114 protein-coding genes and 1 pseudogene are annotated in these 115,343 nt (G+C 52.9%); 77 read left to right on the top strand and 38 right to left on the bottom strand.

The window, feature by feature from the left end:
- Positions 1-48 precede the first annotated feature (48 nt).
- The 4 genes from AC6I8C_RS10195 to AC6I8C_RS10180 all read left to right on the top strand — a co-directional run bounded on the left by AC6I8C_RS10195 (position 49) and on the right by AC6I8C_RS10180 (position 5,328).
- Positions 49-1,635 (top strand): PTS transporter subunit EIIC, encoded by a 1,587-nt coding sequence (locus tag AC6I8C_RS10195; RefSeq protein WP_497822402.1) that lies wholly within the window; start codon positions 49-51, stop codon positions 1,633-1,635.
- A gap of 186 nt (positions 1,636-1,821) precedes the next feature.
- Positions 1,822-3,366 carry a methyl-accepting chemotaxis protein gene (locus tag AC6I8C_RS10190; RefSeq protein ID WP_497822401.1) on the top strand — a complete coding sequence of 515 codons (1,545 nt, stop codon included), beginning with the start codon at positions 1,822-1,824 and terminating at the stop codon, positions 3,364-3,366.
- Between the two features lie 143 nt (positions 3,367-3,509).
- Positions 3,510-4,232 carry a YoaK family protein gene (locus tag AC6I8C_RS10185; protein ID WP_497822400.1) on the top strand — a complete coding sequence of 241 codons (723 nt, stop codon included), beginning with the start codon at positions 3,510-3,512 and terminating at the stop codon, positions 4,230-4,232.
- Positions 4,233-4,431: 199 nt separating this feature from the next.
- Complete coding sequence (locus AC6I8C_RS10180) at positions 4,432-5,328, top strand: LysR family transcriptional regulator (protein WP_497823333.1); 897 nt, start codon at positions 4,432-4,434, stop codon at positions 5,326-5,328.
- A gap of 6 nt (positions 5,329-5,334) precedes the next feature.
- On the opposite strand, the gene AC6I8C_RS10175 is transcribed toward AC6I8C_RS10180, so the two are convergent.
- The 5 genes from AC6I8C_RS10175 to sapC all read right to left on the bottom strand — a co-directional run bounded on the left by AC6I8C_RS10175 (position 5,335) and on the right by sapC (position 10,286).
- Positions 5,335-6,447: a CMD domain-containing protein gene (locus AC6I8C_RS10175; protein WP_497822399.1), complete on the bottom strand. Its 1,113-nt coding sequence runs from the start codon at positions 6,445-6,447 to the stop codon at positions 5,335-5,337.
- Between the two features lie 217 nt (positions 6,448-6,664).
- The gene (fabI, locus tag AC6I8C_RS10170; RefSeq protein ID WP_010244547.1) at positions 6,665-7,453 is read right to left on the bottom strand and encodes an enoyl-ACP reductase FabI; all 789 of its coding nucleotides are present in this window, start codon (positions 7,451-7,453) and stop codon (positions 6,665-6,667) included.
- A gap of 141 nt (positions 7,454-7,594) precedes the next feature.
- Positions 7,595-8,398, bottom strand: coding sequence for a putrescine export ABC transporter ATP-binding protein SapF (gene sapF / locus AC6I8C_RS10165; protein WP_013357993.1), 804 nt, complete (start codon positions 8,396-8,398; stop codon positions 7,595-7,597).
- A gap of 1 nt (position 8,399) precedes the next feature.
- Positions 8,400-9,395, bottom strand: a complete 996-nt coding sequence (sapD, locus tag AC6I8C_RS10160) for a putrescine export ABC transporter ATP-binding protein SapD (protein WP_013357992.1) — start codon at positions 9,393-9,395, stop codon at positions 8,400-8,402.
- On the bottom strand, positions 9,396-10,286 hold the full coding sequence (gene sapC, locus AC6I8C_RS10155; RefSeq protein WP_098050422.1) for a putrescine export ABC transporter permease SapC: 891 nt from the start codon (positions 10,284-10,286) through the stop codon (positions 9,396-9,398).
- 1,113 nt (positions 10,287-11,399) lie between these two features.
- Here sapC and AC6I8C_RS10150 point away from each other — a divergent pair.
- The 5 genes from AC6I8C_RS10150 to AC6I8C_RS10130 all read left to right on the top strand — a co-directional run bounded on the left by AC6I8C_RS10150 (position 11,400) and on the right by AC6I8C_RS10130 (position 18,147).
- Positions 11,400-11,579, top strand: a complete 180-nt coding sequence (locus tag AC6I8C_RS10150; protein ID WP_497822398.1) for a con-10 family general stress protein — start codon at positions 11,400-11,402, stop codon at positions 11,577-11,579.
- A 592-nt stretch (positions 11,580-12,171) separates the two neighbouring features.
- Positions 12,172-13,758 carry a sensor domain-containing diguanylate cyclase gene (locus AC6I8C_RS10145; RefSeq protein WP_497822397.1) on the top strand — a complete coding sequence of 529 codons (1,587 nt, stop codon included), beginning with the start codon at positions 12,172-12,174 and terminating at the stop codon, positions 13,756-13,758.
- Positions 13,759-15,192: 1,434 nt separating this feature from the next.
- Positions 15,193-16,335: an AAA family ATPase gene (locus AC6I8C_RS10140; RefSeq protein WP_497822396.1), complete on the top strand. Its 1,143-nt coding sequence runs from the start codon at positions 15,193-15,195 to the stop codon at positions 16,333-16,335.
- Positions 16,332-16,832, top strand: coding sequence for a hypothetical protein (locus tag AC6I8C_RS10135; RefSeq protein WP_497822395.1), 501 nt, complete (start codon positions 16,332-16,334; stop codon positions 16,830-16,832). The genes AC6I8C_RS10140 and AC6I8C_RS10135 overlap by 4 nt, the downstream gene beginning before the upstream one ends.
- A gap of 127 nt (positions 16,833-16,959) precedes the next feature.
- On the top strand, positions 16,960-18,147 hold the full coding sequence (locus AC6I8C_RS10130; protein ID WP_497822394.1) for a tyrosine-type recombinase/integrase: 1,188 nt from the start codon (positions 16,960-16,962) through the stop codon (positions 18,145-18,147).
- 964 nt (positions 18,148-19,111) lie between these two features.
- Here the strand turns inward: AC6I8C_RS10130 and AC6I8C_RS10125 are convergent.
- Positions 19,112-19,747: a LexA family protein gene (locus AC6I8C_RS10125; protein WP_497822393.1), complete on the bottom strand. Its 636-nt coding sequence runs from the start codon at positions 19,745-19,747 to the stop codon at positions 19,112-19,114.
- Between the two features lie 98 nt (positions 19,748-19,845).
- Between AC6I8C_RS10125 and AC6I8C_RS10120 the strand changes: the two genes are divergently transcribed.
- From AC6I8C_RS10120 to AC6I8C_RS09935, 38 genes are all read left to right on the top strand, one after another.
- Positions 19,846-20,073, top strand: a complete 228-nt coding sequence (locus AC6I8C_RS10120; RefSeq protein WP_497822392.1) for a Cro/CI family transcriptional regulator — start codon at positions 19,846-19,848, stop codon at positions 20,071-20,073.
- Complete coding sequence (locus AC6I8C_RS10115) at positions 20,063-20,551, top strand: YmfL family putative regulatory protein (protein ID WP_497822391.1); 489 nt, start codon at positions 20,063-20,065, stop codon at positions 20,549-20,551. Before AC6I8C_RS10120 ends, AC6I8C_RS10115 begins: the two co-directional genes overlap by 11 nt.
- Positions 20,552-20,800: 249 nt before the next feature.
- Positions 20,801-20,998, top strand: coding sequence for a DUF4222 domain-containing protein (locus AC6I8C_RS10110; protein WP_497822390.1), 198 nt, complete (start codon positions 20,801-20,803; stop codon positions 20,996-20,998).
- On the top strand, positions 20,988-21,941 hold the full coding sequence (locus AC6I8C_RS10105) for a helix-turn-helix domain-containing protein (protein WP_497822389.1): 954 nt from the start codon (positions 20,988-20,990) through the stop codon (positions 21,939-21,941). The genes AC6I8C_RS10110 and AC6I8C_RS10105 overlap by 11 nt, the downstream gene beginning before the upstream one ends.
- Before the next feature lie 12 nt (positions 21,942-21,953).
- Positions 21,954-22,781: a ParB/RepB/Spo0J family partition protein gene (locus AC6I8C_RS10100; RefSeq protein WP_497822388.1), complete on the top strand. Its 828-nt coding sequence runs from the start codon at positions 21,954-21,956 to the stop codon at positions 22,779-22,781.
- Between the two features lie 216 nt (positions 22,782-22,997).
- The gene (locus AC6I8C_RS10095) at positions 22,998-23,708 is read left to right on the top strand and encodes a hypothetical protein (RefSeq protein ID WP_497822387.1); all 711 of its coding nucleotides are present in this window, start codon (positions 22,998-23,000) and stop codon (positions 23,706-23,708) included.
- A 4-nt stretch (positions 23,709-23,712) separates the two neighbouring features.
- Entirely contained in the window at positions 23,713-25,473 is a 1,761-nt protein-coding gene (locus AC6I8C_RS10090; protein ID WP_497822386.1) for a zinc ribbon domain-containing protein, read from the top strand.
- Positions 25,474-25,774: 301 nt separating this feature from the next.
- Complete coding sequence (locus AC6I8C_RS10085) at positions 25,775-26,335, top strand: DUF1133 family protein (protein WP_497822385.1); 561 nt, start codon at positions 25,775-25,777, stop codon at positions 26,333-26,335.
- Between the two features lie 115 nt (positions 26,336-26,450).
- Positions 26,451-27,491 (top strand): DNA-methyltransferase, encoded by a 1,041-nt coding sequence (locus AC6I8C_RS10080; RefSeq protein WP_497823332.1) that lies wholly within the window; start codon positions 26,451-26,453, stop codon positions 27,489-27,491.
- 34 nt (positions 27,492-27,525) lie between these two features.
- Complete coding sequence (locus AC6I8C_RS10075) at positions 27,526-27,915, top strand: putative holin (protein ID WP_497822384.1); 390 nt, start codon at positions 27,526-27,528, stop codon at positions 27,913-27,915.
- Entirely contained in the window at positions 27,908-28,204 is a 297-nt protein-coding gene (locus AC6I8C_RS10070; RefSeq protein WP_497822383.1) for a phage holin family protein, read from the top strand. The genes AC6I8C_RS10075 and AC6I8C_RS10070 overlap by 8 nt, the downstream gene beginning before the upstream one ends.
- Entirely contained in the window at positions 28,197-28,664 is a 468-nt protein-coding gene (locus AC6I8C_RS10065; protein ID WP_497822382.1) for a lysozyme, read from the top strand. Before AC6I8C_RS10070 ends, AC6I8C_RS10065 begins: the two co-directional genes overlap by 8 nt.
- On the top strand, positions 28,664-28,918 hold the full coding sequence (locus tag AC6I8C_RS10060; RefSeq protein ID WP_497822381.1) for a hypothetical protein: 255 nt from the start codon (positions 28,664-28,666) through the stop codon (positions 28,916-28,918). Before AC6I8C_RS10065 ends, AC6I8C_RS10060 begins: the two co-directional genes overlap by 1 nt.
- A 377-nt stretch (positions 28,919-29,295) precedes the next feature.
- Positions 29,296-29,799, top strand: coding sequence for a hypothetical protein (locus tag AC6I8C_RS10055; protein ID WP_497822380.1), 504 nt, complete (start codon positions 29,296-29,298; stop codon positions 29,797-29,799).
- Between the two features lie 74 nt (positions 29,800-29,873).
- Complete coding sequence (locus AC6I8C_RS10050) at positions 29,874-30,791, top strand: hypothetical protein (RefSeq protein ID WP_497822379.1); 918 nt, start codon at positions 29,874-29,876, stop codon at positions 30,789-30,791.
- 14 nt (positions 30,792-30,805) lie between these two features.
- On the top strand, positions 30,806-31,063 hold the full coding sequence (locus tag AC6I8C_RS10045) for a hypothetical protein (protein WP_497822378.1): 258 nt from the start codon (positions 30,806-30,808) through the stop codon (positions 31,061-31,063).
- 244 nt (positions 31,064-31,307) lie between these two features.
- Positions 31,308-31,805 (top strand): DUF1441 family protein, encoded by a 498-nt coding sequence (locus tag AC6I8C_RS10040; protein WP_497822377.1) that lies wholly within the window; start codon positions 31,308-31,310, stop codon positions 31,803-31,805.
- Positions 31,806-33,920 (top strand): phage terminase large subunit family protein, encoded by a 2,115-nt coding sequence (locus AC6I8C_RS10035; RefSeq protein WP_497822376.1) that lies wholly within the window; start codon positions 31,806-31,808, stop codon positions 33,918-33,920.
- 272 nt (positions 33,921-34,192) lie between these two features.
- Positions 34,193-34,408, top strand: coding sequence for a hypothetical protein (locus AC6I8C_RS10030; protein WP_497822375.1), 216 nt, complete (start codon positions 34,193-34,195; stop codon positions 34,406-34,408).
- Positions 34,409-34,416: 8 nt separating this feature from the next.
- Positions 34,417-35,925 carry a phage portal protein gene (locus AC6I8C_RS10025; protein WP_497822374.1) on the top strand — a complete coding sequence of 503 codons (1,509 nt, stop codon included), beginning with the start codon at positions 34,417-34,419 and terminating at the stop codon, positions 35,923-35,925.
- Positions 35,885-37,972, top strand: a complete 2,088-nt coding sequence (locus AC6I8C_RS10020) for a ClpP-like prohead protease/major capsid protein fusion protein (protein WP_497822373.1) — start codon at positions 35,885-35,887, stop codon at positions 37,970-37,972. The genes AC6I8C_RS10025 and AC6I8C_RS10020 overlap by 41 nt, the downstream gene beginning before the upstream one ends.
- A 65-nt stretch (positions 37,973-38,037) precedes the next feature.
- Positions 38,038-38,373: a capsid cement protein gene (locus AC6I8C_RS10015; RefSeq protein WP_497822372.1), complete on the top strand. Its 336-nt coding sequence runs from the start codon at positions 38,038-38,040 to the stop codon at positions 38,371-38,373.
- Positions 38,373-38,732 (top strand): head-tail joining protein, encoded by a 360-nt coding sequence (locus AC6I8C_RS10010; protein ID WP_497822371.1) that lies wholly within the window; start codon positions 38,373-38,375, stop codon positions 38,730-38,732. The genes AC6I8C_RS10015 and AC6I8C_RS10010 overlap by 1 nt, the downstream gene beginning before the upstream one ends.
- A 1-nt stretch (position 38,733) precedes the next feature.
- Positions 38,734-39,396, top strand: a complete 663-nt coding sequence (locus AC6I8C_RS10005) for a hypothetical protein (protein ID WP_497822370.1) — start codon at positions 38,734-38,736, stop codon at positions 39,394-39,396.
- 8 nt (positions 39,397-39,404) lie between these two features.
- The gene (locus AC6I8C_RS10000; RefSeq protein ID WP_497822369.1) at positions 39,405-39,959 is read left to right on the top strand and encodes a hypothetical protein; all 555 of its coding nucleotides are present in this window, start codon (positions 39,405-39,407) and stop codon (positions 39,957-39,959) included.
- A complete protein-coding gene (locus AC6I8C_RS09995) occupies positions 39,952-40,551 on the top strand; it encodes a phage baseplate assembly protein V (RefSeq protein ID WP_497822368.1) in 600 nt (199 codons plus the stop codon). The genes AC6I8C_RS10000 and AC6I8C_RS09995 overlap by 8 nt, the downstream gene beginning before the upstream one ends.
- A 38-nt stretch (positions 40,552-40,589) precedes the next feature.
- Positions 40,590-42,059, top strand: a complete 1,470-nt coding sequence (locus tag AC6I8C_RS09990; RefSeq protein ID WP_497822367.1) for a phage tail sheath C-terminal domain-containing protein — start codon at positions 40,590-40,592, stop codon at positions 42,057-42,059.
- Positions 42,056-42,562, top strand: a complete 507-nt coding sequence (locus AC6I8C_RS09985; RefSeq protein ID WP_497822366.1) for a phage major tail tube protein — start codon at positions 42,056-42,058, stop codon at positions 42,560-42,562. Before AC6I8C_RS09990 ends, AC6I8C_RS09985 begins: the two co-directional genes overlap by 4 nt.
- Positions 42,563-42,625: 63 nt before the next feature.
- Complete coding sequence (locus tag AC6I8C_RS09980) at positions 42,626-42,913, top strand: phage tail assembly protein (RefSeq protein ID WP_497822365.1); 288 nt, start codon at positions 42,626-42,628, stop codon at positions 42,911-42,913.
- 114 nt (positions 42,914-43,027) lie between these two features.
- Entirely contained in the window at positions 43,028-44,704 is a 1,677-nt protein-coding gene (locus AC6I8C_RS09975) for a hypothetical protein (protein WP_497822364.1), read from the top strand.
- A gap of 5 nt (positions 44,705-44,709) precedes the next feature.
- Positions 44,710-45,171, top strand: coding sequence for a phage tail protein (locus AC6I8C_RS09970; RefSeq protein WP_497823331.1), 462 nt, complete (start codon positions 44,710-44,712; stop codon positions 45,169-45,171).
- Positions 45,146-45,361: a tail protein X gene (locus AC6I8C_RS09965; RefSeq protein ID WP_497822363.1), complete on the top strand. Its 216-nt coding sequence runs from the start codon at positions 45,146-45,148 to the stop codon at positions 45,359-45,361. Before AC6I8C_RS09970 ends, AC6I8C_RS09965 begins: the two co-directional genes overlap by 26 nt.
- A gap of 1 nt (position 45,362) precedes the next feature.
- Complete coding sequence (locus tag AC6I8C_RS09960; RefSeq protein WP_497822362.1) at positions 45,363-46,478, top strand: contractile injection system protein, VgrG/Pvc8 family; 1,116 nt, start codon at positions 45,363-45,365, stop codon at positions 46,476-46,478.
- Between the two features lie 34 nt (positions 46,479-46,512).
- Positions 46,513-46,860, top strand: a complete 348-nt coding sequence (locus AC6I8C_RS09955; protein WP_497822361.1) for a GPW/gp25 family protein — start codon at positions 46,513-46,515, stop codon at positions 46,858-46,860.
- On the top strand, positions 46,850-47,764 hold the full coding sequence (locus AC6I8C_RS09950; protein WP_497822360.1) for a baseplate assembly protein: 915 nt from the start codon (positions 46,850-46,852) through the stop codon (positions 47,762-47,764). The genes AC6I8C_RS09955 and AC6I8C_RS09950 overlap by 11 nt, the downstream gene beginning before the upstream one ends.
- A complete protein-coding gene (locus tag AC6I8C_RS09945) occupies positions 47,757-48,311 on the top strand; it encodes a phage tail protein I (protein WP_497822359.1) in 555 nt (184 codons plus the stop codon). The genes AC6I8C_RS09950 and AC6I8C_RS09945 overlap by 8 nt, the downstream gene beginning before the upstream one ends.
- Positions 48,312-48,313: 2 nt before the next feature.
- Positions 48,314-49,633: a phage tail protein gene (locus tag AC6I8C_RS09940; RefSeq protein WP_497822358.1), complete on the top strand. Its 1,320-nt coding sequence runs from the start codon at positions 48,314-48,316 to the stop codon at positions 49,631-49,633.
- Complete coding sequence (locus tag AC6I8C_RS09935; protein ID WP_497822357.1) at positions 49,633-49,950, top strand: hypothetical protein; 318 nt, start codon at positions 49,633-49,635, stop codon at positions 49,948-49,950. Before AC6I8C_RS09940 ends, AC6I8C_RS09935 begins: the two co-directional genes overlap by 1 nt.
- Here the strand turns inward: AC6I8C_RS09935 and AC6I8C_RS09930 are convergent, their stop codons facing one another.
- Positions 49,951-50,106 (bottom strand): hypothetical protein, encoded by a 156-nt coding sequence (locus AC6I8C_RS09930; RefSeq protein ID WP_497822356.1) that lies wholly within the window; start codon positions 50,104-50,106, stop codon positions 49,951-49,953.
- A gap of 487 nt (positions 50,107-50,593) precedes the next feature.
- Between AC6I8C_RS09930 and AC6I8C_RS09925 the strand changes: the two genes are divergently transcribed.
- Positions 50,594-50,782, top strand: coding sequence for a hypothetical protein (locus AC6I8C_RS09925; protein WP_497822355.1), 189 nt, complete (start codon positions 50,594-50,596; stop codon positions 50,780-50,782).
- 132 nt (positions 50,783-50,914) lie between these two features.
- Here AC6I8C_RS09925 and AC6I8C_RS09920 read toward each other — a convergent pair whose 3' ends face one another.
- Entirely contained in the window at positions 50,915-51,280 is a 366-nt protein-coding gene (locus AC6I8C_RS09920; protein ID WP_497822354.1) for a hypothetical protein, read from the bottom strand.
- Positions 51,273-51,662: a DUF6864 domain-containing function gene (locus tag AC6I8C_RS09915; protein WP_497822353.1), complete on the bottom strand. Its 390-nt coding sequence runs from the start codon at positions 51,660-51,662 to the stop codon at positions 51,273-51,275. Before AC6I8C_RS09915 ends, AC6I8C_RS09920 begins: the two co-directional genes overlap by 8 nt.
- Positions 51,663-52,327: 665 nt before the next feature.
- On the opposite strand from AC6I8C_RS09915, the gene AC6I8C_RS09910 reads away from it, so the two are divergent.
- Entirely contained in the window at positions 52,328-52,675 is a 348-nt protein-coding gene (locus AC6I8C_RS09910; RefSeq protein ID WP_497822352.1) for a S24/S26 family peptidase, read from the top strand.
- Positions 52,676-52,798: 123 nt separating this feature from the next.
- Here the strand turns inward: AC6I8C_RS09910 and sapB are convergent, their stop codons facing one another.
- Positions 52,799-53,764: a putrescine export ABC transporter permease SapB gene (sapB, locus tag AC6I8C_RS09905; RefSeq protein WP_095707136.1), complete on the bottom strand. Its 966-nt coding sequence runs from the start codon at positions 53,762-53,764 to the stop codon at positions 52,799-52,801.
- Positions 53,765-55,387 (bottom strand): ABC transporter substrate-binding protein SapA, encoded by a 1,623-nt coding sequence (gene sapA, locus AC6I8C_RS09900; RefSeq protein ID WP_107319781.1) that lies wholly within the window; start codon positions 55,385-55,387, stop codon positions 53,765-53,767.
- A gap of 170 nt (positions 55,388-55,557) precedes the next feature.
- Between sapA and AC6I8C_RS09895 the strand changes: the two genes are divergently transcribed.
- Both AC6I8C_RS09895 and AC6I8C_RS09890 read left to right on the top strand, forming a co-directional pair.
- A complete protein-coding gene (locus tag AC6I8C_RS09895) occupies positions 55,558-55,737 on the top strand; it encodes a hypothetical protein (RefSeq protein WP_497822351.1) in 180 nt (59 codons plus the stop codon).
- Between the two features lie 357 nt (positions 55,738-56,094).
- Positions 56,095-57,330, top strand: coding sequence for an MFS transporter (locus tag AC6I8C_RS09890; protein WP_497822350.1), 1,236 nt, complete (start codon positions 56,095-56,097; stop codon positions 57,328-57,330).
- A 55-nt stretch (positions 57,331-57,385) separates the two neighbouring features.
- On the opposite strand, the pseudogene AC6I8C_RS09885 reads toward AC6I8C_RS09890, so the two are convergent.
- The 3 genes and pseudogenes from AC6I8C_RS09885 to pspF form a co-directional block, all read right to left on the bottom strand.
- Positions 57,386-57,859 (bottom strand): annotated as a pseudogene (locus AC6I8C_RS09885) (Hcp family type VI secretion system effector).
- Between the two features lie 326 nt (positions 57,860-58,185).
- A complete protein-coding gene (locus AC6I8C_RS09880; RefSeq protein ID WP_497822349.1) occupies positions 58,186-58,644 on the bottom strand; it encodes a DUF2778 domain-containing protein in 459 nt (152 codons plus the stop codon).
- Between the two features lie 375 nt (positions 58,645-59,019).
- Positions 59,020-60,021, bottom strand: a complete 1,002-nt coding sequence (gene pspF, locus AC6I8C_RS09875; RefSeq protein ID WP_497822348.1) for a phage shock protein operon transcriptional activator — start codon at positions 60,019-60,021, stop codon at positions 59,020-59,022.
- A gap of 164 nt (positions 60,022-60,185) precedes the next feature.
- On the opposite strand from pspF, the gene pspA reads away from it, so the two are divergent.
- The 6 genes from pspA to AC6I8C_RS09845 are packed head-to-tail and all read left to right on the top strand — an operon-like array spanning position 60,186 to position 64,201.
- The gene (gene pspA / locus AC6I8C_RS09870; RefSeq protein WP_497822347.1) at positions 60,186-60,851 is read left to right on the top strand and encodes a phage shock protein PspA; all 666 of its coding nucleotides are present in this window, start codon (positions 60,186-60,188) and stop codon (positions 60,849-60,851) included.
- A gap of 35 nt (positions 60,852-60,886) precedes the next feature.
- Positions 60,887-61,114 carry an envelope stress response membrane protein PspB gene (gene pspB / locus AC6I8C_RS09865; protein WP_013357982.1) on the top strand — a complete coding sequence of 76 codons (228 nt, stop codon included), beginning with the start codon at positions 60,887-60,889 and terminating at the stop codon, positions 61,112-61,114.
- A complete protein-coding gene (gene pspC / locus AC6I8C_RS09860) occupies positions 61,111-61,461 on the top strand; it encodes an envelope stress response membrane protein PspC (RefSeq protein WP_150010259.1) in 351 nt (116 codons plus the stop codon). Before pspB ends, pspC begins: the two co-directional genes overlap by 4 nt.
- A gap of 55 nt (positions 61,462-61,516) precedes the next feature.
- A complete protein-coding gene (gene pspD / locus AC6I8C_RS09855) occupies positions 61,517-61,765 on the top strand; it encodes a phage shock protein PspD (protein WP_003853796.1) in 249 nt (82 codons plus the stop codon).
- Positions 61,746-63,143 carry a YcjX family GTP-binding protein gene (locus tag AC6I8C_RS09850; RefSeq protein ID WP_497822346.1) on the top strand — a complete coding sequence of 466 codons (1,398 nt, stop codon included), beginning with the start codon at positions 61,746-61,748 and terminating at the stop codon, positions 63,141-63,143. Before pspD ends, AC6I8C_RS09850 begins: the two co-directional genes overlap by 20 nt.
- Positions 63,140-64,201: a YcjF family protein gene (locus AC6I8C_RS09845; RefSeq protein WP_497822345.1), complete on the top strand. Its 1,062-nt coding sequence runs from the start codon at positions 63,140-63,142 to the stop codon at positions 64,199-64,201. The genes AC6I8C_RS09850 and AC6I8C_RS09845 overlap by 4 nt, the downstream gene beginning before the upstream one ends.
- A 43-nt stretch (positions 64,202-64,244) precedes the next feature.
- On the opposite strand, the gene AC6I8C_RS09840 is transcribed toward AC6I8C_RS09845, so the two are convergent.
- From AC6I8C_RS09840 to AC6I8C_RS09830, 3 genes are read right to left on the bottom strand one after another with little or no spacing between them, the layout of a single operon-like run.
- Positions 64,245-65,666: a hypothetical protein gene (locus tag AC6I8C_RS09840; protein ID WP_497822344.1), complete on the bottom strand. Its 1,422-nt coding sequence runs from the start codon at positions 65,664-65,666 to the stop codon at positions 64,245-64,247.
- A 47-nt stretch (positions 65,667-65,713) separates the two neighbouring features.
- Positions 65,714-66,664, bottom strand: a complete 951-nt coding sequence (locus AC6I8C_RS09835; protein WP_497822343.1) for a glycosyltransferase family 2 protein — start codon at positions 66,662-66,664, stop codon at positions 65,714-65,716.
- Entirely contained in the window at positions 66,664-67,020 is a 357-nt protein-coding gene (locus AC6I8C_RS09830; protein ID WP_275219387.1) for a GtrA family protein, read from the bottom strand. The genes AC6I8C_RS09835 and AC6I8C_RS09830 overlap by 1 nt, the downstream gene beginning before the upstream one ends.
- Positions 67,021-67,249: 229 nt before the next feature.
- Here AC6I8C_RS09830 and tyrR point away from each other — a divergent pair, with 229 nt between their 5' ends.
- Positions 67,250-68,815, top strand: a complete 1,566-nt coding sequence (gene tyrR, locus AC6I8C_RS09825; RefSeq protein ID WP_377794536.1) for a transcriptional regulator TyrR — start codon at positions 67,250-67,252, stop codon at positions 68,813-68,815.
- Between the two features lie 324 nt (positions 68,816-69,139).
- Here tyrR and tpx read toward each other — a convergent pair whose 3' ends face one another.
- Positions 69,140-69,643 carry a thiol peroxidase gene (tpx, locus tag AC6I8C_RS09820; RefSeq protein ID WP_013357974.1) on the bottom strand — a complete coding sequence of 168 codons (504 nt, stop codon included), beginning with the start codon at positions 69,641-69,643 and terminating at the stop codon, positions 69,140-69,142.
- A 146-nt stretch (positions 69,644-69,789) separates the two neighbouring features.
- Here tpx and ycjG point away from each other — a divergent pair, with 146 nt between their 5' ends.
- Complete coding sequence (ycjG, locus tag AC6I8C_RS09815) at positions 69,790-70,773, top strand: L-Ala-D/L-Glu epimerase (protein WP_497822342.1); 984 nt, start codon at positions 69,790-69,792, stop codon at positions 70,771-70,773.
- Here ycjG and mpaA read toward each other — a convergent pair.
- Positions 70,748-71,455, bottom strand: coding sequence for a murein tripeptide amidase MpaA (gene mpaA, locus AC6I8C_RS09810; RefSeq protein ID WP_497822341.1), 708 nt, complete (start codon positions 71,453-71,455; stop codon positions 70,748-70,750). The two genes, ycjG and mpaA, sit on opposite strands and share 26 nt — an antisense overlap.
- A 152-nt stretch (positions 71,456-71,607) precedes the next feature.
- Between mpaA and AC6I8C_RS09805 the strand changes: the two genes are divergently transcribed.
- The 3 genes from AC6I8C_RS09805 to ynaL all read left to right on the top strand — a co-directional run bounded on the left by AC6I8C_RS09805 (position 71,608) and on the right by ynaL (position 74,776).
- Positions 71,608-73,227, top strand: a complete 1,620-nt coding sequence (locus AC6I8C_RS09805; RefSeq protein WP_497822340.1) for a peptide ABC transporter substrate-binding protein — start codon at positions 71,608-71,610, stop codon at positions 73,225-73,227.
- A 118-nt stretch (positions 73,228-73,345) separates the two neighbouring features.
- Positions 73,346-74,329 (top strand): zinc transporter ZntB, encoded by a 984-nt coding sequence (gene zntB / locus AC6I8C_RS09800; RefSeq protein WP_497822339.1) that lies wholly within the window; start codon positions 73,346-73,348, stop codon positions 74,327-74,329.
- Between the two features lie 300 nt (positions 74,330-74,629).
- Positions 74,630-74,776: a proline-rich small protein YnaL gene (gene ynaL, locus AC6I8C_RS09795; protein WP_010244632.1), complete on the top strand. Its 147-nt coding sequence runs from the start codon at positions 74,630-74,632 to the stop codon at positions 74,774-74,776.
- 45 nt (positions 74,777-74,821) lie between these two features.
- Here the strand turns inward: ynaL and ttcA are convergent, their stop codons facing one another.
- From ttcA to AC6I8C_RS09775, 4 genes are all read right to left on the bottom strand, one after another.
- On the bottom strand, positions 74,822-75,757 hold the full coding sequence (ttcA, locus tag AC6I8C_RS09790; protein ID WP_497822338.1) for a tRNA 2-thiocytidine(32) synthetase TtcA: 936 nt from the start codon (positions 75,755-75,757) through the stop codon (positions 74,822-74,824).
- A gap of 142 nt (positions 75,758-75,899) precedes the next feature.
- On the bottom strand, positions 75,900-76,157 hold the full coding sequence (locus AC6I8C_RS09785; protein ID WP_497822337.1) for a hypothetical protein: 258 nt from the start codon (positions 76,155-76,157) through the stop codon (positions 75,900-75,902).
- A gap of 728 nt (positions 76,158-76,885) precedes the next feature.
- Positions 76,886-77,146: a hypothetical protein gene (locus tag AC6I8C_RS09780; RefSeq protein ID WP_497822336.1), complete on the bottom strand. Its 261-nt coding sequence runs from the start codon at positions 77,144-77,146 to the stop codon at positions 76,886-76,888.
- Between the two features lie 220 nt (positions 77,147-77,366).
- On the bottom strand, positions 77,367-78,023 hold the full coding sequence (locus tag AC6I8C_RS09775; protein ID WP_497822335.1) for an MgtC/SapB family protein: 657 nt from the start codon (positions 78,021-78,023) through the stop codon (positions 77,367-77,369).
- Between the two features lie 184 nt (positions 78,024-78,207).
- On the opposite strand from AC6I8C_RS09775, the gene AC6I8C_RS09770 reads away from it, so the two are divergent.
- The gene (locus AC6I8C_RS09770; RefSeq protein ID WP_003853763.1) at positions 78,208-78,483 is read left to right on the top strand and encodes a putative hemolysin; all 276 of its coding nucleotides are present in this window, start codon (positions 78,208-78,210) and stop codon (positions 78,481-78,483) included.
- A gap of 46 nt (positions 78,484-78,529) precedes the next feature.
- Here the strand turns inward: AC6I8C_RS09770 and AC6I8C_RS09765 are convergent, their stop codons facing one another.
- The gene (locus AC6I8C_RS09765) at positions 78,530-79,522 is read right to left on the bottom strand and encodes a 2-hydroxyacid dehydrogenase (RefSeq protein ID WP_497822334.1); all 993 of its coding nucleotides are present in this window, start codon (positions 79,520-79,522) and stop codon (positions 78,530-78,532) included.
- 145 nt (positions 79,523-79,667) lie between these two features.
- Here AC6I8C_RS09765 and AC6I8C_RS09760 point away from each other — a divergent pair, with 145 nt between their 5' ends.
- The 3 genes from AC6I8C_RS09760 to AC6I8C_RS09750 are packed head-to-tail and all read left to right on the top strand — an operon-like array spanning position 79,668 to position 82,830.
- On the top strand, positions 79,668-82,295 hold the full coding sequence (locus AC6I8C_RS09760; RefSeq protein ID WP_497822333.1) for a YdbH family protein: 2,628 nt from the start codon (positions 79,668-79,670) through the stop codon (positions 82,293-82,295).
- Entirely contained in the window at positions 82,292-82,480 is a 189-nt protein-coding gene (locus AC6I8C_RS09755; RefSeq protein ID WP_098050443.1) for a YnbE family lipoprotein, read from the top strand. The genes AC6I8C_RS09760 and AC6I8C_RS09755 overlap by 4 nt, the downstream gene beginning before the upstream one ends.
- Before the next feature lie 11 nt (positions 82,481-82,491).
- Positions 82,492-82,830, top strand: coding sequence for a YdbL family probable chaperone protein (locus AC6I8C_RS09750; protein WP_497822332.1), 339 nt, complete (start codon positions 82,492-82,494; stop codon positions 82,828-82,830).
- Between the two features lie 629 nt (positions 82,831-83,459).
- Here AC6I8C_RS09750 and AC6I8C_RS09745 read toward each other — a convergent pair.
- A complete protein-coding gene (locus tag AC6I8C_RS09745) occupies positions 83,460-84,059 on the bottom strand; it encodes an FMN-dependent NADH-azoreductase (protein WP_497822331.1) in 600 nt (199 codons plus the stop codon).
- Between the two features lie 257 nt (positions 84,060-84,316).
- On the opposite strand from AC6I8C_RS09745, the gene hrpA reads away from it, so the two are divergent.
- Positions 84,317-88,219, top strand: coding sequence for an ATP-dependent RNA helicase HrpA (gene hrpA / locus AC6I8C_RS09740; RefSeq protein WP_497822330.1), 3,903 nt, complete (start codon positions 84,317-84,319; stop codon positions 88,217-88,219).
- Between the two features lie 55 nt (positions 88,220-88,274).
- On the opposite strand, the gene AC6I8C_RS09735 is transcribed toward hrpA, so the two are convergent.
- The 6 genes from AC6I8C_RS09735 to rstA form a co-directional block, all read right to left on the bottom strand.
- Positions 88,275-89,084 (bottom strand): trypsin-like serine peptidase, encoded by an 810-nt coding sequence (locus AC6I8C_RS09735; protein ID WP_033732768.1) that lies wholly within the window; start codon positions 89,082-89,084, stop codon positions 88,275-88,277.
- A 114-nt stretch (positions 89,085-89,198) separates the two neighbouring features.
- Positions 89,199-89,297 carry a small membrane protein YdgU gene (gene ydgU, locus AC6I8C_RS09730; protein WP_008925242.1) on the bottom strand — a complete coding sequence of 33 codons (99 nt, stop codon included), beginning with the start codon at positions 89,295-89,297 and terminating at the stop codon, positions 89,199-89,201.
- 81 nt (positions 89,298-89,378) lie between these two features.
- Positions 89,379-89,903: an acid resistance repetitive basic protein Asr gene (asr, locus tag AC6I8C_RS09725; RefSeq protein WP_497822329.1), complete on the bottom strand. Its 525-nt coding sequence runs from the start codon at positions 89,901-89,903 to the stop codon at positions 89,379-89,381.
- 159 nt (positions 89,904-90,062) lie between these two features.
- Positions 90,063-91,550, bottom strand: coding sequence for a carboxypeptidase M32 (locus AC6I8C_RS09720; RefSeq protein ID WP_497822328.1), 1,488 nt, complete (start codon positions 91,548-91,550; stop codon positions 90,063-90,065).
- A gap of 19 nt (positions 91,551-91,569) precedes the next feature.
- The gene (gene rstB, locus AC6I8C_RS09715; RefSeq protein ID WP_013357954.1) at positions 91,570-92,871 is read right to left on the bottom strand and encodes a two-component system sensor histidine kinase RstB; all 1,302 of its coding nucleotides are present in this window, start codon (positions 92,869-92,871) and stop codon (positions 91,570-91,572) included.
- Positions 92,868-93,593 carry a two-component system response regulator RstA gene (rstA, locus tag AC6I8C_RS09710; protein ID WP_497822327.1) on the bottom strand — a complete coding sequence of 242 codons (726 nt, stop codon included), beginning with the start codon at positions 93,591-93,593 and terminating at the stop codon, positions 92,868-92,870. Before rstA ends, rstB begins: the two co-directional genes overlap by 4 nt.
- Positions 93,594-93,771: 178 nt before the next feature.
- On the opposite strand from rstA, the gene AC6I8C_RS09705 reads away from it, so the two are divergent.
- On the top strand, positions 93,772-94,185 hold the full coding sequence (locus AC6I8C_RS09705) for a hypothetical protein (protein ID WP_110330332.1): 414 nt from the start codon (positions 93,772-93,774) through the stop codon (positions 94,183-94,185).
- Positions 94,186-94,204: 19 nt separating this feature from the next.
- On the opposite strand, the gene AC6I8C_RS09700 is transcribed toward AC6I8C_RS09705, so the two are convergent.
- Together AC6I8C_RS09700 and ydgH are read right to left on the bottom strand one after the other, a co-directional pair.
- On the bottom strand, positions 94,205-95,596 hold the full coding sequence (locus AC6I8C_RS09700; RefSeq protein WP_013357951.1) for a basic amino acid/polyamine antiporter: 1,392 nt from the start codon (positions 95,594-95,596) through the stop codon (positions 94,205-94,207).
- A gap of 205 nt (positions 95,597-95,801) precedes the next feature.
- Positions 95,802-96,755 (bottom strand): DUF1471 family protein YdgH, encoded by a 954-nt coding sequence (ydgH, locus tag AC6I8C_RS09695; protein ID WP_497822326.1) that lies wholly within the window; start codon positions 96,753-96,755, stop codon positions 95,802-95,804.
- 539 nt (positions 96,756-97,294) lie between these two features.
- Here ydgH and pntA point away from each other — a divergent pair.
- Entirely contained in the window at positions 97,295-98,827 is a 1,533-nt protein-coding gene (gene pntA, locus AC6I8C_RS09690; protein WP_497822325.1) for a Re/Si-specific NAD(P)(+) transhydrogenase subunit alpha, read from the top strand.
- Between the two features lie 3 nt (positions 98,828-98,830).
- Complete coding sequence (pntB, locus tag AC6I8C_RS09685) at positions 98,831-100,219, top strand: Re/Si-specific NAD(P)(+) transhydrogenase subunit beta (protein WP_266305963.1); 1,389 nt, start codon at positions 98,831-98,833, stop codon at positions 100,217-100,219.
- 283 nt (positions 100,220-100,502) lie between these two features.
- Here pntB and uspE read toward each other — a convergent pair whose 3' ends face one another.
- Both uspE and fnr read right to left on the bottom strand, forming a co-directional pair.
- Complete coding sequence (uspE, locus tag AC6I8C_RS09680) at positions 100,503-101,459, bottom strand: universal stress protein UspE (protein ID WP_013357947.1); 957 nt, start codon at positions 101,457-101,459, stop codon at positions 100,503-100,505.
- 117 nt (positions 101,460-101,576) lie between these two features.
- The gene (gene fnr / locus AC6I8C_RS09675; RefSeq protein WP_010244686.1) at positions 101,577-102,329 is read right to left on the bottom strand and encodes a fumarate/nitrate reduction transcriptional regulator Fnr; all 753 of its coding nucleotides are present in this window, start codon (positions 102,327-102,329) and stop codon (positions 101,577-101,579) included.
- 317 nt (positions 102,330-102,646) lie between these two features.
- On the opposite strand from fnr, the gene smrA reads away from it, so the two are divergent.
- Positions 102,647-103,213, top strand: a complete 567-nt coding sequence (smrA, locus tag AC6I8C_RS09670; protein ID WP_033732758.1) for a DNA endonuclease SmrA — start codon at positions 102,647-102,649, stop codon at positions 103,211-103,213.
- Here smrA and AC6I8C_RS09665 read toward each other — a convergent pair.
- Complete coding sequence (locus tag AC6I8C_RS09665; RefSeq protein WP_003853723.1) at positions 103,210-104,130, bottom strand: LysR substrate-binding domain-containing protein; 921 nt, start codon at positions 104,128-104,130, stop codon at positions 103,210-103,212. The two genes, smrA and AC6I8C_RS09665, sit on opposite strands and share 4 nt — an antisense overlap.
- A gap of 322 nt (positions 104,131-104,452) precedes the next feature.
- On the opposite strand from AC6I8C_RS09665, the gene AC6I8C_RS09660 reads away from it, so the two are divergent.
- The 4 genes from AC6I8C_RS09660 (at position 104,453) to AC6I8C_RS09645 (ending at position 111,030) form a co-directional block, all read left to right on the top strand.
- On the top strand, positions 104,453-105,787 hold the full coding sequence (locus tag AC6I8C_RS09660; protein WP_497822324.1) for an MFS transporter: 1,335 nt from the start codon (positions 104,453-104,455) through the stop codon (positions 105,785-105,787).
- Positions 105,788-105,854: 67 nt separating this feature from the next.
- A complete protein-coding gene (gene hglS, locus AC6I8C_RS09655) occupies positions 105,855-107,198 on the top strand; it encodes a 2-oxoadipate dioxygenase/decarboxylase HglS (protein ID WP_497822323.1) in 1,344 nt (447 codons plus the stop codon).
- A gap of 429 nt (positions 107,199-107,627) precedes the next feature.
- Positions 107,628-109,148, top strand: coding sequence for a carboxylesterase/lipase family protein (locus AC6I8C_RS09650; protein ID WP_497822322.1), 1,521 nt, complete (start codon positions 107,628-107,630; stop codon positions 109,146-109,148).
- A 217-nt stretch (positions 109,149-109,365) separates the two neighbouring features.
- A complete protein-coding gene (locus AC6I8C_RS09645) occupies positions 109,366-111,030 on the top strand; it encodes a methyl-accepting chemotaxis protein (RefSeq protein ID WP_497822321.1) in 1,665 nt (554 codons plus the stop codon).
- On the opposite strand, the gene AC6I8C_RS09640 is transcribed toward AC6I8C_RS09645, so the two are convergent.
- Positions 110,988-111,869, bottom strand: a complete 882-nt coding sequence (locus tag AC6I8C_RS09640; RefSeq protein ID WP_497822320.1) for a LysR family transcriptional regulator — start codon at positions 111,867-111,869, stop codon at positions 110,988-110,990. The two genes, AC6I8C_RS09645 and AC6I8C_RS09640, sit on opposite strands and share 43 nt — an antisense overlap.
- Before the next feature lie 125 nt (positions 111,870-111,994).
- Here AC6I8C_RS09640 and AC6I8C_RS09635 point away from each other — a divergent pair, with 125 nt between their 5' ends.
- Together AC6I8C_RS09635 and AC6I8C_RS09630 are read left to right on the top strand one after the other, a co-directional pair.
- Entirely contained in the window at positions 111,995-113,161 is a 1,167-nt protein-coding gene (locus AC6I8C_RS09635; RefSeq protein ID WP_497822319.1) for a methionine aminotransferase, read from the top strand.
- A 62-nt stretch (positions 113,162-113,223) separates the two neighbouring features.
- Positions 113,224-114,000 carry a transporter substrate-binding domain-containing protein gene (locus tag AC6I8C_RS09630; RefSeq protein WP_497822318.1) on the top strand — a complete coding sequence of 259 codons (777 nt, stop codon included), beginning with the start codon at positions 113,224-113,226 and terminating at the stop codon, positions 113,998-114,000.
- Positions 114,001-114,036: 36 nt separating this feature from the next.
- On the opposite strand, the gene pepT is transcribed toward AC6I8C_RS09630, so the two are convergent.
- Positions 114,037-115,263, bottom strand: a complete 1,227-nt coding sequence (pepT, locus tag AC6I8C_RS09625) for a peptidase T (protein ID WP_497822317.1) — start codon at positions 115,261-115,263, stop codon at positions 114,037-114,039.
- Positions 115,264-115,343 lie beyond the last annotated feature (80 nt).

Here is a 115,343-nt window from a genome sequence, read left to right as displayed (position 1 = left end):
CACAACAGGCTAATACTTGCTGTTCACTATCTGAGAGGGCGCGACTCCATGAAACAGCTGACCAGCCAGATCCATGCGTTTGGCAAAGCGTTGATGATGCCAATCTCGGTCATCGCTGCCGCGGGTATTTTTCTCGGGCTGGCGGCGGCGATGCAGAACCCGGCGGTGACCGGCGAGGCGTTTGCGCAGATGCAGGTGCCGCAGTTAATCATTGGATTTATCCGCAAGGTCGCCGGGGCGCTGTTTGCCAACCTGCCGGTCTTCTTTGCAGTGGCGAGCGCCATCGGACTGGCGAAAGCGGAAAAACCTACCGCCGCCTTTGCCGCGGTGATTGGCTATATCGTGATGAACGTTGGTATCAGCGCCACGCTGGCGGCGAAAGGGATTACGGCAGCCTCCACTACACCCGCCGCGCTGCAGCAGGCGGGAATGGATCAGACCACCGCCATGATGACCTCGGCGGAATATATCAACATGCTGGGCGTTTTCACCTACAACATGAGTGTGCTGGGCGGGGTGATGGCCGGTCTGATCACGGTGGCGCTGCACAATCGTTTCTATACCCAGCAGCTGCCAACCGCGATCAGTTTTTTTGGCGGACGGCGTTTTGTGCCCATTGTCACCGTGGTCTGCCTGCCTTTAGTTGGGGTGCTGCTGGCGCTGATCTGGCCGACCATTGGCGACGGCATAGCCTGGATAGGTCAGATGATTGGCAAAAGCGGCCAGTATGGCGCGTTTCTGCTGGGGGCCTTTGAACGCATCCTGATCCCCACCGGCCTGCATCATATCCTCAACGAAACCGTGCGCTTCACGCCAATTGGCGGCATGGCGGTGGTCGATGGTCAGACGGTGGTCGGTGCGTTGAACATTTTCAATGCCTCGCTGACCCATCCGGGATCAATACCCGATGAGACGCTGCGCACCGCCACGCAGTTTCTGGCACAGGGCAAGATTCCGGTGATGATGTTTGGTCTGCCCGCTGCGGCGCTGGCGATCTATCACACCGCGCGGCCCGAACATAAGCAGCGGGTCAAAGCGCTGGTAATGGCGGGCGCGCTGACTTCATTTACCACCGGGATTACCGAGCCGCTGGAGTTCTGCTTTATCTTTGTCTCGCCGGTGCTCTATCTTCTGCATGCTTTCCTGACCGGTCTGTCGTTTATGCTGATGTCGATGCTGCACCTGATGATCGGCAACGTGCAGGGCGGCGTTATCGATCTGGTGGTGTTCGGCATGCTGGGCGGCGCGAAAACCCACTGGTGGTGGACGCTGGCGCTGGGCGTGGTCTATGCACCGATCTACTACTACGCTTTCCGGCTGGTGATCACCCGGATGCATGTCGAAACGCCGGGCCGGGAGTCGGAGGATGAGAAACCGCAACAGGTCGCTGCGGATGAGCGGACGCAGGTGATTATCAGCGGACTGGGCGGGCAGGCCAATATCGAGGATGTCGATTGCTGCTTTACCCGTTTGCGGGTGCGGGTCAAAGAGATGAATCAGGTGGTCGATCAGACGCTGATGAGTACCGGTGCTAACGGGGTTAATCGCGTCAGCGAGCATGACATTCAGGTGATCTACGGTCCTCAGGTCGAGAAGATCGCTAACGAAGTGAAAATGGCGCTAGGTGTCGCGTAACGACAGTTCTCTTCAGACTTGATTACTTCGCTAACCGTCCGGCGCCCGCAGGCGGTTAGCACCTCTTCCTGCTCATATACTGAACACTGCCGTTCCGCTTATTGTAACTAAAAAAAGTACAGCCCTAATGGGGCGCACCTTTTTGCCGATATAGCGACTAACCCTGTTTATTATCGGAATGTTGCAATGTCGTTAAAAAAGTCCTCCCTGATTATCTTTTCCTTCCTGCTGGCGTTGTTTCTTACCAGCGTGGCAATCAGTACGTGGCTGCTGATTCAGAGCAATCACTCCCTGAACGCGGTCAACAAAGAGATTCGCGTGGTGCTCTCGGTCATTGACCCGATCAACCACAGCCGTACGCTGCGTGTCCGCCTGATGGAGTATATGAAGGAGATTGAGGGCAGTGATGCCAGCAATCCCGCCACGCTGGACAGCGTGCGGACGGTGGCGGGTAAAGCCGATGCCGCCTTCCAGGCCTATATGAATGCGCCGCGTCTGCCGGGCGAAGAGGCGGAGGCAGATGCCTACAGCCAGGCTTATCAGGCCTATCGTCAGCAGGGGTTGCAGCCGCTGATTGATGCAGCAGAGGCGCACGATCAGGTGCGTTTTAAAAATCAGATCCCGACCGTGGTTCGTCTGGATCGTCAGTATGAAATTATTCTGGACCGTGTTCTGGCCCAGCACGAAACCTACGCCAAAAAGCTCAACAGCGACGCACAGAGTCACTTCACCTCTGGTATTACGTTGCTGGGTCTGTTTGGCGTGCTGTTTTTCGGCATCATCATCGCCATTTACATCTTCATGAAGCGCTATGTCCTTTCGCCAATCAATGAAGCGCAGGAGCACTGCAAGCTGATTGCGGCGGGCGTGCTGGATGCCACCGTGCCGGTGAAACCGGGTTCACGCAGTGAAATTCACATGCTGATGGGTTCGCTGGAGCAGATGCGCAGCGCGCTGACCGCCATTATTCTTCAGGTGCGTGATTCAACCCGCTCAGTCTCTACCGCCTCGCAGGAAATTGCTGCGGGCAACATCGATCTCGCCTCGCGCACTGAACAGCAGGCCGCTGCGCTGACGGAAACCGCAGCCAGCATGGAGCAACTGGGCGCAACGGTGAAACAGAACACTGAAAACGTGTTTGAAGCCTGCCGTCTGACCAGTGAAGCGGTGAAAAACGCGGAAAGCGGCGAAAAAGTCTCGCAGGAAGTGGTGACATCGATGGCGCTGATTAATGCCAGCTCGAAGAAGATTGAAGAGATCACTACCGTTATCGATAGCATCGCTTTTCAGACTAACATTCTGGCGCTGAACGCGGCGGTCGAAGCCGCCCGTGCGGGTGAGCAGGGACGTGGTTTTGCGGTCGTTGCAGGAGAAGTGCGTAACCTGGCCCAGCGCAGCGCCACCGCCGCGAAAGAAATTGAGGGGCTGATTGCAGAATCGGTCTCCATCATTCACGCCGGCTCAGACCAGGTCAGCCGGACCGGCGAGGCGATGAGTGCCATTATCTCATCGGTCAGCCGCGTGAATCTGCTGATGGAGCATATCTCTACCGCGTCTGATGAACAGAGTCGCGGCATCGGTCAGATTGAGCAGGCGGTTACCGAGATGGACAGCGTGACCCAGCAGAACTCGGCGCTGGTGCAGGAATCTGCGGCGGCGTCGGCCTCACTGGAAGAGCAGGTGCAGTACCTGACGCAGTCGGTCTCGACTTTCCGCCTGGCAAACAGCTGACTGGTTTCTTCCGCGCTGCGTCTATGCAGCGCGGAATGCTGTGATGAGTCTCGTCTGGCAGAGAAGAGCATGTTTGATTCAGCGCCTTGTGGCTGAGGTATAATGGGCGGATTATACGGCTTTCCACTGAACACGGGGTTGTCATGCTAATCAGCACAGAAAGTGCCCGCAGCAACAGCGCCGATACCCGACTGGCCTGCACGCTGGCCGCTGCCGCAGGCGCGCTGAATACCGCCGCCTTTGAGATTGTCGGTTTCTTTTCAGCTAACATGACCGGGAATGTCTCGCTGCTGTCCGATCATCTGGCAAAAGCGAACCTGGTGCCTGGCCTGTTTTTTCTGTCGATCGTGCTGCTGTTTATTGCGGGCTCCATGTTTTCAACGCTGATAATTAATGCCGGGCACCGCAGGAATATCCGTACTATCTATGCCTTCGTTATTCTGATTGAAGGCATCGCGCTGATGACGCTGGGCGTGATTGAGAATCACTTTCCGCCGCTGTCGCCCGGTGTGGTGTTGATCATGAGCCTGAGCTTTTTAATGGGGCTGCAGAATGCGGTGGTCACGCGGATCTCCAATGCCCGGGTTCGCACCACCCATATCTCCGGCACAGCGACTGATATCGGGATTGAGCTGGCGATGCTGTTTGAAGTGTTGCGGCGTAAAGCCTCACCGAAAGATGCGCCGCTCTGGCCGGGGCGGTTGCGGCTGCACAGTCTGACCCTGCTGTCTTTCCTTGCAGGCGGCGTAGCCGGCATCGGGCTTTACCGACTGCTCGGCTACGATTTTCTGTTGCCCATAGGGTTCGGGTTAATCTGCCTGGCGCTGAATGCCCTGGTAACTAAGCCAGTAAACCAAAGGGTTTGAAACGGTGATTTTGCGGTTATCGCTGCGTTTCAGATAACCGTCGCGCGTAGCTCTGATTTATTTGTCCCGATTGCGCCGATGATCCGTGCGGTTAAAAGATCATAGCCCGCGCAGGGTAACATTGAGCCTTATACTCTGGTTGATACTGCCATTGAGACAGTCACGCGAACAGTCTTAAACCTGCTGATGGATAATTAACATCGACATTAAACAACTTATTTACCTGTGTAATTTGGAGCGGGAACGCCATTTCGGCCGGGCCGCGGAAGCCAGTTTTGTTACACAGCCAACCCTCTCCATGCGCCTGAAAAATCTTGAGCGCGAGCTGGGCCTGCCGCTGATTAACCGCAGCAATAACTTTGCCGGATTTACGCCAGAGGGCGATCGCGTGCTGGCGTGGGCGCGGGAAATTGTTTCGGTCTATCAGGGGCTGAAGCTGGAAGTGGAATCACTGAAACATGGGGTAAACGGCACACTGAGGGTTGGCGTGGTGCCGCAGTGCAGCGTGGCACTGCCGCTGCTGCTGAAAGCCGTGCAGGCGCGTTATCCCCAGCTCGATTACCGCATTGCGGTACTCAGTGCTGATCAGCTGCTGGAAGCGCTTAACAGCCACACTGTGGATGTCGGCATTGGCTTTTTTGAGATGGCGACGCTGCGGGAGCTTCATTTCCAGACTGAGATGCTGGCCGATCGCGGCGTTGAAGCCGTATTCCATCCTGACCACTTCCCGGCGCTGGTGGGAGAAACCCCGCTGACGCTGGACGAACTGGCACAACAGCCGCTCTGCCTGGCAGAGCCAACACGCTATTTCCGCCGCTATCTTGATATGGCCTTTCGCGAGGCGGCGCTGGTGCCGCGGGTTATCGTGGAGAGCGCCTCAATCATGCAGCTGATGCAGTGTGCTCAGGTCGGTCTGGGGTTGCTGGTCTCGCCGGTGGGTCATCTGCTGCCCGCATCACTTCAGGGGTTACAGCAGCGCGGCATTACGCTGCCGCCGATGGCGCGCCAGGCGGCGCTGGTGATAGCTGAGCCTGGCCGTGCCACTCCGCTGGCACAGCACTTTTTCGACGAAGCGCGCGGTCAGTTGCCGGTCTAGCTCAGGCTACTGCGCCTCGCCCAGCGCGTAAAACAGGCGACTGTTCCAGTTGCCTATCGCTACGCTCTGAATCAGCGCGAATAGCGCCTCAGGTTCCCAGCCGGCTTCCATCAGCGGCTGCAGATGGGCCGCACTGAAACGCTCGGGTGAACGGGTCAGCTGCGCCGACAGCGCGACGATCTGCTGCTCTTCTCCTTTTAAATTCGTGTCATCGACACCCTCAATCAAAACCTCATTCCCGGCCAGCAGCCGGAACGCCCAGCGGCTGCCAAGAATACGGGCGGCTGTCGCTTCCGCCAGGGTGTTTTCCTGTGAGAGATGCTGACGCAACTGCGCCCAGCCATAGAGCGCCGATGGGTCATGGGCCAGCAGCCATACCGCGTCCTGCATACCGGGCAGCGTCTGACAACGGGTAACGGCAGCGAGCTGCTCTGCACTGGCATACCGCAGCTCCAGCGGCTTCAGCACCGGCTGCCAGTGGGCTGGCTGGTCAAAACCAGTGGAATCTGCATCAGGTGGTGCGGTGCTACCGGGCAGCCAGCGTACCGGCTGGGCCTGCAGCGCCTGTAATCCGGCGACGACGCGCGCCTGATAACTGACAAAGCCAATCAGCTGATTCAGCGTCACAATATCGGGTTCGGTCAGGCCGACCGCATCCAGGGCGGTGATGGCGCTGGCACCGATCAGCTCAGGCTGCATCGCCAGCTGGCGCGCATACTGCGTAATCTGAGTCAGGCGATTATTACTCTCGCGTGAAGAGTCAGGGCCAGGCAGCGGATTGAGGCGGGCAGAGTAGTGATTACACAACCGCTGCACACCCGCGACCTGCGCCACGGTCAGCGCGGTGCTGAGGCGGTCATAAAGCGTTAAGGTGTGCGTCAGCGAGGTGACAACGCGATCGGGGAACAGCAGCTGTGCCAGATCGCGCGCCGCCAGCAGAGCCGGCTGATGCGTGCGCAGCAGTGACTGCACTACGGCGTCACTGGCGTGGCATCCCAGCAAAAAACGGTCATCGATATGGGCGGCCTCTGGCACCAGCGGTGCGGCCTGCGTGGTACGTGGACTGGTCTGGCTCTCGTAAAACCAGTGGTTATGGCCTGGATAGCGGCGTTGTTCCATGATCAATCCTTTTGCAAATTCGGGTTCGGCATGCAGGCGGCAGAATCTGAAAATGCGCATAAACCGAAGGGCAGGCTTATCGTCGCTGATGGCCAGTCCGGGGCAAAAGATTGATAGGTGATAATTAATAGCGTTACGGTATAACGGCAGCGAAATCAGGCGGGAAGGGCAGGATGGGCATAAAGAGAAGGGCGAGCCAGGCTCGCCCTTGCAGAACTTATTTCAGTTCCAGTTCGTTCATTGCGGCGATGCTGAAGCCGCCATCAACGTGTACCACTTCACCGGTGATGCCGCCAGCCAGGTCAGAGCAGAGGAATGCTGCTGAGTTGCCGACATCTTCAATGGTGACGGTACGGCGAATCGGGGTAACCGCTTCGCAATGTGCCAGCATCTTACGGAAATCTTTGATGCCTGATGCAGCCAGGGTGCGGATTGGACCGGCAGAAACGGCGTTAACACGCACACCTTCCGGGCCCATGGCGTTCGCCATGTAACGCACGTTCGCTTCCAGCGACGCTTTCGCCAGACCCATTACGTTGTAGTTCGGAATCGCGCGCTCAGCACCCAGGTAAGAGAGGGTCAGCAGCGCAGAGTGTGGATTCAGCATCTCGCGGCACTCTTTGGCCATCGCGACGAAGCTGTAAGCACTGATGTCATGCGCGATTTTAAAGCCTTCGCGGGTAACGGCGTTCACGTAGTCGCCAACCAGCTGCTCGCCAGGGGCGAAACCGATAGAGTGAACGAAACCGTCAAATTTCGGCCAGGTTTTTGCCAGTTCAGTGAACAGAGATTTGATGCTCTCATCTTCGGCTACGTCACATGGCAGCACGATGTCTGAACCCAAATCTTTAGCAAACTCTTCCACACGACCTTTTAACTTGTCGTTCTGGTAGGTGAAAGCCAGTTCTGCGCCCTGTTTGTGCATCGCCTGTGCAATACCGTAGGCGATGGAAAGTTTACTGGCAACGCCAGTAATCAGAATGCGCTTACCGGAAAGAAAACCCATAGCTGTAATCCTTATGGTCATTGTAGTTGGCGGCCGCATGGTTAAAAAGTAAGCGACCGACGTTAATCGACGTGCGGATTCTAGCACGTCTCTCATAAATCAGGTAAATCGGCCCGCAATTTCCGCGATATGCAGCAAAAATCAGCGCTCGCGCCGCCAGGCTTCGGCACTGAGTGCTTCGCCAAAATGGCTGCTGATCAGGCGCCGTGTCAGATCGTGCAGCGGGGAGGCGAGCACATCAGCCGTGCCGCCGCGCTCGACCACTTCGCCCTGATGCATCACCAGCACTTTATCGCTGATGTGCTTCATCATGCCCAGATGCTGGGTGACATAGATGTAGGCGATTCCATGTTTCTCCTGCAGCTCCAGCATCAGATTTACCAGCTGGGAGCGCATGGTCATATCCAGCGAGGCCAGCGCTTCATCGGCCACAATCACTTTAGGCTGCAGGATCAACGCGCGCGCCAGACCCAGACGCTGTTTCTGTCCAGGTGCCAGCATGTGTGGGTAATATCCGGCGTGATCGCGCAGTAATCCCACCTGACGCAGGGTGGCGATAATACGTTTCTCGCGCGCTTCTGCATCCAGTTCGGTATTAAGTCGCAGCGGAAATTCCAGAATCTGACTGATGCGCTGACGCGGATTCAGTGAGGTTGAGGGATCCTGAAAAATCATGCGGATGCGCTGACTGCGATAGCCGTAATCGCCAAAGGTCAGCGGGTGGTCGTCAATCAGAATCTCACCTTCGGTGGGGGCAATCATGCCGCTGAGCATCTTCGCCAGCGTGGACTTGCCGGAACCGTTTTCACCGATAATCGCCAGCGTCTGTTTTTCGCGCAAGGTAAAGCTGACAGACTTTACTGCCTCAACGTGCTGACGGCGGAACAGGCCAGTGCGATAGCGAAAAGTTTTACTCAGGTTGCGCACTTCCAGCAGGGTCTCCATATTACTGGCCCTCCATATTCAGCGGGAAATGACAGGCAAAGAGATGTGTTTTACTGCCGGTGAGGCGCGGCGTTTCGACACATTTACGTTGCGCGTAAGGACAGCGTGGCCCCAGGCGGCAGCCTATCGGCAGGCTCTCCAGTGATGGGATCGCCCCTGACAGCGTATTGAGACGACTTTTGTGCGGCAGCGCGCGGCCAAAATCGGGCATCGCCCGAATCAGCGCCTGCGTATAAGGATGATGTGGCGTGCTCATTAAATCTTCGCTCTGAGCGGTTTCCACCGTCTGACCGCAGTACATCACGTTAATACGGTCCGCCCACTGGCTCATGGTGCGCAGGTCGTGGCTGATCAGCAGAATAGTGGTGTTATTATTCTGGTTCAGGCGGCTCAGCAGGCGGAATATCTGCGCCTGCGTTGTCGGTTCCATCGCATTGGTAGGTTCATCGGCAATCAGCAGACGCGGCTGGTTAGCCAGCGCAATGGCAATCATCACTTTCTGGCATTCGCCTTCGGTCAGCTCATAGGGAAAGCTGCGCATGATGTCTTTATGATCTTTAATGCCGACGCGATGCAGCAGTTCAATAGCGCGGGTTTTGCGCCAGAACCAGAAGCGTTTCAGCCAGGGGCCTTTATACGTCCAGCGCGGGATAACCTGCATCAGCTGACGGCCAATGCTCTCGGAGGGATCCAGACAGGATTGCGGCTCCTGAAAAATCATCGAGACGTTATGCCCGATAATGCGACGGCGCTCGCGCGGGGAGAGACGCAGCAGGTCCACATCATCAAACACCATGCGATCGGCCGTCACACGCCAGTTATCGTTGGTCACGCCGCAGATAGCCTTGGCGACCAGACTTTTACCGGAGCCGGATTCACCGACCAGCCCCCGGACTTCACCTTCGCCCAGCGTCAGATTGACGCGATCGACCGCTTTGACCGGCCCGTCAGCGGTCATAAATTCAATGGTCAGATTACGGATATCAAGTAACGGCATTTATTCCACTCCCGCTTCGACGGCGCGACGGATGCCGTCACCGAGCAGGTTAACAATGAGTACGCTGACCATCAGCGCTACACCGGGCAGCATCACGGTCCAGGGCGCAACGTAGATCAGCTCCAGCGAATCGCCCAGCATCGCGCCCCATTCCGGCGAAGGCAGTTGCGCGCCCAGGTCAAGAAAGCCGAGTGCGGCAATATCCAGAATCGCCATCGACAGCGCGCGGGTAATTTCGGTAATCAGCAGCGGCAGAATATTGGGCAGGATGGCGTAGCGCAGAATATTACGACCTCTGGCACCGTCCAGGCGTGCGGCAACCACATACTCTTTTTCCAGCTCATCATGCACGGCACTGTAAATTTCGCGCACCAGACGTGGCATCAGCGCCAGCCAGACCGCCAGCAGTGCATGCTCAAGACGCGGCCCGAGAAACGCCACCACGATAATCGCCAGCAACAGCGACGGAAGAGAGAGCAGGGTGTCCAGCACATGGTTCATCACCGCCGAGCGAATGCCGTGCGTCATGCCCGCCAGCACGCCCAGCACCAGCGCGCCCAGCGTAGCGAACAGCGTCACCAGAATCGCGGAACCCACCGTCGGACCGGCACCGCTCAGCAGGCGACTCAGAACATCCCGGCCCAGATCGTCGGTGCCAAGGAAAAATGAGACATCGCCGTAGCGCGACCATGACGGTGGCAGCAACTGATATCCCAGGAACTGCTGATCGATACCATAGGGTGCCATGAAACCGCCAAACAGGCAGAGCAGCATCAGTGCGCCAAAGCCATACAGGCCGACCATCGAAATTGGGTTGCCATAGAAATGATGCCAGCTCTGACGAAACGCGCTGGGCAGGCGTTTTTCGGCGTAGATATTATCGGAGGGCATACGTTTTCACTTTACTATCCTTAAGGCCGGGCAATATTGCTTCAGAAAAATCAGTCATTTTAGTTACTTGCCCCGTGGGTCTGCTTTATGTTGCTTTGTCATTGAAAACTCTGAACAGCTTTAATTTACAGGGTTTGTGTACGCCTTTGCGAATACGCAGAAAGAATGTACCTGTCGCTTATCGAAACCAGACACAGTAAAGCGCCGCGATAAAACGAAGGTATTCCCGAACTCGTCCAGCCTGCATGTCAGCCTCTCCCTTACTGGCGAAGTGACATTTTCAACCGTTATTGCTGGTAGGGTAAGCCCGTTCAGCTGACTATAGGGGATTATCCGTCGAGATCCCCGTCACAGGCAAGGAAACGGCTTCAGCAATTTCGGCGCTGGGTTACAAAGAATTACAATCCGGGCCATCAGGTGTTCCATGACAGGCTGCAAAAATGGTGGCAAATCCGACAGAACGTTAAGACTCACATAAATCAGCAAAACTTCCTGGATCCTATTCAGCCGGTCCTGGGGCAAAGGGGAGTGAATCAAATGATTAAGAGTAACGTGATGGGAAGAAAGCCGTTCGCTCAGGTCAGAAACGGGTCTGTCGGATACCTTGCCGCCGTTACCGTCGCTACAGCGTGCCATGCAAACGGACAGGGATAAGTGATGTTAATCGAATCCGGTCAGCCGCTGTCAGCCACTGTCAGAGCACTCGGGCAAAAGGATCCATGTGTGAACCCTGATGACGGTAGCGAACGCTGATGAAATAAAAAACTGCGATTTTTAAGCGGTTTTTGATGTGGGTGAGAAAAAGCGGTGAGTAATATTCAAAGTGTATGTTTTATGGTTTTTATATAAACGTAATATTTAATTAATAGCTCTGATAGTTTGTGTTTTTATGTCGTCACCTTAAAATTATGTTTTTCTTAACACTTCACCTTTGTCGGCTGGCTTATTTTTTATGGGTGCGTTTCGCTTGAAGGGTTTTAATTGCCGGGTCTTTCCGGGTGCGCTTGCAAACATCAGGGGTGCTTCTGGAATAAATATTGCAACACGACTATGGCCGGTATAACTTATTTATACTGGTTGCCATCTATAAATAGAGTTATCCAGAAGGATATCATGGCCGAACATCGTGGTGGTTCAGGTAATTTTGCAGAAAACCCTGAGAAAGCATCTGAAGCGGGTAAAAAAGGTGGACAGAATAGCGGAGGTAATTTCGCTAGTGACCGTGAAAAAGCTTCAGAAGCCGGCAAGAAAGGTGGCCTGAATAGCCACAGCGGCGGATGTAAGTCTGAATAATCTGATCTTCTGCTCAGGCCGCAGGCCCCGGCAAACCAGTCGGGGTTTTCACGTTTCAATGTTTCTTATATACGTAGTTTTCACAATGAAAGTATCTGCCCTGAATAAAATTCCTGCCGAAAATGCACGGTTTATTCGCGGTGATTAATGTGTTTACCTGCGTTAACTATCCCAGTGATTATAAAAAAATTTTTCTTCGCTTGCTGGATTGTCATAACAGATTAAACGAAGCAGGCCTGAAAAGAGAACGTGTTAAATTAATCAGCCATTCACCGCGCGGAATCATTGTAATTTGGCAATCTCTGTTCGCCAGCAATTTATATTGAAATAATGCTGTCTGGACTTTGTCATTCACTCCCTGCCAGACCTGCTTCAATCTCTAAAAAATGCTTAAGTCATAAAGAGAATCAATGCTGAAAACGGTTGATATATTTATCCGGCGTGGCAACTGCAGCGTGAAGACCGCGATGATCAAAGGCTTCAATTTAGTCAGGAAACGTGCTGTCTGGCAGCGGAAGGCTGGACGCTCACAGTAATCACAACAACATCGTGAGTCATCCCGCTCTGCTTGCGGTTATCTCATGCGTAAATTATGTTTAAGTATCAGGATTTAATGGAAATCATTGCGTTGAATAAAAACAGTGGCGGTGTTGTACCTTCAGATATCCGTAATTCTCTTGGCCGCACGATGGCGTTTTTCCTTATGGCAACCGTGCTTGCTGTTGTTGTGATTAACATATTTACGCTCTGGGGATCGTGGCAGCACAATCAGAATGTCCGTGAAGATGATGCCCGTAACCTCTCTGTTTCTCTCGCCAAACAGGCAGAAGATGCCTTTCTGCAGGTGGATATTACGCTGGCGGATGCCGTCAGGCTGCTCAGCCTGAACGGGCTGGATTACGCGGCAACGCCCGTCTTCGCTCGTCAGCTTAAAGAGCAGCAGGGGAAACTGCGTCAGCTTCATGGGCTGTTTATTTATGATGCACAGGGTAAATGGATTGCTACGTCGGGCAACTACGTTCCGGCCAAAGGAAGCAATGCCGATCGGGACTATTTCATCTGGCACCGTACCCATGAGGATACCCGCGTAAGGATTGGCCGTGTTATCCGCAGCAGGTCTACAGGTGACCTTGTTATTCCGGTATCGTTGCGACTGAACGATTCAAAAGGCAACTTTGCCGGCGTCGCGCTGGCAACGGTCAAAGTAGACTATTTCCGGCAGTTCTACAGCTACTATACGCTGGGTGAGCGCGATGTTCTGGGGCTGATTCTTGCTGATACTTCTGTCCTGTATATCCGGCCCTTCCCGGATTCGGCTATCAACCGCAGCCTGTCCATGAGTCCATTATTTACAACCGTCCTGAAAACCTCTGCCAGTGGCAGCGCAACGTGGCGTTCTGCATTGGATGGGGTGGAGAGGGTGTATGGCTACGCCCGCCTTGAGCAGTATCCGCTCATTGTCACGGCGGGATATGAACTCGATAAGATCCGGAGCGACTGGTTCTCCGCCAATATCATCGACGTCATCCTGAACGTAGTTCTGCTTGTAATGATTTCCGGGATGGGGATGTTTGTTCTCAGACAGGTTAAAAAGAACGTAAGAAATCAGCTGGAATTAACACAGATCAGGGATGAGCTCACCACGATCAACCATACGCTACAGTCACTGGCATTGATTGACGGGCTAACCGGACTGGCTAATCGCCGCCAGTTTGATGCGATGTTAGATCAGGTCCTGAAGCGCTCTCAAAAATCGGGTGAACCCGTGTCACTAATCATGTTTGATATCGACTTTTTCAAGCGTTACAACGATACCTACGGGCATGTCGCCGGCGATACCTGTCTGCAGCGTGTCAGCGCCATTCTGAAAGAAATTACGCAGCGGCAGGATGCCGTGGTTGCACGTTACGGCGGAGAAGAGTTTGCCATTATCCTCCCTTCGGGTGGAGAAAGCATGGGGAAAAAGGTGGCGGAGCGCGCAGTAAACGCAGTTATGTCTGCCGGAATACCGCACGAAACCTCCGGTATTCCTGAAGGTATTGTGACCCTCAGCGCCGGATACAGTAGCCTGATCTCAAACGGACAGCCAGATGAGGCCAAAAGACTTAAGCAACAGGCTGATAAGGCGCTCTATGAGGCAAAACACAATGGCCGCAACCGGGTACATAGACTGAGTTAAATGAAATTCAGGATGTGATTAGTCGTCCTGCCCTGGCCGTTTGGGACTCTGGCGCCGCGCATGACCGGGCTGGGGTGACAAATCAATCGGCTGGATATTCCTGTGTCCCGGCGACGAAGGCGGCCTGACGCAGGTTTGTGCCAGAGGCTGACGTTGTTTCACCCTCCGTTAACGCCATCGAAAAACACTTACCCTCTAAGTCACCCTTCAGCTTTACCGATTTGGCCCGCGGATTCCCTTGTTCCTGTGAAGAGATGCCGGTAAGCGCTGGCTGGTTTTTGGCACAAAAAAGCCCGCCTTACGCAGGCATGAATTGCATCAAAAAAGGAAAATCGTAGCATCAGTAAAGGCGGATTCGCACACCATACAGTGTTCCTTTGCGATTGATAGTGACAAAAGATTTAATAGCGAAGCGTAAGCACGTTATGCTGGCAGGAGCTGAAAAAGGCCCGCCCGGACCAGGTTAGCTGAATGAACCTGATTGCTTACTTGCCATCAGCCCATCGGGTAATCTGATTATCGATTTTGTCGTCAAGATAATGCGTAACCCTGAATGAACCCGCCTTGAGTAACAGGGCAATGCATGCTGCAAAAACCAGTACAAGTAACACTCTGCTGAGACTCATAATCTTTTCCCTGATGAATAACCTGTGGTTTTTATACCAGAATTTGTAAAGTCTGGTCGCGATTTACAGAATCCTGCGGTGTCCCTGGAAATACAAACAGAAAGCCGTCCCGGCCACTACGGCTTCATCAGAGCACCAGACGCATAAGCTATTGAAGCTTTAAGGAACCGTTCAGAAAGGCGGCTGGATGTGCTTCTTTCCATTCCCGTGCGAGGTCAGCGTTATCCATAAATTTATAGCCTCATCCAATTTGAACGTCATTTAAACAGCCCGAATTCATACCGGCATGTATTAAAAAACTTTCCCGCGGCGCCGAAGCCCTACCGGAGGGCATACGTTTTCACTTTAAGACAGATGAGAGTGTTTGGTTTATTTTGATTTTTTCCATTAATAACAAAGCCTTAAATTGATGGAGTGGTGTTATTTGGTTTAACATTTTTTAATTTAGCTGAATTGAATTAACACATTTTGTGTACACTCAAGTGTACACGCTAACAGGGTGCTATCCCTAAGTAGCAAATCATGAATCAGCGTCTGGCCAAGATCATAACAGGAATAAATCTTTGAGCCGAACAAACATTAATATCGATAAAAAGGGAGTGTTTCGCAATTTCAATCGAATAAAATATATACAACTAAACATGCAAACCTAGCACAACGAATTATCGTTCCGTACCCCTCGATCATTGAGTATGCCAAACCGCGAATGCCTAACCCTTAAGTCGTTATGATGACATATTTGTCATAAATTGATTTTAAGGTTAGGTTGTGTTAACGTGGCATCGATAGTTCAAAAATTGGTGGAAAAATGATTTTAGATTTTGGTGCTAAAAATTTCTTCAGCTTTAAAGAGGGGTTTGATATTTCATTCCGCCTTGGTAATTCTTGCCCGTCTGATATATCTAATGGAAAACAATTTACTAATATTTTATGTGTGAAAGGTGCAAACGGTTCAGGCAAGACGAATATTTTAAAAGCTATTAACTTTATCTCTAGTTTTATTGTCAACTCATTTGATAACAAAGTTGATTCGTTGCTACAATTTGATCCTTACTTTACGAGCCAGGAAAGTACTGAGTTTTATGTATCTTTTGTTATAGATAATGTTGAATACCGTTATGAAGCCGAACTTAAGGATACGGAAGTAGTATCTGAGGTAATGTTCAGAAAAAATAAAAGAGATACTAAAATTTTCGAAAGAAAAGATAATAAAATCGTATTTTCAATAAAAGAGTTCGAAGCTTTAAAAAAAATGCCGAAATTAAGAAAAAACGTATCGGTAATAAGTATGGCTAATCAGTTTGACATTAAGTGCACAAGTAAAATCCATAGGAAATTTATGAGTGTGGTTACTAATGTCAGATATACAGGCTTAATTCAGGATACACATGAGATATCCTTTATTCATGAGTTTTATTACCATAACCCGGATTACTTCAACTTTGCAAAAGAATTAATAATCAAATTTGATCCTTCAATTTATGATATTTATATAAAAGAAAACGCCGATGAAGACGGAGTAAAGCGATATACCGCATGGTTTGTTTTTGAATTTGAAGGCGGGATGGATGTTCTGACGCTGAACCATCAATCTAGCGGTACTAAATCACTTTATAAGCAGTTAGGTTCTTACAAAGCAGTACTCGACATTGGTGGGCTGTTAGTGCTCGATGAGTTTGATATCAATCTTCATCCTCACATTCTTCCACATCTTTTGGATGTTTTTACTGATTCTGAACTAAATACTAGAAATGCGCAGCTTATTTTCACAACGCACAACACTGATATACTTGATTATCTTGGTAAGCATAGATCATATTTGGTGAATAAAGAAAAAACTGAGAGCTATTGCTACAGGCTTGATGAAATACCTAGTGATGTTCTCCGGAATGATCGCCCAATATCTCCTGCTTACAATCAAGGCAAAATTGGAGGAGTTCCTAAGTTATGAGTAAATCTTTTGGGAATTCTAGAACTAAAAAATTTCTTGTTGATCTTGAGCTTTTAGTTAGCCTGGACTCAGATGAGTGCAACTTATCAAATAGATGCAAATTTAATTTTTCATATTTTGATGCTAACCAAGAATTCTCTGGGAAGTTAGACGATTGGGATATAAATACAATCGTCGGTTTCTTTGACAAACTAATTGACTTTGGCAATAAATCGTTAGATGAATTACAGCAAGTTAGAATAGGAAGAAACAGGAGGGGGATGTTAGGGGTTTATGATTCTTTTCCTGCTAAAAGTAAATTTGACAAACCCAAAAATATTCCCCATCAAGTTCAGTGGGCGAGAATTAGGTTGGACCAGAATAAAAGATTGGTGGGGTTTGTTCTTCCAAAAGATTATGATGGGATTAAGCATCCTAAAACAGGGAGGCTTTATGATGCAAATACATTTTATGTCGTTTTCATTGATAATGACCATAACTTTTACCCTTTAAGTTAAATTTTCAGTAAGATACGAAAAATACTAAGCTATTCACCATGTTAAAAATAAATTAATTTCTCGCCCTTGAACAATTCAATTTGGTTTTAGTTTTTTTCATGTGAAATGAAAATATGAGGCATTCATTTTGCTATCAGATACTAAGCTCAGAAAATCGCTAGGTAAGTTTCGAAAAAAAGTTGAGGTTATATCGGACACACACGGCCTTAATGTCAGGCTATCGATTTCAGGAGGCGTAACATTTTTCTACCGTTATCGCTGGGAGGGTAAGCCCATTCAGCTAACTATAGGGGATTATCCGTCTATATCCCTGTCGCAGGCAAGGGAACGCCGTCAGCAATTTCGACTCTGGATTACAGAGGGTTATGATCCGAGGCGGCAGGTAGTCTTAGATAGAATGAAAAAAGTTGAGGCCATGACGGTCGAAGAGGCGTTCGACTACTGGGAAGAGCATTACTGCATACCCGAAGGGCTGATAAAGATTCACAAGAACCGGCAGAACTTCCAGAACCATGTTAAGCCCGTGCTGGGGCAGATGGTAGTGAACCATACAACCAAGAGCCACTGGCTTGGTCTGTTTGACGCAATGGGAAGAAGGGTAGTTACCGGCCAGATTTTGAGCCTGATGCAGCGCGCCTTCCGTTTCTGTCATAACAGAGGCGTTATCGATATAAACCCGCTGGCTGACTTACGGCGATCAGATGTGGCAATTGCCGCAGCCATGAAGGATAGGGTACTTTCAGATGATGAACTCAAAATTGTCTGGAACGTTCTGGATGATATGCCCGTTCGGCAGCAGATAGTCATGCGATTTTTGATGATGACAGGATGCCGGAGCACCGAGATCAGAACAGCTAAATGGGAATGGTTTAACTATAAAGAAAGGACCTGGACGGTCCCGGCCAGCGAGTACAAAACTGGGAAGACAGTCAGAAGGGCTATACCTGATGCTGCTATCGTAATGCTCAAGAAGCACCAAGAACATTCAATAACTCAGCACATCCTTACACGGTCCCGCTATAAATCGCCTGAAGACGACAAGCCACCAGCTCAGCCAAACATTGCTTTCTTTTCTCAGCAAATAGTTTTGAAAACCGGCATGAGGGAGTGGTCATTACATGATTTGCGCAGGACTGTGGCAACGCGCCTGTCTGAACTGGGCGCGCCACCGCATGTGATTGAAAAATTGCTGGGCCATCAGATGGGAGGGGTAATGGCCCGATATAATCTCCATGATTATCTGGACGACCAACACATCTGGTTAGATGTATGGGTCAAACACCTGGAGGGGGTGATTGGTCGGCAATTGACGTGATGTTTACCTCCTCTTCCCATTTCAATAGGTCAGACCCGCGCCAGCGCTTAGGGCTACCGCCAATAATAGGTTTGGGAAATGGTCGCTTGAAACTCGCAGGCATGCGTCCTGGCGTGCTCCAGAAATATAGAGTGCTCCGGGAAATTTTATAACGTGCCAGCACTTCACTGGTCACCATGATTTCATCCTGCAAAATTGTCTGACTCATAATCTTCTTCCTTCTAGCTAACCTGACGCTATGGGGCTGCTAAGCCGTGACAGGTCACAGCGTATCTATTTGAACGACTTCACTAACAGAGATAGGTGTAATGCTTTCTAACAGCAGGCGGGCTCGGGTTCCGCCTGCGCCCCCACGGCGGCCTGTCTCTTTATAATATTCTTTGCCACTAACCACCCACGTTGTGGCGTTCTGGTGTAATTTGACGCGCCTTTCCCCAGTGCGTGTGATGACCGTTCCTGTATGAGTTTTAACGGTCATTTGCACTATCCTTACCGGCATGAAATTGGGCGACTTTCCTCATATCTGCGCCTCCTTCTGAACGGAGCGGAAACATGCTGAGGAGTGAGTAGATGACAGTCTGATGCGCGCGCAGCGTTTCAGGTTGAGCTGCGAAACCAGCTTCGATGTGTAATCGCCTGGAGTGTTACAAATGAGGCGTGGTTGGGGATATTCGTCGAAAATTTTAGTAATCAGATCGTCAATGTCCTGGATCATAATCATTTCCTCGATTATGGCTGGTGGGCTACTGCAATAGCCCACAGCCGATTCTCCACACTAAAAAAATTTTGTGAGAGGGCGCAAACTCATATGGCTGAGAGCGTCCTTTCTCAAAGGAGTTTTATGGCAAAACGGATGTTCGCATTTACGGACGAAATGGTCAATAGTATTTGTTCGTTTTTACGGACGCAGAGCGGGTGGGGCCATTTCTATGGCCATTTTTGAGTTGTCAATTGAAGGGTAGTGTTATGGCAGTTTTGTCTGAACTGATATGCCAGTAGCAACGATCTGAGAAAGCGATTCCAGCTCAATTGTTTTATAGCCAGAATTCATCGGAGCCAGGTAGGCGCTGGGACCGTCAATCACTAGTTTTTTTATTACCGTTGAATTGCCAATGTTAGCCAAAACAATTTGACCTGATTTTGGTGGTTTATTGGGATCAAAAATAACGATGGCACCCTCTGGGATGAGTCCAGCCATTGAGTCATTATCCATTTCTACAGAGAATGCATGGGGGGATACGTCATCAGTAACGGCTGTCCATTCTGAAAATTTGGGATTTTGATTCATTAGATTTCTCCAGTCCCCCGCCTGCGCCAGCGAGACTAGAGGGATTTTCTGAAGCGACCTTTGATCCACCTCACCCCTGTTACTCCTTTGTGAGTAGTTTCCGCCATTTATTAACCATGTTTCCGTTACGTTCAGAATCTTGGCTAATTTGGGAATGTGTGTTGCAGAGGGGTTATTACCACCATTGACCCATTGGCTAACGGTGCTTTTTGATGCTCCGGTTCCCGTCACTATATCTCTGCTGCGCAAATTGAGTTCCTGCATTTTGCTGACAATGCGATCACTAATGGTTTGTGGAAATTGCTGCTTCATGGTTGTCCGTTTTTCTGAACTATTAATGTTTGAATTATTGACCAGATAACATCCGTTGGCTTAAACTCAATTTGTTCGCTTTTACGGATGAGAGGGTTATGAATAAATCTGAGGTTTTGAATTATTACGGTGGAGTTACAGCAACAGCGCGATTCCTGAACATTGCAAAATCCAGCGTCAGCGGTTGGTCAGATCCTATCCCATGGAAATTTGCGCTGCTGATTTCCGAGATTACAAAGAACGAACTCAAATTCGTGTCCAGCGATTATCCCGAACTGGTGCCGCTATTTGAACCACAGCAGGAGGTTGTCAGCCGTGGGCAATGAACCTAAATGGAAAGCCGAGCGCCAGCCAGCGTGGCTGATTACAGCGATCCGCAAAACTATCGCCGGTCTTGCTGGTGGATATTCCGAGGCCGCTGAGATTCTGGATGTTACCGAGGACGGCGTTCATAACAGGCTGCGCAATGGTGGCGATCAGTTGTTTCCTATTGGCTGGTCGATGGTATTGCAGCAGGCAGCAGGCAGTCATCACATTGCAAACGCCATAGCGAAAACCTCTGGCGGCGTATTCGTGCCATTGCCAGACGTTGAGCTGGTGGATTACGGCGATATCAATCAACGGCTGCTGGAGGCTATCGAACAGATCACCCGATACTCACAGCAGGTGAGGGCAGCTATCGAGGATGGAGTGGTTGAACCGCACGAACGCGAGATCATTGACGAGGAACTACATCGTGCCATTACCAAGTTACAGGAACACACGACGCTGGTTTACAGGGTTTTCTGTGCTCCAGAAAAGTGAGAACGCCGGGTTGCAGCCCAGCGTTCTCGGCGACTACATCAATTAGTGTGGAGAAATAATCGCGTGAATAATTTAAACAGATCCCCAGATTTTCCGCAATTCCGTTGCCTGCCCATGAGGGGCGGACGCAGTCGGCAACCATTCCGCTATTCACTCAAAGTACCCGATGTCCCTGATGTTGTTAACCACAGCTTTGTGGAGTGGGCTGTGGGGTTCTTTCTCGAAAAATCCAGCAAATCAGGGGGCTAAATGCCCCAGCTATCAGACGAAGTTATTCAGCCGTGGGTCGCGCGCTATGCCGATCCACGCGGTGTGATTGTTGAAACCATAGGCGTCGATGTAACGAACAAACGGGTGCTTTTCCGGCGTCCAGGTTACCCGTACGTCTGCGTCCAGCCCCGCAATCTATGGGGTCAGAAGTTCAGGAGAGTTAGTGATGAGCGTTAAGTTGTCTGCATACGTCTGGGACGGTTGCGCGGCGTCAGGTATGAAAATCACCAGCGTGGCCATCATGGCGCGCCTGGCTGATTTCTCCAGCGATGAGGGCATCTGCTGGCCGTCAATCGCAACCATAGCCCGTCAGATTGGTGCAGGCTCCAGCACTGTACGTACCTCAATACGCAAATTAGAAGCGGATGGCTGGCTGACCAGTACCACGCGGCGCAAGGGAAACCGTAACACGTCGAACATGTACCAGCTGAACGTTAGGAAACTGCGAGAAGCTGCCTATGCTTACCAGCCAGAATCTGACGCGTCAGAATCTGACACATCAAAATCTGATGCACCAAAAACTGACGCGTCAAAATCCGATGCACCAAATTTTGACCCCTCAAATTTTGACCCGTCGGAATCTGGCAAGAATACGGGTTTTCACCCGCCAGAATCTGGCGACGATCCGTCAGTAAATTCAAAACATGATCCATCAGATAAAAACCCTATATGTCCTGGAGCTACGCCCCCGGACGTTCTGCCTGTGGATAAACCCCTGTCTGGTGATACAGACGCGGTGGTGTGCAGCCCCAAAAGAACTATGTGGGGCAGTGATGAGGACTTGAAGTGCGCGCAGTGGATTTGGGAGCAGATCATCCACCTCTACGAAAAAGCCGCTGAGACTGATGGCGAACTGGCTAGACCAAGAGAACCTAACTGGACCGCGTGGGCAAACGACGTGCGCCTGATGTGCTCACAGGACCAGCGTACTCACTATCAGATTTGCAAGATGTTCAAACGTGTTCAGAGCGATCCGTTTTGGTGTCGGAACATCCTCAGCCCGTCAAAGCTCCGCGATAAATGGGATGAGCTGGTACTCAGGCTAGGGCCGGTTCAGCGATCAATCACAGACATTTCACCAGTCGATTACGCCACCCCGGCAGGGTTTCGCGGTTATTAAAGGACATCAAAAATGACTACGCTATCGAAAATTTACGACAATAAATCCAAAACTGAAACGGACATCACCACCCGCAAAACCTACCTGCTGGGCGTTGATGAACTCTATGTCGAGCTTGGTTACAACATCCGGGAAATCGATCAGACCCATATCGAGGAATTCCGCGATGCCTACATCGCTGGTGAACATGTGCCTCCGCTCGCTGTCCAGGTAACGGAGCAGGGCATAAAAATCATTGATGGCCACCACCGTTACTACGGGGCCAAACTGGCACAGGAGGCCGGGTATGACATCCGACTGGAATGCAAAGATTTCGTGGGCAGTGAGGCGGATCGGATCGCTTTCATGGTCACATCCAGTCAGGGGCGTGCACTGGAACCTCTTGAGCGGGCAGCAGCTTATCAGCGCCTGATTAATCAGGGGTGGGAACCGGCGCAGATTGCCAAAAAAGTGAAACGGTCAATCACTGACGTTGAAAATCACCTTGCGCTGCTAACGTCTGGTGATGAGCTGATTGCACTGGTTAAAAACAAGGAGGTCGCAGCTACTACTGCCGTCGCGCTGGTTCGTGAGCATGGTGCGTCAGCAGGCAGGGTTGCAAAAACGGAACTGGAAAAGGCCAGAGCGACGGGCAAGAAAAAATTAACCAAAGCCGCCGCACTGCCACAGTTCAGCTCAAAACAAACCCGTCAGTTGGTGAAGCTATTATGCAAACACTGCCAGGGAAAGCAGGACAAGGAGGGCACACGGATTACCCTGACGTTTGAAACTGAACTGCAGGCGGCTGAGCTAATGGATATTATTCAGACCGCTAGAAAACACTATGATTTCCAAAAGTAATTCAATAAGCACAACATACTCCAGTTACTACTATGAACCTATAGGCAGTATTCATGCGCAATGCAGCATTAAGTGAAACTGATATAAATACCTGATAATTATACTTTTTTGTGTGTTTGATAAGCGGGGCTAAAGAATTTATTAACTTTTAAGAAATGCTTTGCTAATGTAGCAGCACAGCCAAGAAAACATCATTATTTCATAAGGAAATGCACTTTGGTTAATGATACACACGCTCCTCGTCAGACATTGCAAGAACTGCTCAAGGCACTTCACAGCAAGTTTGGAGCCAATTTAGAAAGTTCTTTCGATGAGTCAACAATTCCTCTTTTGAATACTATTGACCTTAACTCCAGAGTTATTAGTGAATTCAAAACACTATTACAGAAAAACACCACTGAACAACATCGATTAGGCTGTGCAGAAATACTGGATGAAGTGTTTAGTGATTTCGCAATATCAATGTACCTAAATTGTGTTGGGCTTATTGTGCCCGCGCGTATGTCTATCAGGAGAGCGTTCGAACTTGCGTTAGCTACTGTTTACATGTGGGATATGCCCCAAGAATATTGGGGATGGAGAAAATGTGATGAAGACTTGAGCTTTTCTACCATGGTTTCCCATTTGAATTCATCAGGATATAATGTATATATATCGCAAATGAAAGGTGAGCCGGAATCTATCACTTTTTGTGATCAGCTTAAATTTCAGAAGCTCTATAGAATCCTGAGCAACACAGTGCACGGTAAAAGTGCTGATTTACCTGCATTAGCACCAGAACGATTCTCTACCATGTCTAACGGAATCTTAGAGCATTTAGAATTAATTGTGAGGACTCAAGAAGAAGTAATTAATCTTCTATTTGGTCGCTTTTATGATCTCGCACAAGATATTTATAGAACTTTCCCTCAAATTAAAAGATGCTAAATAAATGACAACATCAAACGTAAGCAATCAGGCAAGTGGTGAAGATCTACTGCAGACAGCAAGATGTGAAGATCTTCTTTATGATCAAATAAAGCAAGTGTCAGTATTAGGTGATTTTGAAAGACGAATTATCGACGCTTTAAAAGGCAGCGGCGCCAATCTTCTTGAAGGGGCGCGAGGTGTTGGTAAATCCATGCTGCTACGAATGGCTGAAATTGAATTAGACAAAGCATTTGATGCCGACAAAAAGCTTGGTGTATATGTAAATTTCAAGACCAGTACCTTACTTGAGGGTGTCAAAGCCGATGAGCGAGATGCTTTTCAAATTTGGGTTAATATCAAGATTCTAGAGGCATTACATGAAAAAATGCTGGCATTGAATTTAATTGCGAAGACTGGAGTTGCTGATCCTTATCAACGAGTATTTGGAGTATCATCAGTTCTCGAAACCAAAGCTATGTTAGAGGAAAAAATTCATCTACTTCAGAAACTCGCTTTTAATAGAAATTCAAATGAAGAAATATTAGGTCAAATAGGTGAGGATTTTTTAGCTAAAGCACAAGATACTAGTTTTTTAGTTAATATAATTAAAGACATTGCTGAGCTTTTTTCCTTAAATAAGATAATTTTCTTTTTTGATGAGGCAGCTCATACTTTTATTCCAGCACAACAAAATATTTTTTTTGAAATATTTAAGCTGCTTCATGGAGGAATGGTTGCTTGTAAAGCCGCAGTTTACCCAACAGTAACTAACTATGGCCGTAATTTTGAAGTTGGGCAGGATGCTATAGTTTTACCTGTTGTTAGGTTAGACCCCGGAGAAACAGGAAGAAGAGAGAATCGATTGCACTTTCGATCAATTCTTGAAAAAAGATTGCCAAAATCAAGCAGCCTAAGAAGAAAAATCTTCCCGAGAGGTGCTGAATTAGACCTTTGCATTGATCTTTCCAATGGAAATCCCAGAGCGTTATTACACATATTAAACAGTGCATTGGCTGGTAATGCTTCTTTATCAGAACGTTCTGTGGGGCTAGCAGTTCAAAACTATGTTGATCAAGCTTTGATACCATATCATCAGAGTCTTTCTAAGAGGCTGCCTAAGTATTCGAGTCATATCAGAGTTGGGTTGGATCTATTGAGAGGATATCTGATACCTGAAGTCAGAACAAAAAATCATAGAAAAACGAAAAGTGAATATCAGTCGGTTTTTTTCACATTGCAGCGTGATATGTCACCTAATTTAAAATTGGCTTTAGATATTTTAAGTTATTCCGGAATGGTCTCACAACTAGGTACCGTTAAAATAGCTGGTGGAACTGGACCTCGCTACATGATCAACCTTGCTATGATGGCTACTGAAAAAGGTTTTGACACATCTAAAACATCTGATGCTATTGCAAGAATAAGCCTTACTGACTATCGTGAGTTTTCATCATCGGACTCACAGATACAAACTTATTTAGATTCACTGTTATTACCTACAGAAACATGTTCACAATGTAACGCACCGCTTTCACAAAATGCTAAATTTTGTAGTGAGTGTGGTAACCCAGTTGTTGAGATCTCAATTGTAAGTACTTTGCTTGAGGAATCTATTGATGAATTATCTTTAAGTGAAAGATTAAAGGGAAGGATTCGTCCTAAATTTGCAACTGTAGGTTCAGTTGTACAAGCAAAAAGAGATGAGTTAATGGCAATTCCTTATATCAAAGATGTGCGCTCAAGAATCATCAAGAATGCAGCTGATGAATTCATTTCTGGCTAGTACTAACTAGATAGATATTTAATTAAATTATATATTTCCATTAAGAGGGGCTGGCTTTACAGCTGACCCCTCCTTATTAATTTAGTATGATTTTTATTGATCTTTCAGTATGTAAAATTTTCATGTATTTAGTTATGCATATTATTTTTTAAATCTACCTTAATTAGAGTTGATTTATGAGTTTTTTATTAAAAAGTTTTGTTTTATTGGGTTTCATATTGTTATTCGCTAGTGCTTGCAGGCACTAACGGATAAAAATTCAGTTTTTTTTAATATTATTGTGTGGAGAGAGTCGGAATATATGTTAAGTGAAAACATAATTTTCAAAATCAAGTTGAAGAGGTTAGAGAGCATTTGGCTACAAGGCAAACTAAAAATGTGGGGGCGATGGTCAACCATGAATCTTTGCCCTGAAGCGCCAGACATGTTCAAAAAATTATTTAACAAATACGTCATTACGCAAAACGATTTGAGTAAAATTCTTAAGAAGTTAAAAAAAATAGGCTGTTCAAAAGAGCTTGAGTCATGGATAGAAAACCTGATGTATGAAAGCCTACATTCAAGCCTGATCTTCTGTACAGACGAAGAAGCCTTAACGATGGATAGAGTCATTGCCAGAGTGTTTATCAACGATAAGCCACTGCGGCGCATGCTTGAAAAGCGTTACCGCGACAGGGTTAGCATGCGTGAATTGGCGATTGAGCTGAATAAAATTCATCCTGAGTGGAGTTACTCGACCTGTCGACGCCGTATAAAGACATGGCTGTCAGTTGCTGAATATATGCTGTACCAGCCAATGAACGATGCATTCAAATTAAATAGCGGTAGATTTTACTTGAATAGTGAGCCAGTGACTGATTAAATACCTGTATGCTTCGCACGATTGCATCCGCAAGCAACCCTTCTTTAAGACCCGCTTCCGAGCGGGTTTTTTTATTCCAAGTTTTTTACCTGTTTATATTAGTGAAATAAATGTGATGCAAAAAATATCGATGCCCGGCGTTGAATTATTCAATGCTGACTGTTTGCGCGTGTTGAAAACCATGCCGGACGATTCAGTTGACCTGATTGTTACCGATCCGCCGTATTTCAAAGTTAAGCCGGAGGACTGGGATAATCAGTGGGAAGGGGATAAAGATTATTTGAGGTGGTTGGATTGCTGCCTGGCGGAGTTCTGGCGGGTTTTAAAACCCAACGGGAGTATCTATCTATTTTCGGGGCATCGACTGGCATCTGATATTGAAATCATGATGCGAGAGCGTTTCAACATTTTAAACCACATCATCTGGGCTAAACCCTCTGGCTGGTGGAATGGCTGCAACAAAGAAAGCCTCCGAGCGTACTTCCCTGCCACAGAGCGAATACTGTTTGCAGAGCATTATCAGGGGCCGTACAAACCAGACGCCTACGCTCGCAAATGCAATGAGTTAAAACGGCAGGTGCTGACACCCCTGATTGATTATTTCCGTAATGCCCGGTCAGAGCTGAGTGTAACCGCTGCCCAGATTGTTGCGGCAACAGGTAAGAAGAACATGGTCTCGCACTGGTTCGGCACCAGTCAGCTTCAGCTACCCAGCGAGGCTGATTACCTGAAGCTGCAGTCGCTGTTCACTAAGATAGCCATTGCACGCCATCAATCAGGAATGTTAGCCGCACCGCACCACCAGTTGGTGGACACGTACCACTCACTCAACCGTAAATATCTGGAGCTGCAGGAAGAGTTCAAATCTCTGCGCAGATATTTCGGCGTCACGGTAGCGGTTCCCTATACAGACGTATGGACACATAAGCCGGTACAGTTTTACCGCGGCAAACACCCATGCGAAAAACCTGCTGACATGCTGGAGCAGATTATTAACGCCAGCAGCAGGCCGGGTGAGTTGGTGGCTGATTTCTTTATGGGGTCAGGGTCAACAATAAAGGCGGCAATAAAGCTGGGCCGTTCTGCAATTGGCGTTGAGCTGGAAGAGGAACGATTCCGGCAGACGGTTAGCGAACTGAATCAGCTGATCGAGTAAATCAGAATTTATTAATCATTAAGAGGGACTGCTAATGGCTGAGCCATTAAGCACCGGCGCTACGGCAACAGTAGCTGGCTGGGGCATTGTCACGTCTGCGCTGGTGGGTTTTATCACCTCTGTAGATTACTCAATCGCGTTCGGTGCGTTTGCCGGGTCGATGTGCTTTATCGTCACCGCCAGCGACCTGACGCGACGACAGATATTTGGTTATTTCCTGTTTGGCTATGCAGCTGGCGTATTTGGGGCCGGATTTGTTGCGGACAAAGTTGAGGGCTATTTCGATTATCGGGAAAAACCACTTGATGCCCTGGCGGCTGTCGTTATTTCCGCTGCTGCGGTGCAAGGCTATTTCTGGCTGAAAAACGGCGGTATTTCAAAACTGCCATTCGTTAAAAATGGCTGGGGGAGAAATCATGATTAGTAGCGATTTCCTGACAGTGATTGATGTCGCTATTTGCGCGGCTATTGCCTTGCGCCTGATGGCATTCAGCAAAACAGGGCGAACACATAAACGCGGTATTTCATGGATAGCTGCTGGTCTGATTCTGTTTTATGGCAATTTCGCATTGCTATGGCTGTTCGGGCAATACCACGCCAGCGGCTGGCCGGTAGTTGTAGCGAACGCGCTGATCTGCGCGGCTGTATTTGCGGTGCGAGGTAATGTCGCACGCATTGTTTCATACCCACCACGGAGTAAAGGTGATGAGTAAAATCATTGAAATCCTCAATTTTGAAGAGGGTTATCGCGAGACTCCCTATTGGGACACCCGCAATTTTCCAACGGTCGCCGGTGGTATCAGGATTGGCCCTCAAAACGCTCCAATCAACCAGTACCAGTTTACCGTCCCGCGTCGTGTTGGCGATGTCTGGAAACAATGCCTGGTAGATGCGAAAACCTCCTCAATGAATCGACAGCCTGCGATTGTGGCCGCACTCGCGCAGTGCAACGACGCACGCCGCGACGTGCTCTACAGCATGGCCTATCAGATGGGTGTAGCTGGTCTGGCTGGTTTCATTAACACACTGGGCATGATTGCACGCGGTGATTTTGCCGGTGCAGCTGGTGGAATGCTGAATAGCCTGTGGGCGCGCCAGACACCTGACCGCGCGCGACGTCATGCAGAGGTAATGCGCAGCGGCACCTATGACGCCTACAAAGGTTTGATCTGATGCAAACAGTATTAACTGTGCTGGCCGTCATTGCCGGTCTGGTAGTGGCTGCATTCGGTCTGGGTCGTAGCAGAGGTAAAAAAGCAGCTGAAAACACAGCAGCAGCTGAGCGGGCATGTGTTAAGGCTGAGGAATCAGAAAAACATATTGAGGTGCTGAAAAATGCTGTCGATGTTCAGCAGGATATTAACAGTCTGCCTGATGCTGCTGTGTCTGAGCGGCTGCGGGAACGGTGGCGGCGCGAGGGTAACTGATACCGGCTGTGAGTGGGTGCGCCCTATCTATGTCAGTGATCATGATATTGACGTTATGAGCGCCCCAACACAGCGACAAATTCTAACCCACAACGAAACGTGGGAAAAAAACTGTTTTGAGCAAAAAAATTAACAAGTCCGCGCAGGCGGTATCTCATAGTTTGAGAAAGGTGAGATTTCACCTAAAGATCTTAATAAGAATGATTATCACAAGGCGCATAAGCTAATGTGACTGAAGATAAGTTATTCAGACTAACATGCTGAATGTGAATTTTTCAGTAATGTATGATTATGATTAAGTGAGCTTGGTCATTCTTTGTTAACCCGGGGCATGCGAATATTGTTGCTGGTATTCTTAGGCGCAGTAAGGGGGAATTATGTGTGACGAAGACTTTTTCTTTCCCGATACTTTCTTTTTTGAAGGTAAAAGCTACAAAGGTGAGCGTGTAACATCGAAAAACCAATTATCAATCCCTCTGACTAGTGACGACTGTCCTTTTGATATCGGAAGTATTGTTATTCAGAAAGTTGGTTCTAAAGAAAGGCCATTTGAGGTGTTAGATTATGATATTTCAACCAGTTTAGGCATAGGTGGGGATGAACTCCCTTACCTTGCAACACTTAAAGTTAGAGCTTTAGATGTTAAAGTTAAGCCGAACCATGTCACTACACACCTGACTTTTAATGGTGCAATTAACGCTGGTGAATTTCAGGCTGGTTCAAATAATTCCATAACTAAACATATCAGTATTGAACAACTGCAAGAGGCTATTGAAAATAGTGATGATCCTGAAATTAAAAGTTTATGGCAAAGATTATTAGAAAACCCAACCTTCGTAGGGATAGCATCTTCATTAGCCAAGGGTGTACTAGGCCAGTAATGAAAAATTATTTTTTTCAAACGTTGAATCTCAAATCCTAACCTCCTTCGGGAGGTTTTTTATTGGAGCAATCAATGATTGTAACACCCGATACCACTGTCATTGGTGGTACCAGTATGTCAGGTATATCCGTTCCCGGCTCGACCTTCATGGGACAATTGGCAAATCCATCAAGGCCACCCATAACAATCGATCTTCTTTCTGAAACGCTTCACCCCCGACTTAAATTTAATGGTTCAACACACTACTACTGGAACAAATCCGGCACACTGGAAATGAGCACTATTGATGAGTGGCCTCTGGAGTACCGGGGGGGAAATCCGATAGGGCGTCATGCTCCAGAACCTGCAGCCATTAATTTACAACCATTTTGTCGGGGGCTGACTGCCTCTGAATTTCTGGTGGTAAGTGATGACACTAATTTAATCACTGATGCGACCGGCGCGCCTGATGGTGGCCCTATTGGACTCATCCCTATTGGTTGCGATTCCTATCTGATCTCTCAGGATGTCGATAACGTTACCCACGTTCCGAAAACACGTTATCGCCTGTCAGCAGACTGGCAGCGACTGGTGTTTGCTGTCAGCACGACAAAACGATCCCGGGTTCGTCTCCGTAACGGGCAGAGCTATAGCGCCTCAACTCCGGCCATCTGGATGACGCAGGGCGCAGACTATGCAAAATGGCTGGTGGCCGGTGATTACGCAATGAGCTGGTTTGTCAGGGCGGGTGACGGCATGACATTCCCGGCAGGGTTTGCCCAGATTGAAACCGGCAGCGTTGCCACGTCACCCATAGTTACAGAGTCTGGTTCTGCCTCACGCACTGCTCAGACTGTGACAATCGACACCACTGATTACATGACAGTTACGGTGCGATACTCCGGCTCTTATGGGGAATCATTTCCGGCAACGGGAAACTCAACAATTTTTCAGGTCCGGCAGCCAGCTGACTGGGGGACCAGATACATACAGGCAATTGTCCTCAGTTGAATTCAGGAGGAATTTTGAAAACTAAATATTTAGAACTCAGTGAACGCTGGGTACTCATTAAAGATGATCTGCAGGACTATGACGTCTTGGTCGAAACCGGGTCAGCTCTGTTCTGCCTGTCTGATGTTATACCCGATGATGAGACACAGGCAGGACATACGATTAACGCCGGAAGCTGGCTGAAATTCAGCGGGGAATTGTTGGTCTGGGCGAAAACACGCCTCGCAGGTTCAGCCATCTCGGTATCGTCCTATGACCCCAATAGTATATGATAACTATTCTCATTTGAAAAAGGTACTCCCGGCAAGATCGTTTACCGAGGGGGCGGCGACACGCGGAAAACGGCTGGTTTTTGAATTTTCATGCTGTCAGCAGCAGGTCTTTTAACTTTCTGATTATATTGAATTAAACATCAAATCTGGTGACAAAAACTTTTTTGCCGTGTCACCTCAATCATTTCTATTGTATTGATTTCATTCAGTAATAAGCAAAACCACCTGACAACGTGAGGTGCCGATGTCAAATGTCAGCAATCTGGGCGACGCTTACAACTGGAGCGTAGCGAGAATTGCTGAGGCTTTCGGCTTGAATCGCGGAACAGTAAAAAAGCGTCTGCTTGAGGCTAATGCCCCTATCGCCAGTATGGTGCGCGGTAATCCTGTCTATGCGTTAAAAGATGTCGGTCCTTTGCTGTTTGGTAAGCCAGAACAGGGCGATCCTGATGATCTTCACGATCCCTCTAAAATGTCGCCTAAAGACCGTAAGGACTGGTTTCAGTCTGAGAATGAGCGCGTAAAGCTGGAAGAGTCCCAGAAGAAACTTGTTCCGGCTTCAGATGCACACAGAGAAATGGCGCTGATGATAAAAATCATTACTCAGGTACTCGATACCTGGCCCGATAAGCTGGAAAGGGACAGGGGGTGGAGACCGGATCAGATAGCCGAAGCTCAGAATGCTATCGACGAAATCAGAGAGGCGCTGGCGGCAGACATTCGAGATTATGAGGACGACTAAATGTTTGCATCAGTAAGTGCGATTCGCAGAGATGTGTCCGCATTACTAAAAGCGCCACGGCGGATGCCTGTAGCTGATGCGGTGGCAAAATATATGCGTGTGCCGCTCGGGTCAGGTAGTTCGCTTCCATGGGAGGCAGGGCTGACGCCTTATATTATTGAGCCGATGAATTGCCTGGCATCGCGTGAATATGACGCGGTTGTTTTTGTTGGTCCCGCTCGTACCGGTAAAACGCTTGGTCTCATTGATGGATGGATTGTTTATTCCATCGTGTGCGATCCGGCTGACTTTCTTCTGATACAGATGACCGAAGAGAAAGCCCGTGAACATTCCAAAAAACGTCTTGATCGTACCTTTCGGGTCAGTCGCGCTGTCGCAGGAAGAATGAGTCCCCGCTCAAATGATAATAACGTTCACGACAAAACGTTTCGCGCTGGCAACTACCTGAAAATAGGCTGGCCATCGATAAACATCATGTCTTCGTCTGATTATAAATATGTGGCGCTGACTGATTATGATCGCTGGCCTGATGATATTGACGGTGAGGGCGACGGGTTTTCACTGGCGTCAAAACGCACCACCACCTTCATGTCCAGTGGCATGACGCTGGTAGAAAGTTCGCCGGGCCGGGAAGTGATTAACAGTAAATGGCGCAGGCAGTCACCACACGAAGCGCCGCCATCAACGGGCATTCTGTCTTTGTATAATCGCGGCGACCGTCGCCGCTGGTACTGGCCCTGTCCGCACTGCGCGGACTACTTTCAGCCCGCTATGGAAGTGATGACCGGCTATCGTGACGACCCCGATCCGGTTAAAGCCAGCGAAGCGGCGCACATCTGCTGTCCTCACTGTAATAACGTCATTACCGCTGACCAGAAACGCGAGCTGAATATTGCTGGTGTCTGGCTGCGTGAGGGCGAAAAAATTGATGCTGCCGGGCAGCGTGCTGGCGAACCGCGCCGCTCACGTATTGCCTCGTTCTGGATGGAGGGGCCAGCCGCCGCTTATCAGACGTGGACACAGCTGGTTTACAAATTACTGACCGCTGAGCAGGAATACGAGACCACCGGCAGTGAGGAAACACTCAGGGCCGTCATTAATACCGACTGGGGGCTTCCTTATCTTCCCCGCGCTGCCACCGAACAGCGCCAGTCAGACGTCCTGATGAAACGTGCTGAGGATTATGGCAAACGGCTGGTGCCGCCTAAAGTGCGATTCCTGCTGGCCGCAGTTGACGTGCAGGGCGGTAAAAAACGCCGGTTCGTGGTGCAGATCATCGGGTACGGCGAAAACGGGGAGCGCTGGCTGATAGACCGCTACAACATCCGCTATTCACTGCGACATGATGAAAACGGCGAGGCTCTGCCAATTCGGCCTGATGCCTATCCAGAGGACTGGCAACTGCTGGTTTCAGATGTGCTTGAAAAAACTTATCGCCTGCAGAGCAATGAGGAGCAGCGGATGACGGTGATGGCAATGGCGGTGGACAGCGGCGGCGAGGAAGGCGTGACTGGCAATGCGTATAAATTCTGGCGGCAGTGTCGCCGGGATGGGCTGGCCAGACGCGTTTATCTCATCAAGGGCGACAGCACAAAACGCCAGAAAACGATCACAAAAACTTTTCCGGACAATAGCGGCAGGGCCGACAGGCGTGCTGAGGTTCGGGGGGAAATCCCTGTCTATCTGCTTCAGACTGATACGCTCAAAGACCAGCTGAGCAACAACCTCTCACGCGAGACGCCCGGCGCAGGCTACATCCATTTTCCTGACTGGCTGGGCGAATGGTTTTACGACGAACTGACCTATGAGGAGCGCGGCGCTGATGGCAAATGGCGCAAACCCGGTAAAGGTAATAACGAGGCGTTTGACCTGTTCTGTTATGCGCAGGCCGTAGCCGTTCTGCGCGGGTATGAAAAAATCCGCGACTGGGAAAACCCGCCAGCATGGGCGCGGGAACAGGATGCCAACCCCGGTATCGTGACGGGCGATAAGCCTCTGCAGAAAACTGAATCAAAACCTAAAACCAAACAGCAAAACGCTCCCAAACCAGCGCCACGAAATAGCCTCGCGGCAGATGGATGGTCGGGGTCGTCTGGCAACGGAGGATGGCTGTAATGACGAGAAGTGAAATTCACCAGATGCTCCTCACGGTGCGTCAGGCATACACCGATTCTGCGCGGGTATGAAAAAATCCGCGACTGGGAAAACCCGCCAGCATGGGCGCGGGAACAGGATGCCAACCCCGGTATCGTGACGGGCGATAAGCCTCTGCAGAAAACTGAATCAAAACCTAAAACCAAACAGCAAAACGCTCCCAAACCAGCGCCACGAAATAGCCTCGCGGCAGATGGATGGTCGGGGTCGTCTGGCAACGGAGGATGGCTGTAATGACGAGAAGTGAAATTCACCAGATGCTCCTCACGGTGCGTCAGGCATACACCGATTCGCTGGATGGAAAATCAGTTTCATTTACCGGCGTTAACGGTCGGGCCATTACCAACCATGATCCGGTGGCATTGCGCACCGAGCTGGATTACTGGGAAAAACGCTGGCGCGCTGCACGCGGTCGCGGCGGTTCGTACAAACTCGCCAGGTTTAATTAGGGACCAATATGGGATTTTTTGAAAAAGCACTCGGCGTTATTTCGCCAGGGTGGGCCGCTGCACGTGTGCAAAACCGCCTCCGGCTGCAGGCTTATGAGGCCGCTCACCCGTCCCGTTTACACAAAAGCAAGCGTGAATCCCGCTCAGCCGATACCGCTGTATTTGCAGCGGGAACCTCACTGCGTGAGCAGGCGCGCTGGCTGGATGAAAATCACGATCTGGTCATCGGCCTGTTCGACAAGATGGAGGACCGGGTAATCGGGGCGCACGGCATCCACGTTGAACCACAGCCGCTCGATCTTGATGGCAATCTGCACGGCGATTTTGCCAGCCAGCTATCAGCGTTATGGGCGGAATGGTCCGTTCGTCCCGAGGTGACGGGCATGTTTACCCGACCCGAGGCAGAACGGCTGCTGCTGCGTTCTGCACTGCGTGACGGTGAGGTGTTCACCCAGCTTGTGCGCGGCAATGTAGCCGGGTTACAGCACGCCACATCAGTGCCGTTCTCGCTGGAAATGCTGGAAGCCGACTTTGTTCCGCACAACCTGAACAGCACGACAGGCCAGCAAATCAGGCAGGGCATCGTCGTTAACGCATGGGGGCGACCCACTGCTTACAAAGTCTATAAAAACCATCCGGCCTCATTTACCGGCTTTAACACTGAATTCAAAACTATCTCAGCAGACAACATGCTGCATCTGGCACAGCGCAAACGCCTGCATCAGCTGCGGGGAATCAGCCTGATACATGGCGTTATCACTCGCCTGTCGGACATCAAAGACTACGAAGAATCGGAACGGGTCGCGGCGCGTATCGCTGCAGCGCTGGGGTTCTACATACGGCGCGGTGATGCGCAGTCCCTGGATGACAGCGGGGAATTTTCGGAGCCTGGCGGGGAGCGGTTCTACAACATAGCGCCCGGCATGATTTATGACGATTTAAAGCCGGGTGAAGATCTGGGCATGGTGGAATCAAACCGCCCCAACGTTCACCTCTACGAGTTCAGGAACGGGCAGATGCGGGCCGTTGCTGCCGGTACACGCGGCAGCTATTCCAGCATTGCACGCGACTACAACGGTACATACAGCTCACAGCGTCAGGAGCTGGTGGAGAGTTTTGAGGGGTACAACGTTCTCCAGCAGTGGTTTGTGGGGCAGCACAGTCGCCCCGTTTACCGTGCATGGCTGGCAATGGCACTCCTGAGCGGTATCGAAATCCCTCCCGATGTAGACCGAAAATCTCTTTATAACGCGCTTTATCTTGGGCCGGTGATGCCATGGATTGACCCGGTTAAAGAGGCGCAGGCGTGGAAAGCCAATGTGCGTGGCGGTGCCAGTACTGAGGCGGAGTGGGCGCGTGCGCGTGGCAAAAATCCGCAGGAGGTTAAGCGCCAGCGCCTGCGCGAAACCGAATTCAACCGGGAACATGGGCTGGTGTTCGATTCCGACGCCGCCAACGATAAAGGAGTGGTGTTAGATGCAACATCAAAAGAGTCAGATGACTCAAAAACTGATTGATCCTCAAGCCTCGCTGGCCGGTGTCGATGCGGCAAACGGTCAGTGCTGGTATGAGATTCGTGCGCTGGCAGCCGGGCGGGTAGAGATTTATCTCTATGACGTGATCGGTGGCTGGGGCATCACAGCCCAGCAGTTTGTGAATGAGTGCAGAGAGGCTGGCGTGTTTGAGGCCAGCGCCATCGACCTGCATATTCACAGCCCCGGTGGTGATGTCATGCAGGGCTTTGCCATTTACAACACGCTGTCACGCCTTAAAGCCACGATGGATATCTGGGTAGACGGCATGGCCGCCAGTATGGCGTCCATGATTGTCTGCCTGCCGGGTGCCACTGTACACATGCCGGAAAACGCCTGGATCATGATCCATAAACCCTGGGGCGGTATTGCTGGTGACTCCGATGAGATGCGCGATTACGCAGATTTTCTTGATCGCAATGAAGCGCTGATGCTCAACGCCTACATGAATAAAACCGGTCTGGGGCGTGAAGAGCTTGAGGCAATGCTGAAAGCCGAAACCTGGCTGAGCGGTGCAGAGGCCGTTGAAAAAGGTTTTGCCGATACCCTGGAACCTGAACTGCAGGCAGCAGCCTGTATGAATGAAAATAAACTGAAGGACTACACCAACATGCCTCAACAACTCCAATCACTGTTTACGCCACGCGCAGAAGGAAAACCAGCTGCTCAGACGCCAGCGCCGCAGATTCCTGCCCCGCAGGCGGCAGCTACTCCGCCCGCGCCGGTTCAGGCAGGCAACATCGATATCGGCGCACTGGCTGTTCAGTTGCAGCAGCAGATGCAGACGGCGAACGCTGAGCGCGTTAATGCCGTTAGCGCAGTGTTTGAAGCATTCCCGGCCTTTGCCTCTCTGCGCACCGAATGTATCAGTGATATGTCATGCTCAGCGGAAGTGGCACGCGGCAAACTGCTTACCGCGCTGGCTGCCGGTACAACGCCGCTCGCCGGTCCGGGTGCCATTCATCTGCATGCGGGTAACGGCAATCTGGTGGGCGATTCAGTCCGCGCTGCAATCATGTCCCGCGTGGGCTATGCGGAAGCAGAAAAAGACAATGCGTATGCAGGCTATACGCTGCGTGAGCTGGCGCGCGCTTCTCTGGTTGATCGCGGGATCGGTATTGCCGGTCATCAGACCCCGATGGCAATGGTGGGGCTGGCATTCACCCACAGCAACAGTGATTTTGGCAACATCCTGATGGACGTGGCTAATAAAGCGGCGCTGATGGGCTGGGATGAGGCCGAGGAAATTTTCGATAAATGGACGCGCAAAGGGATTCTGACTGATTTCAAAACGGCGCACCGCGTCGGCCTTGAGACGTTCCCGACACTGAGCAAGGTGCGTCCGGGCGCAGAATATAAATATGTCACGCTCAAAGATCGTGGCGAGCCGATTGCGCTGGCAACCTACGGCAACCTGTTCAGCATCGATCGTCAGGCCATCATAAATGATGATCTGTCCATGCTGACCGGGATTCCGCAGGCGATGGGAAGCGCAGCCCGAGCCACCGTAGGCGATCTGGTCTGGGCCGTACTGACCAGCAATCCAAAAATGTCAGACGGTAAACCGCTGTTCCATGCCGACCATGGCAACCTGATTAAGGCCGGTCTCAGCATTGAAGGCCTGGACACGGCACGCAAGGCGATGAAGCTGCAGAAATCAGGTGAGCGTAACCTGAATATTCGTCCTGCGTTTATGCTGGCCCCCGTCGCTATCGAGTCTCGCGCCAACCAGCTGATCAAATCTGCCAGCGTTCCCGGTGCTGATGTTAACAGCGGCATCAATAACCCGATTCAGAACTTTGTGGAGGTCATGTCGGAGGCGCGTCTGGATGACAGCAGCGCGACTGATTACTACCTGGCTGCAGCACAGGGCCGCGACACTATCGAGGTCGCCTATCTGGACGGTATTGATACCCCTTATCTGGAGCAGCAGCAGGGGTTCACCATTGATGGTGCAGCGTTCAAGGTTCGCATTGATGCAGGTGTTGCACCGCTGGATCATCGGGGCCTGGTTAAAGTCACCAACAAATAAGCCGCCTCCGGGCGGCTTTCTTTTATCCGGGCGGCGCAGGCCGCCTTTTTCATTGGAGAGCAACGATGGCAACGAATTATCAGCAGGACGGCAGAACGATTGATTATCAGAACACCGGGGAAACTGAAATCCAGTCCGGCGAGGCAGTGGTTGTGGGCGCGCTGGTGGGCGTAGCGCATGACGATATTCTGGCGGGTTTAGGGGGTGTGCTTCATACGGCTGGTGTGTTTGTGCTGCCAAAAGCGGCAGAGGCCATTCTCACGGGCCAGAAACTTTATCTGGCAGGCGGCAAGGTGACGGCGGAAGCGGGTGAAGCGGCTACGCCTAATCCTCTTGCCGGTACTGCCTGGGCTGATGCTGAAGCCGGTGACGAGTCTGTTGCCGTGCGGCTGGGCTTCTGATGAACCGCTTCCGTTCGCGGCTGGCAAAGGCGGATGCCCGGATTAACCGGGCGTTTGCTGAGGAATCCCCGGCCACCCTGCTAATGGGGGGTAAGGCGCGCTCGGTGGTGGTGATATTTGAATCGCCCGATTCACCTGTGAGTGTGCCGGGCGGCGGTGAGCTGCAGGACTACTCGCCAGCATTCAGCGCCATGACGGCTGATATTTCCGGTCTGTCTAAGGGGGACGGTGCGGTGGTGAATGGTGTGAATTACCGCGTGACTCATGTGGGAACCGATGAACAGGGCCGCACCCGCGTTTCGCTGGCATTCGGTGAGCCGGGAAAGCCCCAGCCTGAGATAAATAACTGGAGTAAGTGAAATGGCACGTGAATCGCGGCTAAGGCGGGATTTACCCGTGGATATTGACGTAACCGCTATCTGGCGGATAGCGGAAAAAATCGGAGCCACACAAAAACAGTTTCGTGCCGCGTATTCACGGGCATTGCAGCGAACAGGGTCAACACTGAGAAAACGGGTGCTAGCCGATCTGAAAGACGGGCTTGCGCCGCGCAGCATGAACATGGTGCGCCGCCGCCTCCTGTCGTTTCGTATTCAGCCAGCCTCTAAGTCCACGCTGGATAATTTCCGGCTGTGGTTTGGTCTGAACGCGGTAAAGGTGAAAGACCTGAAAGGGAAAATCTCTGGGCGCGTGCGGCCACATCATAACCGGCACGACAAAAAAACGGGCCGGTTTATCAAGTCGCGGCGTCGGGCCAGTACCGTGGGATTTACCCCCAAAGGAAACCTGCTGTCAGCCCGCACGTTTGAGAATGGGGAGGTCGCACGCGGTCGCCGTGACAACCGACGCACAATAGTGATCCGTGACCCGGAAACGCGCCGCACCCGTGATGCTGAAATTGATATCTATGAACCGATGCTGAACTACGTTGAGGACAACGCGTTTGCGGAGGTCATGGAGATTTTCATGCACCATTTCGAGAGTGATCTGCGTGGCCGTGTTAAGGCCAGAATTTCTGTGTGAGGTTTGTAATGGCTGAACCGTTAATGATGGGGCAGTACCATGACGCCGTGATTTCGGCGCTGAAAAATATAGCGTGGGTGCAGGATGCTGATGCCTATCCCGAAAAAAACATTCCCCGATTCACTGGATTAACCACGCCCGCAGTGTATTTCACGATTAACAGCTGGGAGCAGGGTGGCGGTAATGAAGGCCAGCTGCAGGTCTCGCTCAGCTGTGATCTGTTTGTCGTGGTGGATTCTGAGGGAGCCAGCGCCAGTAAACCTGAAATTTTTTTGCGAACTGCAGCAGCAGATATCACGCAGTGGATTGACGGTCAGCAATTTGGTCTCAGCCACATAGAGCCAGCTGAATTCATATCGGCTGAGCGTGATGAGTTTGATCCCCGCATGGATGATTACCTGGTCTGGCGGGTTTCATACACGCAATCAGCTGCATTTGGTGTTGACCCGTTTGCGCCTTCAGGTGTGCCGTTGCGTAAGGTTTGGCTGGGTAAATCACCTGATGTCGGGCGTGCGCACGTCGATGACTATCGGCTGATCTGGGAGTCAGAAACCGATGAGTGATATCAGTGGAGACCTGCAGCGGCGGCTGGCTAATCTCATCCGCCGTGGCGTGATTCATTCAGTCCGCCATGATAAGCAGCCAAAATGCCGCGTCGATCTCGGGGATATCGTCACCACCTGGCTGCCACTTTGCCAGGGTTTTTCGGGGGCTAACCGTTCCGACTCAAACCCTTTCGCCGTGGGTGATGCCGTTACCGTGCTGTCAGAGGCCGGGGAACTGAATAATGGCCGGGTGTTTCCGGGCTGGAATACGGGAGCAATGCCTGTGCCGGAGGGTAATGATAGCGAGCATATCACCCGTTATAGCGATGGCACCGAGATCCGGTATGACCGGGAAGCCCATGCACTGACAATTAAAATTGCAGCAGGAGGATCATACAAAATTGTCGGTAAAGGCACGCTGGATGGTCCTGTTGAAATCACCGAAACCCTTACGGTGCAGGGGAAAACGCAGGTGAACGACGACATCAGCGCAACCGGTGATATCAGTGACGGCACCGGCACTATGGGGGCTATGCGGAAGGTGCATAACGGCCACGACCATCCCGGCGATAGCGGCGGAACGACCGGAAAACCTAATCAGAAAATGTAACCTGCTTCGGCAGGTTTTTTTATGCCTGGAGAAAACAGATGGCTGATTTACATGGGGTTGAAACACTAGAGTTAACGTCTGGGACCGTCGCAGTGACGACGATTCAGACGGCAATTATCGGGCTGGTGGGAACGGCACCTGATGCATCCGCCGGTACGCCAGCCAGTGCAACTACCGGCACGCCCATTATGGATAATGTGATTAATTTTACGGCCAGAGTACCCGGCAGGGCGGGAAATGTGATCGCCGTTGAGGCCGTTGCAGCCGTTCCGGATGCAGCCAAACCCGCCGCGATTCCAACTGAAGTTAAGTGGGATGCGTCTGCCCTGAAAGTCAGCATTACGCTGGGCTGTGATGCTAAGGGCGTAGCCACAGCTACAGCCTCCCAGATAGCAAGTGCTATGAAGCCGCTGGCAGATGCAAAAGTGACCGCCGTGGCTACCGGAACCGGCATCGTTACTCCTTTCAGTATTCAGCTGAGCGGCGGAGAGGATGAGCCGTTTCCGCTCAATACGCCGGTGGCCATTGTTGGCACGACGATGCTGTCACGCCTCGGTAATGCCGGAACGCTGGCGCAGGCGTTGTCGGAAATCAACGACCAGCGTAATGCGCTGACGGTGGTTGTTCGTGTCGCTGAGGATGCTGACGCCACAAACCAGCGCGCTGCCGTCCTAGCTGGCATCAAAAAACTTTCCGTCAGTAAATCGGTGAACTCCTATCAGCCGCGCATTGTGATTGCCCCCGGATTCAGCGAAGACGATGCGGTCGGAAAGGGGCTTGAAACTGTCGCCGGAAAACTGCGTGCGGTGGCATATGTAGACTGCAAATCAGGGGCGACACTGCAGGAAGTGGTCCAGCGCCGCCAGTCTTATGGCGCACGCGTTGAATTGTTACGCCCCCGTGTTCAGGTCAGCAACGCCGATGGCCAGCTGATTTACCGGCCTTACTCCGCCTTTGCTGCCGGACTGCGTGCGCGCATTGATTTCGAAAAGGGCTGGTGGTGGAGCAAATCCAATCAGGACATCAACAATATCCTCGGGGTTGAGCAGATTGATGAATTTATCCTCGGCGACAGAAACTGCGATGCCAACCTGCTGAATATGCAGAACGTCTCAACCATCGTGCGCCGTTCGGGGTTTAAACACTGGGGAAACCGCCTCTGCGCAGATGATCCGCAGTGGCATTTTGAATCGGTGCGCCGTACAGCGGACGTCATTGAGGACAGCATTCAGGAGGCCATGCTGCCGTATGTGGACCGCCCTCTGGATCGTGAAAACGCGGATGACATCATCGGAACGATCAATTCGTACATGCGTTCATTAGTGAAGCTGAGAGCCATCTTTGGCGGCACAGCCTGGCTGGATGAGGAGCTGAATACAGAGGAAACGCTGGCGGCGGGTGAACTCTATATCAATTACGATTTTGGTCCGAAATCACCAACGGAACTGATCAGCCTGCGCGTCCGGGTTAACAACAATTACGCAATTGAGGAGCTGCTGGCGGCATGAGTGATAAAAACACATTACGCGTCTGGACGTTTTTCCGGGAGGGGGTGCGCATTCAGGGCGCACACGAGTTTACGCCACCGACACTGGCAATCGTCAAAACCGATCTGCGTACCGGTGCGCAGGACGCACCAACACCCGTTGATGACGGCATGGAGGCGCTGACCTGTCAGATTAAATTTTACGGCATTGATACCGACATGCTGACGGCATTTGGCTTCGTCAGTGGCAGTCGTCGTCGATTCACTGCGTATCAGGGCTATCTGGCTAATGGCACCGCGCTGGGAACGATTGAGGAGATTGAGGGATTTGTTCACACAGTCACGCCTGATGCGCGCGGCAAAGACACCCTTTCCGAAAACGCCACCACGGTTGACATCGCGGTCAGCTACTACAAACAGACAAAAGACGGAAAAGAGCTTTTTGAAATCGACACTGAGCGGTTTGCCCGGCGCGTCAACGGCGTTGATGTGCTGACCGGACTGGCATCAAAAGTCCGCCTGTAAACTATCCCTTTAATCCTTTACTCATAACGGCCTCCGGGCCGTTTTTTTATTCAGGAGTTACCTATGAGTTATCCCGGTGAAATCCGCACCATTTTTTTATTCACCCCGATCACGCTGGAGGGCGGCGGGGAGTTGAACATTATTAACATGCGCGAACCACTGGTTCGCGACCGCATCGCGCATGCAAAAGATCGCGGTAATGAAGAGGAGAAGGAGGCGCGGATGATTGCACAGCTATGTAACCTCAGCGAACAGGATATCTGGCTGCTGACAGCAGCGGATTATGCGCAGCTGACGGACGCCTTCAACGTTTTTATGCTCCCGCCCGCAGAGCGACCGAAGGAGAGTTGATCCGGGCTATGCGCTTTCTGGGCAGGCGGTTGCATTTCCCGATGGGGGACTATCTGGATATGCCATTCAGCACGTTTTCCGATTTTCTGTTTGATGAAATGGAGGCAATAAGCCGTGACCGGAATAAGTCAAAATCTTAAAGCCACCATCACGTTTGGCGGCAATGTCGACAGTTCATGGAAGCGCTCGGCGACTGACCTGCAGAAGAACCTTAAAGCGGTAGGAAAAGAGTCTGAACACCTCACTAAGGACCAGACAAAACTCGCCGCTGAGATCAAAAAAGCTAAGCTGGCCGGAAACAGCATCAGCGATTTGAAACGTCAGTACAGTTCGGTGACGCGGGAGATACGCAAAACTGAGGCGGAGCAACAAAAACTCAACCGTCAGATTCAGCGCGGTGAGCGCATACAGGCATTCAAGGGCAAAGCGGGTGGGTTATTCAGGCGAGGCTTAAACGTCGGTGGCCACCTCGGGGGCATGGTGGCCCCCGGTCTGGGAATTGGCGGCGGTGGCGTGGTTGCCTCCGCGCTGGCTTCGCTCATTGCGCCAGCGGCCACCAATGCCGAAACGGCACGGCAGACGGGTGTGGCGCGCAGCTATGGCGTCGATGTGGAGACCTACAACGCGTGGGACTCGCTGGCAAAACAGTACGACATGACCGGCGAGAATTTTGGCGATCTGTTTGAGGAGTACCTGCACAAAGCCGGGGAGTATAAGCAGAACGGCAAGCAGAGTTCTCTGCAGGACGCATTTGATACGCTGGGTTTCAAGGCGGGTGACATGGCTGGCCTGAGCGACATGGCGCAGTTCAGTAAAATTATTGAGCGCGCCCTTAGTCTGAAAGACGAGTCAAAAGCCTCTTTCGCACTGGATTCTCTTTTCGGTGGCGAGGCCAGCAAGCTGCTGATGCTGGTGAAGCAGTCCGGCAGGAGCTACCGGGATTTAATGGATGAGCAGCACCGCTATAACCTCGTCACTAAAGCGGGTGCTGATGGCGCAGTTCAGGGTAACAAAGCCGTTGAAAACCTTAAAACCGTTCTTTTCAGCGCGGGTGCGGAGATATCGGGACAGCTGGGCAATCAGCTTGCTCCCCGCATCAGGGAACTGACTGATGATCTGGCTGAGTGGTTTAAAGGCGGCGGCATCAGCAGGGTAGTAAAATTTCTGCGTGATGATCTGTATCCCGGCGTACTGACGTTTGGCCAGGGGGTGGTGTATGTCGGGAAAATTATTTATGCCCTGGCTAAAAAACTCTCATGGCTGTTACCCGATGAGCGGGGGGATCAAAAAAATGTTTTGAAATCGCTGGCGATGACAGGCTCGGTTGATATCGCCAGACTGACGGCAAAACGCAACGGTCAGGAGGAGTGGTTCGATCAGCAACTTAAGCAGCACCCGGAATTGCCGGAGCAGGTGAAAAAATCCTATACGGATACCCGTGGCTTTTTCAGCGATGACGATGAAATGTTTGATAAGGCGCTCGATCCCTATCTGACTGCGAAGAAAGAAAGCCTGCCTGATTTCTCTGATGCTCTGAAAAACAACTCTGCCACGTTAGACACCCAGTCGGGCAGAAAATGGGGAGAACTCAGTGGACGTTTAGATTCTATCGATACACAGCAGAAACAGGTTGAGATGGCTGATAACCGCAAATTTGAATACCACTTTGAGATTAACGGTGCGCAGGGACAAAGCGAGCGCGGGATTGCCGACGAGCTGGAGGCCATAACCAAAACCAACCCGGCATTCACGGGCGATAACAGCATGCTGGATGGAGGTGCGATCTGGTGAGTGAAATTATCCCATTAATTGAGGCCTCCGGGCAGGCGCAGCAGTCAGCCATCCGGGGCGGTCAGACTGCACGGGTCATGATGATGCTGGGCGATTTTGCATTCTCCATTGATACCACGGCATATAAATCGCTTTCACGTGAGGCCAGCTGGAACTGGAGTGAACAGGAGAGGATAGGCAAACAGAGTCTGCTGCAGTACACAGGAAAACCCGGACGGACGGTGCGACTCGATGGAGAGGCGCATGCGTTTTTCCGTAACGGTGTTGATGCAGTTAATGACCTGTACGACCTGGCTGATTTAGCTCAGCCCCAGTTGCTGGTGAGTGGTGAGGGTGACGTGCTGGGCTGGTGGGCGGTAACTCAATTCAGCGATACCACTGATCGCTTCCTGCCTGGAGGCGGACACCGTAATAAAAACTGGACGATGACGTTAAAACATTATGCCGACGACATATCAAACCCGTAATGGCGATGTGCTGGATGCCATTTGCGCAGATCACTATGGCACTGCAAATTTGTCTGCCAATGTTTCAGCAGTACTGGAGGCAAATCGGGGACTGGCCGACAGGGAGGCTATTCTGCCCGCAGGAGTTGCCATCACCCTCCCTGACCTGACCACGCCGGTTACTGATTCTGCAATCAGCCTGTGGGATTAACATGACTGAACAGATTGTAAATCCAGAGTATGCACCTTCGTTCAGCGTGAGCGCAGAGGGCAAGGACATTACCCGCGCTCTGCAGGATTGCCTGACTGAACTCACCCTGACTGATAATGGTGGCGCAACGGCTAAAGCCGACGAACTGAAAATCACGCTGATTTCTGCAACACTGCCGCTGCCATCTAAAGGGGCGCGTCTGAGGGTGGCGCTGGGATTTAATGATCAGCTGGTCGATAAGGGGTGGTTTGTTGTTTCGGGGGTCGGCAGCAGTGGGCCACCCCGGCGCGTAGAAATCTATGCCACTGCGGCACCGATGAACGCGCAGAAACACCCCGGCAATGTGCTGAGCCATAAAACGCGAAGCTGGGATGATATCCGGCTGGCCGATCTTGTTAAAACCGTGGCTGCAGACAACGGGCTGACGCCGAAAGTAGCCGCAGAACTCGCAGAAATTCACATCGACCATATCGACCAGGTTGCAGAGTCAGATGCCAATCTGATGTCGCGGCTGGCGAGAACCTACAATGCCATCAGTAAACCTGCTGGCGGATACTGGCTGTTTCTGGTGCAGGGGGCGATGAAAACTGCTGCCGGTAAGGAGGCAGGAAGTATCACCATCACCCCTGATGAACTATCCAGCTGGACTTATAGCGAGGGCCAGCGTGGAAGCACAACCGGCAAGGCCACAGGCAGTGATGGTAAAGCAAGTGGTAAAGTCGGGGTGCGCTATTACGATGAAGCTGATGGCAGGACGAAAACCACCACGGTTGATCATGATGGACCGTCAATCACTAACCCCTATACCCAATCGGGAAAATCCACTGCAGACCAGCAGGCCAAAGCCCGCAAAACACAGGCGCAGCGTAACGAACAAAAAATGACGCTCACTGGCCCATGCCGTCCCAGACACATTGCTTTAACGGCTGAGTCTGGTGTTACGACGTCCGGGTTTGGTTCCCGGGAGGATCGTTCCTGGCTGGTGGAGTCGCTTGTTTTCTCACTGACCTCATCGGGCCTGAGTTTCACCTATAACCTGGTGGTTAACATCAACGCCCAGGGCAAGAAAGGCAAAATGGACAGCACGGATAAATCCGGGCCGGCCTATTTCGGTTGACCCTCCAGACGGCTTCATTCAACGGATTACTCTCATGAACGGTGTAAACATCCGGACGGGCAAACGCCTGTCGGGTTCGGCGCATCTGCGCCAGTCGGTCAGCGACATTCTGACCACGCCGATAGGCACCAGGGTTTTAGTACGCGATTACGGCAGTGAGCTGCCGGATTTGGTGGATGCCCCACGTGACGATCTGACCCGCTTAAGAATTATTGCGGCCACAGCAAAAGCGCTATCACGCTGGGAGCCTCGCCTGCAGGTGACTCGGGTGGTGGTGTCCCTTCCCGATGATGAATCTACGTTCATTGTGGATGTAGAGGGGATCAATAAAGAAAGCGGCACAGTAACAACTACCGGAGACATAACCATCAATGGCAATTAGTTCTGATGTTATCAATCTGTCTGAGCTGGAGATTCCGGACGCCATTGTCGTGCCTGACGCGTCAGACATTTTTTCCCGCTGGCTGGCACGCCTGCGCGAACTCGACCCGGAATTTGATGCGCTGGTGGAGTCAGACCCGGCCTATAAGCAGGGGGAGGTGAATGCTTATCAGTTGACCCTCGCATTTCAGCGCGTCAATGACGCCGTTCGCGCTGTATTTCTGGCAAGTGCAATAGGGGCGGACCTCGATCAGATTGGGGCAAATTTCAATGTTAAACGCTACGTCATCACCCCTGCTGATCCTGACGCCGTTCCGCCTGTCGATGCTGAGCTGGAGGACGATGATGCCTACCGGGAACGCATCCAGTTGTCATGGGCGCAGCTTAATACCGCTGGAGCGCGTAACGCATATCGCTTTCATGCGCGGTCGGCTGATGCTGACGTGCTGGATGCAGATGCATACGGGCCAGAGGATCACAGCCGTCCGGGAGAGGTGGACGTTTATGTGCTGTCGAGAACAGGTGACGGCACAGCCCCTCAGTCACTTCTGGATAAAACGGCAGCGAATCTGAGCGCTGATGAAGTTCGCCCGCTGACGGATTTCGTGAGCGTTAAAAGCGCGATCATACAGCGATACAGCATCACAGCAGAGCTGGAAATCCCCGATGGGCCGGATGCGCAGACGGTGCTGGATAATGCCATCAGCGTTGCAACGAGCTACGCAGCACTCTCTCACCGAATTAAAACAGTTATCCCTCTGTCAGCAGTATATGCCGCTCTGCAACAGCCTGGCGTGGTCAGGGTAAGACTGACCAGCCCTGCAGCTGACATTGAGGCGGAGATGGGGAAAGCGCCGTGGTGTCAGGCAATCAGCGTCACGATAAAAGGGGCGAGAAATGGCTGATAAATTTCGCTCGCTGTTGCCACAGAACGCTCTTCATCAGGAGCGAGCGCTGGAGCAGGCATCCCGGGAACAGATTCTCGCCCTCAAAACCGGCATGGTCAGAAGCGTTAAAAGTGCAGATGACTGTCCTTACCATCTGCTGCCCTGGCTGGCATGGGAACTATCGGTCGATTTCTGGGATGAAAGCTGGACTGAAGAAGAAAAACGTCAGGTATGCCGCGATGCTGCTTATGTGCATCAGCATCGTGGCACTGCAGGCGCTGTACGGCGCGCGCTGGGGGCGGTGAGCCTGCCCACTAGCGTTATTGAGTGGTGGCAGGAGAATCCCCGCAGAGCGCCGTACACGTTCCGGATTGAGGTCTACAGCCTGCAGGGCATAGATGACAGCCTGTATAGCCGCATAAGGCGACAGGTGAATAAGGCTAAAAACTTACGCAGCTATCTCAGCAGCATTGATGTGATCGCTGACGTTGGTGCAGCAGGAAACTACTACACAGGCGGTGCGGTGACTGCGTACATCGATGCAGTGATTCAGACTGGAGAATAATCGTGGCAAAACAGTATTACAGCATCCTCACTAACCGGGGGAAAGAGCTGGAGGCGGCGTCGTCAGCAAGCGGCACGCCGGTCATCATCAAAGATTTTGTTATCGGTGACGGTAACGGCAGGGCAGCAGCGCCTGACCCGGCTCAGACTGCACTGGTTCGTGAGGTATACCGCCATGCAATCTCTAAACTGGACGTGTCGCACGAGCAGCCGAACCAGTGGGTCGCTCATCTCGTTGTGCCAGCTGATGTGGGCGGGTTCACCATCCGTGAGGTAGGACTATTAACCGATGCCGGGGAACTCTATGCAGTGGCGAACTGCGGTGCCATTGAAAAACCGGTCACCGGTATCAACGTCAACCTTCAGTTTCGTCTGGCCGTTAATGAAACCGCCAGCATTGAACTCAAGGTGTCTACCGGTGACGGCCTGTTTTTACGGCAGGACGCAAATCTAAGCGACCTGAATAATATTGCTAAAGCCCTGGAAAATTTAGGTCTGAATCTTGTCGGTAACTGGCAAGCCGTGCAGGCAAACGGCGGTAAACATTCGACCGGTAATCACCGTATTTACGTCGACTGGAGTGATGTTGATGGGAAGTTGCATATAACTGTTGATGCAACGGACGTCGGCGAGCTGTTCACCACACAAAACCCGCCCTCTGTTACACAGGTTAACGGCGCATATCCGAAAACAGGTGGTTATCTCTATGAGGAAGCGAGCATTTCCCTGATTTCGAATTCGAAAAATCCCGCAAATGGCGATTACATCTATTCGCCTATGTACCGAGCAGTAATAAAGGGGCGTGGGGGCGATCAGAATTTTAAAGACGGCGCGAGCGGCTTTATGCGAATCGTTGAGCACGTTGGGTATGAGGCTTATCTGCAGCTCCAGTGGGACGGGTTCGGCTCCGTGCATGAGTTCATATTTGATCAGAACGGCAGCACGCGAATTCATGGAAAGGCGTATACCGGAGGCGGGCAGAGCTATCTAAATGAGGATGGCAATGTTTATGGCCCCGTCTGGGGCGGATGGCTGAGTAACTGGGTTTTACAACAGGATAATGCGCTCAACATCGCAATTAATAATCAGATGAATAATATGAACGCCGACCGCAATAACTGTGTCAGGGCGACTGCGCGCGGAGGCAGGCAGCATAAAGTGGGAGGTGACTGGATTGCAGACTGGGAGGCTCCGGCAGGGTGTTTTATGACGGGTATGAACACAAATGAAGGCGGGGACGGACGAAAAGCAGGGCTGTATTTCCGTGCACTTTATTATTATACCCCTAGCGCTGGCTGGGTTCAGGCAGGAGATATTGCATAATGAATGAGTTCAAAAACGTCAAAAATTATAAAACTGAGCCGCTGGATGATGACGGCGTTTATATGGCCGCGTATTTCTGCGACGAACTGGGGCGTGACTGGTATGAGACCCGGCAGGGCTGGGTGGGTGCAGTAGCGGTGGATGCCAATGGACTGGTTTGTTCCGTTGCACGCTCCCCAATGCAGGTTCAGTTGTTTACTATGGTGGAGGGTCAAACGTTATATGAGGTTGACCCTGATACCATTCCAGCTGATCCGCTGGGGAAATATAATTATGTAAACGGAATGTTTACAGTTAGAGAATTAACGGAGGAATAATCATATCTCACTGTTTTGGTCGGCGAGCTTAAATTTTTCAGCCAGTCGGTGTAGGGCAACGATAGACATGAACTCCTGACTGCTTTCAAAGAAAGCATTCCAGTGAGAGCTAAGAAAAAGTGCGATCACCTCAGTTTCTTCTTCATTAAGTTCCATCTTAATACCTTCCATTAACCTTTAGATAACAATATGAATGTGTTTGGAACCATACCATAGCATATATTTCAGTAGCTTAAATAATATGGATGTTATTTATAATCCGTTTACTTTCATAAGGTTGATGTGATTGATCTGTTTAGCCGATCAATCTTTCGTTATTGATCGGTACAATCAGTTATGACAGAAAGGAAGCGGGGTATATTTTTAATACTGTTATATGGAGCTGATGTCATGAAAAGGAGAACAGCGTGGGCGTTAATATTATTTGGATGTGTGATAGCGTGGATAATAATAATATTTTTCATAATGAATATTTATAATAAGATTTACTTTTGCTTTTGATATGCCAACACCAGCCCGGCTAATGCCGGGTTTTTTGTGTTTAAAATATTTTTCTGGAACGCGTCTCGCATGCCTAAGCTATGGTCCTTTATTTTCTGATCGACCGATCTATTATGACTCTTCTCACAAAACAGGAGGCACTATGGAACAGGAATTTGAGGCGCAGACCTATGACGCATCATGCATGGCTATGGGTGAGGCTGTCTGGCAGCTGGTGGCCGCAGGGGAAACGGTGACGCAGGAGACAATCGCCAGAATGATTGTTGAGCTATCAGAGAGCCGACCACAACTGGCCGATAGCATTGCGCTGTCAGTACTGTTGCAAGCTTAAAAATAGCAACGGCAAGACAGGAGATCCAATCTTTAAAGCTATCAATGTCCGCTTTGCACCAGAAGCGGACATTACTAAGTAATTGCAGGTCGGCTATAATCTAATAAAGCGCCGACCCTGTTTTCAACTATGCTATTCAACACCAGATATTTCATTGATTAAATCATTGACAGATGGAATCTTTTTTCTCACATGAATAATTATAGCTGCTACAAAGGATATTATAGTTCCCATAATGAATAGCCCTTTCCACACATCAGCCGGTATTGACGCAAAATCCTTAAAGTCCGATGTTAACAGAGATATAAAAAGTGTCAGGGACACACTAAAGCATGTCACTGCTATACCTTTTCCTGATGCTTTCCTCTCGTACCTATCCAGTATATTACGTAGCTTATCCTCGTTCGTGGTGATGATGTGAGTATTTAAGTTTTTTGAAATTTTACTGACAGGAATAGCGGCTGTATTAAAACGAGGCTCATCAAGCGGCCTATTCATTATTCAGCCCCTTTGTCCAAAACTGTAAAGTTAACATGTTAGTATCACTGATGCGCACATTATGCATCATCATATCAATGGTTTGTCGATTTTGAAATGTGATGACCGGATACATTGCATTGAGCGTAGTTCCTAACGGATTCCCCCAGTTTTTAAGCAACATCTTCATTTTTTGGCCTGGTTCAACCTGAAAAATCACGTTTTGTTCTTCTGAAGGGTCATCCTCAAAGACAATGTTCATTGCCATTTTGATGTTTTCTATTACGCCCTCAATATCTTCGGGAGTAATTTCTAAAGAAATTTTTAACTCTTCATTTGGAGGGATCAAGTAGGTATCTGAAGATAATAATTTCCTTCCACCTAACCAAACTTCTGTTTTCATTATAGCCTCGAGTTATTTGTTTTTGGATGCAATGAGTAACACACGTTAGTTCATGAGCTTAAATTAATTCATATAGTAGTTGAAATTCTATAATCTTTCACCGCATATTATTCGCTAAAAGAGCGCTATTTTTTATTTGGTGGAGATTGACTATCTTCATCATTTTGACGTCTGCATTTAGCTCTTGGTGAATTTGAGCAACTCTTAAAAAAAGTCATGACGATGGGGCAGACTCAATCCCGCATCAATCTTTACAAGCTACGTGAGTAATTTGAGATTAGTCACGCTAAGCGCCACCTAGCTGCCTAAAAATGCAGCATTCTCATGTGCTTTACAAATTTGTGACCCGTTTCGCCTTGATCAATCTTAGTGATCGATATTACTGTTTATATGTACAGTATATTTGTTAGAGGAGGATTTATCATGGCGAGAGAGTGTGACATACGTGGCGCATTCGTGGCTGCGATAAAAAAAGACGGCAGGGGGCGACAGATAGTTACCACTGCAGCATTCCAGAAGAACTTGGACGACGCCAATCACGTCTGGACGCTACAGGAGTGCAATCGCTGGATACGGTATTATCAGAACTTCTTCTTTGAGCTGGTGACCGAGCAGAGCGAAAACAAAACTTATGCCCTACGCAACATGGGATATGTGAGGTAACTATGGGCTTTCCATCACCTGCATCAGACTATATTGAAAAAAGAATAGATTTGAACGACGTTCTGATGCCGCACCGGGACAACATGATTCTGATTGAGACGGCGGAGGGATTCGTGCTGGCCGATAAGTCAATGAAGCCAGTGAATGGCGATAAAGTGGCATTCCAGCTCGGCGAGTTCCCTCAACTGGGAAGATTATTCCATACGGGAATCATCACCTCAGATGGTGAGACAATCGACGGAGAGGGCATGGACGGGATTATTGTGTTGGGGAAAGTGACGGCCGAGGTCTTGTCCGTGCATGAGCCAAGCAGGCCAAAAATTTTAAATGAACCCAGCGCAACCAGATAGTTCCGCTGGGTTCAAATATTATAAAATAATTGTGTACATAAAAGTGTGCAAAAATTAATAAAAATTAAAATATCAAAATTTAACCTTTTGATAAATATAGGATAAATTTTATTAAATTAACCTCTACCGGAGGGCATACCATTCCTTGTGTTTCAGCGGATTCATTGCCGCACCAATCACGTCAGAAATCACATTCACCAGAATCACCAGCCCGCCAATCACCATTACACCGGCTGAGATCGCGGCATAATCCTGCTGACGAATCGCGTTAATCAGCCAGCGGCCCAGACCTGGCCAGTTAAAGACCATTTCGGTGATCATGGCCAGCGTCAGCATGGTGGAGAACTGCAGGCCCAGACGTGGGATAACGGGCGGCAGCGCGTTGTGTAACACGTGGCGGCGGATCACCGTAAAGCGCGAAAGACCGCGTGTGGCCGCCGCTTTGACATAGTTTTTATCCATCACGTCGCTGGTGCTGTTGCGCAGCAGGCGGATCACTTCTGTGGTCGGGGCCATCGCCAGCACCAGTACCGGCAGAATAAGGTGGGACAGGGCGCTGATAATCATCTCATGCCGCCATGGCGAAGGACTCAGCCAGGCGTCAATCAGCGCAAAGCCGGAGATATTCTGCACCGGATAGAGCAGGTCATGACGTCCCGATACCGGCAGCCAGCCCAGCGTCAGCGAAAAGAACAGCGTCAGCAGCAGCGCCAGCCAGAAGATGGGCGCAGAGAAGCCGACCAGTGCCAGCGCGCTGATGGTTTTATCCTGCCATTTATTGCGCATCACACCGGCGCAGATCCCCAGCGGAATACCTACCAGCAGCGCAAACAGAAACGCCAGGATACAGAGCTCCATGGTGGCCGGGAAAACCTCACGCAGCTGCAGCCCAATCTCCTGACCGTTAGTGCTGGAGACGCCGAAATCAAACTGCAGCATCCCTTTGAACCAGAACCACCAGGCATCGGAGAGCGCAGCGCCTTCCAGCGGGGCGTTAGGGGTAAAGTAGCTCAGGCTGAAGCTCACCAGCGACAGCAGGAACAGGGTAATGAGCAGCAGCAGCAGGCGGCGCAAAATATAGATTATCACTTACTTACCCTCATCAGCTTCACGATAAACCCCGGCAAACGAGGCGTTACCAAACGGACTCAGTACCAGACCTTTGATGTCATGACGAAATGCCTGCAGTCGCAGAGAGGAAGCCAGCGGCAGCACCGGTAACTCCTGCGCCAGAATCTGCTGCGCTTTGTCATAACTGTCGATGCGGCCAGAGAGTTGCTGTGATAGCAGAGCATTCTGCAGCGTTTCGTCAAAGGCCGGAGAGCACCAGTGCGCGTAATTAGTCTGCGAGCGAATCGCCGCACAGCTGAGCAGCGGGCGGAAGAAGCTGTCCGGATCGTTACTGTCGGTAGCCCAGCCTGACAGCGTCAGATCATGATTCATTGCCATCAGCTGCGCCTCCTGAAAACGGCCCTCGACCGGCACAATGGTCAGCCGGACACCAACCTGCGCCAGATCCGCCTGTAACAGTTCAGCGGTTTTCAGCGGGCTGGGATTCCACGACTGTGAGGCGGCAGGCACAACCAGCCGCAGATGCAGATCGCTGATGCCGAGTGCGGCAAGCGCGGCGCGTGACTTCTCAGGATCGTAGCCGGTAATGCGCGCATCATTGTCATAAGCCCAGGACGCGCGCGGTAATATTGAAGCGGCCGTTTCGGCAGTGCCGTAATAGATCGACTCCATCAACCGCTCATTGTTGATGGCCAGCGCCAGCGCATGCCGGACTTCAGGCCGGTCGAGCGGAGGCTTACGGGTATTAAAAGCCAGATAGGCGATGTTCATACCGGGACGCAGCGTCATCCGCAGGCGCGGGTCATCGCGCAGTATGCTGAGCTGGCTTGCCGCGGGATAGGCCAGTACGTCGCATTCACCGGTCAACAGTTTGGAAAGGCGACCAGTCCCGCCGGAGCCAAGATCGATTACCGCCTGTTGCAGACGCGGCACCCCACGCCAGTAGTGTGGATTGCGCGCCAGGCGGATGTACTGACCGGTGCGATATTCGCTAAGCTGATAAGGACCGGTGCCCACCGGCTGACGATCCATTTCTTCCTGACGGCCCTGAGCGGTGAGCTGGTCGGCATACTCTTTTGACAGTACCGGCGCATAGTGGGTCGCCATATGCCACAGGAATGAGGCATCCGGGCTGTTAAGCCTGAACTCAACCGTCCTGTTGTCGATCTTCTTCACGCTCTGGACGGAATCGGCAAATTGCAGACTATCAAAGTAGGGGTAGTTGCCGCCGTTGACGTTATGCCAGGGATGGTGACGGTCAAACATCCTTGCGAAGCTGAATACCACATCGTCGGCGTTTAGTGCGCGTGTAGGGCGAAACTGGTTAGTCTGCTGGAACTGGACGCCGCTGCGCAGATGAAAGCGATACGTCGCGCCGTTATCGCGTACTTCCCAGCTCGACGCCAGATCGGGCTTAAGACGATAGGTATAGGGATCGACATCCAGCAAGCGGTCATACAACTGTGCCGCCAGCGTATCGACAGTCAGCCCGCTGCTGGCCATCTGCGGATTAAAGGTGTTCAGCGTGCCGCTGACGCAATAGACAAAGCCGGTCTGGCGGATATCACCCGCAGGCGCTGACCATGCAGGCGAACTCAACGCGCTGAGGCTGAGCAACAGCGAACATAGTAGTTTTGACATAGAACTCAACAATTTTGAGGCATTAACCAGAGTGTATCGCAAAGCAGGCATAGTCCCAAAACCTGCAACCACTGCCAGCCTGATTTTCGTCATCGCAACTCAAAATGAGCGCACAGAACATGTGGTAATGAGAAAAATTCTCAATAACCGCTTTACAGATGATAATAAGAATGATTATTATTAACATGCACTTCGACGGTGGCTCTGCCGAAGAAGAGCACGACATTGCTCACATTGCTTCCAGTATTGTTGCCCGCCTTAATGGCGGGCTTTTTTTGTCATTTGTGGTGGAAGCGGCAGTGAGGGGGGCGTCACAGAGCAGAGCGCATGACGGGTCATTGCGTTATTAAAAATGATAACCGGAGTAGGTATAATTCGGATTTATTCACACACATTTCATCCAGTCTGGTGTCGGATCTCATAAAGTTTTAACAGAACTCCAGGGAAGATTTAAAAGGCACGAGCACTGGAAGGCATAATAGGGAATGGGCTCTCAGAAGCGGCATCAAATAATAATGCGGGTTAATAAATGTCAGAAAATCCCGCGGCTTCAGCCTGATATAAACACTGTTCTCTCAGTCATCGGAAATCATTTTATTTCTGCGGTCATTTGGATTGATCAAGGTTGAGCTTTTATCAACGCATACTTAACAAATAGAGAAACGCAGTTATCATAAGCCCAACCTCCGGCCATCGCATTCCTGACAATGAATAAATTCCAGAAAAATGCTCAGGCTTTTCAGCATTCATCCTTTCGTTATCTCTTTTTCGGACGTCTCTTCACCGTACTGGGGAATGGGATTGCACCCATTGCGCTGGCCTTTGCGGTGCTGGATATTGGCGGCTCTGCCTCAGATTTAGGCGTAGTGGTTGCATCCCGTTCCCTGTTCAACGTGCTGTTTCTGCTGGTGGGGGGAGTGATTGCCGACCGCTACTCTCGCAGTCGGGTATTAGTGATTTCAGCGGGGGTTGCGGCGGTTTCACAAGCTATCGTTGCCTGGTCTGTGCTCGATGGGTCAGCCACCTTAATCAGTCTTACTTTGCTGGGTGCCCTGAATGGTGCGGCAGCAGGTATCGCTCTGCCTGCTTCAGCTGCGCTGGTTCCACAGGTCGTGCCTGCAAAGCATCTGCGTCAGGCCAATGCTTTGATTCAGCTTGGTGTTTATTGTGGCACGGTGATGGGGGCATCGCTGGGAGGTATTATCACCAGCGCTGTCGGGCCGGGTTGGGGACTGGCAATTGATGCCCTGGGCTTTGCCGCTTCTGCACCCCTTTATTTCTTCATTCGTGCGAGCGCAGAGAAGGCCGGAACCTTGTCGGGCAATATCCTGCAGGATTTAAAAGAGGGGTGGGCGGAATTTGCTGGCCGAAGCTGGATTTGGTCGATAGTCGTCCAGTTCGCTGTTATCAATGTCGCTTTCAATGGCATTGTCGTGGTACTGGGCCCAATGATTGCTGACGCCTCATTCGGACGCACGCAGTGGGGGATAATTGTAGCCGCCCACAGTGCAGGGTTAATTGCGGGTTCTTTACTTGCCATGAAATGGCATCCACGTCGCGATCTCTTGACTGGCGCTATGCTGGCAGGACTTTACGCACTCCCGATATTTATGCTGAGCCAGAATGCAACAGCAATATGGCTGATAGCCGGGTTCTTTATTGCCGGCATTACATTAGGTCTGTTCGGCGTAATATGGGCGCACGCATTACAGACTCATATCCCACCGGATAAGCTCGCCCGCGTGTACGCCTATGATGCAATGGGTTCTTTTATTGCCATTCCCTTTGGACAGTTGGTAGCGGGTCCGCTGGCAGCACAATATGGTATGAGCAATGTGCTGCTGATGTCAGCGCTGGCCGTGATAATGGCTACGGCTGGCGTCGGACTGGTTCCCGCTATCCGGCAGCCTGAAAAGATGGGCGTTCAGCCTCGCAGTCTGTAAAAGATATATTTCTGAAGGCCTGAACAGTCTGGTTGATACCGGACTGTTTTAACGCCTAAAGCACAGGCATTTCGTTCCATGCATCTGAGTAATGAATATTACCGTAGATAATTTTCCAGGTGATTTTTTCATACTGCAGACTCACACTTTCGATGTGGTTTATCCTGTCGTTATCCGCTAATTTGACATTCGGGACGCCGCAGTTGACGCCGGTGATTTTTACATTTTCCATCAGGACGCTGTAATAGCAGACTTCCTGACCGGCGTTGTTAATATGGTAAAACTTAATCTCTGCGCTTTCGAGTGTCTGGCCGGTCGCGGCAGCTTTATAGAGATAGGGGGTAGAGCGGTCAACATCTTTTTCAATCATCATGGAAGAATGCTGACGCGTGCCGGTTATTTTGCCGTTGGCGCTATCGACAGACAGATTAATGCCATGACTCAGCCCGATGATTTCTATACTGCCTTAACGGTCTTTCACATCTACGGAGCCTTTGATATCTGCGCCGCCGTCATCTTTGAGCCACATGTAGGGAGGGATTGGCGTCTTACTTTCTCCTGAATATTTTGATTAACTTCAATGTCAGACAGTAAATCAGGGTGGTTAGGGGAAAAAGAGTCATCACTGATATATAAAAATAAAGGTCATAAAAGTTATCCGCGCCTATCTCTCCCGGGCCATAAAGCAAATGGCCCAGTTTGTTAGTTAAATCATCGTTCATCCAGATTTCTGGATTTCCGATTTTTCGGGCCAGGATCAGGGAGAGTGAAACGTAATAAGCAATTTTGAAAAACCTACGGGCAAGTCTCGCTAAAGTCATTAACTACCTCCACCCAACCACAGGCCATAAGCGATCACATACAGGGAACCGGTATCGGCGCTATTCTTAACAATGCGTTTCTTATTAATGCATAATCACAGCTGTGCGCTATAGTAATGCAGCCTTTGGAGACAGTGCCAGGGTGAAGCCTGAACAGACCTCGATGAACACCATTTATCCAGGTGCCATCATCAATACCCCAATCATCTTTATACAATGCAAACCACTCGTCGCGTCCAAATTCTGTCCCGTAGTAAACTTTATTAAAAAGATCGAGAGCCTGAGCTCTAACCCAGGAAAGGAACCCTCCTGAACCTCGCTCTACTATCCAGTATTTACCAGGCGGTAACGGGCCATCATCTGGTATCGCAGCACAGGCTCCATTATTACGATACAATCCTCTGCCAGAGTGCGCCATAAAAACCCCGACGCCGTACAGATTAAACGGCGCATAATCAGCGCGATTGAGAATCATTTTTCCATGCAGTGCCATGCTTAATCCTTAAACGCGTTAAAATAACCGTTAATTAATTTTTAAAACGAAAAGAAGGATGCGTCTGAATGACTGAATAAAAATAAAACGCTTTTCTTTAAAAGCAAATGGTCGGGTGGGTCATATTGGTTTGCGCATTAACATGAATTAACATGTAATTCATGTTAATCAGTGAAAAATGTGAAATCGAGGTTCATAGCGACTCATTTATATTACAGGAAAGAGTATTATCAGGCGGGCTGGGGTCATTCTTTCAGACATTGCTGACTTTTATCAGCCTCAATTGTAATATGGGCAAGGATCCTTGCCCATAAATCAGTTAGCTCGCGTAAAGCAATGTTTTACCGGTAAGAGAGTATAAACCCTTTATAAGGTTTAACTCTCAGCCTTTATATCGTGCTTCTTCATCATCGCGCGCAGCTGATGGTAAGTAACGCCTAATAATCCGGCGGCGCGGCGCTGGTTATAACGAGCCTGGTGCAGGCTGGCATCGACCAGCTCCCGCTCCTGCTGATTCTGCCATTGACGCAGATCCAGCGGCAGGGCAGGCAGGCCGCCGCTCTCCGTCTCCTGACTGGAGCGCGGGAGCACAACCGGTTCAGAGCGTGAAGCGAAAGGATTAATAATGACATTATCCAGCGGCAGTTCGCTGCTGTTGTGGCGATAGACGGAGCGCTCGACCACGTTTTTTAGTTCGCGTACATTGCCGGGCCAGTGGTAATCAAGCAGGGCTTGCTGCGCTTTAGCAGTAAAGCCGGGAAACAGCAACAGGCCAAGCTCGCGGCACATCTGAATCGCAAAATGCTCGGCCATCACCAGAATATCACTGCGGCGTTCGCGCAGTGGCGGCAACTGCACCACATCAAAGGCAAGACGATCCAGCAAATCGGCGCGGAATTTGCCTGCCGCTGCCAGGGCGGGCAAATCTTCGTTGGTGGCGCAGACCAGCCGTACGTTAACCTGCAAGGCATGATTGCCGCCCACGCGCTCGAGCTGCCCGTACTCAATTACCCTGAGCAGTTTTTCCTGCACCAGCATCGGTGCGGTTGCCAGCTCATCCAGAAACAGCGTACCGCCGTCAGCACGCTCAAAACGTCCCAGATGACGCTTCTGTGCGCCGGTAAAGGCGCCGGCTTCATGACCAAACAGCTCAGAGTCGAGCAGATTCTCATTCAGTGCGGCGCAGTTCAGCGAAATAAACGGTCCCTGCCAGCGGTCAGAGAGATAGTGTAGCCGGCTCGCGATTAGCTCTTTACCCGTGCCGCGTTCGCCAATCACCATCACCGGTTTCTCAAGGGGAGCCAGTTTTGAAACCTGCTCCAGTACCTCCAGAAAATTATTAGACTCACCCAGCAGATTATCATTCGTGCCTGTCATGATGAATTTCGCTACCCCTTAATCATTTTGACTATCTTAAAACATGGCGAAAAGCCTGTAAAATTTAAAATGTGATTTAAATCATAAAGATAAAAAGTTGGCACGCATATTGTATTAATCAGGCAGGACATCACGTTTTAAAACATTAAAAGAGGAACATCATCATGGGTATTTTTTCTCGTTTCGCTGACATCGTTAATGCCAACATTAATTCCCTGCTGGAGCGTGCGGAAGATCCACAGAAACTGGTCCGCCTGATGATTCAGGAAATGGAAGACACCTTAGTTGAAGTACGCTCTACCTCTGCGCGGTCGCTGGCTGAAAAGAAACAGCTGTCACGCCGTATTGAGCAGGCCGAGTTGCAGCAGGCTGACTGGCAGGAAAAAGCGGAGCTGGCGCTGCGCAAAGACAAAGATGATCTGGCCCGTTCGGCGCTGATTGAAAAACAGAAACTCACCGACCTGATTGCTTCTCTGAAACAGGAAGTGGGCCAGGTTGAAGAGACGCTGGAACGCATGAAAGGCGAAATCAGCGAGCTGGAGAAAAAACTGACCGAAACACGTGCCCGTCAGCAGGCGTTAACCCTGCGTCATCAGGCGGCTTCTTCGTCACGCGATGTGCGTCGTCAGCTCGACAGCGGCAAAATCGACGAAGCGATGGCCCGGTTTGAATCTTTTGAACGTCGCATCGATCACATGGAAGCGGAAGCTGAAAGCCACGGTTTTGGTAAACCGAAAACCCTGGACCAGCAGTTTACTGACCTGAAAGCGGATGATGAAATCAGCCAGCAGCTTAATGCGCTGAAAGCCAAAATGAACCGCGGTGAGTAATCATCGACGTTGCGATAAGTGATTAAGGAGAGTCAATGAGCGCACTTTTTCTCGCCATACCGCTAACGATCTTTGTGCTGTTTGTCGCACCGATCTGGTTATGGCTGCATTACAGCAACAAACGCAACGGCGGTTCGGAACTGTCGCAAAGCGAAATCCAGCGGTTGCAGCGCGTCACGCAGGATGCGCAGCGGATGCGTGAACGTATTGATGCGCTGGAAGCGATTCTGGACGCTGAGCATCCCAACTGGAGGCAGCCATGATGAAAGGTCGTAAGTTATGGCGCAAGCCTGATGAAGGCAAGCTGATGGGCGTCTGCGCGGGTCTGGCGGAGTATCTCGACATCCCGGTTCGCCTGCTGCGGGTTATTGTGGTGTTATCGCTGTTCTTTGGACTGTTTGTCTTTACGGTGATTGCCTACTTCGTGCTGGGCTTTGTGCTGGATGAGAAACCTGCCAATGTCAGTGACGGCGAACGCCAGCCAACCGCCAGCGAGTTGCTGGATCAGCTGGAGAGCACCCTGCAACGGGATGAGCGCAACGTGCGCGACCTGGAGCGCTATGTCACGTCTGAAACCTTCAGTGTGCGTAGCCGCTTCCGTCAGATTTAATTCTGCTATTGCCGGGCCTGTTTCAGGCCCGAACGCTGGCTCAATGGAGGTGTTAATGTCTTTTTCGCGATCCACTGCTTTTCGTCACCGCGCGGCACCTGCATTGAAGTCGGCGGCTAAATTCATCATTATCAATGCTGTTACCTACGGTCCCGCTGGTGTGACTGGCTGGGCGGTGAAATCGGTAGCGCGACGCCCGTTACGTCTGTTGCTGGCTGTGGCACTTGAGCCACTGCTGAAACGCGTGATGAACCGGGTGGCATCGCGCTTCATCAGGGAGAACGATGAAAAGACTGCAAACTGAATTAGTGGCGTTGATGAACCGTGGCGTCGATCGCCACCTGCGGCTGGCAGTTACCGGATTAAGCCGCAGCGGTAAAACCGCCTTTATTACTTCACTGGTTAATCAGCTTTTAACGGTTCACAGCGGCGCACGTTTGCCGCTGTTTTCCGTTGTGCGGGATGAGCGGCTGTTAGGCGTAAAACGGGTGCCACAGCGTGACATGGGCACGGCGCGTTTTACCTACGACGAAGGCCTGGCTCAGCTCTACAGCACGCCTCCCGTGTGGCCCACGCCAACCCGCGGCGTCAGCGAAATGCGTCTTGCGCTGCGCTACCGGCCTAATGATTCACTGCTGCGCCACCTGAAAGAGACGGCGACGCTCTATCTTGAGATTGTCGACTATCCTGGCGAATGGCTGCTGGATCTGCCGATGCTGGCGCAGGACTACCTCGCCTGGTCCCGACAGATGAACGGTCTGCTGCAGGGCGGCCGCGCTGAGTGGGCTAAGCCGTGGCGCGCACTCTGCGAAAAACTCGACCCGTTAGCCCCCGCCGATGAAACCCAGTTGGCGGAAATTGCTGCTGCCTGGACCGACTACCTGCATCGCTGTAAAACGGAAGGCTTACACTTTATTCAGCCCGGCCGCTTCGTGCTGCCCGGTGATATGGCCGGCGCGCCCGCACTGCAGTTCTTCCCCTGGCCGACCTCTGATGAGGCGCAACTGACTAAGCTGGCGCAGGCGGACAAGGGCAGTAACTTCAGCATGCTGCAGCAGCGGTTTAACTACTACTGTCAGCATGTGGTTAAAGGCTTTTATAAAAACCATTTCCTGCGTTTTGATCGCCAGATTGTGCTGGTTGACTGCCTGCAACCACTAAACAGCGGCCCGCAGGCGTTTAATGATATGCGACTGGCACTTACGCAACTGATGCAGAGTTTTCATTACGGTCAGCGTACCCTGTTCCGCAGGCTGTTCTCACCAGTGATCGACAAATTACTGTTTGCCGCGACCAAGGCGGACCACATTACCAGCGATCAGCATGGCAACATGGTGTCCCTGCTGCAGCAACTGGTGCAGGATGCCTGGCGAAACGCGGCGTTTGAAGGCATCAGTATGGACTGCATCGGGCTGGCGTCGGTGCAGGCGACGCAGAGCGGGCTGGTCGATCACCGTGGCGAAAAGATCCCGGCCCTGCGCGGTCATCGTCTGACCGATGGCGAGCCGCTCACCTTCTACCCCGGCGAAGTGCCGCCGCGCCTGCCCGGTAATGCCTTCTGGCAGCAGCAGGGTTTTCAGTTTGAACAGTTCCGGCCGCAGCAGCTCGACGTCGATCGTCCGCTGCCGCATATCCGCATGGATGCCGCGCTGGAATTTTTATTGGGAGATAAATTGCGATGAGCGATCCGCTGAAGCCGCGTATCGATTTTGCCCGCCCGCTGGATGAGAGCAGCAGCACGCCGCTGCGCCCGGCGCAGACCTTTGAAGCCGAAGCGCAGGCTGCATTTCTGGCGGTGCAGGATGAGGATGCCTCCGTCGAAGAGGAGGGCGCAGGTGAACGGGCAGTTGAAGCCGCGCTGAAGCCCAAGCGAAGTCTGTGGCGCAAAATGGTGACGGCAGGCGCGCTGATGTTTGGCGTCAGCGTGATTGCACAGGGTGTACAGTGGACGCACGATGCCTGGCTGGCCCGCGACTGGTTTTCGCTGGGCAGCGGCGTGGCAGGTGGCCTGATCGTCCTGGCGGGTGTTGGTGCGCTGACCACCGAGTGGTGTCGCCTCTATCAGTTGCGTCAGCGCGCGGAAGAGCGGGATGTGGGCCGCGAGCTGCTGCACAGTCATGGCATCGGCAAAGGCCGCGCATTCTGCGAAAAGCTGGCGCAGCAGGCGGAGCTGGATCAGGCGCATCCGGCTCTGCAGCGCTGGCATGCTTCACTGCATGAAACCCACAATGACAGTGAAACCGTTCGCTTATATGCCCAACTGGTGCAGCCAGTGCTGGATCGCCAGGCGCGACGCGAGATCAGCCGTCATGCAGCGGAAGCCACACTGATGATTGCGGTCAGCCCGCTGGCGCTGGTGGATATGGCGTTTATCGCCTGGCGTAATCTGCGGCTGGTCAACCGTATCGCGGCAATCTATGGCATTGAGCTGGGCTACTTCAGCCGCATCCGGCTATTCCGTCTGGTGCTGCTTAATATGGCCTTTGCCGGCGCGTCTGAACTGGTGCGGGAAGTGGGTATGGACTGGATGTCGCAGGATATTGCCGCAAGGCTTTCCACGCGTGCCGCACAGGGTATTGGAGCTGGTTTATTAACCGCAAGACTGGGTATCAAAGCGATGGAGCTTTGCCGTCCGTTGCCCTGGCTGGAGCAGGATAAGCCGAGGCTCGGCGACTTTCGTCGTGAGCTGCTGGGGCAGATGAAAGAGGCGCTGCAGAAGGGCGGCAATAAGTCCGCCTGACGCGCTCATGACAAACTAAAGGCGGCCTGGCCGCCTTTATTGATTAGTGGGGCTGGCGCAGAACCTGCCTCGAATCGATAGTCAGGCATTTACCCGGACACGCCGCTTCATCGGTGATCACCGGATCCGCTGGCAACGTAAAGGCCATTCCGTTTTTCTCCCGGATAAAATGCGCCATTCCGGCGAATGTCCATGACATGCTCAGGCCCAGCCCACCGAAATCATCATATTTTCGTAACGTCGCAACCTTCGGCAAATACTCGCCGGTCAGGCGATAATAGAGCGCCCCTTTAAATTCTTTCGGCACCTGCTGGATGATCGCCTGATCGAGCAGGGCAAACTCTTTGCGAGCCGGAACTGAGTAACCGTTGATCAGATGGCTTATCGTCAGCGAGCCAGCCACTATCACCAGCAGCGCATAGAATGGCTTTTTCCATTTTAACTTTTTGCTTATTTCAAACAGGCCGAGAATAAATGCGCTGGTGGTTATCAGCGCACCGGCAATCAATGTCCGGTAAGCCGCCATGCTTTCGCTAACTATCAGATTAGGCAGTGCGGCAATCAGCAGTAAGACAAACATCAGATAAAATTTGTCGTTGCCTGCGGCTTTAATTTTGTTCAGGCCAAAACCAATAATGATCGAAGAGATGATCACCGATACCGTTTTTGCGCCGAGGTCAAAGTTACAGATCACATTCTTCAGGTATTCGGTAAAAAACCATTTCAGCTTAACCAGGATGTCGTAGCTGAATGCCGAGCGTGGCAGCGTATGACCATAAAGCTGGACGGGCAGCACCTTCGAGGCGATTAGCGCTGCAAACATGCCTGCACCCAGCACCATCAGTGAGATGAGCGCCTGTTTCTTATCAATTTTTCGCGCGGAAAAGCAGAGGTGCAGCGCAGCAAAGAAGGTAAAGCTCATCGCAGCCGGTTGATAGAGACAGAAAGCGATGGTCAGCAGGCAGAATGCTAACAGGCGAGTTGGGATGCCCGGTTTAATCGACAAACGGTAGCTGGCACCCGCCAGTAAAATCGCAGCGATGTAGGGGAAACAGGATGCCCATGCAACGTAAACCTGGAATGAAGGGAGCAGACAAAGCAATAATGCAAAAGTAATTCGCTGAGCCTGATTCTCCAGCAGCCCATCTTTCTGACACAGGGTATAGATGTAATACCCGGTAAAAATAAGCAGAACAATCGCGACTGAACGCAGCAGTGCCAGCTTTTCTACGCTCTCCACCAGAAAAGAGGCGCTGTACTGAATAATCCCATACACCGGCCTGCCGGATAACGTGTCCCAGTTTAAAATACTCAGCCTGTCAAAATTAGCCCAGTAGAGATTCGTCCAGTCATCGGTATAGGCGTAATGGGTTAAATATGTGGGGCTGTAAGCAATCAGAAAAACTACCGTAATAAGTAAAAAAACCTTACGACGTGTCAGTCCGGTATCAGTGGCGAACATCATTCATCCTTTTTTAATCTGGCCATCTTCTCTGCGCCTGAACGGGCAGTTTAATCCGTGTTCTTAGGCGGGTTTAGTCTGGTCGTCGCGGATTTTCGCAAAATATAGCGGGGCCGGTTTTTGGTTTCCATATAGATGCGGCCAATATATTCACCCAACACGCCAATGCCAATAAGCTGCACCCCACCGAGAAACAGCACCGAAACCAGAATAGAGGGGTAACCCGGCACCGGATTACCGAATAGCAGTTTATCCACGATCATCCAGAGTCCATACAGGAAGGCCAGCGAGGCCACCAGAAAGCCCAGATATGACCAGATGCGCAGCGGAACGGTAGAGAATGAGGTCAGTCCCTCCAGCGCAAGATTCCACAGCTTCCAGCCGCCGAATTTACTGCGGCCTGCGATCCGCTCAGTGCGCACATATTCCACGATGTCCGTCTGTCCGCCGACCCAGCTCAGAATGCCCTTCATAAAGAGATTCTTCTCAGGCAAGAGCTTAATGTTCTCAACCACTTCACGTGACATCAGCCGGAAATCACCGACGTTCTCCTCTATCTGCGGATCGCTGATCCTGTTGTGCAGTTTATAAAACCAGTGCGCTGTTTTACGTTTGAGGTGGCCATCGGCACGCCTGTCAATTCGCCTGGCTAACACGACATCAGCGCCTGCCTGCCATTTACGGATCATGTCGGGAATAATCGTGATCGGATCCTGCAAATCCACATCAATCGGGATCACGGCATCGCCGGTGGCGGCTTCCAGGCCTGCAAACAGCGCCGGTTCCTTGCCGAAATTACGAATAAACGACAGACTGCGCACCAGCGGATCGCGCTGGCTCAGTTGAGTTATCAGTTTATAGGTTGCGTCTGTGCTGCCATCATCGATAAAAACAATCTCAACCTGCCACTCTGCCAGCGCTTCATATTTTCTGACCGCATCATAAAAAAGAGGGATAACCTCCTCTTCATTAAATACCGGCACCACCAAAGAGATTTTCATTATTCTCCTTTGAATATGACAAAGCGGGAAAAAAGAAAGCCACACACCAGGCTGATAGCCGATGAGGTGACAAGGGTGATAATCGGATAGAGGCCTAACCGATCGGCCAGATAACCCACGCTGAATGCCATTGCACCCATAAAAACGACGTAAAGAATATAACGCCACGCGGTCGCCTGCTGTTCAAAGGTCCAGCGCGCATTTACAAAGAAAGAGAAGGTGACGGCCATGCAAAAAGCAATCAGGTTAGCGGTCGACTGCATGAGACCCAGGCTCAGGGCGATGAAAAAAGTCACCCAGTGAATCAGGGTATTAACCATACCCACAGTCAGATATTTTGCGAAGAAAGTCAGCATTTTATAATCAATTCAAGTCAGTTGAGAAAAATATACCTTAGTCAGCCCGCAATCAACAGTCCGGTGCTGACAAAGGCTGACATTCAACCGGCAATGACAGTCGACAGCAGGTCCGTACAAAAGTCCACCATACGCGCTGTAACTGTCAACATTTCCTGACAGATACCTTTCTGCAGGTGCGCCACATAGCGTATTATTGTTTTATCTGAACCTGATTAAGGCGAACGCAATGCGTCTGGAAGTGTTCTGTCAGGACCGTATCGGTCTGACGCGTGAACTGCTTGACCTGCTGGTGGCACGCAACATTGATTTACGCGGTATCGAAATCACGGCCCTGGGCCGCATCTACCTGAACTTTTCTGCACTGGAATTTGACGCCTTCAGTAATCTGATGGCGGAAATCCGCCGTACACCCGGCGTAACAGATGTGCGCACGGTGACGTACATGCCCTCTGAACGTGAGCATCGCGCGCTGAGTGCGCTGCTGGTGGCGATGCCGGATCCGGTTTTCTCCATTGACCTGAAAAGCAAGGTTGAGCTGGCCAATCCGGCCGCTCAGAACCTGTTTAATCTCGATGAAGAGAAGATGCGCAACTTTAGCGCCGGTCATCTGATTAATGGCTTTAATTTCCTGCGCTGGCTGGAGAGCGATCGGGTTGAGGCGCAGGCCCAGCATGTCGTCATTGAGGGGCGTGATTTTCTGATGGAAGCGCGTCCTATCTATCTGCCGGGTGAAGAGGGCCAGAGTGACAGGCCGGTTGGGGCGATGGTAATGCTGAAGTCGACAGCCCGCATGGGCCGCCAGTTGCAGAATCTGGTGGTCACCGACGAATCGGAGTTTGACCATATTATTGCCGTTACGCCGAAGATGCGTCAGGTCGTCGATCAGGCGCGCAAACTGGCGATGCTTGATGCGCCGCTACTGATTGTTGGCGACACCGGCACCGGGAAAGATATGCTGGCACGCGCCTGCCATCTGCGCAGTGCCCGTGGGAAAAATCCTTTCCTGGCGCTGAACTGTGCCTCTTTGCCCGACGACGTGGCGGAAAGCGAGCTGTTTGGTCATGCTGCCGGCGCTTATCCGAATGCGCTGGAAGGCAAGAAAGGCTTTTTCGAGCAGGCCAATGGCGGATCGGTTCTGCTGGATGAGATTGGCGAGATGTCGCCAAGAATGCAGACGAAGCTGCTGCGTTTTCTGAATGACGGCACTTTCCGTCGCGTCGGTGAAGAGCATGAAGTGCATGTCAATGTGCGGGTTATTTGCGCCACGCAGAAGAACCTGATTGAACTGGTGCAGCGCGGGGAGTTCCGCGAGGATCTCTTCTACCGTCTCAATGTGCTGACGCTGCAACTGCCACCTTTGCGCGACCGTCCACAGGATATTCTGCCACTGACCGAGATGTTTGTGGCCCGCTTTGCGGATGAGCAGGGGATGGCGCGTCCGCGTCTCTCGCCACAACTCAACGCGTTTCTGACCCGCTATGCCTGGCCAGGCAACGTGCGTCAGTTGAAAAACGCGCTGTACAGGGCGTTAACTCAGCTGGAAGGATACGAACTGCGTCCGCAGGATATAGTGTTGCCTGAACAGGCGCTGGATGTGTCACTGGGCGATGAGGCACTGGAAGGCACGCTGGATCAGATCACCAGCCGTTTCGAAAGGTCGATTCTGACGCGGCTTTATCTCTCTTATCCCAGCACCCGAAAGCTGGCAAAACGGCTGGGCGTGTCACACACCGCGATTGCCAATAAGCTGCGGGAATATGGTCTGGGGCAGAAGCGCAACGAAAGCGAATAAGCTTCTCCGTTCCTCTTAGCAGACGCATGGCGAATCTGGCAGCAATAGATTAGCTCAACGCGCAGGGAACGGGGGCAGAGAAGGAAAGCGTCCCGCACCATGAACAAAAACGCCAGGCGTTTTTGAACAACGCGAAGCGTTGGCCCGGCAACGGGCGCCCCTCAGGGATGAGGTGCGTAATTGTGCCAGCCGAGCGGTCATGGATGACAGGTTTTGCGTCTTTCCGATCTGACCCAGTTTTTTGTGCAGGCTCGATCTGACAGCTAATCGAGCCAGACATTATCTGTAACATCGGCGGATAACCCGGTTATCCGCTTTTTTTTATTACTTCAGCGCGGCCAGCGCAGCGTCGTAGTCAGGTTCAGTGGTGATTTCATCCACCAGCTGGCTGTAGATCACTTTATCGTTCTCATCCAGCACGATCACCGCACGAGCAGTCAGACCTTCCAGCGCACCATCGGCAATCTCCACGCCATAATCATATTTAAACTCTGAGCCGCGCAGCGTCGACAGGGTCACTACGTTGCTCAGATTTTCTGCGCCACAGAAACGTGACTGGGCAAACGGCAGATCCGCAGAAATACAGAGCACCACCGTATTATTCAGTTCGCTCGCGGCCTGATTGAATTTGCGCACTGATGAAGCACAGACGCCGGTATCAACACTCGGGAAAATGTTCAGAATTTTGCGTTTTCCTGCATACTCAGAGAGCGCAACGTTGACCAGATTTTTAGCGACCAGCGTGAAAGCTTTGGCTTTATCGCCAGCCTGAGGAAACTGACCAGCAACCGGTACGGCGTTACCCTGAAAATGAACAGTCTGAGACATAGTGATTCCTTTTGATGAGAAAAAATATCCAACACAAAACGGCTAAAGATAGCCGTTGTTTATGACATAAATGTTAAGGGTTTACGAGTTCAATTGTTGAATTTAACGTGGCGGTCTGCCACTGCATCCTGCATTGTGGAGTGGAAATGAGAACGGTAAAAAGTTATCCCGAAGCCTGGCCATTGCATACGCCGTTTGTCATTGCCCGTGGAACGCGAACCGAAGTCAAAGTGGTGGTGGTTGAAATTGAGGAAGACGGCGTCAAAGGCGTCGGAGAAGCGACGCCTTATGCGCGCTACGGTGAAAGTGAAGCGTCGGTGCTGGCGCAAATCGCCACGCTGCTGCCCGCGCTGCAACAGGGCATGACGCGCGAAGCGCTGCAACAGGCGCTGCCTGCTGGTGCTGCGCGCAACGCGATTGACAGCGCACTGTGGGATCTCGCCGCACATCAGCAGCAGAGCAGCCTCTGGCAGCTTAGTGGCGTCACCGCACCTGAGGATGTCGTCACCGCGCAGACCGTCAGCATCGATACGCCCGAGGCGATGGCCAGCAGCGCGCTGGCGCTGTGGCAGCATGGCGCAACGCTACTAAAGATTAAGCTGGACGATAATTTCATCACCGAACGCCTGATGGCGATCCGCGCCGCTGTGCCGGACGCGACCCTGATTGTGGATGCGAATGAGTCATGGCACGCCGAAGGCCTGGCGGCACGCTGTCAGCTGCTGGCCGATATCAATGTCGCGATGCTGGAGCAGCCTCTGCCCGCGGATGAGGATGCGGCACTGGAGAACTTTATCCATCCGTTACCGATCTGCGCTGATGAGAGCTGTCATACCCGCGAAAGCCTGGCGGCACTAAAAGGCCGCTATGAGATGGTCAACATTAAGCTGGATAAAACGGGCGGGCTGACCGAGGCGCTGGCGCTGGCTGATGCGGCTCAACAGCAGGGTTTTACGGTGATGCTGGGCTGCATGCTTTGTACCTCGCGGGCGATACGCGCTGCGCTGCCGCTGGTGCCGCAGACCCGCTTCGCCGATCTCGACGGGCCAACCTGGCTGGCGGTCGATGCAGAACCGGCGATCAACGTGCGCAACGGTCAGCTGATTATTGCTGCCAGCGCAGCAGGTTGACCATCATCTCAAGGTAAGTCTCTGTGGCTTCATCCACGGAAATCACCGGCATTTCAGCGGTAACGCAGGGCAGACTGAGATCGTGACACCAGCTGCCAAACGAACCGGGAGTGTCATAGCCGACGCTGCTGACGCGGGGAAGGCCGGTCTGGCTGGCCAGCCAGCCGCCAATCTCCACCTGATGCGGATCGTCAATGCAGCCCAGCGGTTCATGCCATGAGACGATCCAGCACGGCTTAAGCTGATGAATCAGGGCACAGAGCGCCTGGGTTTCCGGCTCAGAACCCGGATGCGTGCCGGTTGAGAGCGCCACATCACGCGCATCGGCCGCGCTGTTCCAGCGATACACCGTCTCGCCTGACTGCCAGTTTGCTGCCGGGAAATTACGGTTGAGATCGACGCCATTTGCGTTAGCGCGCAGCCCAAGCTGACAGCCATCCGGATTGACCGCTAAAACCACATGGTGCCGACGCATGCCGTCGGGCAGCGTGCGTAATGCGGCGGAGAGCGTCGCGATGGCCGCATTCTCATCACCGTGGGTGCCGGCAAGGATCAGACCGCTGTCGGGATCGCCGAGCGGAGCCGGAAACCACAGCAGCGGTGCGCCCAGCACAGAGCGGCCATACTGCTGATAGGGAACGTCAAGTTTGCCCCGCAGGGGTCGCGGATGGAGTGGTGACATACTCATTTCCTCAAAGGGTTTTACTCAAAGTAGCGGAAAAGCCGTGCGCGGAAAATAGCTATTTATCTGTCAGCCATTTGCGCTAAAGTGCCCTGCACAAGCTGTATCAGCAACAGACTGATGCAGCACTTCTTTGGGGTAAAGGAGTGATGATGGTTAAGACCTTTCGCATGACGCTGGCAGCAATCAGTCTGAGCAGTGTTATCACAACCGCTATCGCGGCGAATCCACCCGCTGGCGCACAGCTGGCTGAACAGCAGCAGATCGTTCGCCACATTAAAGATGAACCCGCTTCACTTGATCCGCTTAAAGCAGTCGGACTGCCGGAAATTCAGGTGATTCGCGATCTGTTTGAAGGCCTGACCAATCAGGATGCGCAGGGCAAGATTGCGCCGGGCGTGGCACAGAGCTGGAGCAGTAACGACAATAAAACCTGGGTCTTCACCCTGCGCAATAATGCGCGCTGGTCAAACGGCGATCCGGTGACTGCGCAGGATTTTGTCTATAGCTGGCAGCGCCTGGTCGATCCTAAAAACAGTTCGCCCTTTGCCTGGTTCGCGGGCTTAAGCGGCATTGAAAATGCGGCAGCGATTACCAAAGGCGAAATGACGCCCGATAAGCTGGGTGTGGTCGCTCAGGGTAAAACGCAGCTGAAAGTGACGCTGGATCGTCCGGTGCCGTGGTTCCCGGCGCTGGTGGCTAACGTGGCGCTCTTCCCGGTTCCTCAGAAGACGATTGCGCAGGAGGGCGACAGCTGGACGGCACCCGGTAAACTGGTGGGCAACGGGGCCTATCAGCTCAGCGAGCGGGTGGTAAATGAAAAAATCGTCCTGATCCGTAATCCGGACTACTGGGATGATGCGCATTCGGTGCTGACAAAAGTGACCTTTGTTCCGATCAATGAAGAGTCGAGCGCCACCAAGCGCTATCGCGCGAATGATGTCGATATCACCGAATCCTTCCCTAAGAATATGTATGCGATGCTGAAAAAAACGTTGCCGGGAGAGGTCTACACACCTGACCAGTTAGGCACCTATTACTATGCCTTTAACACGCAGAAGGGGCCGACTGCCGATGTGCGGGTTCGTAAAGCGCTGTCATGGTCTATTGACCGCAAAGTCATTGCTGAAAAAGTGCTGGGCACCGGTGAGAAGCCGGCGTGGCACTTTACGCCAGATGTGACAGCAGGCTTTAAGCCCTTGCCCACTTTCATGCAGCAGCACGATCAGAACACCCTGAACGCGCAGGCGAAAGCACTGCTGACATCAGCCGGATATGGTCCTGTCAAGCCTTTGAAACTCAAGTTGCTCTACAACACCTCTGAAAGCCATCAAAAGATTGCGATTGCCGTGGCCTCAATGTGGAAAAAGAACCTCGGGGTGGATGTAACGCTGGAGAATCAGGAGTGGAAAACCTATATCGACAGCCGTAATAGCGGGAACTTTGATGTGATCCGTGCTTCGTGGGTGGGTGACTACAATGAGCCCTCTACCTTCCTGAATCTGCTGACCTCAGGCAACAGCAGCAATATTTCGCGTTTCAGCAACGCGGATTATGATGCGGTCATCGCCAAAGCCAGCAAAGAGACCAATGACCAGGCGCGTAACAGCGACTACAACCGGGCGGAGCAGATCCTGGCTGAACAGACACCCATTGCCCCTATCTATCAGTACACCAATGGCCGCCTCATTAAACCCTGGGTCAAAGGCTATCCCATCACTAATCCTGAAGACGTCGCCTACAGCCGTGAACTCTGGATTGAAAAGCACTAAGCCACAGGTGGCCGGTTTTCCGGCCATCGGCTGACATCTTTCTACACAGCCCGGAGATTGCAACTCAACGCCGTCACGCTAGACTGTATCGTATTGATTTTAGTAGAGAGGGGACGGTGTGGACGTTATTGAAGGAAAAGCATTACAGGTTTCAGATGCCATCATTTCCTGCCAGCTGGATGGCAAGGGTGGGATGATCCCGATTGCTGAAGATGAAGTCATCCAGTGTGAGCAGCCCTGCTGGCTGCATCTCAACTATACCCATCGCAAGAGCGCCGAATGGCTGCAGTCAACGCCACAGATCCCCGATACGGTGCGTGACGCCTTAGCGGGAGACAGCATGCGTCCCCGCGTCAGCCGACTGGGCGACGGGTTTATGATCGTACTGCGCAGCGTTAACCACAACACCGATGCACGTCGCGACCAGCTGGTGGTCATGCGGGTCTTTATCAACGATAAACTCATCGTCTCGACCCGGCGGCGCAAAGTCTCTGCCGTCGATGAAGTGCTCACCGATTTGCAAAACGGCAATGGTCCGATTGACTGCGGCAGCTGGCTGGTGGATGTCTGTGATGCGCTGACCGATCACACCAGCGAATTTATCGAAGAGTTACATGACAAAATCATTGAGCTGGAAGATGCGCTGCTTGATCAGCGGATGCCCGCGCGCGGCGAGCTGGGCCTGCTGCGCAAGCAACTGATTGTGATGCGACGTTATATGGCACCTCAGCGCGATGTCTATGCCAGGCTGGCCAGTGAAAAACTGGCCTGGATGGATGACAGCGAACGCCGCCGGATGCAGGAAATTGCCGACCGTCTGGGACGCGGGCTGGACGATCTGGATGCAGGCGTGGCGCGCACCGCGATTCTGGCTGATGAGGTCGCCTCTGCGATGGCGGAATCGATGAACCGCCGCACTTATACCATGTCACTGATGGCGATGATCTTTCTGCCCGCCACGTTCCTGACCGGCCTGTTTGGCGTTAACCTGGGCGGCATACCGGGCGGTGAATGGAAATATGGGTTTTCAATCTTCTGTCTGCTGCTGGTGGCGCTGGCAGTAGGGGTCGCGGGTTATCTGCGTAAACGGCGCTGGCTCTGATGCGCCAAAGGGAATGCGGTAATCCCGATATATGGGCTGAAAATCCCGTTAAGCGAGCAAAAGCTGATCGACATCAAGAACCCGTTGCCGCAGCTGACGCAAACTCTCTCCCGCAGGTGAATGCAACGTCAAGCGATGGGCGTTGCGCTCCATATTGTCTTACTTCCATATTTAGAATTATTGCATAGCACATTTAATTCGAAACATGCCGGCCAGTGTGCCGGCTTTTTTTTGTCTGCCTGGCTGTAACGCCGTTCCTTATCTAAGCTTAAACTCCATTCGCAAGAAAAGGAGTACGGCATGAGCGCGATTCTTAACAGCGAGCCGATCCCCACGGATCCAATCCCGATTCCTGAACCCATTCCCCAGCCGCAACCGCAGCCTGATCCACCAACCGATCCGGAATTTCCGCCGATAATGGATCCACCGCCCCATCGAAACATATAAAAAAAGGGCGTGCTGCCTGCAGCACGCCCTTAAACTTTCCTGCACTTATTTGATCTGTAGTACATCCAGACGCGCGCTGATATCGGGTGCATCATCTTCATCGACCCGCCAGCCCACAGGCTGAGCTGGCAGCGTTTCCCGGTCAAAAGCGAGATCGCCGCCATCAACGACTGCATCGCCATGTTTGATGCTTTTAAAATCGAACAGACTGACATCGGCCAGGTGCGACGGCACCACGTTTTGCATCGCGCTGAACATGGTTTCGATACGGCCAGGATAGCGCTTATCCCAGTCACGCAGCATATCGGCTACCACCTGACGCTGCAGGTTCGGCTGAGAACCGCAAAGGTTGCACGGAATAATCGGGAACTGACGTGCTTCGGAGAAACGAATGATATCTTTCTCACGGCAGTAGGCCAGTGGACGGATCACAATCTGCTTGCCATCGTCGCTCATCAGCTTTGGCGGCATGCCTTTCAGTTTTCCACCGTAGAACATGTTCAGGAACAGCGTCTGCAGGATGTCATCGCGATGGTGGCCCAGCGCAATTTTTGTGCAACCGAGTTCTGTCGCGACACGATAGAGAATGCCACGGCGCAGGCGCGAGCAGAGTGAACAGGTCGTTTTGCCTTCCGGAACCTTATCTTTGACGATGGAGTAGGTATCTTCTTCGACAATCCGGTACTCAACACCCTGCGACTCAAGATAATGCGGCAGGATATGCTCAGGGAAGCCCGGCTGTTTCTGGTCGAGGTTGACGGCAATCAGACTGAAGTTTACCGGTGCGCTTTTTTGCAGACTGCGCAAAATTTCCAGCATGGTGTAGCTGTCTTTTCCGCCCGACAGGCAGACCATGATGCGGTCGCCTTCTTCAATCATATTAAAATCTGCAATGGCTTCGCCGACATTACGACGCAAACGCTTCTGCAGTTTATTCAGGTTGTACTGTTCTTTCTTGTCAACCGTTTGATTATCTTTCATTTTTAACTATCTCAAAAACCAGAAAGCGTAGCTGAAGGGCGTATTGATGTGCGCGCCCAGCCGGTCACTTCACTGTGATGTTACGAATATGCAGCGTATGGTACGGATTGTTGCCGCGAATGCCAGTACTGGAGTGAAGTATTCAGCGGATAATCGCCGTCAGAGACACAGGCCGCTTTCCCGTCAGGGCGATGATTGCCGGAATGCGGTACTGCGAAAAAGCGCGAGCAAAGAGGGCGGGTTTTGCTTCGTCGTGAGCAAACCGGCGGGCTGAGGCGACTCCAAAAGGATTCAGTTGCGCGATGTCAGCTGACGGGCACATCTTTCCACTGACAATCAATTTCATCACTGTGCGTTGAACAGGACGGCGGTGATGACGGGTAAGCATCAGTCCGCGCATGATCTCTTTTTACCGCACAACCTGAGGTCATAAAAATGACAGAGATAATTAAGAAAATTTTCATCAGTACCACCGGATTAATAAAAAACACAGCATGCGCTGCTATAACTCAATCAGGCCTAAATGCATTCCGGGTTGTATCGTTCTGATTTGATGCACATCAAAAGAAATGTTTTCATTAAATTGGTAGTGAGTCGGATATTAATCGCTGCTTTCATTTTTCAGGTGATAATCTTAAAAACAGGCTCTGTTGAATGTGCGTTAAACCGTCGGGTTTATAATAATAAATTCAGACGTACTGACGTGTTGTGTATCTCAATAAAAACCAGGATTTTATAATTCCTGTGGCACGCACTAAAAAATGACTTTCCAGTAAAATCAGGTGATGTTTATAACATCCCATAAACAGAATGCGTAGGAGCGGGCGTTTACATTTATGCTTATATGCGTTTACACAGACTCTCTTACATTGACCTGTCGGTTCGCACATTTCGTCAATACAGACTGCCTGTGAAGCCGTTTAATGTCGGGCTATCAATGTGAAAAAAAATGAATCAATATTTAATGTCTATGAGGCATCCATATAAAAATCGCAAAATAAAAAAGCACGGCATCAGATTTATTATGACACTGATACTCTTTTTACTTTGCTATGTTGCGGTTATGTATTGCGGCGTTATGCTGCTGGTCAACCGGCATGGTTTACTCCATTTTTTGCTGCACTGAATTCAGCCGCAGGCCTGAAAAATCCAGCGATAAGCATGATGTAAAAAATGCCGGAGTACTTCCAGAATATTTTCCGCACCTTCTCCAGCAAGACATTGTCCGGTCTCCAGCGCATTATTAACCGAGTTCCGATGATCCAGGATCATCATGATCGCTACAGCGCCCGCAATCAGCGTAAAAATCAGCACCATTAATGCAGGCTGGTAATTTTTTCGCGCGGCAGCAGGCAGAGTATCTTGAGAATGGTCAGAATTTTGGCGCATTGGTCCCCGGGGAAAATTATTACAATGATAAACAATAACGGATTATGCCATTAATTACCGGCTCGCTCTATGTCTCAGGTCAGGCTGTAAGCTTCTTTGGTTTGCGGACAGATGGATTCGGATGGGGGAGTGCAGAAGGCGCTGGCTGTTACTAACTGCCTTCTGCGATGTACGGATGCCTGCAGGAAGACATCTGGTCTGAGCCGTATTTCCGGCGGGATTACATCATTTCCAGCGACTGGACCCCCTTGATCTCCATAACCTTGTCATAAAGGTGTGCATCGTTTGATTTGCGTGAAAGCGTCACCTGAACACTCAGTTCGCACAAACCGCTATCTTCATCACGATTAATTACCGTCACATTGCCGTAGCGAATGCCTTCGCGCTGCATCACCAGCAGCACCAGCGGCACGCTTTTAGGCTTAAGGAAAACCAGCAGCGTATGATGTTTGCCGATTAAAACATGGCTCAGGCGGCGGAATACCTCCAGCACCACCAGCGCCAGCACCGTGCCATAGATGCCGATCTCATACATGCCGCTGCCGATTACCAGACCAATCGCCGCCGTTACCCATAATCCCGCCGCGGTGGTTAAGCCTTTCACCACCTGCTTCTGAATCATGATAGTGCCCGCGCCAAGAAAGCCCATGCCGCTAACCACCTGGGCTGCAATACGGCTGGGATCAAGGGCCACATGGTCGCTGCTGAGCATGTCAGCGAAGCCATATTTCGACACCAGCATAAACATGGCACTGCCAATACCGACCAGAATATGAGTACGCAATCCCGCTTCTTTAGCCCGCATCTGCCGCTCCAGACCAATCAGGCCGCCGAGAATGCCGGCAAGTGCGATGCGAATTAACATATCCATTAGCATGGCTTTACTCCGAATTAAAAAGTGCCGGAAAAGGGTGGCAGGTCAGCGATAACAGGTAAACAGGATAATTCTGCTTGCAAATGACGCCGGAGAATTTTGTAAAAAGCTGTTTCACCTCTCGACCCCTTGTGCCGCCTGACATATGCTGAGCCAGCCTATTACACCCATTCCTGGAGTCCGACTGATGAAAGCAGCCACCTTTTTGCTGGCCGGTGCCGCGCTATTACTCTCTGCCTGCAGCAGCAACAGTGATGATAACGAGCCACCACAACAAGCCACCGCCGCCCATATCCAGCCACGGGTGGTGATGTCTTCCCTGGCAGAAAGCACCTGTTCGAATGCGGGCGGAACGCTGGCGTTTTCACATCAGCTGGATGGATCGCGCGTAGGAATGTGTCAGTTAGTGAATGGCCGTCGCTGTGATGAGCAGGCGTTAATTGGCGGAAATTGCGCGCGCTGATGAACAGGCCGGATTGCTCCGGCCCGCATAGCTATACAGAGAATAATCAGGCAGAGAGTCGGTTCGGACACTCTTCACCCCGGTCGAGCTGGCTGAGATTACTCAGCGTCGTTTCTGAAATAGCTGTCAGCGCTTCGGCGGTTAAAAACGCCTGATGGCCAGTGAATAACACGTTATGGCACGCTGACAGACGACGGAACACATCGTCCTGAATCACATCATTCGACTTATCTTCAAAGAACAGGTCGCGTTCATTCTCGTAAACATCCATGCCGAGCGCGCCGATCTTCTGCTGTTTCAGCGCGTCAATCGCCGCCTGTGAATCAATCAGACCACCGCGACTGGTGTTGATAATCATCACGCCATCACGCATCTGTTTAAACGCGTCGGCGTTGAGCAGATGATGATTCTCCGGCGTCAGCGGGCAGTGCAGCGTAATGACGTGGGATTCAGCAAACAGCGTCTTCAGATCGACATATTCCGCGCCCAGTTCCAGTGCCTGCTCGCTTGGGTAAGGGTCAAATGCCAGTAGCCGCATGCCAAATCCTTTCAGAATGCGCATCGTCGCAATCCCGATTTTACCGGTGCCGATAACGCCCGCAGTTTTGTTGTGCATGTTAAAACCGGTCAGGCCATCGAGCGAAAAGTTTGCATCACGGGTACGCTGATAAGCACGATGAATTCGGCGGTTCAGGGTCATCATCAGGCCGATCGCGTGTTCAGCCACTGCTTCCGGTGAGTAGGCCGGAACCCGGACGACTTCCAGACCCAGCTCTTTCGCTGCAGCCAGGTCGACATTATTGAAACCGGCACAGCGCAGCGCGATAGTTTTCACACCCAATCCGGCCAGCTCTTCCAGCACCGGGCGACTCCCGTCATCATTGACAAAGATGCAGACGGCATCGCAGTCCACAGCCGTTTTCGCCGTGCTTTCAGAGAGTAAAAAGTCATAAAACACCAGTTCAAAACCGAACTGCTGATTAACCTGCTCAAGGTATTTCTGATCGTAATGTTTGGTGCTGTAAACCGCGATCTTCATCGTTATGCTCCTGCAGAGTGATAAACCAAGGATAACGTTTTCTGACTGACTTTGCTGAAACAGCTGATTTGCGCCAGGCGCAGGCCTTCACCTCTGGCAGATTACATGCCATCATTCCTGTCAGGATACTGTAAGGAAAAGGATTATGGCTTTTATGCCACGGATTTTCCGGCGACGGCTGGCGGCTATTCTGGCGCTGATTCTGCTGCTGCTCGGCCTGATGTTGACTGTGACGCAATGGCTGCCACGGCTGGCCGGCATCTGGCTGCCTGACGGGACGCGCATTGCGCTGTCAGGCGCGCCGCGCTGGCGGAACGGTGGACTGTGGTTGCCTCAGATTCGTTATCTCGCGGGTGATTGCTCACTGGCCACCGTAAAGGCGGTGTCACTGGGCTGGCATCAGTCGCGCTGGAAACTCAATGCGGAAGCGCTGACGCTGGATAGTGACTGCCTGCAAAAATTACCGGCCAGTAACAGTACGGCTGCGCCCAAAACGCTGGCCGAATGGCAGGCAATGCTGCCTGGCGCCGACGTTCATCTGGGCAAACTGATTGTCGCGCCCTGGCAGACCTATGCGGGCGCCCTGGATCTGACGCTCGAAAAAGATCGCCAGCAACTCAATTACCACGGCGATAATCTGCAGCTGGCGGCCACGCTGACCGGTCAGCAGCTCGCTATCCGTGGCCTGACGCTCACCCATCCTGCACTGCCTGAACCCATCACGCTGAGTGGTCATCTGACGTTACCCACCTTCGCCACAGATCTGCCGGTAAACGGTGAGGTGGCCGGGCAACTGGCGCTGGACGCGCTGCCACATGCGCTGCAGCTGTCGCTCAACTGGCAGCAGCAGCAGGGCGAGCTGCGGGTAGCAATGGCGGAAGAGAGCAGGCCGCTTCTCCGGTTACCGTGGCAGATCAGCCGCGAGCAGATTCGGATTGAAAAGGGCGAATACTTCTGGCCACTGGCGGACCAGCCCTTGTCTGGATTTGTTAACCTGACGCTGGATAACTGGCAGTCGGGCCTTGAAGGCAGCCAGATTACGGGTCGCGTTAACCTGCTGACGCAGGGACGCGGCGGCAAGGGCAACGTGGTGCTGGGCGTCGGTCCCGGCAACCTCAGTCTGACCAACAGCAACCTGCCGTTTCAGCTGACCGGTGAAAGCAAACTGGCCGATCTGCAACTTTACGGCTCAATTCCGGGTGTGCTTAGTGGTTCGCTGCTCGATCCTCAACTGGTGCTGCAACCTAAATCGCTGCTGCGTCTGCGTGGCCGGCTGCTGTCAACGCTGGAAGTGGATGAGGCGCGCTGGCCGCTGGCGGGTGTGCGTCTCTCCTCACAGGGCATAGATGGTCGCCTGCAGGCGATTCTCAACGCACACGATGCCAGTTTTGGCCGCTTCCGGCTGCATCTCGATGGCCGCGCCACAGATTTCTGGCCCGATAAGGGTGAATGGAACTGGCGCTACTGGGGCGGAGGCGAGATGCTGCCGCTGCAGGCTCGCTGGGATGTTAAAGGAACCGGCGGCTGGCATGACACACTGATCCAGCTTGATACTCTGTCTGCCGGCTTTAATCAGCTGGCCTACGGCAGCGTCAACATAGCAAAACCGCGTCTGACGCTGACTGAGCCGGTAAACTGGCAGCGTGATGCGGCACATCCTTCTTTTAATGGCCATTTCAGACTGCAGGCGGGACCGACCCGGTTCACTTATGGCGGCCGTCTGGCTGACTCAGTGCTCGACTTTGAAGCTAAAGGCCGGGATCCCGGCTATTTCCTCTGGCGGGGCGAGTTAAAAGCGGGCAAGGTTGGCCCGCTGCGGGTGAATGGTCGCTGGGATGGCGAACGATTACGCGGCCAGGCCTGGTGGCCGGCTCAGTCGCTGACGGTATTTCAGCCGCTGATCAGCCCCGACATGAAAATGCAGATTCAGGGCGGCAGTCTGCAGGCACAGGTCGCTTTTTCCGCCGCCAGCGATCAGGGTTTCCAGGCGGGAGGCCACTGGACGGTTAAGCAGGGCAGCGTCTGGACGCCGGACAGCCAGGTAAACGGTATCGACTTCTCGCTGCCGTTCAGATTCCACCAGCAGCAGTGGCAGTTTGGTCAGCATGGCCCGGTTTCCCTGCGCATTGCCGAGGTGAAGAACCAGTTTGCGATGCAGAATATTCGCGCCGATCTGCAGGGGAACTGGCCATGGTCTGAACAGGCGCCGCTGACGCTGCAGGATGTCAGCCTCGATCTGCTGGGCGGACAAATCACGCTGCCCTCCCTGCGTATGCCGCAGCATGAACCCGCCCGGGTGTCGCTGCGTCAAATCAGCCTCAGCGAACTTGTCACGGCGCTGAAGCCGAAACAGTTCGCCATGTCGGGCATGGTTAATGGCGAGCTGCCGCTGTGGCTCAATAATCCGCGCTGGCTGGTGGAGAAGGGATGGATTGCCAACAGCGGCCCGCTGACTTTCCGGCTGGATAAAGATATGGCGGATGCCATTACCCGCAATAACGTAGCGACCGGCGCGGCGCTGGACTGGTTACGCTATATGGAGGTTTCCCGCAGCTGGGCCACGATCAATCTGGATAACCTCGGCGACCTTACTATGGAAGCACAGGTGCAGGGCGTCAGCCAGTTCAGTAACCGTCGGCAGACGGTCAATCTTAACTATCATCATCAGGAAAACCTGTTTCAGCTCTGGCGCAGCCTGCGCTTCGGCGATAATTTGCAATCCTGGTTAGAGCAACATGCGACTTTGCCATCGAACAAGGACAATTCACCATGAGCCTGAGGCCACTACTGATTCTGGCAGCCGGACTGCTGAGCATTGGCTGCGTGCCGCGCATCGAAGTCACGGCACCCAAAGATCCCATCACCATTAATATGAACGTAAGAATCGAGCATGAGATTCACATCAAAGTCGACAAGGATGTGGAAGCATTACTGAAAAACCAGAGCGGTCTGTTCTGAGGAGAGCAACGATGAAACGCATAAGTGCGGCGCTGTTACTTGCCCTGGCGATGGCGCAGCCTGCCTGGGCACTGACGCTCGATGAAGCGCGGCAAGCGGGTCTGGCAGGCGAAACGCTCTCAGGCTATCTGGCGGCACGCTCACAGGACAGTGAAACGCTGGCGCTGGTGCAGCGGATTAATGCCGGACGTAAGCAGGAGTATCAGCGGCTGGCAGAGCAGAATAATCTCTCCACGGCTGATATCGCCAGTATCGCCGGACAGAAGCTGGTGAACCGAGCGGCTGCGGGGGAATATGTGCGCGGCATTAACGGTCAGTGGCTGAGAAAAGAAGCAGGCAGCGGCCAGTGACAGGCGAAAAAAAACCGGGCGCATGGCCTAATGCTGGTCAGTTAAGCGACAGGTGATAACGCAGTCCGGCGCCGGGCAGGGGCTGGCGGTCCTCGCGCCGCTGCGCGGTTCCTTCACTTCATTCGCCTGCCTGACGGACCGCCGGGGATGGCACATCCTGTGCCGCCCCGCCTTTCGCCCGCGTCCTGCGGGCTCTCCTGGCAGACTCATTCTGTTCAGCGCTGCGGATTGCCTGCCCTTGCCTGCTCTGAAGCTTCTGGTGCGTATTGTTAAAAAGGGCACGAGAGTGAAGGCCTGAGCGCCTCTGCTGCTGAAAGGGCTATCCGCAGCGCTGAGGCGTGACGCCGGGCCAGAAGTCCACGCCGGGAAGCGTGGACAGGTCGGGGCCGGCCAGGGAGGGCCGATCCCCGAACGGTTCGTCGGCACGACGTCAAAGCCGAAGGTACCGCGTGAGCGGCGCGAGGACGGCCCGGCAGCAGCAGTGGTGCTCAGGCCCGCACTGCGGCTCCCTCGCCCATAAAAAAAGCTGCCACGTCTGACCGTGACAGCCTTTACAAATCTAATTTTAACTGACAAGCATTAGGCGCATGGCCCGGTCTTTTACAGCGTCATCCTGAGATGACGGAGACTTATGCCGTCACGATCTGCTTGATAGCGTCTTTCGCTTCAGCGGTCGCTTTGCTGGCCACTTCCGGACCGTACGCGATGCCTTCAGCAAACACGAACTCAACGTCAGTGATGCCGATGAAGCCCAGGAACAGCTTGACGTAAGGGGTCAGCAGGTCAGTTGGGGTATCTTTGTGAATGCCGCCACGGCTGGAGATCACCACAGCCTTTTTGCCTTTAACCAGACCTTCCGGGCCTGCTTCGGTGTAGCGGAACGTCACGCCAGCACGGGCAATCAGGTCGAAGTAGTTTTTCAGCTGAGTTGGAATGTTGAAGTTGTACATTGGCGCGGCAATCACCACTTCATCATGAGCCTGCAGTTCTGCAATCAGTTCATCGGACAGATCCAGTGCTTCCTGCTGACGTTGTGACAGCGGCGTTTCGGATGGGCGCATTGCACCCACTAACTCACCATCCAGAACCGGAATCGGGTTAGCGGCCAGGTCACGTACAGTGACGTCTTTACCCTGTGCCTTTGCCTGTTCGATGTAGAAGTCAGCGAGCTGGCTTGACTGTGAGTAGCCTGCGAGGATGCTTGATTTCAGAACTAAAACTTTGCTCATGGTGGTTTCCTGTCTGTTACGCGGAAGACTTTCCGCTCAATGGTTTACACTCTACGGTTATCGATGGCGCGGTGAAAGCGCAATATTTCGAGACCCATGTTCGAATTTATTGAATAAGCGTAACCGGGGCCAGCCGCCGGAACGGTTCAGAATGTGCTATGATGCGCGCAATTATTTTTATTGAATCAGCTGGTTATCCCGGCTTGCAGGGCGCTGCTTCAGGCAGCGACACCGTCTGAGTAAGGTACGTCACTATTATGTCATCTTCCGATACTTCCCCACTGGCAGCGCTCTGGCCACGGCTCGACGGTGTCATGCTGCGCGATCGCCAGCGTCTGCAGCGCCGCTTGCAGGGTGCCAGAAAAGCTAAAAATCCCGAGGCACAGCAGGGCATCGCCCGCGAGCTTGAGCAGGAATTTATTGCTGCTGAACAGCGCGTAGCCCAGCGCCGCGCGGCTACGCCAGCCATAACCTTCCCGGACAATCTGCCGGTCAGTCAGAAGCAGCAGGATATTGCGGCGGCGATTCGCGACAATCAGGTGGTGATTGTTGCGGGTGAAACCGGTTCAGGTAAAACCACGCAGCTGCCGAAAATCTGTCTGGCGCTGGGACGCGGTATCACCGGGTTAATTGGTCATACGCAGCCGCGTCGTCTGGCTGCGCGCACTGTGGCGAATCGCATTGCTGATGAGCTCAGTACCTCACTGGGCGGCTGTGTCGGCTATAAGGTGCGGTTTAACGACCAGGTCAGCGACCTGACGCAGATTAAACTGATGACAGACGGGATCCTGCTGGCGGAGATCCAGCAGGATCGCCTGCTGATGCAATATGACACCATCATCATTGATGAGGCGCACGAGCGCAGCCTGAATATCGATTTCCTGCTCGGTTATCTGCGTGAGCTGCTGCCGCGCCGCCCCGATCTGAAAGTGATTATTACCTCGGCGACCATCGATCCGCAGCGCTTCTCGCGTCACTTTAATAATGCGCCGGTGATTGAAGTTTCCGGCCGGACTTACCCGGTCGAAGTGCGCTACCGGCCGGTGGTTGAAGACACGGATGATGGCGATCGCGATCAGCTGCAGGCGATATTTGATGCGGTGGATGAGCTGGGACGCGAGAGTCGCGGCGATATTCTGATTTTCATGAGCGGTGAGCGCGAAATCCGCGACACCGCCGATGCGCTGAACAAGCGCGATCTGCCGCACACAGAAGTGCTGCCGCTCTATGCGCGACTGTCGAATGCCGAACAGAACCGGGTATTTCAGTCGCACAGTGGCCGTCGCATCGTGCTGGCGACTAACGTCGCGGAAACCTCGCTGACGGTGCCCGGGATCAAATATGTCATCGATCCCGGCACGGCGCGTATCAGTCGTTATAGCTTCCGCACCAAGGTGCAGCGCCTGCCGATTGAGCCGATATCGCAGGCCTCCGCCAACCAGCGTAAAGGGCGTTGCGGCCGTGTTTCAGACGGTATCTGTATTCGTCTCTACTCGGAAGATGACTTCCTGAGCCGTCCGGCCTTTACCGATCCGGAAATCCTGCGCACCAACCTGGCATCGGTGATCCTGCAGATGACCTCGCTGGGACTCGGCGATATCGCCGCCTTCCCGTTTGTGGAAGCGCCCGATAAGCGCAACATTCAGGATGGCGTCCGCCTGCTGGAAGAGCTGGGTGCGCTGACCCTGAATGAGGAGAGCGGACACTACAAACTCACCGGCTCCGGGCGTCAGCTGGCACAGCTACCGGTGGATCCGCGTCTGGCGCGGATGGTGCTGGAAGCGCAGAAATTTGGCTGCGTACGTGAAGTGATGATCATCACCGCCGGTCTGTCGATTCAGGACCCGCGCGAGCGCCCGGCAGAGAAAAAGCAGGCGTCTGATGAGAAGCACCGGCGCTTTGCCGATAAAGACTCCGACTTCCTCGCCTATGTGAACCTCTGGAACTACCTGGCGGAACAGCAGAAAGCGCTGTCGGGTAACCTTTTCCGTCGCCAGTGCAAAAGCGACTTCCTGAACTATCTGCGCGTGCGGGAATGGCAGGATATTTATACCCAGCTGCGACAGGTGGTGCGTGAGCTGGGTATTCCGGTTAACAGCGAACCGGCTGAGCTGCAGCCCGTTCACTGCGCGCTGCTTAGCGGTCTGTTGTCACATATCGGCCAGAAGGACACCGACAAGCAGGAGTACACCGGCGCACGCAATACCCGCTTCTCGATTTTCCCGGGTTCCGGGCTGTTTAAGAAGCCGCCGAAGTGGGCCATGGTGGCAGAGCTGGTGGAGACCAGCCGCCTGTGGGGCCGCACGGCGGGGCGGATTGAGCCGGAGTGGATTGAGCCGCTGGCGCAGCACCTGATCAAGCGCAGCTACAGTGAACCGCACTGGGAGAAATCGCAGGGCGCGGTAATGGCTGCCGAGAAGGTTACGCTCTATGGCCTGCCGATTGTGGCCGCCCGCAAGGTGAACTATGGCAGCATTGATCCCACTCTGAGCCGTGAGCTGTTTATCCGTCACGCGCTGGTGGAGGGCGACTGGCAGACGCGTCACGCCTTCTTCCGTGCTAACCAGAAGCTGCGCAGTGAAGTCGAAGATCTGGAACACAAATCCCGCCGTCGCGATATTCTGGTGGATGACGAAACGCTGTTTGCTTTTTATGACCAGCGCATCGGCAAAGAGGTGGTCTCAGCGAAGCATTTCGACAGCTGGTGGAAAAAGGCCAGCCGTGAAAACGCGGAGCTGCTGAACTTCGACAAACAGATGCTGATCAAAGAGGGCGCGGATAAGGTCAGCCAGCTTGATTACCCTAACTTCTGGCATCAGGGCAACCTTAAACTGAAGCTGAGTTACCAGTTCGAGCCGGGTGCCGATGCGGATGGCGTGACGGTACATATTCCGCTGCCGTTGCTGAATCAGATTGAAGATAGCGGTTTTGAATGGCAGATCCCCGGGGTACGCCGTGAGCTGATCATCGCGCTGATTAAGTCACTGCCCAAGCCGCTGCGCCGCAACCTGGTGCCGGCACCCAACTACGCCGAGGCGTTCCTGGGACGCGTCAACGCAATGGAGATGCCGCTTCTCGATGCGCTGTCCCGTGAGTTTCGCCGCATGACCGGCGTCACGCTGGAGCGGGAAAACTGGCAGTGGGAACAGGTGCCCGATCATCTGAAAATGACCTTCCGGGTGGTGGATGAGCACAACCGTAAACTGCTGGAAGGTAAAGATCTCACCGCGCTCAAGGCACAGCTGAAAGGCAAGGTGCAGGAGACGCTGTCAAAAGTGGCAGATGACGGGCTGGAGCAGAGCGGTCTGCATATCTGGAGCTTTGGTGAACTGCCGCGCAGCTACGAACAGAAGCGCGGTAGCTATCAGGTCAAAGCCTGGCCTGCGCTGGTCGATGAGAAAGAGAGCGTCGCCATTCGCCTGTTTGACAGCGAGCAGGAGCAGCAGAAAATGATGTGGCGCGGTCAGCGTCGTCTGCTGCTGCTGAATGTGCCGTCACCGGTTAAATATCTGCACGAGAAGTTGCCGAACAAAGCCAAGCTCGGTCTTTACTTCAACCCTTATGGCAAAGTGCTGGAGCTGATTGATGACTGCATCGCCTGTGGCATCGACAAACTGATGGGTGAAGCGGGCGGTCCGGCCTGGGATCAGACCTCGTTTGAGCAGTTGCGTGACAAAGTTCGCGGCGAACTCAATGAGACCGTCGTGACCATCGCGAAACAGGTTGAGCAGATCCTGACGGCCGTCTTCAACATCAATAAGCGTCTGAAGGGCCAGGTCGATATGACGATGGCGCTGGCGTTGTCCGACATCAAGGCGCAGTTAAGTGGTCTGGTTTATCGCGGCTTTGTCACCGGCAACGGCTGGCAGCGACTGGCGGATACGCTGCGTTACCTGCATGGCATTGAGCGGCGGCTGGAAAAACTGCCTGCCGATCCACACAGCGATCGGGCGCGCATGTTAAAAGTGCAGGCAGTGGAACAGGCGTATCAGGCGTGGCGCAACAAATTGCCGCCGCAGCGTCAGGATGATGAAGAGGTGAAGAACATTCGCTGGATGATTGAGGAGCTGCGTATCAGCTACTTTGCTCAGCAACTGGGCACGCCGTATCCCATCTCAGAGAAGCGAATTCTGCAGACAATGGAGCAGATAGCAGGGTAAACGCCAGGATGCGCGCCGTAACAGGCGCGCATCATATGGTGAAGGGTAAGGAAGATTACTGCGCGAGAGATTCCAGCTTATCTTTAAACGAGGTGACTGAAATCGCGCGGTTATCCGCCAGATAGCGATCTTTCGCTGCCGGCGCAGAGCTCTGTACCGCGATTAACTGCCAGCCTTTATCGCTTTTGAGTAGCAGCGGTGAACCACTGTCACCCGGCAGGGTGTCACACTGATGCGACAGCACGGCGCGCTGCGCCCAGCCGGTAATCAGGCAATCACTGTGAGAATAGAGCGTATCCAGATGATCGGCCGGATAGCCTGCCTGCGTCACTTTGCGTCCGGTCAGCTTCAGCGCCGCAGTAAGATCGCTGCGTGAGCCATCGAACAAGGGAATCGGCGTAATCGCGGAGGGCGGATTGCGTAAAATTACGATGCCATAATCATAGGGCGCAGCACTGCTCGGCACGATCCAGCCTTCACCATCCGCTTTTAATTTTGATGCCAGCGAGGGTTCAACCCGCGCATCAATATCATGAAGTTCGTAGCGCCAGCCTTTATCACTGGCCATAAATCGCAGCGCAACCGGCTTATCGAAATTACCCGGCGGGGAGAGCAGACAGTGTCCGGCCGTCAGCGCCAGATGCGGAGAGATGAGCGTGGCAGTACAGAGGTTGCCGCTTTCGGTTTCCAGCTGACCAATGGCATCCCAGGGGGCCATGGCAATATCGGTGATTGCCTGGCGATGATCCTTGCCGAAGAACAGCATCTTAATTTCAGCAGGAGTAGGCGAGTCATCGTCATCATCGGCGTGAACCGTGGTGGCAAAGCTGAAGAGTCCAACCATTAACAGGGTAGCCAGGCGCATAGAAATCTCAATGGCGAGAAAAATTAACGTTATTGTTATTACGTAAGTACGGTAACTATAGTCGGTGAGCGTTAAAAAAGGGAGTTTTATTGGTTAATCAGTACGCTACAGCGACTAAATAAAAAAGCTGGCTGCAACAATGCCACACAGGATCATAACAAGCAGAATAATTTCGAAGCGATAGCGACGCACTATTTCATCCACTCTCGTCATTTCATCCACTCCAGTAAAGAAACACCCGGCAGAACCGGGTGTTTTTAATTATCAACTCGTGGCCGTGCGCTGAAGGCGACCTTAGTTTTTAGCTGCTGGTTTCACAACTTTTTTGTGGTGAACTTTTTTAGCGGCCTGCGCTTTCTGAGCAGGTTTTACCACTTTTTTGTGATGAACTTTCTTAGCAGCCTGGGCTTTCTGAGCCGCTGGCTGAGTGACTTTTTTGTGGTGAACTTTTTTAGCAGCCTGGGCTTTCTGAGCGGCTGGTTTAGTTGCTTTTTTGTGGTGAACTTTTTTAGCGGCCTGCGCTTTCTGTGCAGCAGGTTTTACCGCTTTCTTGTGGTGCACTTTTTTAGCAGCCTGCGCTTTCTGCGCGGCATCTTTTTTCACTGCTTTTTTGTGGTGTTTCTTAGTAGCCTGGGCTTTCTGAGCTGCTTTATGGTGTTTCTTGTGCGCAGTTTTGTGAACGGTTTTAGCCGGTGCTGCAGCGGTAGTAGTAGTTGTTGCGGCTGGCGCAGCAGCTGGAGCAGCTGTGGTGTCAGCAGCGAAAGCAACAGAAGACATACCCATAGCAGCGGCGACAACCAGTGCAAATAATTTTTTCATTGCAAATCCCTCGGAGACTATTTTTTCATGTGTAGCCCACTGCGGGGCCGGTGAAGAGACTATAGGGAAATCAATGAACGGTGTCCGTGGGTGTTTGGTATCGGCGTGTAACCGATTGTACAAAGGCGGGAAAGGGCGATCAGCAGACCGCCCGGAAGCTTAGCTATTCAGGTAGCGTTGTTCAAGATGCTGGCGGAAGAAAGCCGGATTCAGGGCTTCGCCGGTGGCATTGATCAGCAGCTGGTCGGTGGAGAAACGGCTGCCGTGCTGCCAGATGTTCTGCTGCAGCCAGTCAAACACCGGCTGCAGTTCACCGTGCTGAATCAGCTCGCTGAGCTGAGGAATGGCGTTCTGTACCGATCGGAACAGCTGTGCGGCATACATCGCGCCCAGCGTATAGGTCGGGAAGTAACCAAATGCGCCGTCGGTCCAGTGGATATCCTGCATACAGCCATCGCGGTAGTTACCGCGTGTATCCAGCCCCAGCGACTGCATCATCTTCTCATCCCACAACGCCGGGATGTCCTCAACCTCAATCTCGCCTGCAATCAGCGCCTGCTCGATTTCATAGCGCAGAATGACATGCGCCGGGTAGCTCAGCTCATCGGCGTCAACCCGGATCAGGCCTGGTTTCACCTGCTGAGTCAGGCGCACGAAATTATCCGCCTGCAGGGCGGGCTGATCGCCAAAGGTCGCGATCACCTGAGGCAGAATGCGCTGCAGGAATTCGCGGCTGCGACCCAGCTGCATCTCCATAAACAGGCTTTGTGATTCATGAATAGCCGTGGAGCGCGCCAGCGCCACCGGCTGACCGCGCCACTGCTGCGGCAGATTCTGCTCATAGCGGGCATGACCGGTTTCGTGAATCACACCCATCATGGCGCTTAGAAACTCATTCTCGTTGTAACGGGTAGTGATGCGCACATCTTCCGGGACGCCGCCACAGAAGGGATGCGCACTGATGTCGAGGCGGCCATGGTTAAAGTCGAAACCCAGCGTCTCCATGATGCTCAGGCCAAGCTGGCGCTGTGCAGGCACGGCGAATGGCCCCTGCGGCGTGATAAATGACTGCTGTGCCTGTTTTTCCACCACCTGCTGCAGCAGATCGGGCAGCCAGGTTTTCAGCTCGCCAAAGGTTTCATCCAGTCGGGCGCGGGTCATACCCGGCTCATAGAGATCCAGCAACGCATCGTAACGCGAACAGCCACTGGCGTCAGCGCGGCGCTGTGCCTCTTCGCGGCTCAGTCGTACGACTTCTTTGAGGTTGGCAGCAAAGCCCTGCCAGTCGTTAGCGGGACGCTGAGTGCGCCACGCATGTTCACATACGGAACCGGCGATCGATTTGGCTTCCACAAAGTCATCAGGGAGCAGGGTGGCCTGCTGATATGCACGCTGCATCTCGTTGAGATTGGCCCGCTCGACATCGTTCAGGGACTGCTGTTCAGCAGCCTTTAGCCACTCACCGACCTGGGGGGCGGTCAGGATCTGGTGCTGCAACACGCTCATTTCGGCCAGCGCTTCACCACGCGCCTGACTGCCGCCGGGCGGCATGGTGGTTTGCATGTCACAGCCAGCGATAGCCGTGACGTGACTGAAACGGGAAAGGCGCTGGAAGGTTTTGGTCAGTTGTAGATACGCTGAGGTCACGTAAGACTCCTTGTGGATTTTAACGCAGCGGAATTTCCCGCAAGGTTAGATCAACCGGCCAGCAAAAGCGAACGCTGGCGCCGCCCAGCGGACTGGACTCAATGGTTACGTTGCCGCTCAGCGCCTGGGCAATGGAGTGAACAATGGCCAGGCCCAGTCCGCAGCCGCCTGTGGCGCGATCGCGGCTGGGGTCAAGCCGGACAAAAGGTTCGAAAACCCGTTCACGTTCGTCGGGCGGAATGCCCGGGCCGTCATCTTCCACCTGCAGACACCCGACCGGTCCGTCGAACCATAAACTGACGCGCAGCCGCTGCTGCGCATAACGCAGCGCGTTGTTCACCAGGTTATCCAGCACCCGCTCCATGAGGCGTGTATCAGAAACGCCGATGTTCTCACGCTGCGGCAGGTCAAGGTCGAGCCGTATGTCCGGGTTGATGGTGCGGAAATCGTCCAGCCGCTCACTCAGCCAGCTGGCCAGATCCAGCGATTTCAGATTCAGATCGACGCGCGGCCGGTCAAGACGCGCATAGGTCAGCAACTCCTCAATCAGGCTTTCAAGCTGGCCGATATCGCGATTCAGCGCCACCCGTTCGCCATCCGTAAGGTTGTCGCTCATCTCCAGCCGGTAGCGCAGGCGCACCAGTGGCGTTCGCAGCTCATGGGCAATACCGTCAATCAGCTGCTTCTTACTGGCGACCAGCGTGTTGATGTTCTCGGCCATCTGATTAAAGGCGATGCCCAGCCGGAACAGGCTGGAGGTGCTGTCGAAATGGGTGCGCACATCCAGCTCGCCCCGGCCAAAGCGCTGTGCCGCTTTTTCCAGTCGCTGCATCTCCTGCCAGTGCGGGCGCAGCCAGATAAACACCGGTAGCGCCAGCGACATACCAATAAACACCAGCAGAGCAATATCCAGCAGCCGCATCTGGTGCAGATAAAAGAGATAGGGAATCGGCCCCACCGATAAGACATAGTGGCTGCGCGGAATATGCTGCAGAAAGGTGTATTGATCGTCGAGCGCGACAATCTCTCCGGCGTGTAACCGGCGCATATTGCTCTCATCAAGCTGATATTTATTCATCGGCTCAATGTGCAGGTCAAACGACAAACCGAGATCGAGACTCTTGATGGTTTTGTTCCAGTCACGCGGCGGGATCTCACGCAGTTCGCTGCGGATCAGGTAGAGCGAGCTGGCCATCAGGTCATTCATTGACTGCCGGCCCGCGCGCTCAGCGGTGAACTTATAGACCAGACCCACCAGCAGTGCCATGACCAGAAAGCAGACAAACAGCAGCAGATAGAACTGAATAAAAAGCTTTCTCATAATTCGCGGGTATCCCAGACCTGGGGTGCGAACAGATAGCCTTTATTGCGGATGGTTTTAATGCGGAACGGCTCGGTGGCGCTGTCGTGGAGCTTTTTACGCAGGCGGGAGATGGCCACGTCGATGCTGCGGTCCAGGCCGTCATAACTGACGCCGCGCAATGTTTTCAGCAGTGCATCCCGGTTAAGCGTCTGACCCGCATGGCTGGCGAGAACCCACAACAGATCGAAATCCGCAGTGGAGAGAGCGATCTGCTCGTCAAACAGCGTCACCTGACGGTTCAGGGCATCAATGGTCAGCGATCCAAAACGCAGCATACGATTCGCGGCAGGCGCAGCAGGCGCATCTTCCGGCTGCCCGTGCTGGGATTGGCGCAGATGCAGACGCAGGCGGGCCAGCAGCACAGCGGGTGGTGTGGTTTTCAGAATGTAATCCTGCGCACCCATCTCCAGGGCCAGAATATGGTTCATGTCGCTGTCCAGTGAGGTAAGCAACACGATCGGTCCCTGCCAGTTGGCCCGCAGGTCGCGACAGATGGTCATGCCATCTTTGCCCGGCAACATGATATCCAGCATCACCAGGTCGGGCTGTTGTTCAGCGATAACCGCTTCAGCACGGTCGCCACGTGTTTCAACAATGACTTCAATATCGTGACGGCCAAGATAGGCCGCAATCAGTGAACCCACTTCGGGTTCATCTTCTACATAAACAATTTTGTTCATAGTTTACAGGGCAGAGTCAGAGATGGATGAAAGCATATCTTTTCCTGGTCCTGAGCTCTACGTTATCGCACGAAATATCCAGGGCTTGCTGGTATATATCCGGCAAAATGTGCAATCATTAGCGCGGCCTTTTTGCGCCAGGTTTGGGATATTGATGATTACCATGAGGAGCGTTAGTGTGTCTGATAAAGAGCTGGCATCAGCCATATACCCTGACCGCATCTGCTTCAATTACAGTGACTTTCTTTCCGCTTCCTGCAAAAAGCGCTGGAGCTTCGTCGATGCTATTTATGGTGTGATGCCGATATTTGGCATGGTGACACGTAAATCGGCACACCGCTTACAGGGCAGTGACGACCCGTTAAAAGAATTAGCATTACAAATCATTTCCACTCAGGTCAGCGACGAAATTAATATCGCGCGCCTGATTACTCTCGCAGAACAACAGCAGATTAGTCGCTTTGATATCCAGCTCCCTTATCCGCTTTCGGCGGAGCAGCTGGACGCTATCCACTATGAATATGCGAAGCCGCTGAATCTCACACAGCAGGATGACCTGCTGTGCGTATCCATTCCAGTGCAGTCACACTGATAACCCTTTTGGGCAGGCTTTACGTCGTCAGCTCCCATACGGCGGGCAGTGTCGCGGCAATCAGTAGTCCCATCGCAATCCGCTCCAGCGAGGTCAGCGCAATATCGGCGCGGCCACCGCGTCGTGCAAACAGAAACAGCAGCAGGCCCGGCGTGTAGAGCACCACTGACATCATCAGGTGCATAGGTCCCGAGGCGTACAACAGCCAGATGCCATACACGCTGGCACCCACACCGATCGCCATCGCCAGCGGCTTATGCTGTCCGCGCACCACTTTGATCAGATATAACCCCACCAGCAGATAGGGCACCAGAATCATCTCCGAGGCGATGGTCAGCAGGTTGTTGTAGTCAGCACCGGTCAGGGCAATCAGGATCAGGCAGAGCTGAATACTGCCGTTGGTTAGCCACAGCGAGGCGGCTGGCGCGTTATGGCGGTTCTGCCGGGCGATACTGCGGGGAAAGGCACCCTGTTGCGCGGCAATCAGCGGCACTTCCGCGGCCATAATCGTCCAGCTCAGATAGGCCCCGCACACGGAGACAATCAGACCCACCGCAATCACTGCATCGCCCCAGTTACCCATCAGTCGGGTCATTAATCCGGCCATTGAAGGGTTACGCATCTCAGCCAGTTCAGCACGCGGCACCACGCCCAGCGACAGCAGCGTGACCAGCAGATAGACCAGCAGCGCAGCCAGCACGGCGAATAAGGTTGCACGGCCCACATCCTTTTTCTGGCGAGCACGGGCAGAGACGACCACCGCACCTTCGACCCCGATAAAGACCCACAGGGTGATCAGCATGGTCTGCTTAACCTGCTCCCAGAGCGGTTTTCCCAGCGTGACGCCGGAAAAATCGAAGCGGAAACGATCATAGTTGAACGCCATCACCGCCAGTACAATAAACAGCAACAATGGCACCAGCTTGCCCAGCGTCGCCATCAGATTGATGCTGGCCGCGGTCTGCACGCCGCGCAGCACCAGCCAGTGAACCAGCCACAGCAGCACAGATGCACCCAGCATCGCCTGCCAGGTGTTGCCATCACCAAAGATAATCCGGTCCGGCGTATCGGTGAAGAAGCTCAGGGCAGAGAAGACAATCACCAGATAGGAGACGTTGGCGATCACCGCGCATAGCCAGTAGCCCCAGGCGGAACAGAACCCCATCAGTTCGCCGAACCCGGCACGCGCATAGGTAAAGATGCCGCCGTCCAGCTCGGGCTTAAGGCGGGTCAGCAGCAGCATCGCCAGCGACAGAAAGATAATGCCGACACCGGTAATCAGCCACCCCAGCAACAGGGCCGCCGGACCGGCCACTGCGGCCATGTTTTGCGGCAGACTGAACACGCCTGCACCCAGCATTGAGCTGAGCACCAGCGCCGTCAGCGCACCTAGACCTAATTTTTTCTCCAAAACAACCTTCCCGCTAGCATATATGGCTGGGTAAATCGGATTTCATCACTGAGTTATCGCAGCGAAGCGGCAAAATACAGAGACAATATCCGGTAAAACAGGCGGAGGATTTTACGGAGAGTGGCAGGGGATGGCAATGCGTGACTATGCAAAACAGCGCAGTAATTATGCAAACAGCAGGGCGGCGGGTGCCGCCCTGAAGGGATTACTTAAACAGGTCAGCCGTAACGGTCAGGTTACCGCCACTCTGGTTCTGCCACTGGCGTGTGACGTGGTAGAACTTCGCACCTTTATCGGCTGCACGCTTCGCCACTTCTTCTGAAATCGCTGTTGGTGTACCAAAGTGCCCGGTGAAGGTGACGGTATCAAACGGCTGCATCTGCGCAGCAGTGATTGCGTTCACTTCCTGCACGGATTTACCGTTTGGCAGATTCACCGTATAGCGCTTACCGGTTGAGCTTTGGGTTTCGAAGAAACGGCCCACTTTATTGCTTGGTGTTTCAGACGAGGCTACGCCTGGAATCTCAACGTTAGCGGCTGTAGCACCACCGGTTGCCAGCGCGGCTTTACCTGCTTCTGAATCGGCAGGAATCGCATTCGGTGTCTGTACTTTGCGTTCTTTAGCATCCGCTTTATAGACATAGGCGGTGACATACTGATTGCCGCCACTGTTGGCATCGATCTGGCGAACGATAAAGAAGGAGGCCGCGCCTTTCTGTTTAGCCGCTTTTGAAATCGCGTCGTTCACATCCGGCTGGCTGGCAAAGAAGCCGCTGACCGAAACGGTATCGAACGGTTCAAGCTTATACGCTTCTGCTTTAGGCAGTTCGTTGACGCCGTTGAAACGACGATAAGTCGTGGACTGCGTGGCTGCCGGGGCATCGGCTTTATAGAGGTCAGCCGTGACGCGCCAGTTACCGCTGTTGCCGTTGCTGTCGTTGATCGCCTGGATGTAATAAGAGGCAGCGCCCATCTGATCTGCACGCTTAGAGACCGCATCGGCTGCGTCGCCAATTGCGTTGAAACGGCCGGTGATATTAATACGTTCGAATGGCTTCAGCGCGGCCGCTTTTTCTGGCGTTAACTCCTGCGCAGCGAATGCATTGGCTGCCAGCAGAGACAACAGAGTGGACGCCAGAATAGTGTTCTTCAGCTTCATAAAAATAATCCTTCGCCTTACGCAAAAATGAGTACGAAAACGTGCTGGACTCTTGATGTATAACAGATTAGCCGCTGATTATTGCATGTTATAAACAGACTGTCGCAGCGATTTTTTGTGTCAGATCGCGTTATTCAACCATGATTTTTTCATTTGTTTGTCATCAAACGCTGTTATGGCGTGTTTTCGCGCGGGTTACCACTAAAAACGGTAACTGTTAGCGCTTAAATAGTTAATGCATTGTTAAATAAAGGTTTTTATGGATGATTAATTCGGCCGGGCACAATTTTTACTAGCAGATTATCTGCCTGCAGAACTGTTTCGCAGTGGGATAACGCAGCTTTTTTAGCAGAATCCTGAATAATCATGTGAATGTCACTACCCAGCGTAACCGCTCTGGATCGCTCGTCACATTTTCAGTAGGTTATAAACACTTTGAAATACATGCATTCCGACTATAAGTAGCTGAAACGCTGTTTCAGCTACGCTGTCGTCGTGCAGATTCGGGCCATCATCCTTAACCGATGAAAGGAAACACTATGTTAATTGGAATCCCCAAGGAAAGGTTGCCAAACGAGTCGCGCGTGGCTGCCACGCCAAAGACCGTGGAACAACTTATTAAGCTGGGTTTCAGCGTCACTCTTGAGCATGACGCCGGTCAGCGCGCCAGCTTTGATGATGAAAGCTACAGAGCAGCAGGTGCCACACTCGGCAGTCAGGAACAGGTCTGGCAGTCCGATATCGTTCTGAAGGTGAATGCACCGGATGAGGATGAGATTGCGCTCACCCGTGCCGGCAGCACGCTGGTCAGCTTTATCTGGCCTGCACAAAATCCCGACCTGCTTTCAAAGCTGGCTGCGCGTCAGGTCACGGTTATGGCGATGGACTCAGTGCCGCGTATTTCGCGTGCGCAGTCGCTGGATGCCCTGAGCTCCATGGCGAACATTGCCGGTTATCGCGCTATCGTCGAAGCCGCCCATGAATTTGGTCGCTTCTTCACCGGTCAGATTACCGCAGCCGGTAAAGTGCCACCGGCCAAAGTGATGGTGATTGGGGCCGGTGTGGCGGGGCTGGCGGCGATTGGTGCAGCGGGCAGCCTGGGCGCGATTGTCCGGGCCTTTGATACCCGCCCTGAAGTTAAAGAGCAGGTGCAGAGTATGGGCGCCGAATTCCTTGAACTCGATTTCGAAGAGGAAGCGGGCAATGGCGATGGCTACGCCAAAGTCATGTCCGAGGCCTTCATCAAGGCAGAGATGGCGCTGTTTGCCAGTCAGGCCAAGGAAGTAGACATCATTGTCACCACGGCGCTGATCCCAGGTAAACCGGCACCGAAACTGATCACCGAAGAGATGATCGCCAGCATGAAGCCTGGCAGCGTAATTGTTGATCTGGCGGCGCAGACCGGCGGCAACTGTGCACTGACCGTCGCCGATCAGGTGACTGTGACGCCTAACGGAGTGAAAATCATCGGTTACACCGATCTTCCCAGCCGTCTCGCGACACAATCTTCCCAGCTTTACGGCACCAACCTGGTCAATCTGATCAAGCTGTTGTGCAAAGAGAAAAATGGCGAAATCCAGGTCGATTTCGACGATGTGGTGGTGCGGGGCGTGACTGTCGTGCGCGAGGGCGAAGTCACCTGGCCAGCACCGCCGATTCAGGTCTCTACTGCGCCACAGGCTAAACCGGCAGCCCAGAAACCCGCAGAGAAGGCTGAAGCAAAGCCGGTGTCTCCGTGGCGCAACTATTTGCTGATCGCACTGGCTATCGTGCTGTTTGGCTGTCTGGCCAACGTAGCGCCAGCTGAGTTCCTCTCCCACTTTACCGTGTTCGCGCTCGCCTGCGTGGTGGGTTACTACGTGGTCTGGAACGTCAGTCATGCTCTGCATACGCCGCTGATGTCCGTCACCAACGCCATCTCCGGCATTATCGTCATCGGTGCGGTACTGCAGATGGGCCACGGTGGCTGGGTCACCTTTATCTCCTTTATTGCCGTGCTGATTGCCAGCATCAATATCTTTGGTGGCTTTACCGTCACCCAGCGCATGCTGAAAATGTTTCGTAAGGGGTAACACATGTCTGGCGGATTAGTCACTGCAGCCTATATTGTGGCTGCAATTCTGTTCATCTGTAGCCTTGCCGGTCTCTCGCGTCACGAGACCTCAAAGCGCGGGAATATTTTTGGTATCAGCGGCATGGCGATTGCGCTGGTTGCCACCATCTTTGGCCCGGACAGCGGAAACGTCGTCTGGATCCTGCTGGCGATGGTCATTGGCGGCGCTATCGGGATTCGTCTGGCGAAGAAAGTCGAAATGACAGAAATGCCGGAGCTGGTCGCGATTCTGCACAGCTTTGTCGGCCTGGCCGCCGTGCTGGTCGGCATCAACAGCTACATCGACCACGCGCCTGGCCTGCCAGCCGTGATGGAGAATATCCATCTGAGCGAAGTGTTTATCGGTATCTTCATCGGTGCTGTCACCTTCACCGGTTCGCTGGTAGCGTTTGGCAAGCTGTGCGGCAAAATCTCTTCAAAACCACTGGCGTTACCGCACCGTCACAAGCTGAATCTGCTGGCGCTGGTCGTCTCGTTCCTGCTATTGCTGTGGTTTGTTAATACCAGCAGCACGGGTGCTCAGGTGTTTGCACTGCTCCTGATGACGGTGATTGCGCTGGCGTTTGGCTGGCATCTGGTTGCCTCTATCGGCGGCGCGGATATGCCGGTTGTGGTGTCGATGCTGAACTCCTATTCAGGCTGGGCAGCAGCCGCAGCGGGTTTCATGCTGAGCAACGATCTGCTGATTGTAACCGGTGCGCTGGTGGGTTCGTCAGGAGCAATACTCTCCTACATCATGTGCAAAGCGATGAACCGTTCGTTCATCAGCGTGATTGCGGGCGGGTTTGGCACGGAAGTCAGCAGCGGCGATGAAAGTCAGGAAGCGGGCGAGCATCGTGAGATCACAGCTGAAGAAACTGCAGAGATGCTCAAGGCATCCAGCTCGGTGATTATTACCCCGGGCTACGGTATGGCAGTGGCGCAGGCGCAGTACCCGGTCGCGGAAATGACTGCCCGACTGCGTGCGCTTGGCATCAACGTGCGCTTCGGCATTCATCCGGTGGCGGGGCGCTTACCAGGTCACATGAACGTGCTGCTGGCCGAGGCCAAAGTGCCTTATGATGTGGTACTGGAGATGGATGAGATCAACGATGACTTCAGCGACACCGACACGGTGCTGGTCATTGGCGCTAACGACACGGTTAACCCGGCGGCGCAGGATGATCCCCGCAGTCCGATTGCCGGCATGCCGGTGCTGGAAGTGTGGAAAGCGCACAACGTGGTGGTGTTTAAACGCTCAATGAATACCGGCTATGCCGGGGTGCAGAATCCGCTGTTCTTCAAAGAGAATAGTCAGATGCTGTTTGGCGATGCCAAAGCCAGCGTAGAAGCCATTCTTAAAGCGCTGTAATAAAAAAAGGGCGGCTAATCAGCCGCCCGCAGACTGCTTACGAACCCAAATCAGGGTGAGTCTGGCAGCAATGAATAAGCTCAATGCGAAGGCAACACGGTCAGAGGAGGAAAGCGTCCCGCGCCACGGACGGCGCGGGCCGAGCGGGCCATGGATGGCGGTTTTTGCGTCTTTCTGATCTGACCGTGTTCCCTTAGCTGGCTCGGACTTACCGCTACCGGGCCGGACTTTGTCAACAATCTCTGGGCGGCTAATCAGCCGTCCTTTTTCTGTCAGAGGATAATCAATCCTCCTCATCCTCTTCATCATCCAGGTCAATCGGCGATTTGAAATCGTCAGGCTTAAGCGCCAGCAGATCGCAGCGCAGATGATCAATCACCTGTTCCGCCGTATTACCCAGGAAGGCTGCCGACAGACCAGTGCGTCCTATGGTACCTAATACCACCACACCAGCACCGAGATGCGCCGCCAGATCCGGGATGACTTCTTCCGGCAGGCCTTTAGCCACATGGGTGAACTCTTCACCAATCGAGAACTTCTGCCGCAGCGCTTTCATCGCCACCAGATGCTGACCACGAATCGCATCGTTATAGACGCTGGGATCAAAGTCCGGCAGTTCGATAGCGATGTTGATAGGGGTAATGGGGTAAGCACCGACCAGGTGAACTTCGGTCTGATTCACTTTTTCTGCCAGTTTGACCGTTTCACGAATCAACTTCTGATTCAGGCCATCGTGATGTGGCTCTTCACTGGCAAGATTGACCGCGACAATGGCTTTACCGCCTTCCGGCCACGGCTGATCTTTGACCATCCAGACCGGGCACGGGCATTTACGCAGCAGGTGCCAGTCGGTCGGCGTGAAGATCACCGATTCAAGCCGGTCATGCTGATGCGCCATCTTCAGTACCAGGTCGTGCTGATGGGCAAGCACTTCCTGAATGATGGCCTCAAAAGGACGGTTGTGCCAGATCACTTTGATGTCAATTTCGACACCAGCATCCAGATAAGCGCGGGCCTGCTCACGGATCCACTCAGTGCGCTGGCTGATGACGCCCTGGCGCATCGATGCGCGTTCGTCAGGCGAAAGCAGGGTGGTCATCTCGTATGAGAAATCATAGATAGGCAGGAAAGCTTTAATCCTTCCGCCAATGCGTTGATTTAGATAGACCGCACGTCGCAGCGCGGGCTGATCGTCTTGCTGGGCATCAATGGCGACCAGAATATTTTGGTACTGGGACATGAGGCGTTCTCCTTAAACCAGAGCGACTGGAATAAAGATAGACTATGTTGCACAGCGGAAGAAGGGAAAAAGTTACTGCCGGATCAACAAAATAAGATTTATTGATCCGGCTGCGGATCAGGCGGCCTGATGGCTCTGACCGGCTAACTCTTCCAGCAGGGCGTGGTTTTCAATAGTGATGTATTTGCCTTTAACCGCCAGCATGCCGGACTTCTGGAAACGACCCAGCAGGCGGCTAATGGTTTCAACCGTCAGTCCCAGGTAATTACCAATGTCACCACGCGTCATGGTGAGGCGGAATTCACGCTGTGAAAAACCGCGCTGGCCGAAACGACGGGACAGGTTCCAGATAAACGCCGCCAGGCGTTCTTCGGCATTTTTCTTCGACAGCAGCAGGATCATATCCTGATCGCCTTTGATTTCACCGCTCATCAGACGCATCATCTGCTGACGCAGAGCAGGCATTTTTCCTGACAGATCATCCAGCGTTTCGAACGGGATTTCACAGACCATTGCCGTTTCCAGCGCCTGCGCAAAGCTGGGATGGCTGGAACCCATGATGGCATCAAAGCCAACCAGATCCCCCGCCAGATGGAAACCGGTGATTTGTTCATCACCCTGCTCGGTAATGGTGTAACTTTTGATTGTGCCGGAACGAATGGCATACAGCGATTTCAGTTCGTCGCCTGCTTTGAAAAGAGTTTGCCCTTTCTGAATCGGTTTTTTACGCTCAATGATATTGTCGAGCTGATCCAGCTCATGTTCATTTAACGTGAAGGGGATGCAGAGCTGACTGATGCTGCAATCCTGGCAGTGAATGGCACAACCGCCCGACTGAATACGACGAATGCTGCGTTTTTCAGGGATCATAATGGTTTGCTCGACGATTATTGACTGGGGTCAATTTTAACATTTTTTGTGCTGAAGGGAACTCATCCGAGCAGTTTTACACCCACAAACATTATGGATGAAGCACACATCGACAAACGCTGATGTGACGGGCTTCTCAGAATGCAGCTACCGTTGACTGTCACGAAAAGTTTCCGCTTTTATGATCTGTCTACCATAACTTCATCGGCGGCAACATGGGTTAAAGCGGGGTAGTCTGGCGATTGCAGCTTTTGCTACGCTAACTGTTCAGGCCTGTTTTATCGGCTCCATCAATTTTAATCAGGTGTGAGAAAACCATGAACCTTGATGATAACGATCTCTTTCGGGATGCCATGGGCGATGTCACGCCGTTAAAAGACACCACCACAACCTTATGGCTTAAGTCGCCCTCGACTAAAGCGCCACGCAAACCGCCAGGAGAGACAGAGCAGGATAATTTCCTGACACGGGGTTATCTGGAGATTGTCCCGCTTAACACACCGCTGGAGTATAAAGCCGACGGCATACAGCAGGGTATTCTGGATAAACTGCGTCGGGGTGAGTATAAACTGGATGCCAGTCTCAACCTGTTGCGGCAACCGGTGGAGACCTGCCGTCAGGCGCTGTTCAGCTTTATGATGCAGGCGCAAAAGCAGGACTTACGAAATCTGCTTATCATTCATGGCAAGGGCCGTGATGATGAATCCCATGCCAATATTGTGCGCAGCTATCTGGCGCGCTGGTTACAGCAGTTTGATGACGTACAGACCTTTTGCGTTGCCCAGACCCGCCATGGCGGAGCCGGGGCGCTCTATGTGGGATTGCGGAAAAGCGATAAGGCACGCCTTGAAAACCGCGAGCGGCATGCAAAACGCAGCCGCTAACTGTGAAACTTACGGATGGTGGACATTAACACCTCGGCACTCAGGCTCAGCTCGGCGCCGGTCCGGGTAATGATGCCCACCGGCTCGCCTGGCCCGGAGGAGTTAATCGGCAGCGCACAGACCGCATTATGGCTGAGATCCTCTTTAATCGCCCCGGACGGCACGAACCAGATGTAGTCGTAGCGGAGTGCCAGCTGACGCGCCAGTGAAGTCGACGACGTTTCAATGCAGTGGGGTGGTAACGTGCAGCCCTGTTCATCCAGCATCTGCTGCGCAATCCGGCGCGGTGCGGTGCCCTCGGGAGAAATCACCACCGGCCACTGCATCGCCCGTGACAGCGTGACATTGTCACTTAAAAGCGGGTGTTCAGGCCTTACTACCAGCTTCAGGGACTCCAGAAACAGCAGTTCATAGGTCAGCCCGGTCATCATGTCGCTGTCCGCCATCCGGCCAATACCGATGTCAAACTCGCCGCCGCGTAATCCCGCCAGTAACACATTGTTATGCAGCGTCGCCACCTGGATGGTGGTGTTAGGCTGCAGCTGATGAAAACGATCAAGGATGCGGGGCAGCATGCCCATCGCGGCGGTGGTTAATGCACCCAGCCGGATAATCACCGGTGCATCGCCCGGCTGCTCATTAAAGCTCTGTCCGGCATGGTTCAGCGCATCAAGTACCCGCACCGCATGCGTCAGAAACTGTTCTCCCATCGTGGTGAGCTGAGCGCCCAGGCGGCCACGCTCAAACAGACGAACGCCCGTCAGCTCTTCCAGCTCATTCAGGGTTTTGGACAGGGCAGGCTGACTCAGGCTTAGCGTCTCTGCCGCACGGCCCAGTGTGCCTTGCTGCGCGACCGCAACAAAGGTATGTAGATGGCGCAAGCGAATGCGCTGATTGAAAAGGATATTTTTTTCCATACCCTAAACTTAATGAGAATGACCGCCTTCAGGCAACTGCTAAAAATGAATTCTGTTAACTTTGCTGCAAATTTATTTTAACAAACAGGGCAAAATGGCAACTTTATCCGTTAACTCTCTGAATAAAAAGCACTCGTCTCAGTTTGTTACTAACGCAGGGGTTCCTGAGGGTATGCTATATCAAGAGCTTAACGGCCTAAGGTTGAATAATTCTCAGTATCATATAAAAATCTGACCGCTTAAGGTTAACGATGGGCTATCATAAGCGCCGTTTTTTTTACTTAATCTGATGCCAGATTGCGCTATTGCCAGGGAGTGTTCATTGACCAGCATCGGGGCGGTAGATGTCCGCCAGCTTATCAACCAGCAGAGCCTGAGCCACTGGCAAAAACGGCTCATTGCGCTCTGTTTTATTGTGGTGGCACTCGATGGCATGGACATTGCGATCATGGGATTTATTGCGCCAACACTTAAAGCTGCATGGGGCGTTACCAATCATCAGCTCGGCGTTGTCATCAGCGCAGCATTGATCGGGCTGGCGCTGGGTGCCATGGTGGCAGGGCCTCTGGCTGACCGCTATGGTCGACGTATGATGATTATCCTCAGCGTTTTCTTTTTTGGTCTCTGGACACTGGCAACAGCGCTGTCTCAGAACATCGAGCAGATGATGCTATTCCGCTTCCTGACCGGTCTGGGACTGGGTGCGGCAATGCCCAACGTCGGCACGCTGGTGGCGGAATATGCCCCTGAGCGGAGACGGGCTTTCATTATTACTGTCGTGTTCTGCGGATTTACCTTCGGTGCCGCCAGCGGCGGATTTGCCGCGTCCTGGCTGTTACCACGCTATAACTGGCACTCGGTGTTGCTGCTGGGCGGCATTCTGCCGCTGCTGGTGTTGCCCTTTTTGATCCGTGGCCTGCCGGAGTCAGTGCGGTTTCTTATCAGTCGTGGCGCACCCGCTGCCCGCATTCACGCTATCCTCGAACGAATGATGCCGGGCAAAACCGCGCCCGATTGTGCATTTCACGCGCCTGAAGCGATATTACCTGCAGGCGGCGCGATTAGCACGGTGCTGTCGCGCCGCTATCTGTTTGGCAGCACAATGCTGTGGGGCGGCTATTTCATGGGACTGTTCATGGTCTACCTGATTGGCAGCTGGCTGCCATCTCTGGTGAATACCCTGGGCATGTCAGTTACCGAAGCGGCGATTATTACTGCCATGTATCAGGCAGGCGGAACGCTGGGCTCACTCTTTGCGGGCTGGATGATGGATCGCTTCAACGCCAACCTGGCGCTGGCCGCGATCTACGGCTGCGGCGGACTGTTTATTGTGGCACTTGGCTTTTCGCCCGCCGAAGTAGGCATGATGAGCGCGATCGCCTTTTGCAGCGGCTTCTGTTTTAACGGTGCCAATACCGGCATGAATGCCTTATCTGCCAGCTACTATCCTACGCATGCACGCGCCACGGGCTCCAGCTGGATGCATGGCGTGGGTCGCATCGGCGCAATTCTGAGCGCCTTTGTGGGTGCAGAGATGATGTCACTTGGCTGGTCTTTCAGCGTTATTTTTCTGCTGCTGGCGATACCGGCTGTGATCACCACCCTGATGCTGCTGTTAAAAAACCGCTACGGCTTTAAGCCGATCACAGATTCGTGATTTTTTCCACTGAGGCCAGCGCGTTGCATTACATTAGCAGCAACGCTCATGGTGTCAGGTGAATAAGATGGACAAGTTTCTCAGTGCGGATCTCATCCGCACCCGTTTCTCTCAGGCGATGTCAGCGATGTATCAGCAGGAGGTGCCGCAATATGGCACGCTGATGCAGCTGGTCGCCACCGTCAACGAGCGCTCGCTGGAAGCCGATATCGCGCTCAAAGATCGTCTCACCGCCGCGGATGAAATTGGCCGGCTCAGCCTTGAACGTCACGGCGCAATCCGTGTTGGCACGGCAGAAGAATTAGCTACGCTGCGGCAGCTGTTTGCGGTGATGGGGATGTCCCCGGTGGGCTATTACGATCTCTCTCAGGCGGGTGTGCCGGTTCACTCCACGGCGTTCCGGCCAGTCACCGATGCGGCACTGCGACGTAATCCTTTCCGGGTCTTTACCTCGCTGTTACGTCCTGAACTGATCGACGATCCCGTGCTGCGCGAAAAGGCGGCAGAGATCCTGGCCGCACGCGACATTTTCACTTCCCGTTGTCGGGCGTTGCTGCTGTTACATGAGCAGCAGGGCGGATTAACTGACGCTCAGGCTACCGAATTTGTGACCGAAGCACTGGAAACCTTCCGCTGGCACACCCACAGCAGCGTGGACAGTCAGACCTATCAGGCGCTGAACCAGCAGCATCGCTTGATCGCAGATGTCGTCTGCTTTCCCGGCTGCCACATCAACCATCTCACCCCGCGTACGCTCGATATCGACCGCGTCCAGCAACTGATGCCGTCGCGCGGCATCGATCCGAAAACGCTGATCGAGGGGCCGCCGCGTCGTCAGGTGCCGATCCTGCTGCGGCAGACCAGCTTCAAAGCGCTGGAAGAGACGATCATCTTTAAGGACGGGCATCAGGGCACCCACACAGCGCGCTTCGGTGAAATTGAGCAGCGCGGCGCGGCGCTGACGCCTGCAGGGCGTGCGCTCTACGATCGACTGCTCAGCGAGGCGGGCAGCGGTCAGGACAATCAGCAGCATCAGCAGCATCTGGCGGCCATTTTCCGTGACTTCCCCGACGACGAGACCACACTACGCCAGCAGGGGCTGGCCTGGTTCCACTATCGCCTGAGTGAAAAGGGCGTCGCGACACCGCCGGATAAGGATGAAGCGCTGGAGGATTTGATCAGGCAGGGGCGTGTGCTGGCAGACCCGATCGTCTATGAGGATTTTCTGCCCGTCAGCGCGGCAGGGATTTTTCAGTCCAACCTCGGCGATCGGGCGCAGGCCCGTTCGGCGGGACAGGCGAGCCGGCAGGCGTTTGAAGCGGCGCTGGGCTCTGCGGTACTGGATGAAATGGCATTGTACGAAGAGCGCCAGCAGCGCTCGCTGGCACAGTGCGGAATACAGACGGCCTGATGTTTTCGCCGGGCAACGCCTCTGTTGCCCGCACCACCTTCACTAAGCCAGTTTTTTAAAGTCCTGGTCCTGACGCGGAGCATAAGGGGGAACAGGCTGATCTTACTGAAGAAAAATTACGCTTTATCGGTCAGCGCAGGTTTCGCGGCGTGAGTATCTTAATCAGTTAGCGAGCTGACTGCTTAGCTGTGTAAAAAACGGCGCAGAATCAAAGCCGGACACCGCTTACAGGCGGAGTGGCACGGTATTCATCCTGAGCAAAAAGATAAACAATACTTAACACTGGCTGAGATTGGTGCTCTGAGCCTGTTGACCACCATGTTCATGCTCACCTCTGACATTTCGGCATATTCTGCAAATCCCCTCTGTACCTGGACAATGGTGGCGGGCCTGCAAATAATGGAGGAACGTCTGAACAGGGAAACAGGAATGAAAAACGAAACAGGTCTAAGGATCATGACGGCCGAGGGGGAGTTGCGTGGATGCATGGACGATGACCTTTTCGTATTCAAAGGCATACCTTATGCGGCGGCTCCGGTTGGCGCGCTGCGCTGGCGTCCGCCACAGCCGGTCACGCCCTGGCAACAGATGCGTGACGCCACCGCATTTGGGGCTGCCGGCTGGCAAAATCGCACATACTGTCAGGCGGTGGGCGGTGGCGATCCCGGTGAGTTTAGTGAAGATTGCCTCTACCTGAATGTCTGGACGCCCGATGTTGCGCCATCAAAGCCGCTGCCGGTAATGGTGTGGCTGCACGGTGGAGGCTTCACCATCGGTGCTGGCGGGCTGGCTCCGTACAACGGCAAGCCGCTGGCTTCACGTGGTGCGGTGGTGGTCACGCTGAACTACCGGCTGGGTCACCTCGGTTTCTTCTCCCATCCTGCGCTGGATGCGGAATACCCTGCTGCGGGTACGGTAAACAATTTTGGCCTGCTCGATCAGATTGCCGCACTGCAGTGGGTGCAGCGCAACATTCCAGCTTTTGGCGGCGACCGCCGTAATGTGACACTTTTCGGTGAATCCTCTGGCGCGCGCAGCGTGCTCTCGCTTTGCTGTTCGCCGCTGGCAGAAGGGCTGTTCCACAAAGGGATCGTGCAAAGTGCCTATAGCCTGCCGGATACGCCGCTGAAAAAAGCGCGTCAGCAGGGCGTGGCAGTGGCGCGCCATTTCGGCCTGCCGCCCGATGCCAGCGCGGATGACCTGCGCGCACTGCCCGCCGATGCCTTCTGGCCGCTGGAGGGGCAACTGGCGATCCCGCCGGTGCCGATTGCCGGCGATGCCGTTCTGCCCAAGCCGATGCTGAAAACCTTCATGGCTGGCAAACAGCACCGTCTGCCGCTGATGGCGGGCAGTAACAGTGATGAAGCCAGCGTGCTGGAATATTTTGGCGTGGATGCCACCGCGGTATTGCACCAGCTGCGCGATAAAAACCGGCTCACCTATCGGACGCTGAAATGGATGTATGACATCCATGACGATCAGTTGCTGGGACGTGCCGTGGCGCGTGATATGGCCTTCAGCCTGGTGCCGTGGCTGGTGATGCGGGCGCAGCACAATGCCGGTATGCCGGGCTGGCGCTACTGGTTCGATTATGTTTCTGAGCACGCTCGCGACCTTTATCCTCATGGCACCTGGCACGGCAACGAAGTGCCTTATGTCCTGAACACCCTGAGTCAGATGCCGGATCCCAATGAAGCGCGGCCATTCAGTGAAGCCGATCGCGCTTTTGCGGCGCGTGTCAGCGAATACTGGTTTACTTTCGCCCGTGACGCCACGGAATATAAGCATCAGCTTGAAGGCGAGGTTGTCTGGCCAGCCTGGCATCCCGGCAATGACGTGACAATGTCACTTGGCAATGAGCGTAAGAACGGACTGGTTCTGAAAAGAAACTTTATGCGCGCCCGCATGCGGCTTTTCAGGCTGTTGATGACGCGTATGGTCAGGCTTTAAGCTGATGATGAAGATTAGGCTGCTAACCATTAAGTTATTCGAATGGAATTAATCTACTTAATTAATTTTAACCCTATGAATTAAATTGCTTTTAACCACACCTATCATATTTAACGCTGTAAATTAATAGGTAACAAAACAGTTACATTTTCACTATCGAATGCCGATAAATCTCCTATGCCCGACGCTTGCGGGTCAACGTGTATAGGATTTTGGTATGGGAATGCTCAAAAATTTTACCATTCGCGCAGTGATGCTGACGATTCTGGGGCTGTTTTGCTTACTGTGGAGCGGCGTCGGGCTTTATAGCATCCACTCTCTTGGCGCGCTCAGCGAAGGCAACGAGGTTGACCGTCATCTGGTTGAGCAAATGACGGTGCTGAGCAAAGGCAACGATCAATATTTTCGCGTCATTACGCGCTTATCCCGCGTGATAGAAGGCAAAGCGGCGGGCAAAGCGCTAACCGATGAGGCTTATGCCCCGGTGCAGCAGGCGCTGGATGGTATGACCCAGCAACTGGCGCGGTTTAAACAGCTGGCACCCGGTCCGATGAACCCGGAAGTGGTGGATGGCGTGATTCAGAACTGGCAAAAGCTGCTGGATGAGGGCGTGACGCCACAACTGCAGCTGGCCCGTCAGGCTTCACCTGATGCATATCGCCAGCAGGCGAACAATGTCACCCCGCCGTTGAGCCGTGCCTTTGGCGTCAGCGCAGAAAAATTCAGCCAGGCCGCAGCGCAAAAGCTGGATACTACCCGGGTAGAAGTGGATCACCTCACCGCGACAACCAAAACGATAATCACCATCACGGTCATTATCGGTCTGTTTATTCTGCTGTTCACCGACCGTTATCTGGTGGCGATGCTGGTCCGTCCGCTGGAAAGCATTCGCACCCACTTTGCGGTGATCGCCACGGGCGACCTCAGCCAGCCGGTAGCCGATTTTGGTCGCAACTGTGTCGGTAAACTGGTACCGCTGCTGAGCGCCATGCAGGATAGCCTGCGCGAAGCAGTCAGCGCCATTCGCAGCGGGACCGAGAATATCTCGCGCGGTGCTGCTGAGATTTCTGCCGGTAACAATGACCTCTCTTCACGTACCGAAGAGCAGGCCGCTGCGCTGGAGCAGACGGCAGCCAGCATGGAGCAGTTGACGGCCACGGTGAAATTCAACGCCGATAACGCCCGTCAGGCCAGCCTGCTGGCAGAAACCGCCACCACCACGGCACAACGTGGCGGTCAGCTGGTGAGTGAAGTGGTCAGCACCATGGAGGGCATCTCTGGCAGTTCGAAGAAGATTGCTGAGATTACCAACGTGATTAACGGTATCGCCTTCCAGACCAATATCCTGGCGCTGAACGCTGCGGTCGAAGCGGCACGTGCCGGCGAACAGGGTCGTGGTTTTGCGGTCGTGGCATCTGAAGTGCGTAACCTGGCGCAGCGAAGCGCCAACGCCGCCAAAGAGATTGCGACACTGATTGAAGACTCGGTGCAGCGTGTAGGAAAAGGCGCGGAGCTGGTCAGCACGACGGGCGGCACCATGAATAATATTCTGAAGTCGGTGCAGGATGTGGACGCGATTATGAAACAAATCGCTTCTGCGTCGGAAGAACAGAGCAAGGGCATTTCTCAGGTGGGCACCGCAGTTACCGAAATGGACAGCGTGACGCAGCAGAACGCCTCACTGGTTGAGGAGGTCTCCGCCGCCGCAAGTGCGCTGGCGCTGCAGACGGAAGCGCTGCAGGCCTCTGTGTCGAAGTTCCGCCTTTCCAGCAACCGTCCGGCTTCACCTGCCGTCAGCAATAAACCGGCTGCGCCAAAAGCGCCTATGCTGAGTGCACCTCAGGCGAAACCTGCTGATAATGGCGACTGGGTGACGTTCTGATCCCTGCAGAGCCACGCCACCAGCTCCGCGAGGAACGGTGGCGCATCCTGTGCGGGCCGCTGCAGTAAACTGTAAACGGCTCCGGTTTTAACCTCGCCAGCGAACGGCTTAATCAGCCTGCCGCTGGCGATATCACTCTCCACCAGGTTGCTGTCGGCAATCGCCACGCCATACCCCTGAATCGCTGCACTGATCGCTAAATCCATCGTGGCAAAATGCTGGTTTCGCTTCATGCTGAGCATTACTTGCTGCGCCTGTAACCAGCACTGCCAGTCACGCGTGTCTGACGTGGGGTGCAAAAAGGTCATTGCGGCCAGCGCCGCCGCCGTCTCCGGGCAGGGCTGACCAGCCGCCATCACCGGCGTCAGCGACTCGCTGAACAGGCAGATCCCGTCAGGATGCGGCTTGCCATAGACAATAGCCGCGTCAAAGTTTTCAAGCTGCGCCGCGTGATTCAGGGTAGTGGTCAGGGCCACATGCAGTTCAGGGCGGTGAAGCTCCAGCGCCATCAGCCGCGGCACCAGCCAGCGCATGGCACAGGTCGGCGCTTTCAGGCGAAGGTTGACCTGACTGCGACGGACCTTTTCGCTGGCCTGAACCATCAGCTCAAAGCCCTGGCTGAGTTCAGGCAGCAGCGCGGCACCCTGCGGGGTCAGCCGCAGCCCGCGCGCATGGCGGTCAAACAGCGTCACGCCCAGCCACTGCTCCAGCGCGGCAATCTTACGACTGACCGCGCCCTGTGTCAGGCAGAGCTCGCGGGCAGCATGGGTCAGGTTGAGATGACGGGCCGTCACCAGAAAGGCGTGAATGGCATTAAGCGGCAGCGATGAGCGTGACACGGTGGACCTCAGCTATGCAATTTTGTCATGGCTATTATGACGACATTTCGCTTGCCGACTCAAGCCGCAGCCCGTTGAATAACGATTTATCGCATCTGACCAGTTATGCACCTGACGGAGAACATATGTCCCTGAACACGCCTGTCGCTATCCACTCAAAATTGCCGGACGTCGGCACCACTATCTTTAGCGTCATCGGCCAGCTTTCGGCGCAGCATCAGGCGATTAACCTGTCGCAGGGTGCACCCAGTTTCCCCTGCGATCCGGCACTGGTCGACTCAGTCAGCCGTGCGATGCAGGAGGGGCACAATCAGTATGCCGCGATGATGGGCCTGCCTGCCTTACGCGAGGCACTCGCTGGCAAAGTGCAGACGCTCTATGGACAGAAATATGATGCCGCGAGTGAAGTGCTGATCACCGGCAGCGCCAGCCAGGGACTCTATATGGCGATTACCGCGCTGGTTCATCAGGGCGATGAGGTGATCTTCTTTGAACCAGCGTTTGACAGCTATGCGCCGGTAGTACGGCTGCAGGGCGGTACGCCCATAGGCCTGAAGCTGCAGGTCCCGTCGTTTGCTATCGACTGGGATCAGCTGCGTGCGGCGATCACGCCGCGCACCCGGATGATCATTATCAATACGCCGCACAACCCCAGCGCGCAGGTGCTGACCCGCGACGATCTCAACCAGCTGGCAGCGTTGATCCGCAACACCGACATCGTGGTGCTCTCCGATGAGGTTTATGAACATATTGTCTTTGATGGTCGCCCGCACTGCGGCATGGCGACGCACCCGGAGCTGGCCGCACGCAGCGTCATTGTCTCTTCATTTGGTAAAACCTTCCACGTCACCGGCTGGCGGGTCGGCTACTGTCTGGCACCGGCGGAGCTGATGACCGAGCTGGTGAAAGTGCATCAGTTTATGATGTACGCCGCCGACACGCCGATGCAGGTGGGATTCGCACACTATCTGCAGACGCCGGAAAACTATCTGTTGCTCAACGCTTTCTATCAGCAGAAGCGCGATCGGCTAATCGATCTGATGCAGAACTCGCCGTTCCGGCTGCTGCCGAGCGCCGGTTCGTTCTTTATGCTGGCCAGCTATGGACATTTCAGTGACGAACCGGATAGTGAGATGGTAAAACGTCTTATCGTCGATTACGGTGTGGCAACCATACCGCTGTCGGCGTTTTATATGGATGGCACAGACAATAAACTGATTCGTCTCTCTTTTGCGAAAGACGAAGCGACACTAGAGGCTGGCGCGGCTGCGCTATGTGCTTTTTCTCACTGAATCACGCGAGCGTGATTCAGTACGGGGAACAGGTAACCAGGACTTTTCGGAGTAAATAAATAATGAAAAAACTGAACGCGCTTTTTCTCGCTCTGGGCATGATGACAACGGTACAGGCACTAGCTCAGGATTTACGTTACGGCGTGGAGTCACAATATCCGCCGTTTGAAAGCCGCAATGCAAAGGGTGAGCTGGAAGGCTTTGATATTGAGCTGGGCAATGCCATCTGTAAGGCAGGCAACTTCAGCTGCCACTGGGTTGAGAGCAGCTTTGATGCGCTGATCCCGGCACTGCAGGCGAAAAAGTTCGACGCCATTAACTCGGCGATGAATATCACCGAAGCGCGCGCCAAAAGCATCGCGTTTACGCAGCCGATCTACCGTATTCCGACCATGTTAGTAGCGAAAAAGGGTGAAAATCTGGCACCGACCGCCGAAGGTCTGAAAGGCAAAAACATCGGTGTGTTGCAGGGATCGATTCAGGAAACCTATGCGAAGAAGCACTGGGAAACCCAGGGCGTGACGGTGACGTCGTATCAGGATCAGAACCAGGTTTATAACGACATGGTCGCTGGCCGCCTTGATGGCACACTGGTGATGTCCGCCGCCGGTCAGTCTGGCTTCCTCGATAAGCCTCAGGGCAAAGGGTTTGGTTTTGTGGGCAAGCCCGTCGAAGATGACGCGATTCTGGGTTCAGGCATCGGCTACGGCCTGCGTAAAGATGACGCGCCGCTGAAGCAGTCGCTGGACGCGGCAATCGCCAAAGTGCAGGGCGATGGCACCCTCAAAAAGCTGGCTGAAAAATACTTCCCGGGTATTGATGTCAGCGTGAAGCCATAATCGCAATCGGGCGCGTTCTGCGCCCGATTTCTCCGCTTAACCCGCCGCCAGATAACAGAGCTTTTCTGCCACCTGATAGGACTTCACAAACGATGAGACTGGCAGAAACTCGAAGCGTGAATGAAAGTTATGCGCACCGGTAAAGAAGTTCGGCGTCAGCAGGCCTTTGGCTGACAGCGCGGCACCGTCCGTGCCACCCCGCATCGGAATCACTTTCGGCTCAATCTCCAGCGCGGCAAAGGCGCTGAAAATCAGATCTATTGCCCGGCGATCCTCACCCAGTGCATTGCTGATATTGCTGTAGATATCGCTGATCGTGATGCTCACTTCGCCTGTGGGATAGCGCGCCGCCAGTTCCTCTGCCGCCTGCTGCAACTGCTGCTTACGCGCCGCGAAGTTGGCCAGATCAAAATCACGAATGGAGGCCTTTAGCGTCGCCTTGCTGGCGTTGGCCTGAATCTCATTAAACCAGATATAGCCTTCACGACCTTCGGTGTGCTCCGGTGTCTGCTGACGATCAAACAGACTGATGTAGTCATGGGCCATCAGCAGCGGATTGACCAGCACGCCTTTGCCCGACATCGGATGTGCCGGAACGCCGGTAAACACAATCTCAGCCGCGGCTCCATTAAAGTTCTCGTAAACCACTTCACCCAGTTCGCAGCAGTCGATTGTCCAGGCAAAATCGACATTAAACCGCGTTTCCAGATCCAGCGCTTTCGCCCCGCGCAGGCCAATCTCTTCGTCTGGTACAAAAGCCACCACGATATCGCCATGATCGCCTTTGAGGTTCGCCATCAGCGTCATCACCACGGTGACCGCCGCTTTATTATCTGCGCCCAGCACGCTGGTGCCGTCGCTGAAGATCACCTGCTGGCCGACGTAGGGCGCGATCTCCGGATGTTCATCGCGGCGCAGCCAGATATCCTGCTCTGCATTCAGACAGAGATCGTCACCCTGCCAGGTCAGGATCTGCGGGTGGATATTGGGCGATAAGCCCACGTCAACGGTATCGATGTGCGTGATAAACCCGATGCGCGGAGCGTCTGGACGGTTGCCCCGTTTAACCGCCGTCACCGTAGCATGGTTATCAATCACCACCTCGTCCAGCCCCAGCGCACGCAGCTCATCCGCCAGCAGTTCCGCCATGGCGTGCTGGCTCGGCGTACTCGGCAGAGTCGTAGATTTGGCATCGCTCTGACTGCTGACGGCGAGGTAACGGAAAAATCGTTCGGTGAGTTGCGACTCAAGTTTGTCTGTCATCACTATTCCTTATTAGTCAGCCATGGGCGGGGTTCGCTATGGTGCCGAATCGTGCTATCAATGAAGCATCTGAATGATTC

Source organism: Pantoea sp. X-Soil-YNGN-844 (assembly GCF_059730595.1).
The sequence above is the reverse complement of the archived record's forward strand: the minus strand, read 5'-3'. Positions and strand labels throughout refer to the sequence as shown.

Bases quoted from the DNA above. Each gene is read 5' to 3' on its own strand.
- AC6I8C_RS10195 (WP_497822402.1), top strand. From the start codon at position 49: ATGAAACAGCTGACCAGCCAGATCCATGCGTTTGGCAAAGCGTTGATG.
- AC6I8C_RS09845 (WP_497822345.1), top strand. From the start codon at position 63,140: ATGAGCGATCCGCTGAAGCCGCGTATCGATTTTGCCCGCCCGCTGGAT.
- smrA (WP_033732758.1), top strand. From the start codon at position 102,647: ATGAACCTTGATGATAACGATCTCTTTCGGGATGCCATGGGCGATGTC.
- pepT (WP_497822317.1), bottom strand. From the start codon at position 115,263: ATGACAGACAAACTTGAGTCGCAACTCACCGAACGATTTTTCCGTTAC.
- hglS (WP_497822323.1), top strand. From the start codon at position 105,855: ATGGACAAGTTTCTCAGTGCGGATCTCATCCGCACCCGTTTCTCTCAG.
- rstB (WP_013357954.1), bottom strand. From the start codon at position 92,871: ATGAGAAAGCTTTTTATTCAGTTCTATCTGCTGCTGTTTGTCTGCTTT.
- AC6I8C_RS10025 (WP_497822374.1), top strand. From the start codon at position 34,417: ATGGGATTTTTTGAAAAAGCACTCGGCGTTATTTCGCCAGGGTGGGCC.
- AC6I8C_RS10090 (WP_497822386.1), top strand. From the start codon at position 23,713: ATGACAACATCAAACGTAAGCAATCAGGCAAGTGGTGAAGATCTACTG.
- fnr (WP_010244686.1), bottom strand. From the start codon at position 102,329: ATGATCCCTGAAAAACGCAGCATTCGTCGTATTCAGTCGGGCGGTTGT.
- AC6I8C_RS09665 (WP_003853723.1), bottom strand. From the start codon at position 104,130: ATGGAAAAAAATATCCTTTTCAATCAGCGCATTCGCTTGCGCCATCTA.
- pspC (WP_150010259.1), top strand. From the start codon at position 61,111: ATGATGAAAGGTCGTAAGTTATGGCGCAAGCCTGATGAAGGCAAGCTG.
- AC6I8C_RS09890 (WP_497822350.1), top strand. From the start codon at position 56,095: ATGAATAAATTCCAGAAAAATGCTCAGGCTTTTCAGCATTCATCCTTT.
- AC6I8C_RS10020 (WP_497822373.1), top strand. From the start codon at position 35,885: ATGCAACATCAAAAGAGTCAGATGACTCAAAAACTGATTGATCCTCAA.
- AC6I8C_RS09735 (WP_033732768.1), bottom strand. From the start codon at position 89,084: ATGCGCCTGGCTACCCTGTTAATGGTTGGACTCTTCAGCTTTGCCACC.
- AC6I8C_RS09980 (WP_497822365.1), top strand. From the start codon at position 42,626: ATGAGTTATCCCGGTGAAATCCGCACCATTTTTTTATTCACCCCGATC.
- AC6I8C_RS10135 (WP_497822395.1), top strand. From the start codon at position 16,332: ATGAGTAAATCTTTTGGGAATTCTAGAACTAAAAAATTTCTTGTTGAT.
- AC6I8C_RS10085 (WP_497822385.1), top strand. From the start codon at position 25,775: ATGTTAAGTGAAAACATAATTTTCAAAATCAAGTTGAAGAGGTTAGAG.
- AC6I8C_RS10065 (WP_497822382.1), top strand. From the start codon at position 28,197: ATGAGTAAAATCATTGAAATCCTCAATTTTGAAGAGGGTTATCGCGAG.
- AC6I8C_RS10060 (WP_497822381.1), top strand. From the start codon at position 28,664: ATGCAAACAGTATTAACTGTGCTGGCCGTCATTGCCGGTCTGGTAGTG.
- AC6I8C_RS09995 (WP_497822368.1), top strand. From the start codon at position 39,952: ATGAGTGATATCAGTGGAGACCTGCAGCGGCGGCTGGCTAATCTCATC.
- sapC (WP_098050422.1), bottom strand. From the start codon at position 10,286: ATGCCCTCCGATAATATCTACGCCGAAAAACGCCTGCCCAGCGCGTTT.
- AC6I8C_RS10185 (WP_497822400.1), top strand. From the start codon at position 3,510: ATGCTAATCAGCACAGAAAGTGCCCGCAGCAACAGCGCCGATACCCGA.
- AC6I8C_RS09775 (WP_497822335.1), bottom strand. From the start codon at position 78,023: ATGCTAATGGATATGTTAATTCGCATCGCACTTGCCGGCATTCTCGGC.
- tyrR (WP_377794536.1), top strand. From the start codon at position 67,250: ATGCGTCTGGAAGTGTTCTGTCAGGACCGTATCGGTCTGACGCGTGAA.
- AC6I8C_RS09780 (WP_497822336.1), bottom strand. From the start codon at position 77,146: ATGCGCCAAAATTCTGACCATTCTCAAGATACTCTGCCTGCTGCCGCG.
- ynaL (WP_010244632.1), top strand. From the start codon at position 74,630: ATGAGCGCGATTCTTAACAGCGAGCCGATCCCCACGGATCCAATCCCG.
- ydgH (WP_497822326.1), bottom strand. From the start codon at position 96,755: ATGAAGCTGAAGAACACTATTCTGGCGTCCACTCTGTTGTCTCTGCTG.
- AC6I8C_RS10015 (WP_497822372.1), top strand. From the start codon at position 38,038: ATGGCAACGAATTATCAGCAGGACGGCAGAACGATTGATTATCAGAAC.
- AC6I8C_RS10075 (WP_497822384.1), top strand. From the start codon at position 27,526: ATGGCTGAGCCATTAAGCACCGGCGCTACGGCAACAGTAGCTGGCTGG.
- AC6I8C_RS10120 (WP_497822392.1), top strand. From the start codon at position 19,846: ATGAATAAATCTGAGGTTTTGAATTATTACGGTGGAGTTACAGCAACA.
- AC6I8C_RS10110 (WP_497822390.1), top strand. From the start codon at position 20,801: ATGCCCCAGCTATCAGACGAAGTTATTCAGCCGTGGGTCGCGCGCTAT.
- ycjG (WP_497822342.1), top strand. From the start codon at position 69,790: ATGAGAACGGTAAAAAGTTATCCCGAAGCCTGGCCATTGCATACGCCG.
- AC6I8C_RS09650 (WP_497822322.1), top strand. From the start codon at position 107,628: ATGAAAAACGAAACAGGTCTAAGGATCATGACGGCCGAGGGGGAGTTG.
- AC6I8C_RS09840 (WP_497822344.1), bottom strand. From the start codon at position 65,666: ATGATGTTCGCCACTGATACCGGACTGACACGTCGTAAGGTTTTTTTA.
- AC6I8C_RS09935 (WP_497822357.1), top strand. From the start codon at position 49,633: ATGAATGAGTTCAAAAACGTCAAAAATTATAAAACTGAGCCGCTGGAT.
- asr (WP_497822329.1), bottom strand. From the start codon at position 89,903: ATGAAAAAATTATTTGCACTGGTTGTCGCCGCTGCTATGGGTATGTCT.
- AC6I8C_RS09945 (WP_497822359.1), top strand. From the start codon at position 47,757: ATGGCTGATAAATTTCGCTCGCTGTTGCCACAGAACGCTCTTCATCAG.
- AC6I8C_RS09830 (WP_275219387.1), bottom strand. From the start codon at position 67,020: ATGCTGACTTTCTTCGCAAAATATCTGACTGTGGGTATGGTTAATACC.
- pntB (WP_266305963.1), top strand. From the start codon at position 98,831: ATGTCTGGCGGATTAGTCACTGCAGCCTATATTGTGGCTGCAATTCTG.
- AC6I8C_RS09985 (WP_497822366.1), top strand. From the start codon at position 42,056: ATGAGTGATAAAAACACATTACGCGTCTGGACGTTTTTCCGGGAGGGG.
- AC6I8C_RS09950 (WP_497822360.1), top strand. From the start codon at position 46,850: ATGGCAATTAGTTCTGATGTTATCAATCTGTCTGAGCTGGAGATTCCG.
- pspB (WP_013357982.1), top strand. From the start codon at position 60,887: ATGAGCGCACTTTTTCTCGCCATACCGCTAACGATCTTTGTGCTGTTT.
- AC6I8C_RS10100 (WP_497822388.1), top strand. From the start codon at position 21,954: ATGACTACGCTATCGAAAATTTACGACAATAAATCCAAAACTGAAACG.
- AC6I8C_RS09895 (WP_497822351.1), top strand. From the start codon at position 55,558: ATGATTATTATTAACATGCACTTCGACGGTGGCTCTGCCGAAGAAGAG.
- AC6I8C_RS09635 (WP_497822319.1), top strand. From the start codon at position 111,995: ATGTCCCTGAACACGCCTGTCGCTATCCACTCAAAATTGCCGGACGTC.
- tpx (WP_013357974.1), bottom strand. From the start codon at position 69,643: ATGTCTCAGACTGTTCATTTTCAGGGTAACGCCGTACCGGTTGCTGGT.
- AC6I8C_RS10105 (WP_497822389.1), top strand. From the start codon at position 20,988: ATGAGCGTTAAGTTGTCTGCATACGTCTGGGACGGTTGCGCGGCGTCA.
- AC6I8C_RS09990 (WP_497822367.1), top strand. From the start codon at position 40,590: ATGGCTGATTTACATGGGGTTGAAACACTAGAGTTAACGTCTGGGACC.
- AC6I8C_RS09645 (WP_497822321.1), top strand. From the start codon at position 109,366: ATGGGAATGCTCAAAAATTTTACCATTCGCGCAGTGATGCTGACGATT.
- AC6I8C_RS09910 (WP_497822352.1), top strand. From the start codon at position 52,328: ATGGGCTTTCCATCACCTGCATCAGACTATATTGAAAAAAGAATAGAT.
- AC6I8C_RS09880 (WP_497822349.1), bottom strand. From the start codon at position 58,644: ATGGCACTGCATGGAAAAATGATTCTCAATCGCGCTGATTATGCGCCG.
- sapF (WP_013357993.1), bottom strand. From the start codon at position 8,398: ATGGAGACCCTGCTGGAAGTGCGCAACCTGAGTAAAACTTTTCGCTAT.
- AC6I8C_RS10050 (WP_497822379.1), top strand. From the start codon at position 29,874: ATGATTGTAACACCCGATACCACTGTCATTGGTGGTACCAGTATGTCA.
- pspF (WP_497822348.1), bottom strand. From the start codon at position 60,021: ATGACAGGCACGAATGATAATCTGCTGGGTGAGTCTAATAATTTTCTG.
- sapD (WP_013357992.1), bottom strand. From the start codon at position 9,395: ATGCCGTTACTTGATATCCGTAATCTGACCATTGAATTTATGACCGCT.
- AC6I8C_RS10030 (WP_497822375.1), top strand. From the start codon at position 34,193: ATGACGAGAAGTGAAATTCACCAGATGCTCCTCACGGTGCGTCAGGCA.
- uspE (WP_013357947.1), bottom strand. From the start codon at position 101,459: ATGTCCCAGTACCAAAATATTCTGGTCGCCATTGATGCCCAGCAAGAC.
- AC6I8C_RS10035 (WP_497822376.1), top strand. From the start codon at position 31,806: ATGTTTGCATCAGTAAGTGCGATTCGCAGAGATGTGTCCGCATTACTA.
- AC6I8C_RS09785 (WP_497822337.1), bottom strand. From the start codon at position 76,157: ATGCGCGGACTGATGCTTACCCGTCATCACCGCCGTCCTGTTCAACGC.
- AC6I8C_RS09960 (WP_497822362.1), top strand. From the start codon at position 45,363: ATGACTGAACAGATTGTAAATCCAGAGTATGCACCTTCGTTCAGCGTG.
- AC6I8C_RS09755 (WP_098050443.1), top strand. From the start codon at position 82,292: ATGAGCCTGAGGCCACTACTGATTCTGGCAGCCGGACTGCTGAGCATT.
- hrpA (WP_497822330.1), top strand. From the start codon at position 84,317: ATGTCATCTTCCGATACTTCCCCACTGGCAGCGCTCTGGCCACGGCTC.
- AC6I8C_RS09920 (WP_497822354.1), bottom strand. From the start codon at position 51,280: ATGAATAGGCCGCTTGATGAGCCTCGTTTTAATACAGCCGCTATTCCT.
- AC6I8C_RS09770 (WP_003853763.1), top strand. From the start codon at position 78,208: ATGAAAGCAGCCACCTTTTTGCTGGCCGGTGCCGCGCTATTACTCTCT.
- AC6I8C_RS09765 (WP_497822334.1), bottom strand. From the start codon at position 79,522: ATGAAGATCGCGGTTTACAGCACCAAACATTACGATCAGAAATACCTT.
- mpaA (WP_497822341.1), bottom strand. From the start codon at position 71,455: ATGTCACCACTCCATCCGCGACCCCTGCGGGGCAAACTTGACGTTCCC.
- AC6I8C_RS09955 (WP_497822361.1), top strand. From the start codon at position 46,513: ATGAACGGTGTAAACATCCGGACGGGCAAACGCCTGTCGGGTTCGGCG.
- AC6I8C_RS10010 (WP_497822371.1), top strand. From the start codon at position 38,373: ATGAACCGCTTCCGTTCGCGGCTGGCAAAGGCGGATGCCCGGATTAAC.
- AC6I8C_RS09630 (WP_497822318.1), top strand. From the start codon at position 113,224: ATGAAAAAACTGAACGCGCTTTTTCTCGCTCTGGGCATGATGACAACG.
- fabI (WP_010244547.1), bottom strand. From the start codon at position 7,453: ATGGGTTTTCTTTCCGGTAAGCGCATTCTGATTACTGGCGTTGCCAGT.
- AC6I8C_RS10080 (WP_497823332.1), top strand. From the start codon at position 26,451: ATGCAAAAAATATCGATGCCCGGCGTTGAATTATTCAATGCTGACTGT.
- ydgU (WP_008925242.1), bottom strand. From the start codon at position 89,297: ATGACGAGAGTGGATGAAATAGTGCGTCGCTATCGCTTCGAAATTATT.
- AC6I8C_RS10190 (WP_497822401.1), top strand. From the start codon at position 1,822: ATGTCGTTAAAAAAGTCCTCCCTGATTATCTTTTCCTTCCTGCTGGCG.
- AC6I8C_RS10005 (WP_497822370.1), top strand. From the start codon at position 38,734: ATGGCACGTGAATCGCGGCTAAGGCGGGATTTACCCGTGGATATTGAC.
- AC6I8C_RS10150 (WP_497822398.1), top strand. From the start codon at position 11,400: ATGGCCGAACATCGTGGTGGTTCAGGTAATTTTGCAGAAAACCCTGAG.
- AC6I8C_RS09965 (WP_497822363.1), top strand. From the start codon at position 45,146: ATGCCGACGACATATCAAACCCGTAATGGCGATGTGCTGGATGCCATT.
- AC6I8C_RS10145 (WP_497822397.1), top strand. From the start codon at position 12,172: ATGTTTAAGTATCAGGATTTAATGGAAATCATTGCGTTGAATAAAAAC.
- AC6I8C_RS09835 (WP_497822343.1), bottom strand. From the start codon at position 66,664: ATGAAAATCTCTTTGGTGGTGCCGGTATTTAATGAAGAGGAGGTTATC.
- AC6I8C_RS09805 (WP_497822340.1), top strand. From the start codon at position 71,608: ATGGTTAAGACCTTTCGCATGACGCTGGCAGCAATCAGTCTGAGCAGT.
- AC6I8C_RS10040 (WP_497822377.1), top strand. From the start codon at position 31,308: ATGTCAAATGTCAGCAATCTGGGCGACGCTTACAACTGGAGCGTAGCG.
- AC6I8C_RS09915 (WP_497822353.1), bottom strand. From the start codon at position 51,662: ATGAAAACAGAAGTTTGGTTAGGTGGAAGGAAATTATTATCTTCAGAT.
- AC6I8C_RS10055 (WP_497822380.1), top strand. From the start codon at position 29,296: ATGTGTGACGAAGACTTTTTCTTTCCCGATACTTTCTTTTTTGAAGGT.
- ttcA (WP_497822338.1), bottom strand. From the start codon at position 75,757: ATGAAAGATAATCAAACGGTTGACAAGAAAGAACAGTACAACCTGAAT.
- pntA (WP_497822325.1), top strand. From the start codon at position 97,295: ATGTTAATTGGAATCCCCAAGGAAAGGTTGCCAAACGAGTCGCGCGTG.
- pspA (WP_497822347.1), top strand. From the start codon at position 60,186: ATGGGTATTTTTTCTCGTTTCGCTGACATCGTTAATGCCAACATTAAT.
- AC6I8C_RS09750 (WP_497822332.1), top strand. From the start codon at position 82,492: ATGAAACGCATAAGTGCGGCGCTGTTACTTGCCCTGGCGATGGCGCAG.
- AC6I8C_RS09745 (WP_497822331.1), bottom strand. From the start codon at position 84,059: ATGAGCAAAGTTTTAGTTCTGAAATCAAGCATCCTCGCAGGCTACTCA.
- AC6I8C_RS09760 (WP_497822333.1), top strand. From the start codon at position 79,668: ATGGCTTTTATGCCACGGATTTTCCGGCGACGGCTGGCGGCTATTCTG.
- AC6I8C_RS09925 (WP_497822355.1), top strand. From the start codon at position 50,594: ATGGAACAGGAATTTGAGGCGCAGACCTATGACGCATCATGCATGGCT.
- AC6I8C_RS10070 (WP_497822383.1), top strand. From the start codon at position 27,908: ATGATTAGTAGCGATTTCCTGACAGTGATTGATGTCGCTATTTGCGCG.
- AC6I8C_RS09850 (WP_497822346.1), top strand. From the start codon at position 61,746: ATGAAAAGACTGCAAACTGAATTAGTGGCGTTGATGAACCGTGGCGTC.
- AC6I8C_RS10175 (WP_497822399.1), bottom strand. From the start codon at position 6,447: ATGGAACAACGCCGCTATCCAGGCCATAACCACTGGTTTTACGAGAGC.
- pspD (WP_003853796.1), top strand. From the start codon at position 61,517: ATGTCTTTTTCGCGATCCACTGCTTTTCGTCACCGCGCGGCACCTGCA.
- sapA (WP_107319781.1), bottom strand. From the start codon at position 55,387: ATGTCAAAACTACTATGTTCGCTGTTGCTCAGCCTCAGCGCGTTGAGT.
- AC6I8C_RS10000 (WP_497822369.1), top strand. From the start codon at position 39,405: ATGGCTGAACCGTTAATGATGGGGCAGTACCATGACGCCGTGATTTCG.
- rstA (WP_497822327.1), bottom strand. From the start codon at position 93,593: ATGAACAAAATTGTTTATGTAGAAGATGAACCCGAAGTGGGTTCACTG.
- AC6I8C_RS10140 (WP_497822396.1), top strand. From the start codon at position 15,193: ATGATTTTAGATTTTGGTGCTAAAAATTTCTTCAGCTTTAAAGAGGGG.
- AC6I8C_RS10125 (WP_497822393.1), bottom strand. From the start codon at position 19,747: ATGAAGCAGCAATTTCCACAAACCATTAGTGATCGCATTGTCAGCAAA.
- AC6I8C_RS09930 (WP_497822356.1), bottom strand. From the start codon at position 50,106: ATGGAACTTAATGAAGAAGAAACTGAGGTGATCGCACTTTTTCTTAGC.